The sequence below is a fragment of the Castellaniella hirudinis genome, assembly GCF_047468865.1.
Taxonomy (GTDB): Bacteria; Pseudomonadota; Gammaproteobacteria; order Burkholderiales; family Burkholderiaceae_B; genus Castellaniella; species Castellaniella hirudinis_A.
This window is the reverse complement of the sequence record NZ_JBLGTV010000004.1, coordinates 114,380-222,398: the sequence shown is the minus strand read 5'-3', so window position 1 is coordinate 222,398 and position 108,019 is coordinate 114,380. Positions and strand designations below refer to the sequence as shown.

The 108,019-nt window shown below is 65.7% G+C and carries 107 protein-coding genes, 1 tRNA gene and 1 pseudogene (1 of these 109 only partly in view); 59 read left to right on the top strand and 50 right to left on the bottom strand.

What is annotated here, in order from left to right:
• Nucleotides 1-7: 7 nt before the first annotated feature.
• Nucleotides 8-358 (bottom strand): annotated as a pseudogene (locus tag ACMHYJ_RS08030) (DUF4062 domain-containing protein); the annotation flags it as partial.
• 315 nt (nucleotides 359-673) lie between these two features.
• A complete protein-coding gene (locus ACMHYJ_RS08025; protein WP_414245692.1) occupies nucleotides 674-1,582 on the bottom strand; it encodes a hypothetical protein in 909 nt (302 codons plus the stop codon).
• A gap of 441 nt (nucleotides 1,583-2,023) precedes the next feature.
• Here ACMHYJ_RS08025 and ACMHYJ_RS08020 point away from each other — a divergent pair, with 441 nt between their 5' ends.
• On the top strand, nucleotides 2,024-2,323 hold the full coding sequence (locus ACMHYJ_RS08020) for a helix-turn-helix transcriptional regulator (protein WP_414245691.1): 300 nt from the start codon (nucleotides 2,024-2,026) through the stop codon (nucleotides 2,321-2,323).
• A gap of 530 nt (nucleotides 2,324-2,853) precedes the next feature.
• Here ACMHYJ_RS08020 and ACMHYJ_RS08015 read toward each other — a convergent pair.
• Both ACMHYJ_RS08015 and rhuM read right to left on the bottom strand, forming a co-directional pair.
• Nucleotides 2,854-3,075 carry a hypothetical protein gene (locus ACMHYJ_RS08015; protein WP_414245690.1) on the bottom strand — a complete coding sequence of 74 codons (222 nt, stop codon included), beginning with the start codon at nucleotides 3,073-3,075 and terminating at the stop codon, nucleotides 2,854-2,856.
• Nucleotides 3,072-3,527 carry a RhuM family protein gene (gene rhuM, locus ACMHYJ_RS08010; protein ID WP_414245689.1) on the bottom strand — a complete coding sequence of 152 codons (456 nt, stop codon included), beginning with the start codon at nucleotides 3,525-3,527 and terminating at the stop codon, nucleotides 3,072-3,074. The genes ACMHYJ_RS08015 and rhuM overlap by 4 nt, the downstream gene beginning before the upstream one ends.
• Before the next feature lie 421 nt (nucleotides 3,528-3,948).
• On the opposite strand from rhuM, the gene ACMHYJ_RS08005 reads away from it, so the two are divergent.
• From ACMHYJ_RS08005 to vapB, 4 genes are all read left to right on the top strand, one after another.
• Nucleotides 3,949-4,254, top strand: coding sequence for a DUF1778 domain-containing protein (locus ACMHYJ_RS08005; protein WP_414245688.1), 306 nt, complete (start codon nucleotides 3,949-3,951; stop codon nucleotides 4,252-4,254).
• Nucleotides 4,251-4,772, top strand: coding sequence for a GNAT family N-acetyltransferase (locus ACMHYJ_RS08000; protein ID WP_414245687.1), 522 nt, complete (start codon nucleotides 4,251-4,253; stop codon nucleotides 4,770-4,772). The genes ACMHYJ_RS08005 and ACMHYJ_RS08000 overlap by 4 nt, the downstream gene beginning before the upstream one ends.
• 212 nt (nucleotides 4,773-4,984) lie before the next feature.
• Nucleotides 4,985-5,347, top strand: coding sequence for an excisionase family DNA-binding protein (locus ACMHYJ_RS07995; RefSeq protein WP_414245686.1), 363 nt, complete (start codon nucleotides 4,985-4,987; stop codon nucleotides 5,345-5,347).
• Nucleotides 5,348-5,562: 215 nt separating this feature from the next.
• Nucleotides 5,563-5,796 (top strand): type II toxin-antitoxin system VapB family antitoxin, encoded by a 234-nt coding sequence (gene vapB / locus ACMHYJ_RS07990; protein WP_414245685.1) that lies wholly within the window; start codon nucleotides 5,563-5,565, stop codon nucleotides 5,794-5,796.
• Between the two features lie 296 nt (nucleotides 5,797-6,092).
• On the opposite strand, the gene ACMHYJ_RS07985 is transcribed toward vapB, so the two are convergent.
• On the bottom strand, nucleotides 6,093-6,446 hold the full coding sequence (locus ACMHYJ_RS07985; RefSeq protein ID WP_414245702.1) for a DUF4136 domain-containing protein: 354 nt from the start codon (nucleotides 6,444-6,446) through the stop codon (nucleotides 6,093-6,095).
• Between the two features lie 378 nt (nucleotides 6,447-6,824).
• Between ACMHYJ_RS07985 and ACMHYJ_RS07980 the strand changes: the two genes are divergently transcribed.
• A complete protein-coding gene (locus ACMHYJ_RS07980) occupies nucleotides 6,825-7,121 on the top strand; it encodes a helix-turn-helix transcriptional regulator (protein WP_414245684.1) in 297 nt (98 codons plus the stop codon).
• On the opposite strand, the gene ACMHYJ_RS07975 is transcribed toward ACMHYJ_RS07980, so the two are convergent.
• Nucleotides 7,081-8,472, bottom strand: a complete 1,392-nt coding sequence (locus ACMHYJ_RS07975) for a tyrosine-type recombinase/integrase (protein WP_414245683.1) — start codon at nucleotides 8,470-8,472, stop codon at nucleotides 7,081-7,083. The two genes, ACMHYJ_RS07980 and ACMHYJ_RS07975, sit on opposite strands and share 41 nt — an antisense overlap.
• A gap of 175 nt (nucleotides 8,473-8,647) precedes the next feature.
• Nucleotides 8,648-8,723, bottom strand: a tRNA-Phe gene (locus ACMHYJ_RS07970).
• 118 nt (nucleotides 8,724-8,841) lie between these two features.
• Here ACMHYJ_RS07970 and hemA point away from each other — a divergent pair.
• The 6 genes from hemA to ACMHYJ_RS07940 all read left to right on the top strand — a co-directional run bounded on the left by hemA (nucleotide 8,842) and on the right by ACMHYJ_RS07940 (nucleotide 14,392).
• Nucleotides 8,842-10,119 (top strand): glutamyl-tRNA reductase, encoded by a 1,278-nt coding sequence (hemA, locus tag ACMHYJ_RS07965; protein ID WP_414245682.1) that lies wholly within the window; start codon nucleotides 8,842-8,844, stop codon nucleotides 10,117-10,119.
• Between the two features lie 169 nt (nucleotides 10,120-10,288).
• On the top strand, nucleotides 10,289-11,368 hold the full coding sequence (prfA, locus tag ACMHYJ_RS07960) for a peptide chain release factor 1 (RefSeq protein ID WP_414245681.1): 1,080 nt from the start codon (nucleotides 10,289-10,291) through the stop codon (nucleotides 11,366-11,368).
• A 6-nt stretch (nucleotides 11,369-11,374) separates the two neighbouring features.
• A complete protein-coding gene (prmC, locus tag ACMHYJ_RS07955) occupies nucleotides 11,375-12,196 on the top strand; it encodes a peptide chain release factor N(5)-glutamine methyltransferase (RefSeq protein WP_414245680.1) in 822 nt (273 codons plus the stop codon).
• Nucleotides 12,197-12,214: 18 nt separating this feature from the next.
• Complete coding sequence (gene grxD / locus ACMHYJ_RS07950) at nucleotides 12,215-12,556, top strand: Grx4 family monothiol glutaredoxin (protein WP_414245679.1); 342 nt, start codon at nucleotides 12,215-12,217, stop codon at nucleotides 12,554-12,556.
• The gene (locus ACMHYJ_RS07945) at nucleotides 12,556-13,167 is read left to right on the top strand and encodes a UbiX family flavin prenyltransferase (protein ID WP_414245678.1); all 612 of its coding nucleotides are present in this window, start codon (nucleotides 12,556-12,558) and stop codon (nucleotides 13,165-13,167) included. The genes grxD and ACMHYJ_RS07945 overlap by 1 nt, the downstream gene beginning before the upstream one ends.
• A gap of 28 nt (nucleotides 13,168-13,195) precedes the next feature.
• The gene (locus ACMHYJ_RS07940) at nucleotides 13,196-14,392 is read left to right on the top strand and encodes an HD-GYP domain-containing protein (RefSeq protein WP_414245677.1); all 1,197 of its coding nucleotides are present in this window, start codon (nucleotides 13,196-13,198) and stop codon (nucleotides 14,390-14,392) included.
• Nucleotides 14,393-14,606: 214 nt separating this feature from the next.
• Here the strand turns inward: ACMHYJ_RS07940 and ACMHYJ_RS07935 are convergent, their stop codons facing one another.
• A complete protein-coding gene (locus ACMHYJ_RS07935) occupies nucleotides 14,607-15,797 on the bottom strand; it encodes an MFS transporter (protein WP_414245676.1) in 1,191 nt (396 codons plus the stop codon).
• A gap of 240 nt (nucleotides 15,798-16,037) precedes the next feature.
• Between ACMHYJ_RS07935 and ACMHYJ_RS07930 the strand changes: the two genes are divergently transcribed.
• The 3 genes from ACMHYJ_RS07930 (at nucleotide 16,038) to ACMHYJ_RS07920 (ending at nucleotide 19,629) form a co-directional block, all read left to right on the top strand.
• Nucleotides 16,038-17,132 (top strand): TRAP transporter substrate-binding protein, encoded by a 1,095-nt coding sequence (locus tag ACMHYJ_RS07930; RefSeq protein WP_414245675.1) that lies wholly within the window; start codon nucleotides 16,038-16,040, stop codon nucleotides 17,130-17,132.
• 122 nt (nucleotides 17,133-17,254) lie between these two features.
• On the top strand, nucleotides 17,255-17,866 hold the full coding sequence (locus ACMHYJ_RS07925) for a TRAP transporter small permease subunit (protein ID WP_414245674.1): 612 nt from the start codon (nucleotides 17,255-17,257) through the stop codon (nucleotides 17,864-17,866).
• Nucleotides 17,867-17,868: 2 nt separating this feature from the next.
• The gene (locus ACMHYJ_RS07920; RefSeq protein ID WP_414245673.1) at nucleotides 17,869-19,629 is read left to right on the top strand and encodes a TRAP transporter large permease; all 1,761 of its coding nucleotides are present in this window, start codon (nucleotides 17,869-17,871) and stop codon (nucleotides 19,627-19,629) included.
• Nucleotides 19,630-19,740: 111 nt separating this feature from the next.
• Here ACMHYJ_RS07920 and ACMHYJ_RS07915 read toward each other — a convergent pair whose 3' ends face one another.
• Entirely contained in the window at nucleotides 19,741-22,341 is a 2,601-nt protein-coding gene (locus tag ACMHYJ_RS07915) for an EAL domain-containing protein (RefSeq protein WP_414245672.1), read from the bottom strand.
• A 186-nt stretch (nucleotides 22,342-22,527) separates the two neighbouring features.
• Between ACMHYJ_RS07915 and ACMHYJ_RS07910 the strand changes: the two genes are divergently transcribed.
• Together ACMHYJ_RS07910 and tdh are read left to right on the top strand one after the other, a co-directional pair.
• Complete coding sequence (locus tag ACMHYJ_RS07910; RefSeq protein WP_414245671.1) at nucleotides 22,528-23,730, top strand: glycine C-acetyltransferase; 1,203 nt, start codon at nucleotides 22,528-22,530, stop codon at nucleotides 23,728-23,730.
• Between the two features lie 75 nt (nucleotides 23,731-23,805).
• Nucleotides 23,806-24,846 (top strand): L-threonine 3-dehydrogenase, encoded by a 1,041-nt coding sequence (tdh, locus tag ACMHYJ_RS07905; RefSeq protein WP_414245670.1) that lies wholly within the window; start codon nucleotides 23,806-23,808, stop codon nucleotides 24,844-24,846.
• A gap of 230 nt (nucleotides 24,847-25,076) precedes the next feature.
• Here the strand turns inward: tdh and ACMHYJ_RS07900 are convergent, their stop codons facing one another.
• Nucleotides 25,077-26,072 (bottom strand): asparaginase, encoded by a 996-nt coding sequence (locus tag ACMHYJ_RS07900; RefSeq protein WP_414245669.1) that lies wholly within the window; start codon nucleotides 26,070-26,072, stop codon nucleotides 25,077-25,079.
• A complete protein-coding gene (locus tag ACMHYJ_RS07895; protein WP_414245668.1) occupies nucleotides 26,072-27,361 on the bottom strand; it encodes a Glu/Leu/Phe/Val family dehydrogenase in 1,290 nt (429 codons plus the stop codon). Before ACMHYJ_RS07895 ends, ACMHYJ_RS07900 begins: the two co-directional genes overlap by 1 nt.
• A gap of 157 nt (nucleotides 27,362-27,518) precedes the next feature.
• Between ACMHYJ_RS07895 and ACMHYJ_RS07890 the strand changes: the two genes are divergently transcribed.
• From ACMHYJ_RS07890 to ACMHYJ_RS07855, 8 genes are all read left to right on the top strand, one after another.
• On the top strand, nucleotides 27,519-28,280 hold the full coding sequence (locus ACMHYJ_RS07890) for a phosphoadenylyl-sulfate reductase (RefSeq protein WP_414245667.1): 762 nt from the start codon (nucleotides 27,519-27,521) through the stop codon (nucleotides 28,278-28,280).
• Nucleotides 28,281-28,293: 13 nt separating this feature from the next.
• Nucleotides 28,294-29,211: a sulfate adenylyltransferase subunit CysD gene (cysD, locus tag ACMHYJ_RS07885; protein ID WP_414245666.1), complete on the top strand. Its 918-nt coding sequence runs from the start codon at nucleotides 28,294-28,296 to the stop codon at nucleotides 29,209-29,211.
• 68 nt (nucleotides 29,212-29,279) lie between these two features.
• Nucleotides 29,280-30,590, top strand: coding sequence for a sulfate adenylyltransferase subunit 1 (locus ACMHYJ_RS07880; RefSeq protein WP_414245665.1), 1,311 nt, complete (start codon nucleotides 29,280-29,282; stop codon nucleotides 30,588-30,590).
• Nucleotides 30,591-30,782: 192 nt separating this feature from the next.
• Nucleotides 30,783-31,706: a LysR substrate-binding domain-containing protein gene (locus ACMHYJ_RS07875; protein WP_414245664.1), complete on the top strand. Its 924-nt coding sequence runs from the start codon at nucleotides 30,783-30,785 to the stop codon at nucleotides 31,704-31,706.
• A gap of 132 nt (nucleotides 31,707-31,838) precedes the next feature.
• Nucleotides 31,839-33,053: an ABC transporter substrate-binding protein gene (locus tag ACMHYJ_RS07870; protein WP_414245663.1), complete on the top strand. Its 1,215-nt coding sequence runs from the start codon at nucleotides 31,839-31,841 to the stop codon at nucleotides 33,051-33,053.
• A 162-nt stretch (nucleotides 33,054-33,215) separates the two neighbouring features.
• Nucleotides 33,216-34,091 (top strand): branched-chain amino acid ABC transporter permease, encoded by an 876-nt coding sequence (locus ACMHYJ_RS07865; protein WP_414245662.1) that lies wholly within the window; start codon nucleotides 33,216-33,218, stop codon nucleotides 34,089-34,091.
• Between the two features lie 3 nt (nucleotides 34,092-34,094).
• Nucleotides 34,095-36,029, top strand: coding sequence for an ABC transporter permease subunit (locus ACMHYJ_RS07860; protein WP_414245661.1), 1,935 nt, complete (start codon nucleotides 34,095-34,097; stop codon nucleotides 36,027-36,029).
• Nucleotides 36,023-36,742 carry an ABC transporter ATP-binding protein gene (locus ACMHYJ_RS07855; RefSeq protein ID WP_414245660.1) on the top strand — a complete coding sequence of 240 codons (720 nt, stop codon included), beginning with the start codon at nucleotides 36,023-36,025 and terminating at the stop codon, nucleotides 36,740-36,742. Before ACMHYJ_RS07860 ends, ACMHYJ_RS07855 begins: the two co-directional genes overlap by 7 nt.
• A gap of 17 nt (nucleotides 36,743-36,759) precedes the next feature.
• Here the strand turns inward: ACMHYJ_RS07855 and ACMHYJ_RS07850 are convergent, their stop codons facing one another.
• On the bottom strand, nucleotides 36,760-37,434 hold the full coding sequence (locus tag ACMHYJ_RS07850) for a Crp/Fnr family transcriptional regulator (protein WP_414245659.1): 675 nt from the start codon (nucleotides 37,432-37,434) through the stop codon (nucleotides 36,760-36,762).
• A gap of 143 nt (nucleotides 37,435-37,577) precedes the next feature.
• On the opposite strand from ACMHYJ_RS07850, the gene ACMHYJ_RS07845 reads away from it, so the two are divergent.
• The 8 genes from ACMHYJ_RS07845 to ACMHYJ_RS07810 all read left to right on the top strand — a co-directional run bounded on the left by ACMHYJ_RS07845 (nucleotide 37,578) and on the right by ACMHYJ_RS07810 (nucleotide 47,265).
• Complete coding sequence (locus ACMHYJ_RS07845) at nucleotides 37,578-39,539, top strand: AMP-dependent synthetase/ligase (RefSeq protein ID WP_414245658.1); 1,962 nt, start codon at nucleotides 37,578-37,580, stop codon at nucleotides 39,537-39,539.
• Complete coding sequence (locus tag ACMHYJ_RS07840) at nucleotides 39,540-40,379, top strand: ABC transporter ATP-binding protein (protein ID WP_414245657.1); 840 nt, start codon at nucleotides 39,540-39,542, stop codon at nucleotides 40,377-40,379.
• 28 nt (nucleotides 40,380-40,407) lie between these two features.
• Nucleotides 40,408-41,337, top strand: coding sequence for a branched-chain amino acid ABC transporter permease (locus ACMHYJ_RS07835; protein WP_414245656.1), 930 nt, complete (start codon nucleotides 40,408-40,410; stop codon nucleotides 41,335-41,337).
• Nucleotides 41,338-41,369: 32 nt separating this feature from the next.
• Nucleotides 41,370-42,431, top strand: coding sequence for a branched-chain amino acid ABC transporter permease (locus tag ACMHYJ_RS07830; protein ID WP_414245655.1), 1,062 nt, complete (start codon nucleotides 41,370-41,372; stop codon nucleotides 42,429-42,431).
• Nucleotides 42,432-42,642: 211 nt separating this feature from the next.
• Nucleotides 42,643-43,935, top strand: coding sequence for an ABC transporter substrate-binding protein (locus ACMHYJ_RS07825; protein WP_414245701.1), 1,293 nt, complete (start codon nucleotides 42,643-42,645; stop codon nucleotides 43,933-43,935).
• Nucleotides 43,936-43,983: 48 nt separating this feature from the next.
• A complete protein-coding gene (locus ACMHYJ_RS07820) occupies nucleotides 43,984-44,811 on the top strand; it encodes an ABC transporter ATP-binding protein (RefSeq protein ID WP_414245654.1) in 828 nt (275 codons plus the stop codon).
• 15 nt (nucleotides 44,812-44,826) lie between these two features.
• On the top strand, nucleotides 44,827-46,098 hold the full coding sequence (locus ACMHYJ_RS07815) for a phenylacetate--CoA ligase family protein (protein ID WP_414245653.1): 1,272 nt from the start codon (nucleotides 44,827-44,829) through the stop codon (nucleotides 46,096-46,098).
• 147 nt (nucleotides 46,099-46,245) lie between these two features.
• Nucleotides 46,246-47,265: an amino acid ABC transporter substrate-binding protein gene (locus ACMHYJ_RS07810; protein ID WP_414245652.1), complete on the top strand. Its 1,020-nt coding sequence runs from the start codon at nucleotides 46,246-46,248 to the stop codon at nucleotides 47,263-47,265.
• A gap of 145 nt (nucleotides 47,266-47,410) precedes the next feature.
• Here the strand turns inward: ACMHYJ_RS07810 and ACMHYJ_RS07805 are convergent, their stop codons facing one another.
• On the bottom strand, nucleotides 47,411-48,325 hold the full coding sequence (locus ACMHYJ_RS07805; RefSeq protein WP_414245651.1) for a hydroxymethylglutaryl-CoA lyase: 915 nt from the start codon (nucleotides 48,323-48,325) through the stop codon (nucleotides 47,411-47,413).
• Nucleotides 48,326-48,475: 150 nt separating this feature from the next.
• Nucleotides 48,476-49,702, bottom strand: coding sequence for a DNA-processing protein DprA (dprA, locus tag ACMHYJ_RS07800; protein ID WP_414245650.1), 1,227 nt, complete (start codon nucleotides 49,700-49,702; stop codon nucleotides 48,476-48,478).
• Nucleotides 49,703-49,877: 175 nt separating this feature from the next.
• Here dprA and def point away from each other — a divergent pair, with 175 nt between their 5' ends.
• Nucleotides 49,878-50,402, top strand: coding sequence for a peptide deformylase (def, locus tag ACMHYJ_RS07795; protein WP_414245649.1), 525 nt, complete (start codon nucleotides 49,878-49,880; stop codon nucleotides 50,400-50,402).
• A 4-nt stretch (nucleotides 50,403-50,406) separates the two neighbouring features.
• A complete protein-coding gene (gene fmt, locus ACMHYJ_RS07790; protein WP_414245648.1) occupies nucleotides 50,407-51,393 on the top strand; it encodes a methionyl-tRNA formyltransferase in 987 nt (328 codons plus the stop codon).
• A 64-nt stretch (nucleotides 51,394-51,457) separates the two neighbouring features.
• On the opposite strand, the gene ACMHYJ_RS07785 is transcribed toward fmt, so the two are convergent.
• The 5 genes from ACMHYJ_RS07785 to ACMHYJ_RS07765 all read right to left on the bottom strand — a co-directional run bounded on the left by ACMHYJ_RS07785 (nucleotide 51,458) and on the right by ACMHYJ_RS07765 (nucleotide 57,594).
• Nucleotides 51,458-52,168, bottom strand: coding sequence for a response regulator (locus tag ACMHYJ_RS07785; protein WP_414245647.1), 711 nt, complete (start codon nucleotides 52,166-52,168; stop codon nucleotides 51,458-51,460).
• Nucleotide 52,169: 1 nt separating this feature from the next.
• A complete protein-coding gene (locus tag ACMHYJ_RS07780; protein ID WP_414245700.1) occupies nucleotides 52,170-54,503 on the bottom strand; it encodes an ATP-binding protein in 2,334 nt (777 codons plus the stop codon).
• Entirely contained in the window at nucleotides 54,503-55,069 is a 567-nt protein-coding gene (locus ACMHYJ_RS07775) for a DUF4390 domain-containing protein (RefSeq protein WP_414245646.1), read from the bottom strand. The genes ACMHYJ_RS07780 and ACMHYJ_RS07775 overlap by 1 nt, the downstream gene beginning before the upstream one ends.
• An 89-nt stretch (nucleotides 55,070-55,158) precedes the next feature.
• Nucleotides 55,159-56,592: a 16S rRNA (cytosine(967)-C(5))-methyltransferase gene (rsmB, locus tag ACMHYJ_RS07770; protein ID WP_414245645.1), complete on the bottom strand. Its 1,434-nt coding sequence runs from the start codon at nucleotides 56,590-56,592 to the stop codon at nucleotides 55,159-55,161.
• A gap of 33 nt (nucleotides 56,593-56,625) precedes the next feature.
• The gene (locus ACMHYJ_RS07765; RefSeq protein ID WP_414245644.1) at nucleotides 56,626-57,594 is read right to left on the bottom strand and encodes a methyltransferase domain-containing protein; all 969 of its coding nucleotides are present in this window, start codon (nucleotides 57,592-57,594) and stop codon (nucleotides 56,626-56,628) included.
• A gap of 79 nt (nucleotides 57,595-57,673) precedes the next feature.
• Here ACMHYJ_RS07765 and ACMHYJ_RS07760 point away from each other — a divergent pair, with 79 nt between their 5' ends.
• Nucleotides 57,674-58,477, top strand: coding sequence for a ComF family protein (locus tag ACMHYJ_RS07760; protein ID WP_414245643.1), 804 nt, complete (start codon nucleotides 57,674-57,676; stop codon nucleotides 58,475-58,477).
• Between the two features lie 32 nt (nucleotides 58,478-58,509).
• A complete protein-coding gene (locus ACMHYJ_RS07755) occupies nucleotides 58,510-58,980 on the top strand; it encodes a tRNA (cytidine(34)-2'-O)-methyltransferase (RefSeq protein WP_414245642.1) in 471 nt (156 codons plus the stop codon).
• Nucleotides 58,981-58,993: 13 nt separating this feature from the next.
• Here the strand turns inward: ACMHYJ_RS07755 and ACMHYJ_RS07750 are convergent, their stop codons facing one another.
• The 4 genes from ACMHYJ_RS07750 to ACMHYJ_RS07735 are packed head-to-tail and all read right to left on the bottom strand — an operon-like array spanning nucleotide 58,994 to nucleotide 61,276.
• A complete protein-coding gene (locus ACMHYJ_RS07750) occupies nucleotides 58,994-60,043 on the bottom strand; it encodes an NAD(P)H-dependent glycerol-3-phosphate dehydrogenase (RefSeq protein WP_414245699.1) in 1,050 nt (349 codons plus the stop codon).
• Nucleotides 60,040-60,552, bottom strand: coding sequence for a protein-export chaperone SecB (gene secB, locus ACMHYJ_RS07745; protein ID WP_414245641.1), 513 nt, complete (start codon nucleotides 60,550-60,552; stop codon nucleotides 60,040-60,042). Before secB ends, ACMHYJ_RS07750 begins: the two co-directional genes overlap by 4 nt.
• A 41-nt stretch (nucleotides 60,553-60,593) precedes the next feature.
• Entirely contained in the window at nucleotides 60,594-60,851 is a 258-nt protein-coding gene (gene grxC / locus ACMHYJ_RS07740; protein ID WP_414245640.1) for a glutaredoxin 3, read from the bottom strand.
• Between the two features lie 14 nt (nucleotides 60,852-60,865).
• The gene (locus ACMHYJ_RS07735; protein ID WP_414245639.1) at nucleotides 60,866-61,276 is read right to left on the bottom strand and encodes a rhodanese-like domain-containing protein; all 411 of its coding nucleotides are present in this window, start codon (nucleotides 61,274-61,276) and stop codon (nucleotides 60,866-60,868) included.
• Between the two features lie 89 nt (nucleotides 61,277-61,365).
• Here ACMHYJ_RS07735 and gpmA point away from each other — a divergent pair, with 89 nt between their 5' ends.
• The 4 genes from gpmA to ACMHYJ_RS07715 all read left to right on the top strand — a co-directional run bounded on the left by gpmA (nucleotide 61,366) and on the right by ACMHYJ_RS07715 (nucleotide 66,115).
• Nucleotides 61,366-62,112: a 2,3-diphosphoglycerate-dependent phosphoglycerate mutase gene (gpmA, locus tag ACMHYJ_RS07730; RefSeq protein ID WP_414245638.1), complete on the top strand. Its 747-nt coding sequence runs from the start codon at nucleotides 61,366-61,368 to the stop codon at nucleotides 62,110-62,112.
• Nucleotides 62,113-62,179: 67 nt separating this feature from the next.
• Nucleotides 62,180-63,739: a murein hydrolase activator EnvC family protein gene (locus ACMHYJ_RS07725; RefSeq protein ID WP_414245637.1), complete on the top strand. Its 1,560-nt coding sequence runs from the start codon at nucleotides 62,180-62,182 to the stop codon at nucleotides 63,737-63,739.
• Nucleotides 63,740-63,833: 94 nt separating this feature from the next.
• Entirely contained in the window at nucleotides 63,834-65,321 is a 1,488-nt protein-coding gene (locus ACMHYJ_RS07720) for a S41 family peptidase (RefSeq protein WP_414245636.1), read from the top strand.
• Between the two features lie 14 nt (nucleotides 65,322-65,335).
• Entirely contained in the window at nucleotides 65,336-66,115 is a 780-nt protein-coding gene (locus tag ACMHYJ_RS07715; RefSeq protein WP_414245698.1) for a HesA/MoeB/ThiF family protein, read from the top strand.
• Here the strand turns inward: ACMHYJ_RS07715 and ACMHYJ_RS07710 are convergent.
• From ACMHYJ_RS07710 to ACMHYJ_RS07685, 6 genes are all read right to left on the bottom strand, one after another.
• The gene (locus tag ACMHYJ_RS07710) at nucleotides 66,045-66,794 is read right to left on the bottom strand and encodes a pyrimidine 5'-nucleotidase (RefSeq protein WP_414245635.1); all 750 of its coding nucleotides are present in this window, start codon (nucleotides 66,792-66,794) and stop codon (nucleotides 66,045-66,047) included. The two genes, ACMHYJ_RS07715 and ACMHYJ_RS07710, sit on opposite strands and share 71 nt — an antisense overlap.
• Nucleotides 66,794-67,696, bottom strand: coding sequence for an acetylglutamate kinase (gene argB / locus ACMHYJ_RS07705; protein ID WP_414245634.1), 903 nt, complete (start codon nucleotides 67,694-67,696; stop codon nucleotides 66,794-66,796). The genes ACMHYJ_RS07710 and argB overlap by 1 nt, the downstream gene beginning before the upstream one ends.
• A complete protein-coding gene (locus ACMHYJ_RS07700; RefSeq protein WP_414245633.1) occupies nucleotides 67,693-68,190 on the bottom strand; it encodes a peroxiredoxin family protein in 498 nt (165 codons plus the stop codon). The genes argB and ACMHYJ_RS07700 overlap by 4 nt, the downstream gene beginning before the upstream one ends.
• A complete protein-coding gene (locus tag ACMHYJ_RS07695; protein WP_414245632.1) occupies nucleotides 68,187-68,894 on the bottom strand; it encodes a BON domain-containing protein in 708 nt (235 codons plus the stop codon). Before ACMHYJ_RS07695 ends, ACMHYJ_RS07700 begins: the two co-directional genes overlap by 4 nt.
• Nucleotides 68,894-69,487, bottom strand: a complete 594-nt coding sequence (locus tag ACMHYJ_RS07690; protein WP_414245631.1) for a phosphoheptose isomerase — start codon at nucleotides 69,485-69,487, stop codon at nucleotides 68,894-68,896. Before ACMHYJ_RS07690 ends, ACMHYJ_RS07695 begins: the two co-directional genes overlap by 1 nt.
• Before the next feature lie 119 nt (nucleotides 69,488-69,606).
• A complete protein-coding gene (locus tag ACMHYJ_RS07685; protein WP_414245630.1) occupies nucleotides 69,607-70,107 on the bottom strand; it encodes a YraN family protein in 501 nt (166 codons plus the stop codon).
• A 36-nt stretch (nucleotides 70,108-70,143) separates the two neighbouring features.
• Here ACMHYJ_RS07685 and rsmI point away from each other — a divergent pair, with 36 nt between their 5' ends.
• Nucleotides 70,144-71,079, top strand: coding sequence for a 16S rRNA (cytidine(1402)-2'-O)-methyltransferase (gene rsmI / locus ACMHYJ_RS07680; protein WP_414245629.1), 936 nt, complete (start codon nucleotides 70,144-70,146; stop codon nucleotides 71,077-71,079).
• Between the two features lie 59 nt (nucleotides 71,080-71,138).
• Here the strand turns inward: rsmI and ACMHYJ_RS07675 are convergent, their stop codons facing one another.
• The 12 genes from ACMHYJ_RS07675 to cpdA form a co-directional block, all read right to left on the bottom strand.
• Entirely contained in the window at nucleotides 71,139-72,140 is a 1,002-nt protein-coding gene (locus ACMHYJ_RS07675; protein ID WP_414245628.1) for a septal ring lytic transglycosylase RlpA family protein, read from the bottom strand.
• Nucleotides 72,137-73,012: an RNase adapter RapZ gene (gene rapZ, locus ACMHYJ_RS07670; RefSeq protein WP_414245627.1), complete on the bottom strand. Its 876-nt coding sequence runs from the start codon at nucleotides 73,010-73,012 to the stop codon at nucleotides 72,137-72,139. The genes ACMHYJ_RS07675 and rapZ overlap by 4 nt, the downstream gene beginning before the upstream one ends.
• 7 nt (nucleotides 73,013-73,019) lie before the next feature.
• Nucleotides 73,020-73,958 carry an HPr(Ser) kinase/phosphatase gene (hprK, locus tag ACMHYJ_RS07665; RefSeq protein ID WP_414245626.1) on the bottom strand — a complete coding sequence of 313 codons (939 nt, stop codon included), beginning with the start codon at nucleotides 73,956-73,958 and terminating at the stop codon, nucleotides 73,020-73,022.
• Nucleotides 73,927-74,427 (bottom strand): PTS sugar transporter subunit IIA, encoded by a 501-nt coding sequence (locus ACMHYJ_RS07660; protein ID WP_414245625.1) that lies wholly within the window; start codon nucleotides 74,425-74,427, stop codon nucleotides 73,927-73,929. The genes hprK and ACMHYJ_RS07660 overlap by 32 nt, the downstream gene beginning before the upstream one ends.
• A gap of 102 nt (nucleotides 74,428-74,529) precedes the next feature.
• A complete protein-coding gene (hpf, locus tag ACMHYJ_RS07655) occupies nucleotides 74,530-74,856 on the bottom strand; it encodes a ribosome hibernation-promoting factor, HPF/YfiA family (protein ID WP_414245624.1) in 327 nt (108 codons plus the stop codon).
• A 166-nt stretch (nucleotides 74,857-75,022) separates the two neighbouring features.
• On the bottom strand, nucleotides 75,023-75,823 hold the full coding sequence (lptB, locus tag ACMHYJ_RS07650) for an LPS export ABC transporter ATP-binding protein (protein ID WP_414245623.1): 801 nt from the start codon (nucleotides 75,821-75,823) through the stop codon (nucleotides 75,023-75,025).
• On the bottom strand, nucleotides 75,802-76,380 hold the full coding sequence (gene lptA / locus ACMHYJ_RS07645; protein ID WP_414245622.1) for a lipopolysaccharide transport periplasmic protein LptA: 579 nt from the start codon (nucleotides 76,378-76,380) through the stop codon (nucleotides 75,802-75,804). Before lptA ends, lptB begins: the two co-directional genes overlap by 22 nt.
• On the bottom strand, nucleotides 76,377-76,994 hold the full coding sequence (gene lptC / locus ACMHYJ_RS07640; RefSeq protein WP_414245621.1) for an LPS export ABC transporter periplasmic protein LptC: 618 nt from the start codon (nucleotides 76,992-76,994) through the stop codon (nucleotides 76,377-76,379). The genes lptA and lptC overlap by 4 nt, the downstream gene beginning before the upstream one ends.
• A complete protein-coding gene (locus tag ACMHYJ_RS07635) occupies nucleotides 76,991-77,593 on the bottom strand; it encodes a KdsC family phosphatase (protein WP_414245620.1) in 603 nt (200 codons plus the stop codon). Before ACMHYJ_RS07635 ends, lptC begins: the two co-directional genes overlap by 4 nt.
• The gene (locus ACMHYJ_RS07630; protein WP_414245619.1) at nucleotides 77,593-78,582 is read right to left on the bottom strand and encodes a KpsF/GutQ family sugar-phosphate isomerase; all 990 of its coding nucleotides are present in this window, start codon (nucleotides 78,580-78,582) and stop codon (nucleotides 77,593-77,595) included. Before ACMHYJ_RS07630 ends, ACMHYJ_RS07635 begins: the two co-directional genes overlap by 1 nt.
• Before the next feature lie 20 nt (nucleotides 78,583-78,602).
• A complete protein-coding gene (locus tag ACMHYJ_RS07625; protein ID WP_414245618.1) occupies nucleotides 78,603-80,189 on the bottom strand; it encodes a GAF and HD-GYP domain-containing protein in 1,587 nt (528 codons plus the stop codon).
• 28 nt (nucleotides 80,190-80,217) lie between these two features.
• A complete protein-coding gene (cpdA, locus tag ACMHYJ_RS07620) occupies nucleotides 80,218-81,039 on the bottom strand; it encodes a 3',5'-cyclic-AMP phosphodiesterase (RefSeq protein WP_414245617.1) in 822 nt (273 codons plus the stop codon).
• 192 nt (nucleotides 81,040-81,231) lie between these two features.
• Between cpdA and ACMHYJ_RS07615 the strand changes: the two genes are divergently transcribed.
• The 4 genes from ACMHYJ_RS07615 to ACMHYJ_RS07600 are packed head-to-tail and all read left to right on the top strand — an operon-like array spanning nucleotide 81,232 to nucleotide 86,555.
• A complete protein-coding gene (locus ACMHYJ_RS07615) occupies nucleotides 81,232-82,341 on the top strand; it encodes a FecR domain-containing protein (RefSeq protein ID WP_414245616.1) in 1,110 nt (369 codons plus the stop codon).
• Nucleotides 82,342-82,351: 10 nt separating this feature from the next.
• Nucleotides 82,352-83,671, top strand: coding sequence for a surface lipoprotein assembly modifier (locus tag ACMHYJ_RS07610; RefSeq protein ID WP_414245615.1), 1,320 nt, complete (start codon nucleotides 82,352-82,354; stop codon nucleotides 83,669-83,671).
• Nucleotides 83,672-83,690: 19 nt separating this feature from the next.
• A complete protein-coding gene (locus tag ACMHYJ_RS07605; protein ID WP_414245614.1) occupies nucleotides 83,691-85,928 on the top strand; it encodes a CHASE2 domain-containing protein in 2,238 nt (745 codons plus the stop codon).
• Nucleotides 85,929-85,982: 54 nt separating this feature from the next.
• Entirely contained in the window at nucleotides 85,983-86,555 is a 573-nt protein-coding gene (locus ACMHYJ_RS07600; RefSeq protein ID WP_414245613.1) for an adenine phosphoribosyltransferase, read from the top strand.
• Here ACMHYJ_RS07600 and ACMHYJ_RS07595 read toward each other — a convergent pair whose 3' ends face one another.
• Together ACMHYJ_RS07595 and ACMHYJ_RS07590 are read right to left on the bottom strand one after the other, a co-directional pair.
• On the bottom strand, nucleotides 86,556-87,116 hold the full coding sequence (locus tag ACMHYJ_RS07595; RefSeq protein WP_414245612.1) for a YqaA family protein: 561 nt from the start codon (nucleotides 87,114-87,116) through the stop codon (nucleotides 86,556-86,558).
• A gap of 26 nt (nucleotides 87,117-87,142) precedes the next feature.
• The gene (locus ACMHYJ_RS07590; protein WP_414245611.1) at nucleotides 87,143-88,648 is read right to left on the bottom strand and encodes a diguanylate cyclase domain-containing protein; all 1,506 of its coding nucleotides are present in this window, start codon (nucleotides 88,646-88,648) and stop codon (nucleotides 87,143-87,145) included.
• Nucleotides 88,649-88,769: 121 nt separating this feature from the next.
• Here ACMHYJ_RS07590 and ilvA point away from each other — a divergent pair, with 121 nt between their 5' ends.
• The gene (gene ilvA / locus ACMHYJ_RS07585; protein ID WP_414245610.1) at nucleotides 88,770-90,278 is read left to right on the top strand and encodes a threonine ammonia-lyase, biosynthetic; all 1,509 of its coding nucleotides are present in this window, start codon (nucleotides 88,770-88,772) and stop codon (nucleotides 90,276-90,278) included.
• Nucleotides 90,279-90,327: 49 nt separating this feature from the next.
• On the opposite strand, the gene phoR is transcribed toward ilvA, so the two are convergent.
• Together phoR and phoB are read right to left on the bottom strand one after the other, a co-directional pair.
• Nucleotides 90,328-91,659: a phosphate regulon sensor histidine kinase PhoR gene (phoR, locus tag ACMHYJ_RS07580; RefSeq protein WP_414245609.1), complete on the bottom strand. Its 1,332-nt coding sequence runs from the start codon at nucleotides 91,657-91,659 to the stop codon at nucleotides 90,328-90,330.
• The gene (gene phoB / locus ACMHYJ_RS07575; RefSeq protein ID WP_414245608.1) at nucleotides 91,656-92,348 is read right to left on the bottom strand and encodes a phosphate regulon transcriptional regulator PhoB; all 693 of its coding nucleotides are present in this window, start codon (nucleotides 92,346-92,348) and stop codon (nucleotides 91,656-91,658) included. The genes phoR and phoB overlap by 4 nt, the downstream gene beginning before the upstream one ends.
• Nucleotides 92,349-92,486: 138 nt before the next feature.
• On the opposite strand from phoB, the gene ubiE reads away from it, so the two are divergent.
• The 6 genes from ubiE (at nucleotide 92,487) to ACMHYJ_RS07545 (ending at nucleotide 98,180) form a co-directional block, all read left to right on the top strand.
• Nucleotides 92,487-93,251 carry a bifunctional demethylmenaquinone methyltransferase/2-methoxy-6-polyprenyl-1,4-benzoquinol methylase UbiE gene (gene ubiE / locus ACMHYJ_RS07570; RefSeq protein ID WP_414245607.1) on the top strand — a complete coding sequence of 255 codons (765 nt, stop codon included), beginning with the start codon at nucleotides 92,487-92,489 and terminating at the stop codon, nucleotides 93,249-93,251.
• A 152-nt stretch (nucleotides 93,252-93,403) separates the two neighbouring features.
• Complete coding sequence (locus tag ACMHYJ_RS07565; protein WP_414245606.1) at nucleotides 93,404-94,387, top strand: Tim44 domain-containing protein; 984 nt, start codon at nucleotides 93,404-93,406, stop codon at nucleotides 94,385-94,387.
• Between the two features lie 220 nt (nucleotides 94,388-94,607).
• A complete protein-coding gene (locus ACMHYJ_RS07560) occupies nucleotides 94,608-95,225 on the top strand; it encodes an SCP2 domain-containing protein (RefSeq protein WP_414245605.1) in 618 nt (205 codons plus the stop codon).
• Nucleotides 95,219-96,784 (top strand): ubiquinone biosynthesis regulatory protein kinase UbiB, encoded by a 1,566-nt coding sequence (gene ubiB, locus ACMHYJ_RS07555; protein ID WP_414245604.1) that lies wholly within the window; start codon nucleotides 95,219-95,221, stop codon nucleotides 96,782-96,784. The genes ACMHYJ_RS07560 and ubiB overlap by 7 nt, the downstream gene beginning before the upstream one ends.
• The gene (gene rfaE2 / locus ACMHYJ_RS07550) at nucleotides 96,781-97,347 is read left to right on the top strand and encodes a D-glycero-beta-D-manno-heptose 1-phosphate adenylyltransferase (protein WP_414245603.1); all 567 of its coding nucleotides are present in this window, start codon (nucleotides 96,781-96,783) and stop codon (nucleotides 97,345-97,347) included. Before ubiB ends, rfaE2 begins: the two co-directional genes overlap by 4 nt.
• 53 nt (nucleotides 97,348-97,400) lie before the next feature.
• On the top strand, nucleotides 97,401-98,180 hold the full coding sequence (locus tag ACMHYJ_RS07545; protein ID WP_414245602.1) for an NRDE family protein: 780 nt from the start codon (nucleotides 97,401-97,403) through the stop codon (nucleotides 98,178-98,180).
• Between the two features lie 24 nt (nucleotides 98,181-98,204).
• Here the strand turns inward: ACMHYJ_RS07545 and ACMHYJ_RS07540 are convergent, their stop codons facing one another.
• The 3 genes from ACMHYJ_RS07540 to ACMHYJ_RS07530 form a co-directional block, all read right to left on the bottom strand.
• Complete coding sequence (locus ACMHYJ_RS07540) at nucleotides 98,205-98,885, bottom strand: protein-L-isoaspartate O-methyltransferase family protein (RefSeq protein WP_414245601.1); 681 nt, start codon at nucleotides 98,883-98,885, stop codon at nucleotides 98,205-98,207.
• A gap of 44 nt (nucleotides 98,886-98,929) precedes the next feature.
• Nucleotides 98,930-99,751 (bottom strand): bifunctional hydroxymethylpyrimidine kinase/phosphomethylpyrimidine kinase, encoded by an 822-nt coding sequence (thiD, locus tag ACMHYJ_RS07535; RefSeq protein WP_414245697.1) that lies wholly within the window; start codon nucleotides 99,749-99,751, stop codon nucleotides 98,930-98,932.
• 97 nt (nucleotides 99,752-99,848) lie between these two features.
• On the bottom strand, nucleotides 99,849-100,652 hold the full coding sequence (locus ACMHYJ_RS07530) for a thiazole synthase (protein WP_414245600.1): 804 nt from the start codon (nucleotides 100,650-100,652) through the stop codon (nucleotides 99,849-99,851).
• Nucleotides 100,653-100,817: 165 nt separating this feature from the next.
• On the opposite strand from ACMHYJ_RS07530, the gene ACMHYJ_RS07525 reads away from it, so the two are divergent.
• The 6 genes from ACMHYJ_RS07525 to ACMHYJ_RS07500 all read left to right on the top strand — a co-directional run bounded on the left by ACMHYJ_RS07525 (nucleotide 100,818) and on the right by ACMHYJ_RS07500 (nucleotide 106,739).
• On the top strand, nucleotides 100,818-102,317 hold the full coding sequence (locus tag ACMHYJ_RS07525) for a hypothetical protein (protein WP_414245599.1): 1,500 nt from the start codon (nucleotides 100,818-100,820) through the stop codon (nucleotides 102,315-102,317).
• Nucleotide 102,318: 1 nt separating this feature from the next.
• Nucleotides 102,319-102,747: a hypothetical protein gene (locus ACMHYJ_RS07520; RefSeq protein WP_414245598.1), complete on the top strand. Its 429-nt coding sequence runs from the start codon at nucleotides 102,319-102,321 to the stop codon at nucleotides 102,745-102,747.
• A 15-nt stretch (nucleotides 102,748-102,762) separates the two neighbouring features.
• Entirely contained in the window at nucleotides 102,763-103,383 is a 621-nt protein-coding gene (locus tag ACMHYJ_RS07515; protein ID WP_414245597.1) for a penicillin-binding protein activator LpoB, read from the top strand.
• A gap of 10 nt (nucleotides 103,384-103,393) precedes the next feature.
• Entirely contained in the window at nucleotides 103,394-104,872 is a 1,479-nt protein-coding gene (locus ACMHYJ_RS07510; protein ID WP_414245596.1) for a DUF6844 domain-containing protein, read from the top strand.
• A 146-nt stretch (nucleotides 104,873-105,018) separates the two neighbouring features.
• Nucleotides 105,019-106,266 carry a hypothetical protein gene (locus ACMHYJ_RS07505; RefSeq protein WP_414245595.1) on the top strand — a complete coding sequence of 416 codons (1,248 nt, stop codon included), beginning with the start codon at nucleotides 105,019-105,021 and terminating at the stop codon, nucleotides 106,264-106,266.
• 113 nt (nucleotides 106,267-106,379) lie between these two features.
• On the top strand, nucleotides 106,380-106,739 hold the full coding sequence (locus ACMHYJ_RS07500) for a DUF4870 family protein (protein WP_414245594.1): 360 nt from the start codon (nucleotides 106,380-106,382) through the stop codon (nucleotides 106,737-106,739).
• Nucleotides 106,740-106,763: 24 nt separating this feature from the next.
• Here ACMHYJ_RS07500 and ACMHYJ_RS07495 read toward each other — a convergent pair whose 3' ends face one another.
• Together ACMHYJ_RS07495 and ACMHYJ_RS07490 are read right to left on the bottom strand one after the other, a co-directional pair.
• Entirely contained in the window at nucleotides 106,764-107,777 is a 1,014-nt protein-coding gene (locus tag ACMHYJ_RS07495; protein WP_414245593.1) for a cobalamin-binding protein, read from the bottom strand.
• 4 nt (nucleotides 107,778-107,781) lie between these two features.
• Nucleotides 107,782-108,019 carry the end of a TonB-dependent receptor plug domain-containing protein gene (locus tag ACMHYJ_RS07490; RefSeq protein WP_414245592.1) on the bottom strand. Its footprint extends 1,673 nt past the window's final position, so 238 of the gene's 1,911 nt are visible here — the last part of the coding sequence; its start codon lies off the right edge, out of view; the stop codon is at nucleotides 107,782-107,784.

Genomic DNA, 108,019 nt, shown 5'->3' with positions numbered 1-108,019 from the left:
TGTCAGCTCAATACCGCCGGCACTTCTGGCGGCGTGAAGTGGTTCCTGATTGTCGAAATGAATATTTCAGGGCTGACGAAGTATGTTCAACAAGATCTGCGGGCCAAGATGCCGTTGCGTCTATCACAAACCCAAGGACTGGAATCTCTTTGCTAACTGCATAATCGTATTCCTTTTCGGTATAGCTCAAGCCTTCTTCTGTGACTGAACCATAGTTATGGGCAGCAACAACAACGTAATAATCGGATTCATCAATTTGACGCTGAGTTATTTTCCATTGCTCTTCATCAGCTGCGCTGAACATCTCCATTTCGACGGGGATGTGTCCCATTTCAAGAATGGCTTTTATGACTTGATCTCGCTCTTTTTTAGATCTTCATATGTTGAGCTTACAAAAACTTGGAACTTTTTAACCATTTTATTATTTCTCTATTAAATGCTTTTCATAGCAAAGTACTTACGCAGACATATTGCGTTCAATAATCGCTTCTGGCCGATTGAGATCTATCACCAAGGTCTTAGACCGACCCACAAGAACCACTCAATCAAAGCCCACGAGTGTCCGCTCTGCTAGCAAGCGGGGCTGTCTCAGATATCGTGACATTCGCTCTACCGATCAAGACAAGCCGCGGCTGTTTACTATCTATTGGTTTGGTGATGACCAGCAATCTTGTTATATACAAATGGACATCGCCATCACACGCAAGGCGGGTCCAGGTAGGCTAAGTTGACAAATTTGCTGTGCGAAGTCCCGGGCCGTACCCATACTTCGTTTGTATTTTTCTACACCATCCACATCCGTTGCGCCCATGAATTTCTCCAAGATGGAAAGCACGGACGAAAGAATCGTACGCTGAACTAGGCTAATCGACTCGCCACTCGGAACATGCCTGGATGCCCTGCCAATAACGCGAAAACGACCATCCGTTAGTTTTGCTTTTACCGACAACGCGTCTAAATCGTTGACATCGACATCAAGCACCCCAACCTGTCTATGGGTTTCCGGATTGATCATTATCATTTCCAGTTGCCCGGACTTCAAATAATCCCCTTCAAGATCGTTTAATACTCTTGATATAAGGGATTCGTACTTTGCAAGATCAGCCTTGAAATTTTTATTGAAAATTTGAGGATTGAATTTATCGCCAAAATTCTGTAGAAGCTGAACTATAAGGGGCGCTGAAACCTTGATTGCTTCAATTATCGAATAGAAATCAATGGGTTTTAGGATAACATCCAATTCGACAAATTTATCTCTAACTGGAGGTTTGGTGATGTCGGGATCTTTGGATATGTATTTTTGCTCAATCAAGGCATCAATGAGCGACATGTGTAGACCGCCCATCGTATAGCGTCGAGCAGTTTTGCTTGTCTCAGATTTTTCTCCGCTATGCTCGCCCGAAAACGAAACGGGGGAAATTAGTTCGCTCAGGAACTTTAGGCCAATATTTAAGTTACCCTTGTTTTTGGAGGTTTGGGATTGCGATATCTCAGCCTCCATGGCAACACCTTTGAAAAGATATGCTGCGCAGTTCAGAACCATTTTTTCATTTAAATATATTGGCTCAATGTACAGATTCATATTAAATCCTTACTTATTTCAGAAATAGACTCAAACCACACAATCACTACAATCTTACCGTTTTTCGATCTTGTTCGGCGATTATTTGAGTGCTCGTATCTCACATTTCGCGTACCGCGAAGTTGAGCGCTTTGGTGTGAGGCGCCTAACTCGGTGCGGTGGCAATGCTATTGCTGAATCGTACTAACCTAGCGTAGGAGCCAGAGTGAATGTTCCAATCATCTCATGTCGGATAGCAGACATTAACTGACTCCCTTTATCCGTCCGCTCTTGGCCGTTAGCAGCCTTTCGCAGTGGATCGCTACCGACCTATTGTAGACATTCAAGCACTTACGTCTGTCACGGCCACCATACTTGACTTCGCCACACTACGCCCGAGCAGGTATGTGTTCGGAATGGGTTGAGGCAATCTGGTGTTGAACGAAACACCGGGAGAACCTCATGGCTCAGTCCGATCACGAAACCTCTTATACCACCGCTAAACCCGACCTCGCTTCCCCAATGCTCTACCGCATGCGTGACGTGCTTCGGATGACGGCATTGAGCCGTTCCAGTCTCTATCGCCGTATTGCATCCGGCACGTTTCCCGCGCCCGTGTCGCTGGGCGGCGCCGCCAAAGGCTGGCGGCACAGTGATCTGGATGAGTGGGAGCGGGGCCCGGCGAACTTCCGGTTGATGTCGTCTTGCTCGGTGGAAACGACCAGCCAAGGCGCCAAGGTGCGTCGCGTCCGGTACGGATGATACTTAATGTGTGGACGCGATTGGCTCCACAATATGCCTGCCCCGAGCAAGGCGAGGGCTGCCCGACAAAACGCGCAGCCCCCGCCCTTATCCACTACGCCCGCTTCGCCGCCAACTCATCCAGATAGTCGGCCCATTCTTGCGCCATCTTCTGTCGCTGGGCGATGAAGGTGGTTCGGTCATAGGCCAGGCCCAGTTCTTCATCCGACACGTGAGAGTGTCATCGCTGTCCCTCCTGAGTGGTCCCCAAAATTTCAAGGGACAGCTTAGGGGAACCGCTTGGGGAACAAAAAGCCCGGGACTCAGCGGAATCCGATGAGATAGTATAGGAGAGGAGTTTGACGCAAGCCCTTGATTTTGCGATGAAAATGGAACTTGGTGAGATCGTGCGAGACAGGGGGATGGTGGTGGGGTTGGCCTCTGGTTCACAACTTGTTCTCCGTGCGGAATAGGCATGATTTGAACTAAAGAGTCAGGGGAACCGCGGACTTGCCTTTGGATGGGCTCGGCCATCAATTCTTCAATCTGATTTAGCTCTTTTTCCTCTCGACCTTCTTTTGCGCCTTCTTGATGGTGTCCAGAAATACGGCTTCCACTTCAGAAGGCTGCGCAGCGAGCCGGGTTCGAAATTTTGCGTATTCAGCCTCGGCGTGGGTCAGAGCATCCTTGTGGCTGACCTTGCCAGCACCCTGCAGGGTTTTACCGCCCATGGCCGTGATCAGCTGTTCAAGGTGTGTGAGCCAGTCCTTCATAGCTGTTCAAGGTGTGTGAGCCAGTCCTTCATGTACGTTGGCTCATGATTCATGGCTCTGAACTCTGCGGCATCGAAATAAGCTGACACCAGCGCGTTCAGGCGTTTGAGCTCGTTGGCATCCAAGTAGTTCTTGGCATTGCCCACGTCTGTCTTTGTGGGCTGGTGGCCTGAGAAGGACAGTAGGCCCATGAAGGGCTTGCCGGCGTTGGCCCGTTTGGCAATGACCTCGGCAGCTGTTTGGCCGTGTGCGGCGTAGTGCAGCTTATTTTGCACGGTTTTGAAAAACAGTGTACTGGCCTGGGCTTTGGAGTCGTAGTCCACGCTGGTGGCGTAAAGGTCCAGAACCTGTCGGTAGAGGACTTTTTCGCTAGAGCGTATGTCGCGGATGCGGTCCAGCAATTCCTTCCAGTAGCTGCCGCCGCCCAAGTTCTTTAGGCGGGCGTCGTCCATGGTGAAGCCCTTGACCAGATACTCGCGTACCCCCGAAACCCGCATAAACACTAGCCCTGGCCTCGCGCGCGCTCGCGAGGCAAACAGATAAAACCAGAGAGCAGAGCGGCCAGACAGAGCCAAAAGGGGGTGAGCAAGCCACCCGCGCTCGCGAGGCATCCCCGCGAACCCGCGCCAACCCTGGCGCTCCAGGCAACAAAAAACCCAACGGAGAACCGTTGGGTCAATTGCAACTGGTGGCCGGGGCACGATCACAAAATGATCGTAAACCAGCATAGACATTGAACCTTTTCAAAAGTGGTTGGTGTTCAGGAACCAGTTTAGGGAATAGCCCCGATAGATGCAAATATTGCGGCTCCAGCGCCTGGACGTCAATAACTGGAGCAGGTCTTGGGTTGTACTCCGTTTGGGAGTACAATTTATGCTCTATCCCGAGAGGCTTGCCATGTCCAACACAGCAGAAGCAAAAGATGAGCGGCTTCAGGTGCGCCTGAACGCTGAGGCCAAGACCGTGCTTCAACGCGCGGCTAACTATCGTCATAAGACAGTGAGCCAGTTCGTGCTGACGACAGCGTTGGCCGAAGCCGAAAAGGTCATCCGCGAGAACGAAGCCGTCGCGCTGTCGGCGGCAGATTGGAAGGTGTTTTACGACGCTTTGAGCAATCCGCCTGCGCCCAATGCCGCGTTGCGCAACGCATTTTCCAAGTATCAAAAGGCGGTCGGATGACAGTCACGCCATCGTCATGGCAGGTTTTGGCGTTTGACAGCAAGGCACATGATCGCACCGCTTTCTCTTGTGGTGCTTCCGAGCTTGATCGCTATCTTCGAGAGCATGCGTCGCAGGATATCAAGCGGGATGTGGCCCGTGTTTTTGTGGCCGTGCGGCACGAGGCTACGACGATCTGCGGTTATTACACCTTAAGTGCGACGAGCTTCCAGCGCGATGAGCTGCCTGTGGAGCAAGCCAGAAAACTGCCGCGTTATCCCGTTCCTGCTGTCCTGCTTGGTCGCTTGGCGGTTGATCGCGATGTTCAGGGATCGGGTTTGGGCGAGTTCCTGTTGATGGATGCGATGTACCGTACGTTGCTTGCGACTCAGGTGATGGCCGTCCACGCTATGGTTGTGGATGCGAAAGACGCTGCTGCGGCCAAGTTCTATCGCAAGTACGGATTTATTGCTTTTCCGAATAATACCCAGAGACTATTCCTGCCGATGGCGACGATACGCCAGTTGCAGGAATCTTGAATATCGAAACGTATCTGAGTGCTGTCGATTAGTTCGCGATTCGAGTATTTCGATAGTTTCGAGTTTTTGTTATCGTGCTAATCATGACTTTCAAGCAGATACCTTCTTCCTCGGGCGAGCGGCGCGCCGCTCCGGCGCCTCGTGGGGCAGCCAGGAAACATGCGCAGGCCGCTCGGCCAATGTTCGAGTTGTCGTTTGACGTGGAGCCTGTCATGTCCGTTGTGCGTCGTCACGTCAAGCTCAGTAAAGCGGCTGACGCGGCTATCACGAACGAACTGATTGAAATGCTGGGGCGGGCTACCGTGCAATTGCGGACCGCAGATCACAAGGCAGAGGTTCGTGAAGACAATCAGGTTCTCACCACGGAGCAGGCGGCGCAGCTAGCCAATGTTAGCCGGCCCTACATGGTCAAGCTGATCGACGCTGGCACAGTGCCGCTGCACCAGAAAGTAGGCAACCAGCGCCGCGTGCTGCGCAGCGCTGTGATGCAATGGCAGGAGGATGAACGGCAGCGTCAGGCCAAGGCGCTCAAGCGCCTGTCCAAAGATCTCGATGAGGAAATCCTCTCGTCGTGAGCGTGTCTGTCGTTGCCGATACGCTGCTTGTCGTCACCGGCGCGTCCACTCCATTTGCAGTCGTCGGGTGGGCGAACGCATGATAGGGTTGTTGCGAAGGCCGTTTTCCGCCCGATGACAACGTGTTCGAGTTTCGCTTGATGAGGGCTGGGGCTGGTGTCAGCCTTGACTGAAAGCAAATTGCTATCTAAGTAGACAAGCAGAAGGAGTAGCCCATGTCCATTGGTACCGTCTTCATCAACAACCGCACTCAAGCTGTTCGGCTTCCTGTGGAAGTACGTCTGCCGGAAGGGGTGCGTAAAGTGCAGATACGGGTCAGGGGAAATGAATGCATCATCGCGCCTGTGGGCCAGACGTGGGACAGCTTCTTCTTGAACGGTCCCGCTGTCAGCGATGACTTCATGTCTGAACGTGCCGGCCAAGATCAGCCAGAGCGGGAATTGCTCTGATGCTGCGTTACCTGCTGGATACCAATATTCATCTATGTCCTGAAGCGGCGACCCGTCGAGGTTCTGACCACTTTCAACGCTAATGCAAGCCGTATGGCGATTTCCTCCATTACCCTGGCCGAGCTTCTGCATAGTGCGGAGAAAAGAACGATCTGCATATCGCCGGTCACGCACGTAGCGCGGGTCTCGTACTGGTGACGAATAATGTGTCCGAGTTTGCGCGAGTGCCCGCGCTTGAGGTGGAGAACTGGGTCGCTGACGGCAAGTGAGGCGTATTTACCTTAGTCGGCTAACCCTCACTTCACCCCGCTTCCAGACGGAAACGCCTCGAACAGCTTGGTGATCCCTTCCTGCACGCCTTGGTTGAGTTTTTCCGAAGAGCTGGGAATGGTGCCGCTGACAGTGCCTCGCCATACGGCGCGCTTGCTTTGCAGGTCGAACATATCGATCACCAGCGTGCCGATCTCGTAGGTACGCACCGTGGTTCTGGCCGTGCCCATCCCCATGCCCCATCCGCCATGCCAGCCCCAGGCGTTCCAGCCTGGGCCGCTGTAGAAGGTATCCAAGGTCTGTTTCTTTTCCGTCGCCACGTGCGCCGCAATGCCGATATCCGCATTGCGTTCGGAGTTTTGGCGCTGCCATCCAGTTATAAATCAACCGCTAGTGTCGCAGATCTCCGCCGCGCTCACCGAACTCAATGTAGGGTTAGTACGAATGCAGCTGGCGTATTTCCAAAATAAGGTGTGCTGCTCATCTTCGCTCCGCGTTAATGCTCATGATTGCTAACTTTGCAAGCCGCGAGTGTTTCAGACCTACCTAAGGCATTCTTATGCCGCAGCTCTTCGAAGGGCCGCTTTTGTCCGTTAGCAGCCTTTTGGCGGTGGATCGCTACCGACCTATTGTAGACATTCAAGCACTTACGTCTGTCACGGTCACCATACTTGACTTCGCCACACTACGCCTGAGCAGGTGTGTGTTCGGAACGCGTTGAGGCAATCTGGTGTTGAACGAAACACCGGGAGAACCCCATGATTCAGTCCGATCACGAAACATCACACGTCGCCGCGAAAACCGAGCTTGCATCACCCATGTTCTACCGCATGCGCGATGTGCTGCGCATGACGGCTTTGAGTCGATCTAGCTTGTATCGCCGCATCGCAGCCGGCACGTTCCCCGCGCCGGTTTCCCTGGGCGGTGCGGCCAAGGGATGGCGGCGCGGGGATTTGGAACAATGGGAGCAGAACCCCGGTGGTTTCAAGCTGATGGAGTCCTGCTCCACGCGCACTACCTCTCAAGGTGCGAAGGTTCGCCAGGTACGCTACTGATTCGGTTGCGAGCTGGATTGGCGGAAAATTCCGCAAGGTCACGATCATCGTCGTTGGAGACTGGCCTTGCTCGTTCGCTTGTTCCAGTCGGTGCCTTTTGCGCCGCCAACGAATCTAGGTAGTCCGCCCATGCCTGCGCCATTTCATGACGCTGTTCGATGAAGCGGGTTCTGTCGTAGGCTTCCCCCAGTTCTTCGTCCGAGACGTGGGCCAGGTGCTTTTCGATCATTTCCCTGTCCCATCCCAGCCTTTCCCGGATGAGCGTGCGCGCCATCGCCCTGAAGCCGTGGCCGGTAATGTCCGTTTGGGTGTCATAACCCAAGGCGCGCAAGGCGCTGTTCATGGTGTTGTTCGAGATGTAGCGTGAGTAGCCGTTCTTGCCTCGTCGGCGCGATACGCTTTTGAAGACGGGGCCGGTCGGCCCGGTGACCGTATGGAGCTGCCGAAGGATGTCAACGACTTGCGTGGGCAGGGGAACGACGTGTGAGGCTGCTTGTCCGCTATTTTTGTGGGCTTCCCGCATCTTCATCATGCGGGGCGGGCAAACCCAAATGCCAGCATCCAGATCAAGCTGCTCCCACTCCATCATGCGTATCTGTCCTGGACGTTGAAACACGTAAGGCATGATTCGCAGGGCGCAGCAGACGATGTAATGCCCTGTGTATCCGCGGATGTCACGCATCAGTTGGCCAATCTTGGCGGGTTCCAGAATGGTGGCGTAGTGCTTCACTATCGGGCTGCGCAGCTTGAAGTCGGCCACGCCCTTGGCCATGTAATTCTCACCGGGCTCTAGCAGCCCCACCGTGACCGCTCGCGCAAAGACACGTTGCAGGCTTTCCCGCAGCCGGATGGCGGTTTCCCGGGTGCCGGCCAGAGAGACGGCCTCCAGACACTGCAGAACGTCCAGCCGGTTCAGCGAACCGATGGGGTGTCGGCCGAGTCTCGGGAAAGCATGCAGTTCCAGTTGGCGCAGGATTTTCTGGCTGTAGTCTTCACTCCATTCGTGGATATGCTTGGCATGGGCATGCCACCCCCGAGCCACTTTCTCGAATGTGGCTAAAGCATGGCGCCGCGCTTCGTGACGAGCCTCCCGTTTCATCTGGCGAGGGTCTTTGCCCTCCTGCAAATCCAGACGGTGCTGCTCAGCTACGGTGCGGGCGGCCGCAAGTGACATGGCAGGGTAGGCGCCGATGGTTAGCTTGATCCGGCGGCCAGCTATGTCGTAGTAGAGGAATAACCAGCTTTTTGAGCCTCTTGGCTGGACGCGGAGATACAATTTATCCCCATCGGGCAGCATGTACTCTTTTTCGGTCGGTTTGGCCGCTTCCACGGTCTTTACGGACAGTTTCATAGCTCACCCCCAATAGTTCCTCGGATTTGAGCCGATAGGTTAGGGTACTGCGTGAGGGTACTAAAAGCCCGGGATTCAGCGGAATCCGATGAGACAGTATGGGAGGGGAGTTTGACGCAAGCCCTTGATTTTGCGATGAAAATGGGACTTGGTGAGATCGTGCGAGACAGGCGAATGGTGGCCCGGGGCGGAATCGAACCACCGACACAAGGATTTTCAGTCCTCTGCTCTACCGACTGAGCTACCGGGCCAAGACGACGAATATTACACGATTTTTTGATCCTGTGCAGCAAGCGGGCTAAAAAATGGCCCAAGACTTGGCTGACGCCCTATAATACGGGTATCTCCTTATCAGAAGTTTTCTGCGGCATGTCCGTCGATGTCCTCACCTTCGGTCTGAATCATGTGTCCGCGCCCGTTTCCGTGCGCGAACGCGTGTCGTTTCCGGTCGATCTCCTGAAGCCCGCCCTGTCGGCGCTGCGCACCGCGTTCGGCGCGTCCGTGCGCGAGGCGGCAATTCTGTCCACCTGCAACCGCACCGAGATCTATTGCGCCGCCGATCCTGGCGTGGGCGAGCAAATCCCCGCCTGGCTGGCGGATTTCAACCGTCTGGAAACCAACCAGCTGGTGCCGCACCTCTATCAATACCAGCGCAACGATGCCGTGCGCCATGCGTTCCGGGTGGCCAGCGGGCTGGATTCCATGGTGCTGGGCGAGGCCCAGATCCTGGGCCAGATGAAAAACGCCGTGCGGGCGGCCGAACAGGCCGGCACCTTGGGCACCTTGCTGCACCAGCTGTTTCAGCGCACGTTTTCCGTGGCCAAGGAAGTCCGGTCGCAAACCGCCATTGGGGCGCAGTCGGTGTCCATGGCGGCGGCGGCCGTGCGCCTGGCGCAGCGGGTGCTGGGCGATTTGTCCAACGCCAACGTGCTGTTCATCGGCGCGGGCGAAATGATCCAACTGTGCGCCACCCACTTTGCCGCCGTGCAGCCCCGCCAGATGGCGGTGGCCAACCGCACGCTGGAACGCGCCCAGTTGCTGGCCACGCAGTTCGATGCCAGCACCCTGAAGCTGGCGGCCTTGCCCGACCACTTGGCCGAATACGACGTCGTGGTCTCCTGTACGGCCTCATCCTTGCCCATCCTTGGCCTGGGGATGGTGGAAAGGGCTGCGCGCCTGCGTCGCCACCGGCCCATGGTGATGGTTGATTTGGCCGTCCCGCGCGATATCGAGCCCGAAATCGCCCGCTTGGCGGATGTCTACCTGTACACCGTGGACGACCTGGGGCGCATGGTGCAGTCGGGCACGGATGCCCGCCGCGCCGCGGTCGTGCAGGCCGAGGCCATCATCGAGGCCCGCGTCCAGCACTTCATGCACTGGCTGTCCAACCGCGCTATCGTGCCGGCCATCATTGATTACCAGCAGTCCGCCGACGCCCTGCGCCTGGCCGAACTCGACCGCGCCCGCCGCCTGCTCGCGCGCGGGGACGACCCGCAGGAGGTCCTGGAATACCTAGCCTACAGTTTGACGCATAAATACATGCATGGGCCGCTGTCGGCGCTCAACCGCAGCGAAGGCTCCGAACGCGATCAGTTGATGGCCCTGCTGCCGCGGCTGTTGCCGCAGGCGGGCGCCCGCCGCCATTAGCGGCGTTCCCTTGCGCCGCGCTGGCCGCCGCCCGGCGTCGGCCTGCCATTCTGTCTCCGTCGGCCGCTGTCGGGCCATCCCGAATCCCTCCTGTCCGCGCCGCCCCCGACCTATTTAATCTTGTGCTGGCCGACTTTACTCGCCTGCACGTCCTCACCAGATTCACACCATGAAAAGTTCGATGCGCAGCCGCCTGGAGCAGCTTAGTCACCGTCTGGCGGAAATTGATGCCCTGTTGGCCGAGCCCGACAGCGCCGGCGATATGAACCGCTTCCGTAAACTGACCCGCGAACGGGCCGAACTCGAACCCGTGGTGGCTGTGTTCGCCGCCTGGGAACGCGCCAGCGCAGACCGGGAAACCGCCCGCGAGCTGTTGTCCGATCCCGACATGAAAGCCCTGGCCCAGGAAGAATTGGACGGGGCGGACGACCGCATCCAGCAGTTGGAGGCCGATCTGCAGATCCTGTTGTTGCCCAAGGATCCGGACGATGACCGCAGTGTTTTCCTGGAAATCCGCGCAGGCACGGGGGGGGACGAAAGCGCGCTGTTCGCGGGGGATTTGCTGCGCATGTACGCCCGTTATGCCGAGGCCCGAGGCTGGCGTGTGGCGCTCATCTCCGAGAGCCCGGCCGAGTTGGGCGGCTACAAGGAAGTCATTGCGCACATCGAGGGTGATGGCGTCTATGGCCGGCTGAAGTTCGAATCCGGCGCGCACCGGGTGCAGCGCGTGCCGGAAACCGAATCCCAGGGGCGGGTGCATACGTCGGCCTGCACGGTGGCGGTGATGCCCGAGGCCGATGCCCAAGGGGATATCCAGATCAACGCCAACGATCTGCGCATCGACACCTTTCGGGCTAGCGGGGCCGGGGGCCAGCATATCAACAAGACCGATTCCGCCGTGCGCATCACGCACCTGCCCACGGGCTTGGTAGTGGAATGCCAGGATGACCGCTCTCAGCACCGCAACAAGGACAAGGCGCTGCAGGTGCTGGCCGCCCGCCTGAAAGACCGCCAGCAGCAGGAAGCACACGACCGCGAAGCCGCCCAGCGCAAGAGCCTGGTGGGGTCGGGGGATCGGTCCGAGCGCATACGCACCTATAATTTTCCCCAGGGGCGGATGACGGATCACCGGATCAACCTGACCCTGTATAAATTGGCGCAGATCATGGATGGCGATCTGGACGAAGTCACCCAGGCTTTGCTGGCCGAGCACCAGGCGGAACAATTGGCCGCCCTGGCGCTGGACTGAGTCGCCATGCGCACCACCTTGCGCGCCAGCCTGGCCGCCAGTCCCCTGCCGCGTCTGGAATCCCACTTGCTGTGGGGGCAGGTGCTGGGGGTGTCGCGCGCCTGGCTGATCGCGCATGACCAGGATCCGGTTTCCCCGGACGCCCTGGCCGCGTACCAGGCGCTGGAAGCCCGGCGCGTGGCGGGTGAGCCCATGGCCTACATTCTGGGGCGGCGGGAATTCTGGGGGCACGATTTCCAGGTGACGCCCGCCGTGCTGATCCCCCGGCCCGAGACCGAATGCCTGGTGGAATGCGCTTTGCAGTCGATCGCGGCCGTGGACAGTCCCCGGGTGCTGGATCTGGGCACGGGCAGCGGCGCGGTGGCGGTTTCCATCGCCTTGGAGCGCCCCGATGCCCAGGTACGGGCGACGGATGTCAGCCCGGACGCGCTGGCCGTGGCGCAAATGAACGCACGCCGTCTAGGGGCAAAGCTATTGTTTTCCCAAGGAAATTGGTACGATAGTCAGTTGGGTTCCAGACGTTATCATCTGATTGCGTCCAATCCGCCCTATATCGATGCGCAAGACCCCCACTTGGGGCAGGGCGATGTGCGGTTCGAACCCGCCCTGGCCCTGACCGACGGCGCCGATGGCCTGGATGCCTTGCGCTGTATCGTGCGGGGCGCCCCCGGCCATCTGGTGCCGGGCGGGGCCTTGTGCGTCGAGCACGGCTGGGATCAGGCCGCCCTGGTGCGCGGCTTGTTCCAGCAAACAGGCTTTGATGCGGTGGCCAGCCTGCGGGATCTGGCCGGCATCGAGCGCATTACCTGGGGCCGCTGGCCGGCCTAACCCTTGAAGAGACCCACCATGAGCGAAGCAGTGCAATCCGAAGTCCACAATTTCATCCGCGAAACCGTCACCGGCCACCCCGTCGTCCTGTTCATGAAAGGCACGGCGCAGTTTCCGCAATGCGGGTTTTCCGCGCGCGCCATCCAGGTCCTGAAGGAAGTCGGCGTCACCAAGCTGGTTACCGTCAATGTCCTGGAAGACGCCGAAGTCCGCCAAGGCATCAAGGACTACGCCAGTTGGCCCACCATCCCCCAACTGTACGTCAAGGGCGAATTCGTCGGCGGCACCGACATCATGAACGAACTGCACGCCAGCGGCGAACTCGCCCCCTTGCTGAAGGACGCCGGGGCCATCGAATAATGTCCCAGCCGCCGCGTCGGCTGGCGGTGGGCATCAGCGGGGCCACGGGGGCGCAATACGCCATCCGCCTGCTGGCGCTGGCCCGCGCCCAGGGGGTGGAAACCCACCTGGTGGTGTCGCCCACCGGGGTGCTCAACATCCGCCACGAACTGGGCCTGGGCCGCCGGGATGTCCACGCGCTGGCGGATCATGTCTATAGCCCGCGCGACGTCGGGGCCACGCTGGCCAGCGGCGGTTTTGCCACCATGGGCATGGTGGTGGTGCCGTGCTCCATGCGCACGCTGGCGGCCGTGGCGCATGGGCTGTCCGACAACCTCATCACCCGCGCCGCCGATGTCACCCTGAAAGAACGCCGCCGGCTGGTGCTGATGGTGCGCGAGACCCCCTTCAATCTGGCGCACTTGCGCAACATGACGGCCGTCACCGAGATGGGGGGGGTGATTTTTCCGCCCCTGCCTGCGTTCTACATGCGGCCCGCCAGCCTGGACGAGATGATCGACCATACCGTGATCCGGGTGCTGGATTTATTCGATATCCACGCGCCCGGCCCCCGCTGGGAAGGCATGGACTCCCCTAATGGGCAAGTCGAGCGGGCTTTCAATACAATCTAAGCCCCCTTGTACTCTTTTCTCGTTGGCCATGATCAAAAAGCTTCCGATTGCTCAACTGCGTGTCGGCATGTATGTTCAGAACCTGAGTGGGACATTCCTCGACCATGGCTTCTGGCGCTCGCGTTTTTTGATTTCCAATGAGCGCAAGCTGCGCAAGCTGCGCGATTCCAAGCTCGAATGGGTATTGATCGACACGGGCCGGGGCCTGGATGTCGAAGACGATGGGGGCGTGATCCAGGAAGTCCGGGCTTCGGCCGCGCAGCCGGCCGCCGCCGGGGTGGTCAGCCCCGTCGAAGCCGAAAAACAGGCCTTCGACGATGCCCGCGAGATCATCGAAGAATCCCGCGACCAGGTGCAACAGCTTTTTGGCGAGGTCGACCTGGGCGGGCGCATCGACCTGGGCCAGCTGCAGGGCCTGGTGCAGGAGATGTCCGATTCCATCGACGGCCACCCCGACGCGCTCACCAGCCTGTCCCGCTTGAAAAAAGCCGACCAATACCTGTATGCCCATTCGGTGGCCGTGGCGGCCTTGATGACGTCGTTGGCGCGCGCCATGCGCTTGTCCGAGACCCATGTGCGCATGGCCGGGATGGCCGGCCTGCTGCACGACATCGGCAAGGTCCGCGATCCCGTCGATACCACCAAGGTCAGCCGCGTCCAGCCTCCCCAGGAAATCCAGAAACTGCATCCCACCGCCGGGGCGACCGTGCTGCGGGCCGATCCCTCCATTCCGCCGGAGGTCGTCGAGGTCTGTCTGCATCACCATGAGCGCATGGATGGCAAGGGGTTCCCGGATGGCTTGGCGGGCAAGCAGATCGGCCTGCTGTCGCGCATGGCGGCCATCTGCAATTATTACGACGAGATGACCTCCAGCCAGCCGTATCGCAAGGGTTGGGATCCCGCCTTCGCGCTGTACAAGATGATGCAGTCCGAGGGCCAATTCGATCCCGATGTGCTGGGTGCCTTTGTGCGGGCCATGGGGCGTTATCCGGTGGGCTCCATCATCAGCCTGATCAATAGCGAACTGGGTCTGGTGGTGGCCCAAAACCCCGACCTGCCCGAACAGCCCGTTGTGAAGGTGTTCTATTCCATCCGCTGGGCGCATGCCATCCCCGAGCGGCGGGTCGACCTGTCCGACCCCCACTGCGGCAGCGGCGTGCTGCCGGTGCGCTCCCCCGTAGATTGGGCCCAGTCCGGCCTCCCAGTCCCTTCTATTGTGGGATGAGACCGGACACAGGATAGTCCCTGCGGACTATCCTGTGCCGGTCGAATCGGCGCGCCTTGCAAGGCGCGCCGTGGGGGAGCTGCCGCGGCTTGAGACAGCCCTGTGCCGGTCGAATCGGCGCGCCTTGCAAGGCGCGCCGTGGGGGAGCTGCCACGGCTTGAGACAGCCCTGTGCCGGTCGAATCGGCGCGCCTTGCAAGGCGCGCCGTGGGGGATCAGGCCCGGGGCCGCCCGCGCGGCAGCCAGCGCCAGAATATCCAGGCGGCCAGCAGGCCCAGGCTGCCCACTGTCGCGATGCCCGTGGCCAGAGAGGCCGCCGCCGTCAGCCCGGAAATCAGCAGCGGCCCGCCGCTGCCGCCGATATCGGTGATCTGGCGCCAGATCCCCAGAAATACCGTGCGCCCCGCCGCCGGCGAGGCGTCGGCGCCGATGGTCATGACGATGCCGGATCCGATCCCATTGCCAATGCCCAGAATCATGCAGACCAGCAGCAGGCTGATCCAGCCTCCGGTGAGCGGGATGGCCATCATGCAGCAGCTCATGATCAGCATGCAGGGCAGGGCCACCCACAGGCGGCCGTAAAGATCCATGACGCGTCCGGCCGGGTAGAACAGCAGCATGTCCACGGCCCCCATCAGGCCGTAGATGGTGGCGGTGGTGGCGGGATCCAGGCCGATGTGGTCGGCCCACAGGGGAATGACGATCTGTCGGCAGGCCCGCAGGGCCGCCACCAGCGCCGTGCCGATGCCCAGCGTCAGCAGGACGGGCGCGTGCATGCGGGCCATGGATAGCATGCTGATTTTAGGGATTGCCGCTTTGTCGGCGCTGGCCTTGGGAACCAGGTCGGGGACCGATAGGGAGACCAGGCCCGCACCCAGCATGGCCAGCGCCGACACCCAATAGGCCCCGGACAGGCCCGTCAGGTGGATGACGCCCGCGCTGGCGAACGGCCCGGCGAACATGCCGATGCGCATCGTGCCGCCCAGGGTGGACATGGCCCGGGCGCGCATGTGCAGCGGCACGGCTTCGACCAGGTAGGTCTGGCGCGCCAGCAGGAAAACCGCGCTGGCCAGGCCGACCATGAATACCCCCATCCCCAGCAGCCAGGGGCTGCGCGCCAGCAGGCACAGGGCCAGGCCCAGCAGGCTGAACAGGGCGGCCCCCACCATGGCGCGGCGTTCGCCGTAGCGGGTGGCCAGGGCCGCCGCCGGCAGGTTGGCCAACAGGGAGCCCACCCCCACCAGGGCCACGATGAACCCGGCGGCGGCCGAACTGGCGCCGAGATCGCGCGCACTGAGCGCCAGAATGGGGAAAATGGCGCCTTCGCCGAAGCCGAATAGCAGGGAAGGCCCAAAAGCCGGCAGCGCGATGGCGCGCAGGCTGAAATGATCGGGAGAACTGGACACAAGCGGACAGGATGAGAGGAAGATCCCATTGTCGCATAGTGCGTGTCGGCGCTGCGGGCACCATGTCCCTGTGTGCTGCCCCGGTGGCGTGCGTCATGCCTGCGCGCGGCGCAAAGCGGTTCGTTGGTGTTTTTACCGATTGTGCCTGACAGGACGGTTGGCGCAAAATCGACGCGCTCTCGTATAAATTACAAAACGGTACAAAACCGTTGTTTTTTCAACTCTTAGGGGCTCTCTCTCATGCAACGTCGTTCCTTTCTAAAAAAGGCCGCCCTTGGTGTGGCCGCCGGCGGCACCACCTTGGCCGCTCCCGCCTTCGCCCAAGAATCTCCCACCCTGAACTGGCGCCTGGCGTCCAGTTTTCCCCGCAGTGCCGATGCCATTTATTCGGGTGGCGAACACCTGGCAAAATACGTGTCCGAAGCCACGGACGGTAAATTCCAGATCCGCGTTTTCCCCGGGGGTGAACTGCTGCCCGCCCTGGGTGTGCTGGATGGCGTGCAGAACGGCACGGTCGAATGCGGCCATACGGCGTCCTACTACTACTATGGCAAAGACCCGGCCCTGTGCTTTGACGGCGCGGTGCCCTTCGGCCTGAACACCCGCCAGTACAACGCCTGGATGCACAAAGGCAACGGCACGAAGCTGCTGCGCGAACTGTTCGCAAAATTCAATATCGTCAACTTCCCCTGCGGCTACACGGGCACCCAGATGGGCGGCTGGTTCCGCAAGGAAGTCAAAACCGTCGAAGACCTGCAGGGCCTTAAATTCCGTACCGCCGCGTTTGCCGGCGCCGTGTTGATGAAGCTCGGTGTGGTGCCGCAGCAGATTGCGGGCGGGGATATCTATCCCTCCCTCGAAAAAGGCACCATCGACGCCGCCGAATGGATCGGGCCCTACGACGACGAAAAACTGGGCTTCCACCGCGTGGCCCCGTTCTATTATTTCCCGGGCTGGTGGGAAGGCACGCTGCAGGTGTCCTTGTACGTGAACAAAGACAAATACGAGGCCCTGCCGAAACATTATCAGGCCATCCTGGATCAGGCGACGTCGCTGGCCAGCAACGTCATGATCGCCACCTATGACGCCGAGAACCCCAACGCCCTCAAGCGCCTGATCGGCGAAGGCGCAAAACTGCGCGTCTTCCCCAAGCCCGTGATGGATGCGTGCTACAAGGCCTCCCAGGAACTCTACGGCGAACTCTCCGCCAAGGATCCCGGTTTCAAGAAAATCTACGAAGACTACAAGGGCTTCCTGGATCACGAAATCCCCTGGTTCCGTATTGCCGAGGGCAGCTTCGACCAATACATGGCCACCACGGTATCCAATAAATAAACACCATGGCGCCCCACCGGCCCGCATGGGCCGGCGTCACTAACGTCGGTTCTTAGCCTGGCCCCCGCTTGTCGGGGGCTCTCGCGTGCCCGGCTGTTTCAATTTCTTCATTGGCTCTCACCATGAATGCACTCCTCGCCCTGTCGCGGCTGATCGACTCGATCAATCGCCGCGTGGGTCAGGCGGTGACCTGGCTGATTCTGATTGCGGTCTTGGTTAGCGCGACCAACGCGACCGTCCGCAAGCTCTTTAACGTCAGTTCCAACGCTTGGCTCGAATTGCAGTGGTATCTGTTTGGCGGCGTCTTTTTGCTGGCCGCCGGCTATACCCTGCTGAAAAACGAACACGTCCGCGTGGACGTGTTGGCCTCACGCTTTTCCCGCCGCACCCAGGTCTACCTGGAAATCATCGGCACCGTGTTTTTCCTGTTGCCCATGGCGGCCTTGATCATGTGGCATTCCTGGCCGTTTTTCATGGATGCCTTCGACAACCTGGAACAATCCTCCAATGCCGGGGGGCTGATCCGCTGGCCGGCCAAACTCTTGCTGCCCATCGGCTTTGGCCTGCTGCTGGCCGCCGGGGTGTCGCACCTGATCAAATGCATCGGCTTTCTGCAGGGCCTGTGCGCCGATCCCCGCGATGTCCACAAGGGTAAATCGGCCGAGGAAGAACTGGCCGAGGAAATCGCCCGCCAGGCTGCGCAGCGCGCGGCCGCCTCGCACAAGGGGGCCTGAGCATGGAAGCGATTCTATTGGCCTATATGGCCCCCATCATGTTCGTTTCCCTGGTGGTGCTGTTGCTGCTGGGTTTCCCGGTGGCGTTTTCGCTGGCCGCCAACGGCATTCTGTTCGGCCTCATCGGCATCGAGTTGGGCCTGCTTTCACCGGCGCTGTTCCAGGCCTTGCCGCAGCGGGTGTTTGGCATCATGTCCAACGAATCCCTGCTGGCGGTGCCCTTCTTTACCTTCATGGGGCTGATTCTCGAACGCTCCGGCATGGCCGAAGACCTGCTGGAAACCGTGGGCCAGCTGTTCGGCCCGTTGCGCGGGGGGCTGGCGATCGCCGTCATCCTGGTGGGGGCCATGCTGGCCGCCACCACGGGGGTGGTGTCCGCGTCAGTCATCTCCATGGGCCTGATCTCCCTGCCGATCATGCTGCGCTATGGCTATGACCGGCGTCTGGCCAGTGGGGTGATCGCGGCATCCGGCACTTTGTCGCAAATCATTCCGCCGTCCCTGGTGCTGATCGTGCTGGCCGATCAATTGGGCCGCTCGATCGGCGATATGTACAAGGGGGCTTTCCTGCCCGGGTTTGCCTTGACGGGCCTGTACATTCTGTACGTCGTGGCCATCGCCGTGATCCGGCCCAAGGCGGCGCCCGCCATTCCCCCCGAGGCCCGCACCTTCATCGAGCCCAACGGGGGCCATGGCATTCCATCGCTGCTGGCCTTGATGGCGGTGTCGGTCGGGGTGGCTTATTTCGGGGTGGGCTATTTGCTGCCCGATGCGCCGCACGTCGATGAGCTGATCGTCACCAGCATCCTGTTGTGGGGGCTGACGGCGTTCGTGCTGGCGTTGCTGAATAAAATCCTGCGCCTGGGCCTGTTGTCCAAGATCGCCGAACGCGTCACGTTTGTGATGATTCCGCCGCTGGCGCTGATCTTCCTGGTGCTGGGCACGATCTTCATCGGCGTGGCCACGCCCACCGAAGGCGGGGCCATGGGGGCGGTCGGGGCCTTGATCATGGCCATCGCCAAGCGCCGCCTGAATTTCAAGCTGCTGCGCCAGGCCATGGATACCACCACCACGCTGACGTGCTTCGTGGTGTTCATCCTGATCGGTTCGTCGGTCTTCAGCCTGACGTTCCGGGGCGTCAATGGCGACTTGTGGGTCGAGCATCTGCTGACCAGCCTGCCGGGCGGCGAGATGGGCTTTCTGATCGTAGTCAGCTTGTTGACCTTCGTGCTGGCGTTCTTCCTGGACTTCTTCGAACTGGCCTTCATCATCGTGCCCCTGATCGGGCCCGTGGCCGACAAGATGGGCATCGACCTGATCTGGCTGGGCGTGCTGCTGGCCGTCAACATGCAGACGTCCTTCATGCATCCGCCCTTTGGCTTCGCCTTGTTCTATCTGCGGTCGGTCGCTCCCAAGGACGACTACAAGGACAAGATCACCGGGCAGCCCATCGCCAAGGTCACCACGGGGCAGATCTACTGGGGCTCCATTCCCTTCATCGTCATCCAGATCGTCATAGTGGTGGTGGTGCTGGCCTACCCGGGCATGGTGACGCACTACAAGGCCGACCGGCCCGTGGTCAATGTCGAGGACATCCAGCTCGACATGGGCGGCTTTACGGGCTACGGCGATACCGGCTATGGCGGCTATGGCGGCGATGCCGGATACGGCGGCGGCGACACGGCGGATGGCGCGGCTGCGCCGGCGGCGGACGCAGGCGCCGATGCGCCGTCCGACGAGGACTACAACAATATGTTCAAGTAGCGTATCGTCGGCCTGTCACCCCGGCGATCGACGCGCCGGGGGGCTTGAACCGCCCCTCGAAGCTTGGCCGTTGTGCCCGCCCTTGAGGGGCGGTTCGGTTTTTTGCGGCGTTCAGTCGGCGGACGGCGGGGTTTCGGTGGACAGCCGGTCGCGCACACGCTGCACCCAGGTGTCGATGGGCATGGGCCGGGCCAGCAAAAAGCCTTGCAGGGCGTGGCAATGGTTCTGGAACAGCACCTGGGCCTGCTCGTCGGTTTCCACGCCTTCGGCCACCACCCGCAGATTGAGCTGATCGGCCATGGCCAGGATCAACTGCACGATGGCAGTGCTGTCGTTGTCGTCGGGCAGATCCTGGATCAGGCTTTTGTCGATTTTCAGCTCGTACAGCGGCAGGCGCTTCAGATAGGCCAGGTTGGAATAGCCCGTGCCGAAATCGTCGATGGAAAAGCGGATGCCCAGCCGGGCGAGGGCCTGCATGCGCCGCGCCACCGCCTGGATGTCCTGGATCAGCACCCCTTCGGTGACTTCGAAGATCAAGCGGTTGCCGGGCACGCCCTTGCGTTCCAGGGTTTCGCGTACATGGTCGACGAAGCGGGGTTCCATCAGGCGCTTGGGGCTGACATTGATGGACAGCGGGTAGGTTTCGCCCAGGGCCTGCAGGGTCAGGATGGTGTCGCAGGCCACGCCCAGCGTCCAGGTGCCCAGCAGATTGATCAGGCCGGATTCCTCGGCCACCGGAATAAAGAGCGCGGGGGAGACCGGGCCGTGTGCGGGGTGTTGCCAGCGGGCCAGTAGCTCGGCGCCCGTCACGCTGCCGCCCTGGCCGAACTGCGGCTGCAGGTGCAGGCTGATTTGCGGCGTGCCGATGGCCTGAACCAGGTCTTGCTCCAGCCACAGGCGTTGCTCGACTTCAGCTTGCAGGTCTTGTTCGTAGAACGTGGCGCGGTTGCCGCCCTTGGACTTGGCGAGCTGAGTGGCCATGCCGGCCTCGCGCATGACGGTGTCCATGTCGCGGCTGGCGGCGTTGATCAGGGTCAGGCCGATGCTGGCCGTGGTGAAGATGGCTCGGTCTTGAACCGGCAGGGCGCTGCCGCTGATGGTTTGCCGCAGGTTTTCGGCAATCGACATAGCGGTGCGGGCGGCCTCGTGGAAGTCGCTGCCCAGGTCGTCGATCAGCATGACGAATTCGTTCGCGCTGGTGTGGGCCACCAGGTCGTGTTCGCGCGTGCAGGCGCGCAGGCGGATGGCCAGCGCCGCCAGCAGGGCATCTCCCGCGCTGTAGCCGTAGCGGTCGTTGATTTTCTTGAAGCCGTCCAGATCCATCTGCATCAGGGCGCCGTGGGTGTTGGTTTGCCGCGCGCCATCGAGGATTTGCCGCAGGCGTTCCAGGGCCATGCGCCGGTTGGGCAGCTGGGTCAGGGGGTCGTAGTATGTCAGCTGGTGCGTGGCTTGTTCGGCGCGGAGGCGGTCGGTGATGTCGGAATCGATCACGCAAATGCCTTCCGGGGTGCCGTCGGCCGCCAGCAGGGGCGCCTTGATGGTCATCAGGGTGCGGGCCGAGTTGTCCCGGGGCCGGTGGATGGTTTGCTGGACAAAGCTGCGCTGGCCGGTTTGCAGCACGGCCTGATCGCTTTTCTGGATGCTGGCCAGGGTTTCGGTGTCGGTGTAGAAATCGGTGTCGCGCTGGCCCGCCAACTGCCCGGTTTCGGCGCCCAGAAAGCGTTCGAGGTGTGTGTTGCCCAGCAGATAGCGGCCATCCGGGGCCTTGATGCTGACCAGGGCGTCGATGCTGCCCAGTATGGTTTCCAGCTGGCGGGTCTTGGCCTGCAGTTGGCGGCGTGTGCGGCCATGCCGGTGGCGCTGCCAGCCCAGCAGCAGCGCCAGCAGCGTCAGTCCGGCGAACAGGCCGGCCAGCAGCGGGGTGGGGTAGGGGGTGGCGGCGTCGGTGTCCGGGGTCTGGCGCCAGTGATCCAGGGTGTGGAAATAAAAGGAATTGGGATCGTCCTGCCAAAGGCTGAGGTATTGGTCGATCGCGGCCAGCACCGTGGCGTTTTTGCCTTTCTGCGTGGCATAGAACGCCTCGGTGGGCTGGAAGACGATGGATGTCGTCGCCAGGCCGTAGTCCCGGGCGGTCAGTTCGCCGATGTAGAAATCGGCCGCCACGGCGTCGGCCTGGTGTCGGCTGACCATCTGGAAGCCTTCTTCCAGGTTTTGCACGGGCACCAGGCTGGCGTTGATGTGCAGGCCGGCCAGCGTGGATTGCAGGTAGTCCTGCTGGGCCGAGCCGGCCAGCACGGCCACCACCAGCCCTTCGAGGTCGGTGATCGCGCGCAGCGCGCCGCCCGGCCGGGTATACATCTGCGACCAGCTGTGCAGGGCCGGCACATGATGGAAGCCCAGGGTCTTGGCGCGTTCCGCGCTGTAGTACACATCGGGCAGCAGGTCGATGTCGCCGTCGCGCAGCCATTGCATGCATTGCTGCCAGCTGCAGGTTTGCGCGGTCAGGATCCAGCCTTCGCGGCGGGCGATTTCGTTCAGGATTTCGCCCAGGATGCCGGCCGGGCGGTTGTCCGGCCCGAGGTAGACGTCCGGTTTCTGGTTGTAGATGCCGATCCGCAGCGTCTGGGCTTGCGCAGGGCCGACGGCCAGCCCCGCGGCCAGCGGCAGGGCCAGTTGGATTGCCACCAGGAGGTTGGATACGGGCCGGCGCATAGGTCTCGATATGAAACTGATGTTGCAATCATAGGATATTGCGTTGCAAGGCAGTGCCCGGTACAGACCGCCGGTTTGCCCGCTGTTTGCAAGATTATAGAGAGACTTTCCCGGTCGGCGTACAATGCATTCCAGTCATCCGAACCCGTCCAGGGCCCTTCACATATCTCCCCAAAAAGGTCGATCATGTCACAGGCATTTCTCGCCGATCTCGATACCCGGATCGGGCAGTTGCGTCACGACGGCTACTACAAGTCCGAACGCATCATCGCCAGCCAGCAGTCCGCCCAGGTGCGGCTGGCCGACGGCCAGTCCGTGCTGAATTTCTGCGCCAATAATTACCTGGGCCTGGCCAACGACCCGCGCCTGATCCAGTCCGCCCAGGAAGGGCTGGCGGCCGACGGCTTCGGCATGGCGTCGGTGCGCTTCATTTGCGGCACGCAATCCGGCCACAAGGCCCTGGAAGCCAGCCTGGCCCAATGGCTGGGCATGGGCGACGCCATTTTGTATTCCAGCTGCTTCGATGCCAACGGCGGGCTCTTCGAGGCCCTGCTGGACGAACAGGACGCCATCGTCAGCGATGCCCTGAACCACGCCAGCATCATCGACGGCATCCGCCTGTGCAAGGCGCGCCGCTATCGCTATGCCAACAACGACATGGCCGATCTGCGCGTCCAGCTGCAGGCGGCCCGCGACGCGGGCGCGCGCCACCTCATGATCGCCACGGACGGCGTGTTCTCCATGGACGGCATTATTGCCGACCTGCCCGCCATCTGCGATCTGGCCGACGAATTCGACGCCCTGGTCATGGTGGACGATTCCCACGCGGTGGGATTCATGGGGGCCGGGGGCCGGGGCACGCCCGAAGCCTGCGGCGTCCTGGGCCGGGTGCACATTCTCACCGGCACGCTGGGCAAGGCCCTGGGCGGCGCATCCGGGGGCTACGTGGCCGCCGATGCCGTCGTCGTCGATATGCTGCGCCAGCGCTCGCGCCCCTATCTGTTTTCCAATACCCTGGCGCCGGCCATCGTCGCGGCCTCGCGCCAGGTGCTGGCTTTGCTGCAGGGCCCGGAGGGCGATCAGCTGCGCAGCCGCGTGCATGCCAATGGCCGGCATTTCCGCCAGGCCATGCAGGCCCTGGGCTTTTCCCTGGTGCCGGGTCAGCATCCCATCATCCCGGTCATGCTGGGCGATGCCGCGCTGGCGGGCCGCATGGCCGATGCCTTGCTGGCGCAGGGCATCTACGTCATCGGCTTTTCCTATCCCGTGGTGCCCAAGGGCAAGGCCCGCATCCGCACCCAGATGTCCGCCGCCCACAGCACGGCGGACATCGACCGGGCCGTCGAGGCCTTCGCCCGGGTCGGGCGCGACCTGGGCGTCATCCGCTGAACCCGGTCGGTCGCTTGATCAAACCCTTTTAGGCCGTTCGATACCAGGGCGGCCTGTTTTCTTGATGGAGTCTTCATGAGAGCCTTGGCCAAGATGCAGCCCGCCGTCGGGTTGGAGCTGGTGGATGTCCCCAAGCCCGCCGTCGGTCACAACGATATTCTGATCCGCATCCGCAAAACGGCGATCTGCGGCACGGATATCCATATCTGGAAATGGGACGAATGGGCGGCCCGCACCATTCCCGTGCCCATGCACGTCGGCCACGAATACGTGGGCGAAATCGTCGAACTCGGCCAGGAAGTCCAGGGCTTCAAGATCGGCGACCGGGTTTCGGGCGAAGGCCACATCACCTGCGGCTATTGCCGCAACTGCCGGGCGGGCCGCCGCCATCTGTGCCGCAACACCCAGGGGGTGGGGGTCAACCGGCCCGGGGCGTTTGCCGACTACCTGGTGATTCCGGCCTTCAATGCGTTTCGCATCCCGGACGATGTCCCGGACGACCTGGCCGCGATTTTCGACCCCTATGGCAACGCGACCCACACGGCGCTGGCCTTCGACCTGGTGGGCGAAGACGTCCTGATTACCGGCGCGGGCCCCATCGGGGCCATGGCCGCCGCCATTGCCCGCCATGTGGGGGCGCGCAACGTCGTGATCACCGATGTCAACGATTACCGCCTGGATCTGGCCGCCCGGATGGGGGCCAGCCGCACCGTCAACGTGGCGCGCGAAAGCCTGCCCGACGTGATGCGCGAACTGGGCATGACCGAAGGCTTCGACGTGGGGCTGGAAATGTCCGGGGTGCCCAGCGCCTTCGCCGCCATGCTGGAACAAATGAACCACGGCGGCAAGATCGCCATGCTGGGCATCCTGCCCGACGGCGTCGGCGCGGCCTGGAGCCAGATCATTTTCAAGGGGCTGGAAATCAAGGGCATCTATGGCCGCCAGATGTTTGAAACCTGGTACAAGATGGTGGCCATGCTGCAAAGCGGCCTGGATCTATCGCCCATCCTGACGCACCACTACCCCGTGGCCGATTACCGCCAGGGCTTCGAAGCCATGCTCTCCGGCCAAAGCGGCAAGGTTGTGTTGGATTGGATTCACCCGGACGAAAAATAGTCCTTGAGGACTATTTTTCGCCGGGCGAATCGGAGCGGCTTGCAAGCCGCGAGGTGGATGAGTCGGGACATAGGACAGTCCCCTGCGGACTGTCCTATGCCTGACGAATCGGAGCGGCTTGCAAGCCGCGACGTGGAGAGCTGCTTGGGCTTGAGAAAGGTTTTTGAGGGGTTTAATCGCCCTTGAGGACTATTCAGCCCCAGACGCATCCAAGCCGTCGGCCCCCCCGCCTACAACCGGCGCAACAACCCAGCGATCTCCGACCGCCCCATGCCTTGCGCCAGGGCCAGCCGCAGCAAAATACGCGCTTGCAGCGGATTGAGCTGGTGCGCGGCCAGCAGGCCCGTGGCGTCATCGGATGCCTTGGGCGTGACGCTGCCGCGTGGCACCCGGCTGGCGCGCACGCAGACCAGGCCGGCTTTTACCGCCAGGGCGCAGCCGTGTTCGGCCGCGGGGCTCAGGCTGCCGTTGCCCATGCCCGCCACCACAAGGCCTTGCACGCCCGCCTGGATGGCGGCCTGGTAGGCGTGCAGGGGGGCGTCCTGGTAGTCGTGGATGATGTCCGTCGCCGGCAGCGTGTCCGCCGCGTCCAGCGGGAAGACCGCTTGCGGGCCGGCCGGCAGCGGGGTCTGCGGGCCGGGCTGCCCGGCGTAATACCGCACCGCGCCGTCGCAGATTTCCCCCAGCACCCCCAGGCCGTCGGCGCCGAAGGCATCCACCCGGGTGGTATGGGCCTTGCTGGCCCATCGGCCCGCTACGATGCGGTCGTTCATGGCCACCAGAACGCCTCGGTGGCGGCTGTCCGGGCTGTCGGCGACGCGCAGGGCGTTCAGCAGGTTCAGCGGCCCGTCCGCGCTGGGGGCGGACGCCGGGCGCATGGCCCCCGCCAGCACGATAGGCTTGGGCGTGTCCTGGGTCAGGTGCAGGAAAAAAGCGGTTTCTTCCAGGCTGTCGGTGCCGTGCGTGATGACGATGCCGTCGATATCGGGCTGGTCTGCGGCCTGCCGCACCCGCCGGGCCAGCCGCAGCACCTGGCCGGTGTCCAGCGCCCGGCTATCCACGTTGAGCGGCTGCTCGCAGCGGATGTCCGCGATGTCTGTGGCCCCGGGGATGGCCGCCAGCATGGCGTCTATCCCCTGGGTGACCTCGTAGTCGGTCAGGCGTTGCGCGTCGCTGGCCGTGGCGGCGATGGTGCCGCCCGTGCCGATCAGCAGCAGCCGGGACATCAGGGGTACAGGCCGCGCACCTGGCGGGCTTCGAGGATGCGCGAGCAGGCCACGATGAAGGCCGCTGTGCGCAGCGACACCCCGTGCTGGCGGGCCACGGCGGACATGCTGCTGTAGGCCGAGCGCATCATGGCTTCCAGGCGGTGGTTGATTTCTTGTTCGGTCCAGAAGAAGCTGGAGAAATCCTGCACCCATTCGAAATAGCTGACCGTGACCCCGCCGGCGTTGGCGACGACGTCGGGCACGATGACCGTGCCCTTGGCCGAGATGATGTCGTCCGCTTCGGGGGTGGTGGGGCCGTTGGCGCCTTCGACCAGGATGCGGGTGCGCACCAGGTCGGCGTTGTCGCGGGTGATCTGGCCTTCGAGAGCGGCCGGGATCAGGATGTCGGTTTCCAGCGACCAGAAATCCTTGGGCGTGAGGGTTTCGGTGTCGGCGGCGCCCGCCACCCCGCCGGTGGATTTGACGTGCTCGACCAGGGCCGGCACGTTGAGGCCCCGGCTGTTGTAGACGATGCCGGTGTGGTCGTAGGCGGCGATGACGTGCGCCCCGGCTTCGTGGAACAGGCGGGCGGCGGTGCCGCCCACGTTGCCGAAGCCCTGGATGGCGATGCGGGCGCCCTTGATGTCGATGCCGGATTCGCGCGCGGCTTCGCAGGCCACGACATAGACGCCCCGGCCGGTGGCTTCGATGCGCCCCAGGCTGCCGCCCAGGGACACGGGCTTGCCCGTGACGACGCCGGTGGTGGTGCCGCCTTCGTTCATGGAATAGGTGTCCATCATCCAGGCCATGATCTGGCCGTTGGTGTTGACGTCCGGGGCGGGGATGTCTTTGTTGGGGCCGATGATGTCGTGGATTTCGCTGGTGTAGCGGCGCGTGATGCGTTCGATCTCGGCCTGCGAGTGCTGGCGCGGGTCGATGCGGATGCCGCCCTTGGCCCCGCCGAACGGCAGGTTGACGGCGGCGGACTTGACCGACATCCAGGCCGACAGCGCCATGACTTCGGACAGCGTGACGTCCTGGTGGTAGCGCACGCCGCCCTTGCCGGGGCCGCGCGAATTATTGTGCTGCACCCGGTAGCCTTCGAAGTGGGCGATCGTGCCGTCGTCCAGTTCGACGGGGACATCCACGATGAGGATGCGCTTGGGGCGTTTCAGGGTTTCGACCCAGCGGGACAGGTTGCCCAGATAGGGGGTGACCCGGTCGACCTGCTGCAGGTAGATGCCCCAGGGGCCGGGGTGCGAGGAATCCAGATACGAGGGGAGGGAATGCGCTTGGGGTTCAGCCATGACGTGCAGCCTTTTTTATGAATGACGGATCGACGAGGACAAACAACTGGCACCATTTTAGTGCGCTGGAAAAATTCTGCAGCAATTCCGGCCCCGGTTATATGAAACCAACGATTCTATCGTTCCGTTGCGCCGGATAGCGCGTCACACTGGCGGCATGTCAGAACATTCTTCCCTGCCCGATGCCGTGGCGCGCCGCTGGTTCGATCTGCTGGATCGCATCGGGGCCATCGCCGCCGCCCACCCCGATGCGCTGCTGGCCTCGTCCATGGGGGTCGAGGACAGCCTGCTGATCCACGCGGTGGCCCAGTGCACGCCCCGGCTGGGCGTCTTCATGCTGGATACGGGACGCCTGCATGCCGAAACCCTGGCCATGGTGGACGTCGTGCGCCAGCGTTATGGCATCCCGGTGCGGGTCATGCAGCCCGACCCGGCCGCCGTGCAGGCGCACGTGGCCGCCCATGGCGAATTCGCCTTCTATGAAAGCGTGGCCCTGCGCAAGGAATGCTGCGGCATCCGCAAGGTCGAGCCCCTGCGCCGCGCCCTGGCGGGCCACAGCGCCTGGATCACCGGCCAGCGGCGGGAACAATCCATTACCCGCGTGGATTTGCCCGAAGCGCAATGGGACGAGACCTTCGGGTTGCGGAAATACAACCCGTTGGCCGACTGGGCCGGCGATGACGTCTGGGCCGTGGTGCGGGCGCTGGCCGTGCCCTACAACCCGCTGCACGACCGGGGCTATCCGTCGATCGGCTGTGAACCCTGTACCCGCGCGGTGCGCCCCGGCGAAGATCCGCGCGCCGGGCGCTGGTGGTGGGAGCAGCGCGACAGCCGCGAGTGCGGGCTGCATGCGTCCAATCTGGCCGACCGCCCACGGGTACGCCCCCGCGCGACCGACGTGGTTTCCTCCGATTCTTGACCCTGGTTTTATCATGACGACCGCTATTGCCCCTGCTGCCCGCACTCATCTGGACTGGTTGGAGTCCGAGGCCATTTATATCCTGCGCGAGGTGGCCGCCGAATGCGCGCGGCCCGTGCTGCTGTTCTCCGGCGGCAAAGATTCCTGCGTCCTGCTGCGGCTGGCCGAAAAGGCCTTTCGCCCCGGGCGCTTCCCCTTTCCCCTGATGCATATCGACACCGGGCATAATTTCCCCGAAGTCATCGAATTCCGCGACCGCCGCGTGGCCGGATTGGGCGAAGAGCTGATCGTGCGCCGCGTCGAGGACTCTATCGCGCGCGGCACGGTGGTGCTGCGCCAGGCGGGGGACTCGCGCAATGCGGCCCAGGCCGTCACCCTGCTGGAAGCCATCGCCGAGTTCGGTTTCGATGCCTGCATCGGCGGCGCCCGGCGCGACGAGGAAAAAGCCCGCGCCAAAGAACGCATCTGCTCGTTCCGCGACGAATTCGGCCAGTGGGATCCCAAGGCCCAGCGGCCGGAGCTCTGGAACCTGTACAACACCCGCACGCATCCGGGCGAGAACATCCGCGTCTTCCCGATTTCCAACTGGACCGAACTGGATGTCTGGCAGTACATCGAGCGCGAACAGCTGGATCTGCCCTCGCTGTACTACACCCACCCGCGCGAGGTGGTGCGCCGCCAGGGCCTGCTGGTGCCGGTGACGCCGCTCACGCCCGTGCGCGAAGGCGAGCAGGCCGAACGCCTGGACGTGCGCTTCCGCACGGTGGGGGATGTGTCCTGCACTTGCCCGGTGGCGTCCGACGCCGCCAGCCCGGCGGACATCATCCGCGAGACCGCCGTGGCGACGCTCACCGAGCGCGGCGCCACCCGTCTGGATGACCAGACCTCCGAGGCGTCGATGGAGCGTCGCAAGAAACAAGGTTATTTCTGAACCGCGAACGGCCTTCCGGCCGGACTCCGCCCGGGAGGGCCGGGGTTCAACCCAGGAATTTGAATCAGATGAATGCAATCAACGAACAATGGCCGGAAACGCCGGCAAGCCAGGATACCGCGGTGCTGCGGCTGATTACGGCGGGTTCTGTGGACGATGGCAAGTCCACGCTGATCGGGCGGCTGCTGCTGGACAGCAAAGGCGTTTTCGCCGATCAGCTGCGCGCGATCGCCGGATCCAAGTACACGCGCGCGCCCGACCGGCAGGTCGATCTGGCGCTGTTGACCGACGGCCTGGAGGCCGAGCGCGAACAAGGCATCACCATCGACGTGGCCTATCGGTATTTTGCAACGCCGGTGCGCAAGTTCATCGTCGCCGATGCGCCGGGCCATGAACAGTACACGCGCAATATGGTCACCGGCGCCTCCACCGCCGATGCGGCCATCATCCTGATCGACGCCAGCCGCGTGGCCGATGGCCAGCTGTTGCCGCAGACCAAGCGCCACAGCACGCTGGCGCGCCTGCTGGGGCTGCAGCACATCGTCGTGGCGGTCAATAAGATGGATCTGGTCGATTGGGACGAGGCCGTGTTCAGCCGCATCCGCGAGGCGTACCAGGATCTGGCCGACCGGCTGGGCATTGCCGCGTTCCATATCGTGCCGATCTCGGCCCTGGCCGGCGACAATGTGGTGCGGGGCAGCGACCACACCCCGTGGTATCGCGGGCTGCCGCTGCTGAGTCTGCTGGAATCCCTGCCGCTGGCCGGGCGCCAGGACGACGGCCAGGCCCGTTTTTTCGTCCAGTGGGTCATTCGCCACCAGGGCAGCGGGCCCGACGCCTTCCGGGGCTATGCCGGCCAGTTGCAGGGGGGCGCCTGGCGCGTGGGCGATGCCGTGCGGGTTCTGCCCAGCGGGCAGACCGCCACGATCGCCCGCCTGCTGCGCGGCGACCAATCGCTGGATGCCGCCTTGCCGGGCGACAGCATCACCGTGGTGCTGGATCGTGAGCTCGACGTGTCGCGTGGCGACTTGTTGGTTCATGCCGACGATGATGCCGTGCTGCGCCGGGACTTCGAGGCCGATTTGTGCTGGCTGGATCAGCAGGCCCTGAATCCGGCCCGCCTGTACTGGCTGAAACTGGGCACGCGCCTGACCCAGGTGCGCATCCAGGCGGTGCATGCCCGCCGCGACATCCACGAGCTGCGGGCCGTCGATTGGCAGGGCACCCTGGCGATGAACGACATTGGCCGCGTGAGTCTGCGCGCGCGCGATGCCCTGGCCCTGGATGACTATGCCGTGCAGCGCGGCACGGGGTCGTTCATCCTGATCGACACCGCCACCAACCAGACCGCCGCGGCGGGGCTGGTGCGCCTGGCCTGAGCTGTCCCGCCTTCCGCCGCCCGGCACCCGGCGCCTGGCGGCGCACTGAACCTCATTGACCTGCCGCCCCTCAAGCGACGCGGCTTGCGCTTGATGGGCGGCGGCCAGAAGGCATGATGACAGACCCTAGGCCCGGCGGCGCGACTGTGACACAATCGGGGCATTTCCCCCCGTTGTGTCCGGTTTCCTCCGATGGCGCCTCCCGTCCAGCAAAACATCCGTCTGCCGTCCCTGGCCTCGATCCGGGCGTTTGAGGCCGCCGCGCGCCTGGGTTCTTTCGGACGGGCCGCCGAAGAACTCTGCATCACCGCCAGCGCCGTGGGCAAGCGCATCACCCAGCTGGAATCCTGGCTGGGCCAGGCCCTGTTCGAGCGCGGCAGCCGGGGCGTGCTGCTGACGACCGCCGGGCACGAATACCTGGAGCAGATCGAGACCGCCCTGCGCCTGCTGTCCGATATCTCCCTGCATCATCGGGGCCAAAAGCCCCGCGACAGCCTGCGGCTGGTCACGACACCGTCCTTCGGGCACTCGGTGCTGGGGCCGCATCTGCACGAGTTCACGCAAACGCATCCCAACCTGGACATGAGCGTGGTGATGTCCATCCCTTACCTGGACATCGGGCCGTCCCAGGCGGATTTCTGGATACGTTTCGGCTTGGGCCGCTATCCGGGGGCGGTCTCCGAACTGCTGACCGACGACGTGGTGTTCCCGGCCTGCTCGCCCGATTATCTGCGCCGCCACGGGCCTTTGCGCCAGCCCGCCGACCTGAAGTTCGCCCATTTGCTGCACAGCCCGCTGGACCCCTGGCGGCCCTGGTTCGACGCCGCGGGCCTGGACTGGCCGGAACCCGAGGAAGGCATCAGTTTCTTCGACCTGGGGATGGCCATGGCGGCGGCGTGCGCCGGCCAGGGGGTGATGATCACGCGCCGCAGCCTGGCCAGCCGCAGCTTGCAGTCGGGCCAGCTGATCGCCCCGTTTTCCATCACGGCCGCCCCGGACTCGCACTACTATCTGTGCCGCGATGCTTCCATGCCGCTGACCGGCGTGCGCCTATCGTTTTCCCTATGGCTCAGGGATCTGTGCCGCCGCATTCCCCGCATCCCCCCAGGGGGCTGATCGAGTACGGAATTTTTTTCCGCATAGGCCCGCGCCGATTTCCAACCACGCCCGGGCCGGATCGCTAGACTTTCTGCCGAACCTTCCAAAAGCCGGCGGACAGAGTCGGCCCTCTCGATCACAGGAGACATCATGAATCTGAGCAAAACCTGCCTGGCCGCGGCGCTGGCGCTTTCTCTGGCCGCCACGGCCCAGGCCGCGGATACCATCAAGATCGGCGTGTCCGGCCCCTACACGGGCGGCTCGTCGTCCATGGGGGTCAGCATGCGCGCCGGGGTGCGCCTGGCGGCCCAGGACATCAACGCCCAGGGCGGCGTGCTGGGCCGCCAACTGGAACTCATCGAGCGCGACGACGAGGCCAAGAATGAGCGCGGCGTGCAGATTTCCCAAGAACTGATCAATCGGGAAAAAGTCGTCGCCACCGTGGGCTTCATCAATACCGGGGTGACGCTGGCGGGGACGCGGTTTTATCAAAAAGCCGAGATTCCCGTGGTCGTCAATGTGGCGACCGGCAGCGTGGTGTCCAGGCAGTTCGAGCCGCCCAAGTACGCAAACAACTATGTGTTCCGCACCTCGGCCGCCGACAACATCCAGGCCCCCATGATCGCCGCCGAAGCCGTGACCAAGCGCGGCCTGAAAAAAGTGGCCATCATGGCGGATTCCACCAACTACGGCCAGTTGGGCCGCGAGGACATGGAAAAGGCGCTGGACAAGCTGGGCGTCAAGCCGGTCGTGGTCGAGAAATTCAATATCGGCGACGTGGACATGACCGCCCAGCTGTTGCGCGCCAAGGAAGCCGGCGCCGAAGCCCTGCTGACTTACGGCATCGGGCCGGAATTGGCCCAATTGGCCAACGGCATGGCCAAGCTGGGCTGGAAAGTGCCGATGATCGGCAGTTGGACACTGGCCATGGCCAATTTCATCGACACGGCGCGGGTCAATGGGGATGGCGCCCTGATGCCCCAGACCTTCATCCAGAATCCCAACACCCCCAAGCGCAAGGCCTTCATCGACGCCTACGTCCAGGCGAACAATCCCAAGGGCGGGGTGATCGAATCGGCCGTGTCCGCCGCCCAGGGCTATGACTCCCTGCTGCTGCTGGCCGCCGCCATCGAGCAGGCGGGCAACACCCAGGGGCCGGACATCCGGGCCGCCCTGGAAGATCTGAAAGCGCCGGTGGAAGGCGTCATCATGACCTACAAACAGCCATTTTCCGTCACCGACCACGAAACCATCGACAGCCCGGACATGGTCTACATGGGTGAGGTCTCCAAGGGCCGCGTGGTCTTTGCCCACCCCGAGGACGAACAGCGCAGCGTGGCGAATTCCGGGCAGGCCGGGCAGTAACCCCGGTCTGGCGGCCCGGCCGGGCGGGGCGCTGCAGCGCCTGCCCGGCGGATATCCCCGTCTTGTGTTTCCTCCGCCCGGTTCCGGGCGGTCGGGAGTGGTTTGTCGCGTGATCCGGCGCGGCCCTGTCGCACCGGATCGCGTGTTTCGTTGGAATGTGTCATGACGATTTTTCTGCAGCTGGCTTATAGCGGCATTGCGCTGGGCATGATCTATGCGGTCGTTGCCTTTGGCTACCAATTGACGTATGCCACCTCCGAAACCCTGAACTTCGGCCAGGGCGACGCCCTGATGCTGGGCGGGCTGGTGGGCCTGACGCTGGTGGGTTTCGGTGTCAGCTACTGGCTGATGATTCCCCTGGTCTGTATTTTCGGGATGGCCCAAGGGGCGGTGGTCGAGCGGGTGGCCGTGCGTCCAGCCATCGAGGCCCGATCCGAATTCGGCTGGATCATGGCCACCATTGCCTTGGGCATTATTTTCCGCAACATGGCGGAGAACATCTGGGGCCGCGACGCCATGCCCTTTCCCTCGCCCGTGTCCGAAGCCCCGTTCACGGTGCTGGGCGCGCGCATTCTGCCCATGGAGCTGATGGTGGTGGGCGGGGCCTTGCTGATCATGGGGGCCATCGAGCTGTTCAACCGCACGTCCATTTATGGCAAGGCGGTGGTGGCCACGTCCGGCGACCGGGACGCCGCCGGCCTGATGGGCATCAACACCAAGCTGGTGATCACGTTTTCCTACGCCCTGTCGTCCCTGACGGCGGCGTTCGCCGGGGTGTTGATCGCCCCGCTGACGCTGACCGGCGCGTCGATGGGGGCGGTGCTGGGCCTGAAGGCTTTCGCCGTGGCGATCGTCGGCGGGCTGAACAGCGGCCTGGGGGCGATCGTCGGCGGCCTGCTGCTGGGGGTGCTGGAGACCATGACGGGCTTTTACCTGTCCACCGGCTACAAGGACGTGCCGGGGCTGATTCTCCTGCTGCTGGTTCTGACCGTGCGGCCCGCCGGCCTGTTTGGCAAAACTGCGATCAAGAAGGTCTGAGTCATGCGCAAATCGTCATTTTTCTCGTTTGCGGCGCTGGTGGCCGTGCTGGCCGCCGTGCCGCTGGTGGTGACCAACCCGTATTACCTGCACCTGATCGAAACCATCCTGATCTATGCCGTGCTGCTGCTGGGGCTGGATATTGTGGTGGGTTATACCGGCCAGGTCTCGCTGGGCCACGCCGGCCTGTTCGGCATCGGGGCCTATACCGTGGGCACACTGATCCTGCACCTGGACGTGTCTTTCTGGCTGGCCATTCCGGCGGCCATCGCCGTCACCTCGGTGTTCGGGGCGATTCTCGCCTTGCCTTCTTTGCGGGTCACCGGCCCTTATCTGGCGATGGTGACGCTGGCGTTTGGCACCATCATTCAGATCCTGATCAACGAAATGGATTTCCTGACCGATGGCCCGATGGGCATCAGCCTGGACAAGCCCATGATCGGCGACCACATGATGACCGGCCCGCAGTTCTTCTGGATGGTGCTGGCGCTGCTGGCGCTGTCGGTGCTGTTTACCGAGCGGGTGGCTCGGTCGCACTATGGCCGCGCCTTCGAGGCCCTGCGCGACAGCCCGATCGCCTGCGATTGCATGGGGGTGTCGGTGTACCGCTACAAGGTGGTGGCCTTCGTCATCAGCGCGGGCCTGGCGGGCCTGTCCGGGGCGTTGCATGCCTATTCCGAGCAGTACATTTCGCCCAATACCTATACCTTCGAGCTGATGGTGCTGTTCCTGCTGGCCATCATCATGGGGGGGCGCAAGACGCGTTCCGGCGCCTTGCTGGGGGCCGCCATCATCGTGCTGTTGCCCAAGATGCTGGATGACGTGTCCACCTTCAGGCCTCTGGCCATCGGCCTGGCCGTCATGGTCGTGGCGGGGTCGGCCTGGGCCGTGCGCCAGGGCCGGGCCACCTGGCGGCGCATGGCCGCCCCCGTGGCCGGCGTCCTGGTGTTGGCGGGCGGCTCGCTGATGCTGGATCAGATGACCGATTGGCGCCTGTCGATCTTCGGCCTGATGATTCTGTTCGTGGTGTATTACCTGCCGGACGGCATCGTGGGCTTCGTTCTCCGTTCCTGGTCGCATCGCCGGCATGCTGTCGAGCCGATCCCGGCGGCGCGGGCGGATCTGGCCCAGGTCGGCCGCGAACCGGATGCCTCGCACGGGGTGTTGCTGTCCGTCAGCCAGGCCGTCATGCAGTTCGGCGGGCTGCGGGCGCTGAACGCGGTCGACCTGGAAGTGCGCCGGGGCACGGTGCATGGCCTGATCGGCCCGAATGGCTCGGGCAAAAGCACGATGATGAATGTCCTGACCGGCATTTATGTGCCGACCTCGGGGTCGGTCGTGTTCGCGGGGAAGGATCTGGCCGGCCTGACCTCGTCCGACATCGCTGCACGGGGGGTGGCCCGCACCTTCCAGAATGTCCAGCTGTTCGGCGAAATGACGGCGCTGGAAAACGTGCTGGTGGGTCTGCACCACACCTTCACCAGCCGCCTGAGCAGCGTGGCCCTGCGCCTGCCCCTGTGGCGCCGGGAAGAAAACGCAGCGCGGGCGCGGGCCCATGCCTTGCTGGATTTCGTGGGCCTGGCGTCATTGGCGCAGGAAGAAGCGCGCAATCTGCCCTATGGCAAGCAGCGCCTGCTGGAAATCGCCCGCGCCCTGGCGCTGGACCCCCACCTGCTGCTGCTGGACGAGCCCGCCGCCGGCCTGACCGCGCCGGATATCGCGGATCTGCTGGCCATCATCCGCAAGATCAAGGATCGCGGCCTGACCGTCATCCTGATCGAGCACCACATGGATGTGGTGATGAGCGTTTGCGATGCCGTGTCGGTGCTGGATTTCGGCCAGAAGATCGCCGAAGGCCTGCCGCAGGCCGTGCAGGCCGACCCCCGTGTGGTCGAAGCCTATCTGGGGGGTGAACAAGCAGGAGCCCAAGCATGCTGAAAATCGAAAATCTGGAAGCCGGCTACGGCAAGGTCAAAGTCCTGCACGGCATCAGCCTGGCCGTGCCGGCAGGCAAGGTCGTCACCCTGATCGGATCGAATGGGGCGGGCAAGACCACCACCATGAAGGCGATCTCCGGGATGCTGCGGCCCAGCGCGGGCGTGATCACCCTGGGCGGGCGCGAAATCCAGGGGCTGGATTCGCACCGCATCGCCCGCCTGGGCCTGGCGCATTCGCCCGAGGGCCGGCGCGTGTTCCCCACGCTCAGTGTGACCGACAATCTGCTGTTGGGCGCGTTCCCGCGCCTGACCGGCAGCCGGGCCAAGGGGGATGTGCCGCATGATCTGGATCGGGCGCTGGCGCTTTTCCCGCGCTTGCAAGAGCGCCGCACGCAACTGGCCGGCACGCTCTCCGGGGGTGAGCAGCAGATGCTGGCCATGGCGCGCGCCGTGATGCTCAATCCCGAGGTCATCCTGCTGGACGAACCGTCCATGGGCCTGGCGCCGATTCTGGTGGACGAGGTCTTTCGGATTATTTCCCGGCTCAAGCGCGAGGGCGTCACTATGCTGCTGGTCGAGCAATTCGCCGCCGCCGCGCTGGCCGTGGCGGATTACGGCTATGTCCTGGAAAACGGCAAGATCGCGGTCGAAGGGCCGGCGGCGCAGCTGCGCAGCGACCCCGCCGTGGCGGCGGCATATCTGGGCGGACATTGACGCGGGGCGGGCATGGACTACACCCCGTATTGCTGCAGGCCGTCCAGATCCAGCACCTGGACGGCGCCGTATTCGATCTTCAGCAGCCGGGCGGCTTCCAGCACCCGCAGCGCCTGGTTGGTGCGCTGGCGCGAAATCCGCGCCAGGTAGCCGATTTCTTCCTGGGTGATTTCCAGCCGGGTCGAATTGCCCGGGTACAGCAGGGGGTTGAACAGTTCGGCCAGGCAGCGGGCCACCCGCGCATCGGGGGCCAGCAGGCGGTCGTATTCGGCTTTGCCGATGAACTGGGCGACGCGCTCGTTCAGCTGATGCAGCAGGAAGCGGTTGAACGGAATGCTGTTGTCCAGCAGCCAGTTGAAGGTATCGCCGCGCAGGCGGGCGATGACGCTGCGGCGCAGCGCGATGATGTCGTATTTGCGCGCTTCGCGCTTCAGTAAAGAGCCTTCCCCGATCCAGCCGCCCGCAGGCACGCCGGTCAGCGAGGCCAGCTTGCCGTCGGCATTGCCCACCGACACCTTGATCAGACCGTCCAGCACCCCGATCCAGGCCCCGGCTACCACGCCCTTGTGCTCGATGATGGTGCCGGCCTCTACCTGAGCCAGCGTGGTGTCCTGGACGACGCGGGCCTGCTGGGCATCGTCCAGCAGCTCAAACCAGGCGGCGTGGGGTTGTAAAGACCAGGACAGGTTCATGGGGAATAACCCTAGATCGTGGGTGAATGTCGTATGTGCGACAGTCCGAAGCCCCGGGGGGCAGTACCTTAAGTACCACACCGCCCGACAGAGGCGCACCGACCCGGCGCAACCAGGATCTTCTGGTCGGCCAAGGAGACATCATGGTACAGGAATCCACCGATCCAGTGACTTTTCCGGCTTTGTTGATGCACCACGCCCAGGCGCGCGGGCCGCGTCCGGCGATCCGCGAAAAAGATCTGGGCATCTGGCAAACCCTCACCTGGGCGCAGGTGGCGGCCGAAGTCCGGCGCGTCGCCGCCGGCCTGGCGGATCTTGGCGTGGCGGCGGGCGAGCACGTGGCGGTGGTGGGCGAGAACCGCCCCCGCCTGTACATGGCGATGATGGCCGCCCAGTGCCTGGGGGCCATCCCCGTGCCGCTGTACCAGGATGCCGTGGCCGATGAAATGACTTTTGTGCTGCAGGATGCCCAGGTGGGCGTGGTAGTGGTCGAAGATCAAGAGCAGCTGGACAAGATGCTCGAAGTCTCGGATCGCTGTCCCGCCTTGCGGGCACTGGTTTTCGACGACCCGCGCGGTCTGCGCCACTACGACGATCCCCGGCTGCTGTCCTGGGGCGCGCTGCTGGCGCGGGGGGACGAGCGGACGCGCCGGCAGCCGGATGAAGTCGATGCCCGCATGGCCGCCATCCGGTCCGAAGACACCGCCGCCATGTTCTATACCTCGGGCACGACGGGCAAGCCCAAGGGCGTGGTGCTCAGTCACTTAGCCTTGATCGACCGCGCCCGCGTGATCGAGCGCTTCGAGGGCCTGACCGACCGCGAAGACGTGCTGGCGTATCTGCCGCCCGCCTGGATCGGCCAGAACATGTTTTCCTACACGCAGTTCCTGACCACCGGCTTTACCGTCAACCACCCCGAGTCCCCCGACACCGTGTCCATCGACATGCGGGATATCGGCCCCACCTATTATTTCGCGCCGCCCCGGGTGCTGGAAGACCTGCTGACCCGCGTCATGATCCGCATGGAGGACGCCGGGCGCGTCAAGCGCTGGCTGTTCGACCGCGCCATGCGGCTGGCCCGCCGGGTAGGCACCCGCATCCTGGATGCGGACGGCACCGTGGGCGTCTGGGATCGCTGCAAATACGCCTTGGGCAATGCGCTGGTGTATGGCCCCTTGCGCAACACCCTGGGCATGAGCCGGGTGCGCGTGGCTTATACCGCCGGCGAAGCCATCGGCCCCGACCTGTTCGTGTTCTATCGATCCATCGGCATCAATCTCAAGCAGCTGTATGGTTCCACCGAGACCTCGGTGTTCGTGTGCGTGCAGGCCAATGGCCAGGTGCGCGACGACACCGTGGGCCCGCCGTGCGACGGGGTGGAAATCCGCGTGGCCGCCAATGGCGAAATCCAGCTGCGCAGCCCCGGGCTGTTCACGGGCTACTACCAGAACCCCGAGGCCACCGAGGCGTCCTACACCGACGATGGCTGGTATCACACCGGGGACGCCGGCTACCTGGACGCCGATGGCCAACTGAAGATCATCGACCGCGCCAAGGACGTGGGGCGCTTGGCCGACGACAGCCTGTTCGCCCCCAAGTACATCGAAAACAAGCTGAAATTTTTCCCGTTCATCAAGGAAGTGGTGGCTTTCGGGGCCGACCGCCCCGAGGTCTGCGCTTTCATCAACATCGACCTGGAGGCTGTGGGCAACTGGGCCGAGCGCCGGGGCCTGCCTTACGCCGGGTACACCGACCTGGCGTCCAAGGACGAGGTCTACGCCCTGATCCGCGATTGCGTTGAGCAGGTCAACCGCGACCTGGCGCAAGACCCGAAGATGGCGGCCTCGCAGGTGGTGCGCTTCTTGATCCTGCACAAAGAGCTGGACCCCGACGATGATGAATTGACCCGCACGCGCAAGGTGCGCCGGGCCTTCATTGCCCAGAAATACGGCGTGCTGGTCGATGCCCTGTTTGCCGGCCTGTCCAGCCAATATATCGAAACCGAGGTCAAGTTCGAGGATGGCCGCATTGGCCGGATCGCGGCAGACCTGCGCATCGAGTCCGCCGCCGTGGCGAAGCCCGAACCCCTGAAGAAGGTGGCCTGAATGAACCCCAACCCAAGCCCGGATACCGCCGTATCGGATGCCGTCCCGGTCGATGCCCGCGCCGCCCGGATCGGCCCGGTCATCCTGGATCTGCAGCGGATTTCCCTGTCATTCGGCGGGGTCAAGGCCCTGACCGACATCTCTTTCGATGTGCGCGAACACGAAATCCGCGCCATCATCGGCCCCAACGGGGCGGGCAAGAGCTCCATGCTCAACGTCATCAATGGCGTCTATACCCCCCAGGAAGGCCGCATCCTGCTGCAGGATCAGCAGTTCAACCGCATGAGCCCGCGCCGGGCCGCCGAAATGGGCATTGCGCGCACTTTCCAGAACCTGGCCCTGTTCAAGGGCATGAGCGTGCTGGACAACATCATGACGGGGCGCAACCTGCGCATGAAAAGCGGGGTGCTGGCCCAGGCCCTGCGGCTGGGGTCGGCCGAGCGCGAAGAAATCGCGCACCGCGAATTCGTCGAGAACCTGATCGACTTCCTGGAGATCCAGGCCTACCGCAAGACCCCTGTGGGCCGCCTGCCCTATGGCCTGCAAAAGCGGGTCGATCTGGGCCGCGCCCTGGCCATGGAGCCGCGCATCCTGCTGCTGGACGAACCCATGGCGGGCATGAACATCGAAGAAAAGCAGGACATGAGCCGCTACATCCTGGACGTGAACGACGAATTCGGCACCACCATCGTGCTGATCGAGCACGACATGGGTGTGGTGATGGATATCTCCGACCGCGTGGTGGTGCTGGATTACGGCCGCAAAATCGGCGACGGCACGCCGGATGCGGTGCGCGGCAACCCCGAGGTCATCCAGGCCTATCTCGGGGCCGGCCACTAGGCCGGGCCCGGACTCAGGAGACAAACACATGGGATTTTTTCTGGAAACCGTGATCGGCGGCCTGATGAGCGGCATGCTCTATGCCTTGGTGGCCCTGGGCTTTGTGCTGATCTTCAAGGCCTCCGGGGTGTTCAATTTCGCCCAGGGCGCCATGGTGCTGATCGCCGCCCTGGCCATGGCGCGGCTGTCGGGCTGGATCAACGATTGGCTGGGGGGCGACGCCTTGCTGGCGGCCAACCTGCTGGCCTTCGTGCTGAGTGCCGGGTTCATGTGGCTGGTGGCGGTGCTGGTCGAGAAATTCGTCCTGCGCCACCTGGTCAACCAGGAAGGCACGACCTTGCTGATGGCCACCATCGGCATCAGCTACTTCCTGGATGGCATCGGCCAGATTCTGTTCGGCAGTTCGGTCTATTCCATCGACGTGGGCATGCCCAAAGATCCCTTGTTCATCCTGGATTCGGTCTTCGAGGGCGGCATCCTAGTCAGCCTGGAAGACCTGACCGCCGCCCTGGTGGCCGCCGTGCTGGTGGCCGTGCTGGCCTTCTTCTTCCAGTTCACTACGGTGGGGCGCGCCTTGCGGGCGGTGGCCGACGACCATCAGGCCGCGCAGTCGGTGGGCATTCCGCTGAACCGCATCTGGGTGGTGGTCTGGACCGTCGCCGGCCTGGTCGCCCTGGTCACGGGCATCGTCTGGGGTTCCAAGTTCGGCGTGCAGTTCACCTTGTCCACGGCGGCCCTGCGGGCTTTGCCGGTGGTGATCCTGGGCGGGCTGACTTCCGTGCCGGGGGCCATCGTGGGGGGGCTGATCATCGGGGTGGGCGAGAAACTGTCCGAGGTCTACCTGGGGCCTTTCGTGGGCGGCGGCATCGAGATCTGGTTTGCCTACATGCTGGCGCTGGTGTTCCTGCTGTTTCGGCCGCAGGGGCTGTTCGGCGAAAAAATCATTGACCGTGTCTGACCCCGTCAGGCGGCACGCAGGAGACTTCATCCATGTTCTATCGTGAAAACGGCCAGTTCAAGAGCACCTACCGCTCGGATCAGCAGATTTTCCCCATCCGCCAGGATCGCTGGTTTGTCCTGGCCATGCTGGGCGTCGCCTTTGTGCTGGTGCCCGCCTGGGCGTCCGACTACTGGCTGCAGGCCATTTTGATTCCCTTCCTGATCCTGTCGCTGGCGGCGATCGGCCTGAACATTCTGGTGGGCTATTGCGGCCAGATATCCATTGGTTCGGGGGCCTTCATGGCCGTGGGCGCGTATGCCGCCTGGAACTTCGGCGTGCGCCTGGACTTGCCGCTGCTGGTGCAGATTCTGCTGGGCGGGGTGTTCGCCGCCGTGGCGGGGGTGGCCTTCGGCATCCCCAGTCTGCGGATTCGCGGCCTGTACCTGGCGGTGACGACCCTGGCGGCGCAGTTTTTCATGGACTGGGCCTTTTTGCGTATCGCGTACTTCACCAACTACTCCACCTCCGGCAATGTCTCCGTGCCCGCGTTGGACTTTTTCGGCCTGCCGGTGGTCTCCCCGGTGCAAAAGTATCTATTCGTGCTGTGCTTCGTGGCGGTGGTCGGCCTGCTGGCGAAAAATCTGGTGCGCGGCGCGATCGGCCGCCAATGGATGGCCATCCGCGACATGGACGTGGCCGCCGCCGTGATCGGCATCCGCCCGGTGTACGCCAAGCTCACGGCCTTTGCGGTCAGCTCTTTCATCATCGGCGTGGCCGGGGCCTTGTGGGCCTACGTCCACCTGGGCTCCTGGGAGCCCCTGGCGTTCGACCTCAACCGATCCTTGCAATTGCTGTTCATCATCATCATCGGCGGTCTGGGCTCCATCGTCGGCAGTTTTTTCGGGGCGGCCTTCATGGTGCTGGTGCCGGTGCTGCTGACCAACGTCCCGCACGCCCTGGGCCTGTCCATTCCGGTGGACATCGCCGCGCACATCGAACACATGGTATTTGGCTTCCTGATCGTCTTCTTCCTGATTGTCGAGCCGCATGGCTTGGCCAGGCTTTGGAGCATTGCCAAGGAAAAACTCAGGATTTGGCCATTTCCCCACTAGTGTCCCGCTGGGTCGTCCGGCTGCTCGAAGCCGGATGGCCGGACAGGATGCTAGGCCCGCAGCGCGGGCGGGCAGGGTGCCCGCCCAGGCGGGGCCAGGGGTGTTTGTCCCGGCGTCATCCGCACGGAGGCGTCATATTCAAAGGTGCCTTAAGCACCAGGAGGAGCTACAGATGAAGCATGCATTGACCAAAGCCACGGCCACTGTCGTGATGGCCGCCGCCGGACTGGTGGGTGTGGCCAGCAGCGCACAGGCCGCCGAAGAAAATTTCATTCCGCTGCTGGTGTACCGCACGGGTTCGTTTGCGCCGCTGGGGATTCCCTGGGCCAACGGCAAGCTGGACTATCTGAAAATGGTCAACGCCCGCGATGGCGGGGTCAATGGCGTCAAGCTGGTGTTCGAAGAATGCGAAACCGCCTATTCCACCGACAAGGGGGTGGAATGCTACGAGCGCCTGAAAGATAAATTCGGCGGCGCCACCGGCTTCGACACGCAGTCCACGGGGATTACCTTCGCCGTCACGGACAAGGCCATCGTCGATGGGCGTTCGGTGGTGTCGGTGGGCTACGGCCTGTCGCAATCCGCCGATGGCCGGGTGTTCAAATGGAATTTCCCGCTGCTGGGCAACTACTGGACGGCCTATGACGTCATGATCCAGGACATTGCCAAGAACCTGGGGGGCGAAGACCAGCTGAAAGGCAAGAAAATCGCCCTGGTCTACCATGACTCCCCCTTTGGCAAGGAGCCCATCCCGCTGCTGGAAGCCCGCGCCAAGGCCCAGGGCTTCGACTTGCAGCTGTATCCGGTGGCCGCCCCCGGCGTCGAGCAAAAATCCACCTGGCTGCAGATCCGCAAGAACCGGCCCGATTTCGTGCTGATGCAAAGCGCCGGCATCATGACCCCCACCGCCATCCGCGAGGCCCAGGCCGTGGGCTATCCGCGCGACAAGATGTACGGCATCTGGTGGGCGGCGTCCGAAACCGACGTGGCCGACCTGGGCGATACCGCCAAGGGCTATCACGGCATCACCATCCAGAACAGCGCCGAGCATGGCCGGGTGCACGATGACGTCAAAAAGTATGTGTACGACAAGGGCGAGGGCGCGGACAAGGACGGCGGCACCTTCGGCACCCTGGCTTATACGCGCGGCATGATGATTGCCATGCTGCAGGTGGAAGCCATCCGCACGGCCCAGGAAAAATTCGGCAAGGGCAAGGCGATGACGCCGGAGCAAGTGCGCTGGGGCTATGAAAACCTCAACTTGGACGAAAAGCGCCTGGAGGAACTGGGTTTCGCCAAGCTGATGCGTCCGGTGGCCACCAGTTGCGAGAACCATATGGGCACCGATTGGGCGCGCATCATCCAGTGGGACGGCAAGAAGTTCGACGTCGTGTCCGACTGGTATCAGTCCAACCCCGACTACATCACCCCCCTGGTGCAGTCCCTGGGCGAGAAATACGCCGCCGAGAAGAAACTGCCCGTGCGTGATTGCGCGGCCGAGTAAGCCGTTTCGGGGCCGGGCCGCCGCCTGGCCCCCACAGGAGATCAAGCCATGGAAACCGCAGCAGCCCCCGAACCCGCCACCCTGTTGGACGTCAACGGCATCGAGGTCATCTACAACCATGTGATTCTGGTGTTGAAGGGGGTGTCGCTCATCGTCCCGGAAGGCCATATCGTGGCCCTGCTGGGGGCCAACGGGGCGGGCAAGACCACCACCTTGCGGGCCATTTCCAACTTGTTGCGCGGCGAACGCGGGGAAGTCACCAAGGGCAATATCCAGTACCGGGGCGAACGCATCGAATCCTTGTCGCCCGCCGACCTGGTGCAGCGCGGCGTGATTCAGGTGATGGAGGGCCGCCATTGCTTTGCCCACCTGAGCATCGAGGAAAACCTGCTGACGGGGGCCTATACCCGCAAGCTGGGCCGCGCCGACCAGGACGCCGCCCTGGACAAGGTCTACCAGTATTTCCCGCGCCTGAAACAGCGGCGCAAAAGCCAGGCGGGCTATACCTCCGGGGGCGAACAGCAGATGGCGGCCATTGGCCGGGCGCTGATGGCCGACCCGCGCATGATTTTGCTGGACGAGCCTTCGATGGGCCTGGCGCCGCAGATCGTCGAAGAAATTTTCGAGATCGTGCGCGATTTGAACCAGCGCGAAGGGGTCAGTTTCTTGCTGGCCGAACAAAATACCAACGTGGCGCTGCGCTATGCCAATTATGGCTACATCCTGGAAAACGGCCGCGTCATGATGGATGGCGCGGCGCGGGAGCTCGCCCAGAACGAAGACGTCAAGGAATTCTATCTGGGGGTGTCCGGCGCCGGGCGCACCAGCTTCAGAGACACCAAATTCTATCGCCGGCGCAAGCGCTGGCTGGCTTGAAACAGGGGAAATGGCATGCAGGCTTACTATGATGTGCGGGAAACCGCGCCGGCCGCAGAACGCGAACAGGCCCTGTTCGAGCGCTTGCCGGACGTCTTGCAGGCGGCCCGCCTGGGCGCGCCCGCCATGGCGCGCCAGTTGCAGGGGGTCGATCCGGCCCGGGTGACGTCGCGCCGGGCCCTGGCGCAGATCCCGGTGCTGCGCAAAAGCGAGCTGCTGCAAATGCAGCACGCGGCCCGTATCGCGCAGCCGGTCGCGCAGGGGGATGCCGAGCGCGTCCGGGTGTTTGGCGGGGTATCCACCATCGGTTGGGGCGCGGCGCGGCGGGTGTTCGCCTCGCCCGGCCCCATCTATGAACCCGAAAGCGCCCGCCCCGATTATTGGGGCTTTGCCCGCGCCTTGCACGCGGCGGGCGTGCGCGCGGGCGATCTGGTGCACAACTGCTTTTCCTACCATTTCACCCCGGCCGGCTCGATGATGGAGACCGCCGCCCATGCGCTGGGGTGCACCGTGTTTCCCGGGGGCGTCGGCCAGACCGAACAGCAAGTCCGGGCCATGGCCGACCTGGCCCCCCAGGCCTATACCGGCACCCCCAGTTTCTTGCGCATCATCCTGGAAAAGGCCGACGACATGGGGGTGGCGCTGCCGTCCTTGCGGCGCGCGCTGTTTTCCGGCGAGGCCTATCCGCCTTCTTTGCAAACCTGGTTTCAGGCGCGTGGGATTCAGGGCTTCCAGGCCTATGGCAGCGCCGACCTGGGCATGGTGGCCTTTGAAACCCCGGCGCGTGACGGCCTGGTGTTGAACGAAGACCTGATTGTCGAAATCGTGCGGCCCGGCACCCATCAGCCGGTACCCGATGGCGAGGTCGGCGAAGTCGTCGTCACCACGTTCAACCCGGATTACCCCCTGGTGCGTTTCGGCACGGGCGATCTGTCGGCGATGGTGCCGGGCCAGTCGCCCTGCGGCCGCACCAATGGCCGTATCCGGGGGTGGCTGGGGCGGGCGGATCAGACCACGAAAGTCCGCGGCATGTTCGTCCATCCCGAGCAGATCGCCGGCGTGCTGGATCGCCATCCCGACGTGGCGCGGGCCAGGCTGGTGGTGTCGGGCGAGGCCGGCCACGACATCATGACCTTGCGGGTCGAGGCCGGCGACGGCCTGGATGTGGCGGCGGTGGCCGCCACCGTGCGCGAACAGACCAAGCTGCGCGCCGTGATCGAACCGGTGGCGGTCGGCAGCCTGCCCAACGATGGCAAGGTCATCGAGGACATGCGGCGCTACGAGTGATCGCCGATGGATCGCGCGCGCCCGCTGGCCCGCCGAAACCTCGTTTCGGCGGGCCAGATGCTTATGTTTTCCGGTGATATGGGTTTGCGGTTCTCCTCAGTTACTATGTGGCTATCCGACAGTGCACAGACAAAGGGAGATCGTTCCATGCATGGGTTAAAAACAGTCGCGGGCCTGGTGATGGCCTTGGGTATCGGGGTGCCGGCGGCGCAGGCCGACACACTGTCCGTCGTCAAGGATCGCGGGGCCTTGCAGTGCGGGGTCACCACGGGCTTTGCCGGGTTTTCCGCGCCGGACTCCCAGGGCGAATGGCAGGGGCTGGATGTGGACATGTGCCGCGCGGTGGCCGCCGCCGTGCTGGGCGACGCCGGCAAGGTCAAGATCGTCCCCCTCAACGCCCAGCAGCGCTTCACCGCCCTGCAGTCCGGCGAAATCGACGTGCTGGCGCGCAATACCACCGTCACGCAGTCGCGCGACACCTCGCTGGGGGCCATTCACGCCGCCATCAACTTCTACGATGGCCAGGGCTTCATGGTGCCCAAGTCCCTGGGGGTGAAATCCGCCCGCGACCTGAACGGGGCCACCGTTTGCATGCAGACCGGGACGTCCAATGAGCAGAACATGGCCGACTGGGCGCGCGCCAACAACGTCAAATACACCCCGGTGGTGATCGAGCAGTTCAACGAGGTCGTCAATGCCTTCGCGGCGGGCCGCTGCGATGTCTTCACCACGGATGCTTCCGGCCTGGCCTCCATCCGCATCGCCAAGCTGTCCAACCCCAATGATTATGTGATCCTGCCCGAGATCATTTCCAAAGAGCCCCTGGGGCCCTTTGTGCGCCAGGGCGACGATGCCTGGCTGAACATCGTCAAATGGTCTTTCCAGGCCATGACCGGGGCCGAAGAACTGGGGGTCACCTCGGTCAACGTGGACGAGCAGCTGAAAAGCGCCAATCCCAACGTGCAGCGCCTGCTGGGGGTCACCGGCAGCGCCGGCAAGAACCTGGGCCTGGACGAACAGTGGGCCTATCGCATCATCAAGCAGGTGGGCAATTACGGCCAGTCGTTTGAACGCAATGTGGGCCTGGACAGCCCGCTGAAAATCCAGCGCGGGCTGAACGCCTTGTGGACCGACGGCGGGCGCATCTACCCCTTGCCGATTCATTAACGCCTGTGATGCCCGCGTCGGCGGGCTCCGGTGCGCGCCCGGGCAGGCCGGGCGCGCTGGCAAGCACCCGCTTGCTTTGTCGGCCGCCCGCCCGTGTCCGTGCGGCGGCGCGTCCGGCGCATCCCGTGCGCCGGGATCGGCAGGGTCAGGCCGCCTCGCAGCCGTTTTTCAGGGCCAGCGCCCGGCCGGCGCGGCTGGCGCTGGGGCGGCCGATTTGCTCGGAAATCCAGGCGCCGATGCCCACCACCGCATCCAGGTCGACCCCGGTGTGCAGGCCCTGGCCGTGCAGCAAGTACAGGACGTCTTCGGTGGCCACATTGCCCGTGGCCCCCTTGGCGTAGGGGCAGCCGCCCAGGCCGGCCACCGAGCTATGGAAAATCCGCACCCCGGTGTCCAGCGCCGCCAGGATGTTGGCCAGGGCCTGGCCGTAGGTGTCGTGGAAATGCCCGGACACCTGGGTGTCCAGGCGGGCGATGTCTCCCACGGCGTTCAATACCCGCTGCACCTGGGCGGCCGTGCCCACGCCTATGGTGTCGGCCACGTCGATTTCGTCGCAACCCAGGCGCAGCAGGCGCTGGGCCACGTCCACCACGGCGGCCACCGGGACTTCGCCCTGGTAGGGGCAGCCCAGGGCGCAGCTGATGCTGCCGCGCAGCCGCAGGCCGGCTTGCCGGGCGGCCGCCGCCACGGGCTCGAAGCGGGCGATGGATTCGGCGATGGAACAGTTGATATTGCGCTGTGAAAAAGCCTCGCTGGCGGCGGCGAAGATCACGACTTCGTCGGCCCGGGCCGCCAAGGCGGCTTCCAACCCGCGCTGGTTGGGGGTCAGGGCTGAATAGATCGTGCCTGGCCGGCGCTGGATGCTCGTCATGACCTGAGCGCCGTCGGCCATCTGCGGCACCCATTTGGGCGACACGAAGGAGGCGGCCTCGATATTGGCGAAGCCGGCTGCCGTCAGGCGGTCGACCAGGGCGATTTTGGTGGCCGTATCGACAAATTGTTTTTCGTTCTGCAGGCCGTCGCGCGGGCCGACTTCCACGATTTTGATGTGTTCGGTCATGAGGGTTCCAGGATGGGGTGGGGGGCGCAGCGGCGGGCCGGCCGGATGGGGCCCGAACGCCGGCCGTCACTGGGACGGATGATTGCCATCATAGCGCGCTGCCCTCGCGGCAAGGCAAGCGCGGGCTGTCCGATGCCGGGATTCGGCGCGTCAGGGCAGGCGCTGGTAGCGGCCGTCGGGCTGGCGCGCGATGCGGCCGTTCAATTCGAGCAGGGTGAGCTGGGTCGTCAGTTGCCCCACCGGCCAGCCCGTGCGCGCCTGCAAGGTATCCGTGTCGGTGGGCTCGAACCCCAGGGCCAGCAGCAACTGGGCTTCGAGGGGCGTGGTCGGCGGGGCGGGCGCCGGGGCAGGCTGGTCGGCGACCAGGGCCAGGCGGGCGGGGGCTTCCGGGGGATCGCCGCCGCTGGTGTCGCGGGCCGGGGGCGTCTGGCTGGCCGGTGGGCGCAGGGTCGGCGGGCACAACAGCCCGGGCAGCGGGCCTTGGCGCAGTTCTTCGACGATGTCCTGGGCGGATTCGACCAGTTTCGCCCCTTGGCGGATCAGGGCGTGGCAGCCGCGTGTCAGGGGCGAATGGATCGATCCGGGGATGGCGAAGACTTCGCGCCCCAATTCGCCCGCCAGGCGGGCGGTGATCAGGGATCCGCTGCGGGCGGCGGCTTCGACCACCAGAATGCCCTGGCTGAGTGCCGCCACGATGCGGTTGCGCTGCGGGAAATGAAACGGCAGCCCCTGTGCGCCCAGGGGAAACTCCGACAGCATCAGGCCGTGCGCCACCAGGCGATGCGCCAGATCGCGGTGGCTGGCGGGATAGACGCGGTCGATGCCGGTGCCCAGGATGGCGATGGTGCCACCGCCCGCCGGGCCGGCGTCCAGGGCCCCGTGGTGGGCTGCGCCGTCGATGCCGCTGGCCAGGCCGCTGACCACGCACCAGCCTTGCCGGGCCAGGTGTCGGGCGAAGTCGTGGGCGTTGCGCAGGCCTTCCGGGGTGGCGCTGCGGGCCCCCACGATGGCCAGCAGGGGGCGGTTCAGGCAATCCAGCAGCCCGTGGGCGAACAGCACGGGCGGCGGGTCGTTGAGCTGCAGCAGGGCTTTGGGGTAATGCGGATCGGCCAGGGTCAGCAGGTGGCGCTGCGGCTGGGAGAGCCAGTGCAGCGTGGCCTCGATGGCGGCCTGGGCGGCCTCGTCGGGGGGCTGGCGCAGGCGGGCCGCCAGCGGGCCGTCCAGGTATTTGATCAATTGGCCGGCGCTGGCCTGGAGGATGTCCTGCGGCAAGCCGAAAACGGACAACAGCAGGCGTATCCGGGCGGCCCCCAGGCCGGGTTCCAGCGTCAGGCGTATCCAGGCGCGTCGTTCGGTGTCGTCTATCGGTGCGGGCATGGAGGGCAGTGTGCCATGTTTCGGTTGCGGGCGGGCGGGGGGTGTGGCGATCCTGTCGCGGCCCGCGGCCCGGGGAAAAGCGGCCCGTGCCCCGGCGGCGCGGCCGCCCCGCTGGGGGCGCCGGGCAAGCTGCTTTATCATAGAGCTTTATCTTTCCAAGAGTCAGGCAATTATCATGGCTTTGCTTCCCATCCTTAAATACCCGGATGCCCGCCTGCATACCGTGGCCAAGCCGGTGCAGCAGGTGGATGACCGCATCCGCCAGCTGGTGCGCGACATGGCGGAAACCATGTACGCCGCCCCGGGGGTCGGCCTGGCGGCCACTCAGGTCGACGTGCACGAGCGCGTCGTGGTGATCGATGTCTCCGAAGACGGCAACGACCTGCATGTGCTGATCAACCCCGAAATCACCTGGAAAAGCGACGAACAACAGGTCTACGAAGAAGGCTGCCTGTCGGTGCCCGGGGTATACGACGAAGTCCAGCGCGCGGCCCGCATCCACGTGCGCGCCCTGGATACGCAGGGCGAACCCTACGAATTCGATGCCGAGGGCCTGCTGGCCGTGTGCGTGCAGCACGAACTGGATCACTTGATGGGCAAGGTGTTCGTCGAATACCTGTCCGTGCTGAAACAAAACCGGATTCGCACCCGGCTGCGCAAACAGCAGCGCGAAGCCCAGCGCGAAGCCGCCGGGGCTTGATCCCATGCGCTTGGTCTTTGCCGGGACGCCGGTATTCGCACAGCAGGCCTTGCAGGCCATTTTGCAGGCCGGCCACCAGGTGGTGGGGGTGCTGACCCAGCCGGATCGGCCTTCGGGGCGCGGCATGAAACTGCAGCCCAGCCCGGTGAAACAAACGGCGCTGGATGCCCGGATCCCTGTGTTCCAACCGCGCAGTCTGCGCCTGGACGGCCGGTTTGCCGAAGACGCCCTGGCCGCCCGGCAGGCTTTGCAGGACCTGGCCCCGGCGGTCATGGTGGTGGCGGCCTATGGGCTGATCTTGCCTCAATGGGTGCTCGATCTGCCTCGGCTGGGTTGCCTCAATATCCATGCCAGCCTGCTGCCGCGCTGGCGCGGGGCGGCCCCGATCCAGCGGGCCATCGAGGCGGGCGACGCCGCCACGGGCGTGACCATGATGCAAATGGACGCGGGCCTGGATACCGGGGCCATGCTGTTGGCGCTGCCCCTGGATATCGGCGCCGAAGACACCGCCGCCACCTTGCACGACCGGCTGGCCGCGCTGGGGGCCGAGGCGGTGCTGCGGGTGCTGGGCCGCCTGGATGCGGGCGACCCCCTGGATGCCGTCCCCCAGCCCCTGGATGGCATTACCTACGCCGAGAAACTGCAAAAATCCGAATCCCCGCTGGATTTTTCCCAGCCGGCGGCGGTGCTGGCGCGCCGGATACGGGCGTTCGACCCTTTTCCGGGCACGACATTGATCCTGCCGGGCCTCGACCAGCCCGTCAAGGCCTGGGCGGCGACGGCCTTGTCCTGGGACGACTGGACGCAGGATGCGGGGCGGGGCGACGCCGGGGCGGGGCGGTCTGCCGTGCCGGGGACGATTCTGCGCCTGGGGGCGGCGGGGGTCGACGTGGCCACCGCGGCGGGCGTGCTGCGCATCACGCAGCTGCAGCGCGCCGGCGGTCGCCGCCAGCCGGCGGCGGTGTTCATGCAGTCGTATCCGGGCCGCTGATCTTTCGGCTTTCGCGTCCCGCCAAGGCCCGGAGGGCGGCGGGGGCCGCGTGCCGCCCGGGTTTTCAGCCGTTGGAGGATTTCTTGCGCGAGGTGTCGATCCCCAACTGCTTCAGCTTGCGGTACAGGTGGGTGCGTTCCAGGCCGGTGCGCTCGGACACCCGGGTCATGCTGTGGTTTTCGTGCAGCAGGTGGTATTCGAAGTAAATGCGCTCGAATTCGTCGCGTGCTTCGCGCAGGGGCTGGTTCAGGGAGATCGACCCCAGGTGGGAGTCGTCCCCCGTCGGGGCGGCTGCGGGCGGCGCCCCGACGGGGGGGCTGCCCGGCGCGCCCAGCGCCGGCGGCTGCGTGAACACGGGATCGGGCGGCATGACCGGGCGTTCGGTGCGCATGCGCATGGCGGCCGGGATGACCGGGCGCGCCAAGCCCGCCGCCACGGTCTTGAGCAGTTTTTGCAGCGTAATGGGTTTTTCCAGGAAATCCACCGCGCCGATGCGTGTGGCCTCGACGGCCGTGTCCACCGTGGCGTGGCCGCTCATCATGATGACGGGCATGTTCAGCAGGCCTTGGCTGGACCATTCTTTCAGCAGGCTGACCCCGTCGATATCCGGCATCCAGATATCCAGCAGAACCAGATCCGGCCGCTGGCGCAGACGATAATCGCGAGCCTGGGCGGCATTTTCGGCAAGCTCTACCGAGTGACCTTCGTCGTAGAGGATTTCGGAGAGTAGTTCGCGGATGCCGATTTCATCGTCGACCACCAGGATTCGGGCCATATCACCTCTCGTGTTGAATACTTGTATTATCCTGTGCCCGGGCGTTTGCGTCCAGCCGCGCGGATGGGGCGGCCAGGTCGGAGAACAGGATGGAGATGCGCGCGCCGCCTTCGGTGCGGTTGGAAATATCCACCTGGGCGCCATGTTCTTCCACGATTTTCTTGACGATCGCCAACCCCAGGCCGGTGCCGGTGGCCTTGGTCGTGACATAGGGCTCGAATACCCGGTGCAGCACTTCGGGGGAAAACCCGGGGCCGTTGTCCGAAACCGTCAGGCAGACGCGTGTCTGGGCGGCCGGGCTGTCCGCTGCGATCAGGCGGGTCTGCACCCGGATTTCGGCGGTGCCCGGCGCGGCATGGGCCTGGGCGGCGTCGCGGGCGTTGGCCAGCAGGTTGTGGATGACCTGGCGCAGTTGCGCGGGGTCGCCCTGGATCGGCGGCAGCGCCGGGCCCAGCCGGGCGTCGATGTGCGCGCCGTTCGGCTGCCGGCCGTGCTCGGTGTCGGCCGGATCCCAGCCGTACAGGCTCAGGACGTCCGCCAGCAGGGTGTTCAGGTCGATGGTCTGCATCTGCGCCGGCGGGGTGCGGGCGTATTCGCGGAAATCGTCGACCATGCGCTTCAGAGAGCTGACCTGGTTGACGATGGTTTGGGTGCTGCGTTGCAGCATCGCGGCGTCTTCCGCGCCCAGGCGGTCGGCCAGCTTCATGGCCAGGCGCTCGGCGGACAGCTGGATCGGTGTCAGGGGGTTCTTGATTTCATGGGCGAGCCGGCGGGCCACTTCGCCCCAGGCCACCGTGCGGTTGGCGGAGATCACCTCGCTGATGTCGTCGAAAACCACCAGGTAGGCGGTTTCGCGGTCTTCCATGACTAGGCGGGAGCCTCGGGCCAGCAGGGTGGCCACGTGTTTCTTGCGTTCGTTGTCCGTGGCGGCTTGCAGTTCGATCTCGAATTGCTGCTGCCAGTAAGGGCGCGTGGACTCGACGGCGTCGTGGGCCGCGAAGGCCTGGCGGATCAGGGCCGCGAAGGCCAGCGCCCCTTCGATGGTTTCCAGGGGGCGGCCCTGGCAAGTGCGCAAGTCCAGGTGCAGGATGGCTTGCGCCCCGTGGTTGAACAGGGTCAGCCTGAAGGCGCCATCGAACACCAGGACGCCCGACGACAGGTTGCTGAGTACGGTTTCCAGGTACAGGTTGCTTTGTTCCAACTGATGGCGGTGGCGATCGACCATGCGCCGGGCTTCGTCCAGTTGGCGGGTCATGGCATTGAAGGACCGGGTCAGCTGGCCGACTTCGTCGCGGGCGGGGGGCTCGGGCAGGGGGCGGTAGTCGCCGACCCCCACGGCCTGGGTGCCCGAGGCCAGTGCCAACAGGGGATGCACCAGCCGCCGGGAGACAGCCAGCGCCGCGACCACGGCGGCGAACATGGCCAGGATCAGGGCCAGGGTCAGGGTAATGCCGTACAGCTTGCGCAGCCCCAGGCGCGACAGGGCCAGCTCTTGGTAGTCCTGGAAGCCTTGCTGCACCTGGCTGGCGTTGTGGGCGATGCTTTCGGGCACGGCCTGGATGACTTGCAGCCAGCGGCTGTCGCCCCCCAGGCCCATGGGGTTGCCCAGGCGGTCGGTGGCGGTGGTCAGGGGGATGATGACCCGCAGGTGCAGGCCGTTGCTGACCGGGCCGCTGGCCGGGCCGATGTCGGCCTCGGCGGCGGCGTAGCCCTGGGCGACGCGCAGCTGGTTCATGACGCTGCTGGGCGGCAGATCGGGCAGTAATTGGCTGAAGTCCGTGCTGGAAAACGCCACCAGCCGGCCATTGCCGGTAAAGACCATGGTCTCGTCGATGTGGTTGGATTCGCGCAGCGCCGTCATCAGCAGGGTGGTTTCGGTGTCGCTGATGTTGTTCAGGCGCAGGGCCATGCCGTGCGCGCGCTGGCTGAGTTCGGCCAGTTGGGCGTCCAGCGCCGCGCGCCCCAGGTTCAGGCCGGCTTCCAGGGCGCTGTCCACGCGCACGTTGAACCAGGACTCGATGGAGCGGGACATGAACTGCACCGACAACACATAGATGATGATGCCGGGCAGCACGCCGATCAGGGTGAAGTACAGGGTGAACCGCGCCGTCAGCCGGGCGCCGAACTGGCGCCTGCGCACCTGGCGCACCAGGCGGATCACCAGCAGGGCCACCCAGGACATCAGGGCCACGGCCAGCACGCCATTGAGCAGCAGCAGCAAATCGTATTGCTGGGCATAGCGCGACGCGTTGCCGGTGGACCACACCAGCAACCCCAGCAGGGCCAGGGCGCTGACGGCGGCGACCAGCAGGGCGATGCGCAGGGTCCAGCGGATCAGTCGCGGGGCGTGTCGTCGGAAAGGGTGAAAGTGAAATTTTTCCATGGGGTGGTCAGTGACCAGGCATTGCTGTTGAGGGCGTCCACCTGGAAAGGACGGGCCAGACGGGCCGTGTCCAGGCGCAGGCGCAGCGCGCCCTTGTATTCCTGGCCGGGTGCCAGGCGGTCGACCGGCGCGACCGGCCAATCGCGGATGTGGCGCACCAGATCCAAGGCTTCGTCCAGCGTGGTCGCGGGCAGCGAGATATCGCCCAGGCTGGTGCGCCATTGGCGGGTCAGGGCATTGAACTGGATGCGCCAGGTCTGCTCGGCCTGGACGATGGTTTTGTCGAACCACCACCAGCGCGGCTCGTGGATGGACAGGTCGATGGTGAAGTACAGGGGGACGCCTTTCTGGGCGGCGTTGCGCAGTTCTCCGCCCAGGGTGAAGTCGATGTCGGCGTCGATGACCAGTTGCCCTTGCCGGGCGGCGGGCTCGATGCGGCTGACCGCGTTGTCCTGGCCATGGGCCGTGGGCAGCAGGTTGGACAGGCAGAGGATCAGGACGAACAGAAGGCGTGGCATACGCGGGACGGCTTGGACATCGGATGGCAGTATTGTTGATGAGGCGGCCGCAGAGTGCAAGCCGCCGGCCCGTCCCGGCGGGCCGGCCGTCAGGACTTCCGCATCAGGGCATAGAAAAACCCGTCGCCCTGATCCGGGCCGCCCGGCAGGATCTGCCCGGGGGCGTCCTGCCGCCGGGCATCCGGGTGGCGCCGCAGAAAGGCCTGGATCTGTTGTTCGCCTTCCTGGGGGAAGATCGAGCAGGTGGCATACAGCAGATGGCCGCCCGGGGCCAGCAGGGGCCACAGGGCATCCACGATGCGGGCCTGCAGCGCTGCGGTGCGGGCCACGTCGTCGGCGCGGCGCAGCCAGCGGATGTCGGGATGGCGGCGCACCACCCCGGAGGCCGTGCAGGGCACGTCGGCCAGGATGGCGTCGAACGGCTGGCCGTCCCACCAGCCGGCCGGGTCGGCGGCGTCGGCGCAGCACAGCCGCACCGCGCTGCCGGCCGGACGCGACGGGCTGTCCGCCCCGGGCGTAGGCTGCGGCGGGCGTGGCGGGGTCGGCGGGCGGGGTTGCGGGGATGGCGCGGCGTCTGCCGCGGGCGTCAGGCGCAGGCGCCGCAGGTTGTCGGCCACGCGGGCCAGGCGCCGGGCATCGCTGTCCAGGGCGGTGAGCGACAGCGTGTGGCGCTCCAGCAGGTGGGCGGTCTTGCCGCCCGGGGCGGCGCAGGCGTCCAGCACGCGCATGCCGTCTTGCAGGGGCAGCAGTTCGCCCGCCCGTTGGGCGGACGCGTCCTGCACCGACCACCAGCCTTGCTCGAAGCCCGGGATGTCGCGCACGGGGCAGGCCCGCGCCAGGATCAGCCCCGCGCCGGCCACCGGCCGGGCGGCGATGCCCGCCTGCCGCAAGCGCGCCAGCAGGTCGTCGCGCGACAGCTGGCGCGTGTTGACGCGCAGCGTCAGCGGCGGGGGCTGGTCGGCGGCCTGCAGGATGGCTTGCCATTGCTGCGGCCAGGCCTGCCGCAGGGCGGCCACCCACCAGTCCGGGTGGTTCCAGCGGGCCAGCGGCTGGCTGAGGATTTGCCCGGACAGGGCGGCGCGTTCACGGCCATAGCGGCGCAGAACCGCGTTGACCAGCGCCTTGGCGGGCCGCGTCTTGCGATGGGACTGGGCCGCCTGCACCATCTGGTGAACCAGCGTGTGTGCTGTGTAGATCGGCGTGCCCGGGGCCGGGGCCGCGCCCTCGGCCTGCCGCAGGCTGGCTTCCAGCAGACTCAGGCCCAGCAGCAGCAGGGCTTCGGTCAGGCGATCCGGCGGGCGCCGGGGCGCCAGGATGGTGCGGGCTGTCTGGGCGAAACCCAGCTGGCGCATGGCATGAAAGGCCAGGGCCTGGGCGCCCGGGCGCAGGACGGCGGGGGCTTGTTCCAGCGTATCGGACAAGGAGCGCCCCGCCAGCACTCCCTGGATCGCCTGGGCGGCGGCCAGCAGTTGCTGCGACAGGGCGACTTCGCCGGGCCGGGAAGATGAGGAACCATGTGTCACGGGGGTCGTGTCCTGTGTCAACCGGGCGGCGGGTCAGCGTGTGCCGGATGGGGGGTCGTCGGGTTTGCGCGGGACGACCCTGGGCGGCGGCTTGCCGGCCGCCAGGGGCTGGGCGCGCTTGAACACCGTGACGGGCAGGTCGCCGAACACCCCGCGCCGCGCCGCCACCCGCCAGGCGTGGCCGTAGGCGACTTCCAGGCTCAGGTGGAGGGTGCCGTCGGCGTGGCGACGGCGTTCCAGAGCCTGGATCAGGCGCTTGCGCCAGTCGCGGCCCGCCAGCCCCGGGCGGCGCTGGTCGTGGGGATTGCCGCCCAGGGCCTGGACGTCCTGCAGCAGTTTGTCGGCGGTCTTGTAGGTCAGGGTGATGACTTCCTGATCCATGACGGGGTCGGCAAAACCCACTTGCAGCATCAGGTCGCCGAAATCGTGCATGTCCACGAATTCCATGGCTTGGGTCTCCAGGCCGGCCTCTTGAACCGCGTCGCGCAGTTCGCGCAGCGACCCCGGCCCCAGGCTGGAATACATGGCCAGGGCATCGTTGCGCAGGATGCGCCGCCATTCCTGCAGCACCAGATGGGGTTCGGGGTGCCAATGCAAGGCCAGGTTGGACCACACCAGATCCAGGCTTTCGTCGGGCAGGCCGGTGTCGGCCAGGTCGGCCTGCAGGAAATCGGGCTGGGGCGTGGGCTTGTTGCGCAGGCGGTGCCAGAACCCGGGTTTGCTGAGGTAGCGCGACCGCGCCGTGTCCAGCAGCGTGGCGCAGTGATCCTGGCCGGTGTAGTGCATGTCGGGGTATTGCGCGCGCAACGGATCCAGCGCGTGCGCCGCCCCGCACCCGGCGTCCAGGATGTCGTGCGGCTTGAGGCGGATATAGCTGAGGCGGCGCAGCATGCGCTGGGCGATTTCGCCGAACAGGAACTGCGGGGCATCCAGGGGCGCGCGCCGGGCGAACTGGCGCGCCACGGCGGCGGGGTCGATGGGGAGGCGGGGAAGCTGTGGCATAAACAGTCAAGACGGCGTCCGACGCGGCGCTTTCCGTGCTGAGATGGCGTCTGCGATGGACAAAGAAGAAGGTGACATTATGCGGCATCTCCCTGCTTGGCGCGACTGGCGGCGATGGATTCCGGCGGAATGCCCCGGCTGCGGCCGGCGCCAGCCCGGCCAGGGGCTGTGCGCCCATTGCCTGGGGCAACTGGCCTGGGATCGGGCCGTGCCCTATTGCCCGGTCTGCCGGCATCCTTTACGGGCCGGGGGGTGCCCCGATTGCCCTCCCGGGGGGCCGGCATACGATCGGGTCGTGGCGGCGTTTGCCTATGCCGGCCTGGGCCGCGATCTGCTTCAGGCCTATAAGACACGCCGGTGCCTGGCCCTGGCCCCGGTGCTGGCGGATCATCTGGCGGCGGCGGTGCGGCAGGCCGAGGCGTTGCAGCCGCCGCCCGACTGGATCGTGCCTGTGCCTGCCCGCCGCCAGGGCGTGCGGGCACGCGGTTTCAGCCCGGCGGCGGAACTGGCGCGGCTGCTGGCGGCGCGCCTGGGGGTGGTTTATGCGCTGGATCGCGTGCATCGGCGGCACGATGGCGCCCGGCAAGCGGGCTTGAACCGGGCGCAGCGCCTGCACGCCCCGCAGGGGGTGTATGCCTGCGGCCCGTCCGCTGCGCCTGCGCGGGGCGGCGGGCGGGCACCGGGGCCTTGGGCCGGCGCCCGCGTGGCGGTGGTGGACGATGTCCTGACCACGGGGGCCACCCTGCAGGCGGTGGCCCGCGTCCTGAAGGCCGCCGGCGTGGCGCATGTCCAGGGCTGGGTGCTGGCGCGCACTGTGTCCGGCCGGTTCTCGGACGCTCGGGCCGCCGCGCCGCCGGGGCCGGACGGCCGCGCTTTACAATGAACGCGCTTCCATCCACCGCGTGTGCGCCCATCATGTTTCATATTGTGCTTGTCGAACCCGAAATTCCGCCCAACACCGGCAATATCATCCGGCTGTCGGCCAACACGGGCGCGTTCCTGCACCTGGTGCGCCCCTTGGGCTTTCCCCTGGACGACGCCCGCATGCGCCGCGCCGGGCTGGATTATCACGAATGGGCCGACATGCGGGTGCATGATAGCCTGGATCAGGCCCTGGCGGCGATTGGCGGCGATCCCGTCCGGCGCTTTGCCTTGACGACCAAGGGTTCGGCGTTGATCGGGCAGTGCCCGTTGCAGCCTGGGGATGTGTTCGTGTTCGGTCGTGAAACGGCGGGTTTGTCGGCGGCGCAACTGGCCCTTTTCCCCCCGGCGCAGCGCCTGCGGCTGCCGATGCGGCCGCAGCAGCGCAGCCTGAATCTATCCAATGCGGTGGCGGTGACGGTGTTCGAGGCCTGGCGGCAGGCCGGCTACAGCGGGGGCATTTGATCCGGGGCAGCCGTCATTCGGGCCGGGCGTCGCGCGCCAGCAGGCTGGCCACGGCGTGGCGGGGGGATATCCCGTCGAACAGCACCTGGCAGACGGCCTGGGTGATGGGGAGATCCAGGCCGTGCTGTCGTCCCAGCGCCCAGGCCGCCTGGGCGCAGCGCACGCCTTCGGCTGTCATGCCGCCCGCCAAAATCGCTTCCAGCCGCTGCCCCTGGCCCAGGGCCAGCCCCACTTGGCGGTTGCGCGACAGATCGCCCGTGGCGGTCAGAACCAGGTCGCCCAGGCCGGTGAGGCCCATGAAGGTTTCGGCATGGCCGCCCAGGGCCACCCCCAGGCGCTGGATTTCCGCCAGGCCCCGGGTGATCAGGGCGGCCCGGGCGTTGGTGCCCAGCTGCAGGCCGTCGCTGATGCCGCAAGCGATGGCCATGACATTTTTCAGTGCGCCGCCCACTTCGACGCCGATGGTGTCGCGGGTGGTGTAGATGCGCGCCTGGCGCCCATGGAATGCGGCTTGCGCGGCGGCGCCGGTATCCGCCCAGGCGCTGGCCAGGCTCAGGGCCACCGGCAGCCCCTGGGCCACCTCGCGGGCGAAGGAAGGCCCCGACAGCACGCCGGTATGCAGCCAGGGCCGCTGCGCCAGCGCGCTGTCGACGATCTGATGCGGCCATTGCCGGGTATCCGGGCTGATGCCTTTGCAGGTCCACACCAGATGCACCGGCCCGGGCAGGGTCGCCGGCAGGCTGTCGGACAGGCGCTGGCAGAGATCGGCCAGGCCCGCCATGGGGACGCCCAGCACGATCAGGCGGATGGCCTGCGCCGGCCCCCAGGCCATGTGATCCAGGGCCTCGGTCCAGTCGGCGGTGGCCCGCAGGGTATCGGGCAGCGGGATGCCGGGCAGGTAGCGTGGATTTTGCCGGCTTTGCCGCACGGCCTGGGCGATGTCGGGATCGCGCGCCCACAGCAGGACATCGGCCTGGGGGCAGGCCAGGGCAGCCAGGGCGGTGCCCCAGCTGCCTGCGCCAAGCACGGACAGCCGGACGGACGGCATGGCGGCGTGCGTCAGTTGCGGGCGCCGGGGGGCAGGATCAGGCCGGAGTCCTCGCCCTCTTGGGCGGGCTGGCCGCCTTGCTGCTGCGCCAGGCGCTGTTCGTACAGGGCCTGGAAATTCATTTCGCTGAGATGCAGCGGGGGCAGGGACGTGCGGGTAATGGCGTCGGCCACGCTGGCGCGCAGGTACGGGTACAGCATGGTGGGGCAGACGATACCCAGTAGGGGGTCGAGCTGTTCGGCGGGGATGTTGGCGGCCTCGAAGATGCCGGCCTGGCTGAGTTCGACCAGGTACAGCACCTTGTCGCCGATGCGCGTGGTGACGGTGGCGGTGACGGTGGATTCGAACACGGTTTCGGCCAGTTGCTGCCCGCCGACCTGGATGGAGACTTCGACGGTGGGGCCTTCCTGCTCCAGGAAAATCGCCGGGGCATTGGGCATTTCCAGGGATAGGTCTTTGACGTAGGTGCGTTGCAGGCCGAAGCTGGGGGCCTGGCCGTTGCCGGATTGGTTTTCTTCAGACATGGAGGGTTCCGTGGGTAAGGGGTGGGTGGACGAAGGACGGATCAGGCCTGCAGCAGCGGCAGCAGGTCATTGGCGCGATCCAGGGCGGAAAGGTCGTCGTAGCCGCCGATGTGGCGCTCGTCGATGTAGATCTGGGGCACCGTGCGCCGCCCGGTGCGTTCCATCATGAGGGTGCGCTGGGCGGGGTCGCGGTCGACGTATATTTTATGGATATCCTGGACGCCGCGTTGTTTCAGCAGCATTTCGGCGCGGGTGCAGTAAGGGCACACGCTGGTGCAGTACATGGTGATCTGGGCCATGGGAAAGGGTCCTATCAGGATTTTTTGAGCGGCATGCCGCCTTCGGCCCAGGCTGCCAGGCCGCCATCCAGGCAGGATACCTGTTTGAAGCCATGTTTGCGCAGCTGGGTCAGGGCGCGGGCGCTGTCGCGCCCACGGGCGTCGACCAGCACGATGGGTTTGTCCTGGGGCAGGGTGCCGAGGTGGGATTCCAGCGTGTCCAGGGTGATGTTGCGCGCCTGGGGGATGTGACCGGTCTTGAATTGGTCGGCGGGGCGGATGTCGATGAACAGGCCCTGTTCGCGGTTGACCTGCTGCACGGCGTCGGCCACGGCCAGGCGGGGCACGGAACGCCCGCGCCCCAGGTTGGGCCACATCAGCATGGCGCCGGATGCCAGGGCGATCAGCAGGATCCAGAGGTTGTTCTCGCTAAGTAAAAAGTCCACGGGCGTTCCTGTAACAGAGGTCGGAAAGAGTTGTATGCTGGAGGATTATAAAATGGTCCGCAGTTTTCAACTTTGCAGGCGTTTTCATCATGCACAAACTGGTTCTCATGCGCCATGGCGAAAGCCAATGGAATCTCGAAAATCGCTTCACCGGCTGGACCGACGTCGATCTGACCGATACCGGCCGGGCGCAAGCCACGCAGGCGGGCCAGTTGCTGCGCCAGCAGGGCTATGTCTTCGACCAGGCGTTTTCCTCGGTGCTGAAGCGCGCCATCCGCACCCTGTGGCTGGCCCTGGACGCCCTGGATGCCATCCATACCCCGGTGCGCCTGGATTGGCGCCTGAACGAACGCCATTACGGCGCTTTGCAAGGCCTGAACAAGGCCGAAACCGCCGCCCGGTATGGCGAGGCCCAGGTGCTGCAGTGGCGCCGCGCCTACGACGTCGCGCCGGATCCCTTGTCGGCGGACGACCCGCGCCATCCCCGCTTCGATCCGCGCTATGGGCAGGTGCCGGCCGACCAGCTGCCGGCCACCGAATGCCTGCGCGATACGGTCTCGCGGGTGGTGCCGTACTGGGATGCGGCCATCGCCCCCGCGATCCGGTCGGGCCAGCGGGTGCTGGTGTCGGCCCATGGCAACAGCCTGCGGGCGCTGATCAAGCACCTGGACGGGATTTCCGACGCCGACATCATCGGCCTGAACATCCCCACGGGCCAGCCGCTGGTCTACGAGCTCGATGCCGACCTGCGGCCCCTGCGCCATTACTACCTGGGCGACCAGGATCAGATCCAGGCGGCCATGCAGGCGGTGGCCAATCAGGGCAAGGCGGTCTAGGCCAGGCGTCCTGTCTGGTCCATCCGGTGCTGTGGGTGGCTCTCCGTGCATAAGAAGGCGGTTGTTCGTGCATAAAATCCGCAAGCGGGGCGCTGCGCTGCGCCGTTTCGGCCTGGCGCTGGCGCTGGGCCCGGTGCTGTCCCTGGCGGCGCTGGGCGCCCGGGCGCAGCCCGACCTGCAGACGCGGCAATCCCAGGCGCAGCAAGACCGCGCGGCGTTGCGCCAGCAGATCGACGTGCTGCGCAAAAACATCGAATCCTCCGAATCGGCCCGCGCGGATGCCAGCGCCGCCCTGAAAGATTCCGAGCAGGCCATCTCCGAGATCAGCCGCCAGTTGCACGATCTGGATCAGCGGCGCCAGGCTTTGGATGTCACCCTGTTGCAGCTGCAGTCCTCGCAGCAGCAGCAGACGGTCGAATTCGATCGCCAGCGCCAGGCCCTGGCGGATCAATTGCGCGCCCAATATGCCAGCGGCCTGTCGCCCTGGACGGCCCTGCTGTCCGGGCGCGACCCGCAGGACATCGGGCGCGAACTGGCCTACCTGGCCTATGTCTCCCGGGCCCGCGCCGAGGCGCTGCAGTCTCTGCAGGCCACGGTCGACCGCCTGGCCGACTTGCAGCGGCAAACCGATCAAAGCCAGGCCGAACTCACGGCCTTGCAGGCCGAAACGTTGCGGCAGCAGCAGGCCCTGCGGGATCAGCAGGTTCAGCGCCGCCAGGTTTTGGCGGAGATCCAGACACGCTTGAACGATCAGCAGCGGCGGGCAAAGGATTTGAAGGCGCGCGATGCCCGTCTGGGGGGGCTGATCGACTCCCTGGAAAAGGAAATCGCCCGGGCCGAGGCCCGCCGCCAGGCCGCCTTGAAGGCCGAGGCCGAGCGTCGCGCCCGGGAACGCGCCGAGGCCGAGGCTGCGCGCCGCGCCCAGGCCGAGCAGGCGCGTCGCGCGGCGGCGGCAGCGGCAGAGCAGGCCGCCCGCGCCGCGCAGGCCGAAGCATCCCAGGCTGAAGCGTCCCAGGCCGAGGCCGCTCAGGCTGAAGCGTCGCGGGCCGCGGCTGCCGCCCAGGCCGAAGCCGCGCAAACGGCAGCATCTGAAGCCGAAACCGCCCAGGCCGCCCCGTCTGCGCGGGCGGACACGGCGCCCGATGGCGCGGCGGACGGAAAATCCTCGGGTGTCCGGGAGGCGTCGGCGGATCCGTCGCGCGCCGAGGACGACGACCCGGTCATGCCGGAACAAGGGTTTCCGGGGTTGAAAAAGGGCCTGCCCCGCCCTGTGGCGGGCGAGGCGCTGGGCCGTTTCGGCACCCAGCGGCCCGATGGCGGCCTGTGGCGCGGCGTCGTGTTGCGTAGCGCCGCAGGCACGCCGGTGCGGGTAGTGGCGCCGGGCCGGGTGGTCTATGCCGGCTGGCTGGCCGGTTTCGGTAATCTGCTGATCGTCGATCACGGGCGGCAGTACCTGAGCGTGTATGGCTACAACCAGGCGTTGCTGAAGCAGGTGGGCGATATCGTGCGCCGGGGAGACATTGTGGCGCAGGTGGGGGCCACCGGCGGGCAGGTCGATCCCGGCCTGTACTTCGAACTGCGCCATCAGGGGGCTCCGATCAATCCCCAACTATGGCTGCAGCCTTAATTTCTGTACTATGTTGGGTCTGGCGCGCTGTGATTCCGATGGCGGGCCTTATGGCGGCATGGTCGCACATTCAGTGACACGTTCAGGGATACGCATGGGCATCCGAAACAAAAAATCATTTGGCTGGATTATGGCGGGGTTTCTGGCCGGGGTCTTGGTCAGCCTGGGGATTACCGCAGCCGCCCAGAAGGCCGAGCCCCTGCCCCTGAAGGCCCTGCAGCAGTTCGCCAATGTGTACGGCGCCATCAAGTCCAGCTACGTCGAACCCGTTGCGGATCAGCAACTCATCGACGATGCCATCCGGGGGTTGTTCACCGACTTGGATCCGCACTCTCTGTACCTGGACGAAGAAGGCTACAAGCAGATGCAGGACATCACCCGGGGCGGTTTTGGCGGCCTGGGCATTGAAATCGGCACCCAGGACAACATGCCCAAGGTCATCGCCCCCATCGAAGACACGCCCGCGGCGCGGGCCGGCATCCTGACGGGCGATCTCATTACGCACATCGACGGCCAGCCCACCAAAGACCTGCCGCTTAACGAAGCGGTCAAGAAAATGCGCGGCGATCCCGGCACGCCGATCGACCTGACCATCCAGCGCGTGGGCAGCGCCAAGCCGCTGAAATTCCATATCGTGCGCGAAATCATCAAGACCCAAAGCGTGCGCGGTGAAATGCTGGCCCACGACATAGCCTATGTGCGGATCAGCCAGTTTCAGGAACGCACCACGGCCGACCTGATCAAGCTGCTGGCCGGGTTCGCCAAGAAACAGCCGCCCAAGGGCCTGATCCTGGATTTGCGCAACGACCCGGGGGGGCTGCTGAACGCCGCCATCGGGGTCACGTCCGTCTTTATCGAACCGGGCAAGCTGGTGGTGTCCACCAAGGGCCGCATCCCTTCGTCCAACGAAGAATTCTACGCCCGCTCCCCCAACCGTGATCACGGGGTCGAAACCAATACGGCGCTGCCCCCCTGGACGCGCACGGTGCCGATGGTCGTGCTGGTCAATATCGGCTCGGCATCGGCCTCGGAAATCGTGGCGGGGGCCTTGCAGGACTACAAGCGCGCCAAGATCATCGGCAACCGCACCTTTGGCAAGGGGTCGGTGCAGTCCTTGCTGCAGCTCAGTGAAGACACCGGCATCAAGCTCACGACGGCGCGCTACTACACGCCCAGCGGGCGCTCGATCCAGAACACCGGCGTGATGCCCGATTATCCGGTGGACGACAGCGCCGCCGGCAACCTGTTTCGCATGCAGCGCGAAGTCGACCTGCAGCACCATCTGGGCGGCCAGGCGGATGCCGCGCCGGCGGAAGCGGACGCCGACGACGACTTCGTCCAGGGCGAAATCAAGATGTTCAAATTCGGCGGGGACGACGACTGGCAACTGCGGCAGGCCATCAATGCCCTGCAGGGGCGGCCGATCCTGAAATCCGATCCCGCCCTGGTGCGCCAGGCGCGCGCCGAGGCGGCCGCCGGCCAGTCCGCCGAGGCTGAAAAAAAAACCTTGAATAAGGGCGATTACCCGGAATCGGTGGATCGCTACCGCATCACGCCCGAAGGCATGATCAAGGTTCAGTGATGCCGCCGCCGACCCTGGATGATGCGCGCTTGATGCGCTATGCCCGGCATATCCTGCTGGACGAGCTGGGCGTCGAGGGCCAGGAACGCCTGCTGGCCGCCCGGGTGCTGATCGTGGGCGCCGGCGGGCTGGGTTCGCCGGCGGCCTTGTACCTGGCGGCGGCGGGGGTGGGCCGGCTGGTGCTGGTCGACGACGATGTGGTCGAACTCAGCAACCTGCAGCGCCAGATCCTGCACACCACGGCCGGGCTGGGCCAGCCCAAGGCCGAGTCCGGGCGCCGGGCCCTGCTGGCCCTGAATCCCGACATCCAGGTGCGGGCGCGGGTCGAACGGCTGGACGAGGCCCGCCTGCGCGTGCTGGCCGCCGAGGCCGATCTGGTGCTGGACTGCTGCGATAACTTCGCCACCCGGCATGCCATCAATCGGGCGTGCGTGGCCACGCGCACGCCCCTCGTATCGGGGGCGGCCATCAAGTTCTCCGGCCAGGTCAGCGTGTACGATTTGCGCCGGGACGATTCCCCCTGCTATTACTGCCTGTTTCCCGAGGCCGACGACGTCGAGGAACTGCGCTGCGCCACCACGGGGGTACTGGGGCCGCTGCTGGGCATGGTGGGCAGCGTGCAGGCCACTGAGGCCATCAAGCTGCTTGCCGGCCTGGGCGACCCCCTGGTGGGACGCTTGCTGTCGGTGGATGCCTTGCGCATGCAATGGCACACCATCCGCTTCAAGCGAGATCCGGGCTGCCCGGTATGCGCCCGGCGCGCGCCTGCAGCAGCAGGGTGCTCAGGCGGTTGATCCGCGCGTCCACGTATAAATTGCGGCCATGCTGCCGGCGCGCGAAGGGCGACCCGGGATGGTACAGGTAGGCCGTGCGCATGCCCGATTGGCGGGCGGGTTTCAGGTTTGTCAGGGTGTCTTCGACCAGGATGATGCGCCCGGGGGGCACCCCGAGGCGGGCGATGATCTGCTGCATCAGCGCCCGCGACGGCTTGGGGCGGGGCAAGCCCATGGGCATCATGTGGTCGATGGCCCACAGGCCGTCGAATTCCTGGGCGATCCCCAGCGCCCGCAGCACCCGGCGGGCATAGTGCGCCGGGGCGTTGGTCAGCACGATGCGCCGGCCGGGCAGGCTGCGCAGGCGGGCTTTCAGCCCGGTTTCGGCATGTACCAGGGGGCGCACGTCGAAATCGTGGCAGGTGGCCAGGAATTGCTGCAAATTGACCCCGTGATGGCGGGCCAGGCCGATGGCCGTGGCGCCGTAGCGCTGCCAGTAGCGCCGCCGCAACTGGTCGGCCTGGTCGGCGGACACCCCCAGGGCCTGGGCCACGGCGGCCCCCATGCGCTGGTCGATCTGCCCGAAGATGCCGCGCGAGGCGTCGTGCAGGGTGTTGTCCAGGTCGAACAGCCAGACCGGATCCGCCGGGCCGATGGGCCGCCCCCGGCGCAGCGGGCCCAGGGGGCGCAAAGGGCTCATCAGTGCGAGCTGATCATGGTGCCGACGCCGCGATCCGTGAGGATTTCGAGCAGCAGGCAATGGGGGACGCGCCCGTCGATGACATGCACGGAATTGACGCCGTAGCGGGCCGCGTCCAGGGCGGAGGAGATTTTTGGCAGCATGCCGCCCGACAGGGTGCCGTCCTGAAACAGGGCGTCGATGGTCTGGGCCGACAGGCTGCGCAGCAATTGGCCGGATTTGTCCAGCACGCCCGGGGTGTTGGTGAGCATGACCAGTTTTTCGGCCCCCAGGACTTCGGCCATCTTGCCGGCCACCACATCGGCGTTGATGTTGTAGGCCTGGCCGTCCGTGCCATAGCCGATGGACGAGATGATCGGGATGAACTGGTCGTCCTGCAGGGCCTTGACCACGGCGGGCTCGATACGCTCGATGTCGCCCACGAAGCCGATGTCCAGGGTCTCGCCCGGGTGTTCGGGGTCGGGCATCAGTTTTTTTCGCGCCAGGATCATGCCGCCGTCCTTGCCGGTCAGGCCCACGGCCTTGCCGCCGGCTTCGTTGACCATCATGACGATGTCCTGCTGCACCTGGCCGCCCAGCACCCACTCGACGACTTCCATGGTCTCGGCGTCGGTGACGCGCATGCCCTGGATGAAGGTGCCTTCCTTGCCGATGCGCTTCAGGGCGCTGTTGATCTGCGGCCCGCCGCCGTGCACGACCACGGGGTTGAGGCCCACCAGTTTCAGCAGGACGACGTCGTGGGCGAACGTGCGCTGCAGGTGCTCGTCGGTCATGGCGTTGCCGCCGTATTTGATGACGACCGTCTTGCCGTGGAAGCGGCGAATGTACGGCAGGGCCTCGGACAGGACTTCGGCCTGGATGGAGGCCGACTGGGCCGGTGCGGTATCTGCGGGGTGGGTCATGAAGCCAGGGCCTTTTCTACTGTGGCCATGAAGGCCTGTTCGTCGTAGTTTCCGAGGTAGCGCTTGATGATGTTGCCGCGCTTGTCGATCAGGATTGCCGTGGGGGTCAGGCGGATGTCGCCGAAGGCCTTGGCGATGGTGCCCTGGGCGTCGATCACCACGGGAAATGGCAGCTGCCGGGACTCGGCGTAGTTCTTGACGTAGCTGGGCGGGTCGTATTCCATGGCCACGCCGATGGTGTCGAAACCCCGGGGTTTGAGGGCTTGGTAGTGGCGGATGGTGTCGGGCATCTGGGCGATGCAGGTGGTGCAGCTGGTGGCCCAGAACTTGACCAGCACGACCTTGCCGCGCAGGTCTTGGGTGGTGACGGTATGGCCGTTCAGGTCGGTGAAGGCGACATTGGGCGCCGCCTGGGCGGCCCCTTGGGTTTGCCAGAGCGCGACCGCCCCGCCCAGGGCGACGGCGGCGGCCAGGCCAAGAAAGATTTTTTTCATTGCACGGGCATGGGTTGCGCGCCCGCATTGCCGTCAGCCGAAGACGGCGGCGTGGCGCTGGAAGCACTGGGTTCGATCACGGGGGCCGGCTTGCCCTCGTCGGTGATGAGGCTTTCCCGCGAAACGATCTGGAACAATTTTACAACCTGGTTGACGCCATTGACGCTGGCCGCGGCGCCGGCGGCCAGGTCGCCTTCGGTGGCGGTGACCTTGCCCATCAAGTAGACCACCCCCCGGTGCGTGGTGAGTTTGATGGTGCGAAACGGCACGTTTTTGGTGCCGATCAGCTGGCTCTTGACCTTGGAGGTGATCCAGGTGTCGTTGGTGCGGGCGCTCAGGGGGGTGAGCGGGCCCACGCGCAGATAGTTGTCCACGCTGGTGACCTGGGGCGTGACCCGGGCCAGGTCGGCCGCCTTCTGGCGGTCGGCGTCGGTGGCCACGTCGCCCGCCAGCAGCAGCCTGCCCGCATAGGACATGGCCGTGATGTTGGCGGTGTCGCCGAAGGCCTTGGTCATGTCGTTGGCCACCCGGAGCTCGATGGTCTGGTCGTCGACCTGTTCGCCGGTGGTGCGGCGATCCGTCGCCACCGAGGCGGTGGTGGCGGCGGCGCCGCCGACCAGCAGGACGCCGCAGCCCGGCAGGGCCAGCAGGCAGGCCAGGGCGAGCAGGATGCGGGACAGAGGGCGCAGGGACAAAGGCATCATCAGAGGGGGTCTCCGAGGAGCAGGGCGTCGATGCCGTCGCACAGGGCGTGCAGCAGCAGGATGTGGACTTCCTGGATGCGCATGGTGCGATCGTGCGGGACGCACAGGTGAATATCGGTTTCGTACAGCAGCGTGTTGACCTGGCCGCCGCCCTTGCCGGTCAGGGCGATGACCTGCATTTCGCGGTCGTGGGCGGCTTCGATGGCCTTGATGACGTTGGGCGAATTGCCGCTGGTGGAAATGGCCACCAGAACATCGCCGGGCTGGCCCAGGGCGTTGACCTGGCGCTCGAAGACGGCGGAGAAGCTGTAGTCGTTGCCCACGGCCGTCATGATGGAGGTGTCGGTATTCAGGGCGATGCCGGCCAGGGGCAGGCGGTCGCGCTCGAAGCGGCCGACGAGTTCGGCCACGAAATGCTGGGCGTCGGCCGCCGAGCCCCCGTTGCCGCAGGCCAGGATGCGGGCGTTGTTGGTCAAGGCGCCGAACAGCAGTTCGGCACCGGCCGCGAGGGCGGGGGCGAGCTCGCGGGCGCTGGCTTTGAAGGTGTCAATGGCATCGTCGAAGTGCGATGTCATTCGAGAGGTCATGTCCATGCCTGAATTATCGCATGACTGGGCCGCTGTAACGTAAGCAGGCGTGTGCCGTCAGGGGCGTGTGCTGTCAGCGGGCGTGTGCCGCGCCGCGTGGCCCGCCGCGTGGCCCGCTGCCGGCATCAGGTGCGGAACGCATCGGCGATCCACTGGATTTCGCCCGCCTGCAGGCCGATGACGTCGAAGCGGCAAGGGGGAATGCGCCCGGCGAAATGGTGGCGGGCGATGAAGGGCAGGAAATATTGCGCCGCCCGGATCAGGCGGGCCTGCTTGGTCCGGTTTACACTGGCGACGGCCCCGCCATAGCGCATGTGCCGGCGCTGGCGCACTTCGATGAACAGCAGCGTGTCCCGCCAGCGGGCCACGATGTCGATTTCGCCCGCCCGGCAATGCAGGTTGCGGGCCAGGATCCGCGCCCCGTGGCTTTCCAGGTGGGCGCAGGCCCGGGTTTCGGCGGCATGCCCCTGGCGCTGGCTGGGTGAGCCCGGGGCCAGCGGCTGTCCCGCGTGGCGGCGCGATTGGCGTGCCGTCGCCTGCCGGCCGCCGCGCCGGCGACGGTCGTGGGCCTGCGCCTGGGCCGCCTGGGCGCGGTCGTAGGCCGTGTCTTGGGGGGTGGTCGCCATCGGGCTTGGCTTCTATTCGATGAAAAGGATTTCAGTATGACGCACGCGCCGTTGGATGACAGCGCACTGACGTGGAAACGTCACGCGGACCTGGTGGCGGGGCAGCATTGGCCTGAAGCCAGCCTGTACGTGGTGGCCACGCCGATCGGCAATCTGGGGGATCTCAGCCTGCGCGCCTGGGAGGCCCTGCGCCGCTGCGCGGCGATTGCCGCGGAAGACACGCGCACGACCCGTTTGCTGCTGGACGCGTGGGGCATTTCCACGCCGCTGCTGGCGGCGCACCGCCACAACGAGCAGCAGGCCGCCGACCTGATTGTCCAGCGCCTGGCCGCGGGGGAGCGCATCGCCCTGGTGTCCGATGCGGGCGCGCCCGCCGTCAGCGACCCGGGGGCGCGCATCGTGCGCCAGGTGCGGGCCGCGGGCTATCGGGTCGTGCCCTTGCCCGGGCCCAGCGCGGTGGTGGCCGCCTTGATGGCCAGCGGGGCCACACGCGATGACGAGCCTGGTTTCGTTTTTGCGGGGTTTCTGCCCGCCAAGACGCAGGCTCGGCGCAAATGGCTGTCCCGCTGGCTGGATTGGCCCATTCCCGTGGTGCTGTTCGAAACGCCGCACCGCTTGCGGGCGGCCCTGGCCGATCTGCTGGATTTGGCGGGGCCGGGCCGGACGTTGACCCTGGCCCGGGAACTCAGCAAGCGCTTCGAGGAAATCCACACCCTGCCGCTGGGCGAGGTGGCCGGCTGGCTGGCCCAGGATGCCCATCGCACCCAGGGCGAATTTGTCCTGATCCTGCATGCGGCCCCCGCCGCCGAGGCGGCGGATACGCTGTCCGCGGATCAGGTGCGGGTGATGCGCGCCCTGCTGGCGGAACTGTCCGTGCGCGATGCCGCCCGGATCGGCGCCGCCGCGACGGGCGTGCCGCGCGACCGCCTGTATCAATGGGCCCTGGACGCCGCGCCGCCGGCGAACGGGTGACGCCCGCCCCCCGCGAGGGGGCCGAACCGGGCTTGTCGCCGCCGCGCTGCGGCGTCCGTTCAAAGCCCCTGGATCAGGGCGATGATGGGGTGATAGCCCACGCTGGCCGATACGCTGCCCGCAACCTGGTTGGCGTGCTCTCTGGATGCGAAAGGCCCCAGCAAGACCTTGTGCAAGGGGGGCTGGAAGCTGACCACCGCCTGGCCCAGGCTGTCGTCCATTTGCAGGTTGATGCGCTGGGCCAGCGCCTGGGCGTTGTCGGCCGAGGAAAACGCGCCGAACTGCAGGTAGATGCCGTTGCCGGCCAGCGCGTGGCCGGCAACGGCCCTCGCCGGCGCGCTGTCGGTCATGGTCTGCTGGATGGCATCGGCTGCCGGCACCGGGAGGGCGGCGGGCGCCGCCGCCAGCAGGGCGTTGGTGGCGGGCGGCAGTGGCGGCGGTGGTGGTGGCGGCGCGCTGACGGCCGTGCGGGTGGCCGGCGCGCCCGAGGCCCCCGGATCGCGCCCCGCCAGGATGTCGGCATTGGTGATGGCTTGCACGATCACCCGGCCGCTGCCCGGGCCGATCAGGCCCAGCTTGGCCGCGGCGACATAGGACAGGTCGATGATGCGGCCCGGGTGGAACGGGCCGCGGTCGTTGATGCGCACCGTGATGGAACGCCCGTTGGCCTGGCTGGTGACGCGCGCGTAACTGGGCAGCGGCAGGGTAGGATGGGCGGCGGTCATGGCGTACATGTCGTAGGTTTCGCCATTGGCGGTCTTGGCGCCGTGGAACTTGCGCCCATACCAGGAGGCGATGCCTTCCTGGCGGTAAGCCTGGTTTTCCGCAATGGGGAAATAGCGCACCCCGAAGACGTCGTAGGGTCTGAAGTTGGCCGGGGCGTGGCGTTCGATGCGGGGGCGGGCGTCGGGGATGGCGGCGATGTCCGGGGGGATGCGGCTGCCCGGGCCGTCGTCTTTGTAGTAGCCGCCGGAGCGGGACGCACAGCCCGCCAGAATCAGCATCAGTACGCACAACAAGCCCAGCAGGGCATGGCGTTTCGGCGTGATGGGCGGTGTCATGGGCCGGGCCTGTGCAGCAGGGGGTTGCGGTGGCGCACCAGCAAGGGCGAATGATCCGCGAAGCGGCTGGCCAGCTGCTCGGTGACGTATACCGAGCGGTGCTGCCCGCCCGTGCAGCCAATGGCGATGGTCAGGTAATTGCGGGTGTCCTGCATGTACAGCGGCAGCCATTTGCGGATAAAGCCGCTGATGTCCTGGATCATGGCCTCGACGCTGCCGAACTGGGCCAGCCAGGCGGCCACGGGGGCATCGCGTCCGGTCAGGGGGCGCAACTGGGGGTCGTAGTGCGGATTGGGCAGGCAGCGGACGTCGAAGACCAGGTCTGCGTCGTGCGGCACGCCGCGCTTGTAGGCAAAGGATTCGAAGGTCAGGATGACGGAGGCCCGGCTGGCCTGCACCAGGTCGCGCACCCAGCTGCGCAGCTGGCCCGGGGTCAGGTCGGATGTGTCGATGACGTGTTCCTGGTTGCGCAGAGGGGACAGCAGTTCGCGTTCGCGGGCGATGCAGTCCTGCAGAGAGGCGGCGTGGCCTTCGGCCTGCAGGCGGTCGGTCAGGGGGTGGCGGCGGCGGGATTCGGAATAGCGCTGCATCAGCGTGTGGTCGTCGGCATCCAGGAAAATGACGTGCAGGGCGATGCCCATGGCCCGCAGGCTGGTCAGGATGCCGGGCAGGTCGTCCAGGTCGCCGGGCGTGCGCACGTCGATGGCGACGGCGACGCGTTCGAGGCCGTTTTCCCGGGTGTTGGCGATGAATTCGTGGAGAAACCGGGCGGGCAGGTTGTCGATGCAGGTGTAGCCGGTGTCTTCCAGCATGCGCAGGGCGACGGATTTTCCCGACCCGGAGATGCCGGTGATGAGCACAATGTTCAGCATGATGAGCCTAAGGGCGTTTGTCGCGGGTGCTTTCCATGATAGCCAATGCCTGGCGTTCGATGAAGTCGCTCATGGTGTCGATCCCGCGCAGGCTGAGGATGGTGTTGCGCACGGCGGCTTCGACCAGCACCGCGAGGTTGCGGCCCGCCGCCACCTGCAGCATGACGCGTCGGATGGGAATGCCCAGGATGTCCTGGTATTGATCCTGCATCGGCAGGCGTTCGAAATTGTCCGGGGTCAGCCGCACCAGATGCACGATGAGTTTGATTTTCATTTTCCGGCGCACCGAGGTTTCGCCGAAGATGGTGCGGATGTCCAGCAGCCCCAGGCCGCGAACTTCCAGCAGATTCTGCAAGAGCGCCGGGCATTGGCCTTCGACGAAGTTGGGCGCCGTGCGGGAAAGCTCGACCGCGTCGTCGGCCACCAGCCCGTGGCCCCGGGAGATCAGTTCGAGGGCCAGTTCGCTTTTGCCCAGGCCGGATTCTCCGGTGATCAGGACGCCCAGCCCCAGGACGTCCATGAACACGCCGTGCACGGTGGTCTTGGGGGCGATGCGCTTGCCCAGGTAGATGCGCAGCAGGTCGATCAGGTGGGCGGCGTCGGTGGGGGTGCCCACCAGGGGGATGGCGTGATCCTGGCAAAATGCCTGCAGATCGGCGGGCGCCTGGGTGTCGCCCGCCAGCACGATGGCCGGCACGCCGCCGGCGACCAGGTCGTCCAGGTGATGGCGGCGGCGCTTGGCGTCCAGCCGCTCGTAGTAGGAGATTTCTTCGGCCCCGAACACCTGGATGCGGCCTGGGTGGATCAGGTTCAGGTGGCCCACCAGGTCGGCGGCGGCTTCGCGGGAATCGGCGATGGCGCGTTCGGCGGCGGCTTCCTGCCCGGCCAGCCAGGTGAATGTGATTTTCTCGGTGTTATCGCGGATCAGTTCTTGGATGGTCAGCATGGTCGGTGGGCTGGGCGGCACTGCCGCCGAGGATCAGCTGGTGAATTTGCTGGGGGTCGGAGCAGTGCGTCAGGGTGTGCCGCACCTGGGCGTCGGACAACAGGCGGGCAATGCCGGCCAGCAAGTCCAGGTGGGTCTGGGTGGCGGCTTCGGGCATCAGCAGAAAAAACAGCAGGCGCGCCGTGCGGCCGTCGTTGGTGTCGAAGCGGATGGGGTTGGCCAGCCGGATGAAGGCGGCGTGGGGTTCGCGCAGGTCTTTCAGGCGACCGTGCGGAATGGCCACATCGTGGCCCAGCGCGGTGGAGCCCAGGCGTTCGCGGGCCAGCAGGCTGTGGAAGACCGACATGCGGGCAACCCCCTGATTGTTTTCGAACAACAGGCCGGCGTGCTCGAAGGCGCGCTTTTTGCTGGTGGCTGCTAAATCCAGGACGATATTGTCGGGGGGCAGGATGCGGGAGCTGAGATTCATGGGGGACATTATAGGTGCCCTGGACGCCAACATGGCCCCGAAGCGGTGCCGCGAGGCCATGGCATTGTCCGCCTGCCACCGGGCAGGCAGCTGAACACGCGGTTACTCGGCGTGAATGTCCAGCCGTTTCGCGGGTTCGTGGGCGTAGGTTTGCGCTTTGGACTTGTATTTGAGCACCTGACGGTCGGCTTTGTCGACCAATAAATCGATGGCCGCGTACAGGTTGTCATCCGAGGCTTCGCAGTGCAGGTCTTTGCCGCGCAGGCGCATGGTGATCTCGGCGGTGTGCTTGAGAGGCTCGATGGAGAGCATGACCTGGGTATCAATGACTTGATCGAAGTGCCGTAGGACGCGAGCCGTTTTGGTGTGTACGTATTCGCGGATGGCGGGAGTGATTTCCAGATGACGGCCGGTGATTGTCAGGCTCATAGTGCGGGCTCCTTGCAGGGAAACTGAGGGGTTTTCGGGGAAACCGAAGCAGATGGTGAAAATGGCCTCCGATATCTGTTGATGACGGCTTCAGTGTACCGATTGGCGGAATTCCAGCAAGGGGGGATAAAAAGGGTAAGATGACGGGATTGGCCCGGCCCCGGGGTCACATCCGAAAGTTCTTGCCCAGGTACACCTGGCGCACGGCTTCGTTGTCCACGATTTCGCTGGGGTGGCCGCTGGTCAGCACCCGGCCTTCGCTGATGATGTAGGCGCGGTCGCAGATGCCCAGGGTCTCGCGCACGTTGTGGTCGGTGATCAGCACCCCGATATTGCGCCCCCGCAAGAACTGCACGATCCGCTGGATTTCGATCACGGCGATGGGATCCACCCCGGCGAAGGGCTCGTCCAGCAGGATGAAGCGCGGGTGGGTGGCCAGCGCCCGGGCGATTTCCACGCGGCGGCGTTCGCCGCCGGACAGCGACAGCGCCATGTTGCGCCGGATGTGTTCGATCTGCAGTTCGTCGATCAGGGATTCCAGCCGTTCTTCCAGGGCGTGCCGGGACAGCGCCTGCCCGTCCGGGGATCGTTGCAGTTCGAGCACGGCGCGGATGTTTTGTTCGACCGTCAGACGCCGGAACACCGACGCATCCTGGGGCAGGTACGACAGCCCCAGGCGCGCCCGCTGGTGCATCGGCACCCCCGTGACTTCATTGTGGTCGATCAGGATGCGCCCGGTATCGGCCGGGATCAGGCCCACGATCATGTAGAAGCTGGTGGTCTTGCCCGCCCCGTTGGGGCCCAGCAGGCCCACGACTTCGCCGCTGTCGACCGACAGCGAGACATCCTGCACCACGGCGCGGCGGCCAAAGCTTTTGCCCAGGCCGACGGCCTGCAGGCTGCCCGTTGCGCGTGGTGTTCCCGAAGACGCCGGCGGGGCTGCGGTCACGATTTGCCCGCCTTGCATTGGGCGATGGCCTGGTCGATGCGCGACTGGGGCTGCGCCAGGGATCGCACGCGGCCGCCCGCCGCGGCCGAGTCCTTGCCGCCGAAGGCCTCGTAGGTGCCGGATTTCTGGTGGTACACGATGCGCGCGCCGCGCACGTTGTCGACGGCCTGCCCGCAGATCTGCCGGGTGACCGTGGCTTGGCCGGTCAGGGTGATGTCCCCCGATTGGCCCGCGTAGTCGGCCTGCAGGCCGGTGGCGACGAGGGTTTCGAATTTTTCCGGGTTTTCCTGGTGGATGGTGACGGATTCGCCCTTGGCCGCCGTGGCGGTGCCGAATTGGTTGCCCTGGGCGTCTTCGCGGGTGACCAGCTTGGCGGCGCGCAAGGTCATGGCGCCCCGGGTCAGGATGACATTGCCCGTGAAGGTGCTGGTCTTGTTGAGGTCGTCGTAGTGCAGGGTGTCCGACAGGATGACGGTGTCGGGTTCGGGGGCTTCGGGGGCCGGGGCGGCCATTGATCCGGCCGCCAGGGCCAGGCAGCCGGCAGCCGCCAACAGGGCAAAGGGCAAGGTTTTCATGGTTGTCGGGTCCGATTTGGGGCGGGGTTTTTTTCTGCCTGATCTGCGCCGGATATCTTGACGTCGCTGGCGGCATTGACGGTCAGCTGTCGGGTGCGGTTATCGTAGCGCATCCCGCGTCCGCGCATGGTGGAGTTGCCGTTGAGCACCAGCGCGGGGCGGTCGGTGTAGATGAGATCCTGGCTGGGCAGGATGACCAGCTGTTCGCTGCGGACATCCAGCAGCTTGTTGTCCGCGTCCGGCTGGCGCTGCAGGTGCGCATTGCCGTTCAGGGTGATGCGTTCGCCGTGCTGATCCAGCGTGGCGAAATCGGCTGTGCCCACGGTGACCGGGGCATCGGGCTGGTGGCCCACCGCGCGCGGGCGGGTGATGTCGTAGCTGTCCGTGTCCGGGAAATGTTCCATGGCCTGGCCTTCCAGGCGGTTGATGGCTTGGCCTTGGGGGTCGGTGCGCACCATGACGAACGCGCTGGCCCACGAATCGCGTTCGTGGGTCAGGCGCCGGGGCGGGTCGACCTGGATGGACAGCAGGGTGTAGTCGGCCGCCCACCAGGTGCCCAGCACCAGCAGCCCCAGCAGCAGGACGGCCACCAGCCCGGGCAGGCGGTCTTTCATTGAATGGCCCCGCCCAGCGTCGAGAGCGAGGCGGTGAAACAGGCCCCCAGGCGGCCCTGGGCGGCCAGGATCAGGTCGCAGCATTCGCGCACGGCCCCGCGCCCGCCGGGCAGGCTGGTGACCCAATGGGCGGCCTGGCTGACGTAGAACGGGGCATTGGGGACGCTGACCGCGAATCCCACCCGCCGCAGCACGGGCAGGTCGATGATGTCGTCGCCCATGTAGCCCACGGCGTCCAGCGCCAGACCGGCCTCGCGGGCCAGGTCTTCGATGGTGGTGATTTTGTCGTGGATGCCCTGCAGGGCCGGGGCGATGCCGAGTTCGGCCGCGCGGCGGGCGGTGATGGCGCTTTTGCGCCCGCTGACCCAGGCCACCCGGATGCCGTGCTCGCGCAGCAGGCGCAGGCCGTGGCCGTCCAGGGCGTTGAATGGCTTGATGGCTTCGCCGTGTTCGCCGTACCACAGGCTGCCGTCGGTCAGGATGCCGTCCACGTCGAACACCATCAGGCGGATTGCCTGGGCGCGCGCGCGCACGCCGGGGTCGATGCGGGCCAGGATCTGGGCTTCGGCGGGGTGGGAAAATCCGGGCTGTTCGTTCATTAGATGACCTTGGCGGCGAGAAGATCGTGCATGTGCAAAGCACCCAATAATAGCCCGTCGGCGTCCAGCACCAGCATCTGGTTCAGCTTGTGGTCGTCCATGAGGCGGGCGGCCTCGATGGCGGGTGCCGTCGGGGCAATGGTGCGCGGATGATGGCTCATGCCCGCCGCGACGGGCAGGGCGCGGATGTCGCCGTGCTGGGCGATCATGCGGCGCAGGTCGCCATCGGTGAAGATGCCGATGGGATGCCGCTGGCTGTCCAGCACGATGGTCATGCCCATGCCTTTGGCGGACATTTCGGCCAGGGCGTCCGGGATGGGCGTGTCGGGGGCGACGCGCGGCAGGGCCGCGCCGCTGCGCATGACGTCGGCCACCGTAGTCAGCAGCCGCCTGCCCAGCGCGCCGCCGGGGTGGGAGCGGGCGAAATCGTCGCGGCTGAAGCCCCGGGCTTCAAGGCAGGCCACGGCGATGGCATCGCCCAGCACCAGGGCGGCCGTGGTGCTGGCGGTGGGGGCCAGATTCAGGGGGCAGGCTTCCTGGGCCACGGCGGCATCCAGGCTGACGTCCGCATGGGTGGCCAGTTCGGAATCCGGGTGGCCCGTCATGGCGATGATGCGCGTCCCCATGCGCTTGGCCACCGAAATGATGGTGATGAGTTCTTGAGCCGAGCCGGAATACGAAATGGCCAGCACGACGTCCTGGCTGGTCAGCATGCCCAGGTCGCCGTGGATGGCTTCGGCGGCGTGCATGAAAAACGCCGGCGTGCCGGTGGAGGCCAGCGTGGCGGCGGTTTTGCGCGCGATATGGCCTGATTTGCCGATGCCGGTGACCACCACGCGCCCCGGGCAATCCAGGATCAGGCGCACGGCCTGCTGGAAATGCTGGTCGATGCGCCCGCGCAGGGCCTGCAAGGCCTGGATTTCGATCTCGAAGGTGCGCAGCGCGCTGTGGTGCAGGGCGTCGGGCCGGGGCTGGGGATGGGTGTGCATCCCGTGATTTTACCTGCTGCTCAACGATAAGGGGCGGGGTCCTGGACGTCCAACTGTTCGGCCAGCAGGTGTTGTCTGGCGTAGTCCGACCAGACCCCGGATTCCAGGAACAGGGCGTACAGATCCGGGTCGATGTGCCGGCGGTCGCGCATGCCCTGCAAAATGGCCAGCGCCTGGCTCAGGGGCATGGGCGGCTTGTAGGGTCGATCCCGGGCCGTCAGCGCCTCGAAGATGTCCGCGATGGCCATCATCCGGGCGGGCCAGGATAGCTGTTCGCGCCGCAGACCCCGGGGGTAGCCGCTGCCGTCGATTTTTTCGTGGTGGCCGCCAGCGTATTCCGGGACGCGCGCCAGCGTTTTGGGAAATGGCAGGGATTCCAGCATCTGGATGGTGATGTCGATGTGCTGGTTGATGCGCTGGCGTTCGGCGGCGCTCAGGGTGCCGCGCTCGATGCACAGCATGTCGGCTTCTTCCGGGGTGAGCAGGGCTTGCGGGGCGCCGGTGTGATCCGTCCAGCGGCGTTGGGCGATTTCGCGCACTCGCCGCTGGTCTTCCGGGCGCATGGCTTCACCGCCGATATTGCAGCGCGTCAAAAAGGCGCACTCGTCTTCCAGCTGTTTTTTCAGGGCGGGCCAGTCTGCGCCGGGCTGTTGCTGGTGCGCCAGACGCTGCTGTGCGATCAGGGCGGCGAACCGGGCCTGTATCGTGTCGATGCGGTCGGTCAGCGCATGCAGCTTGGTGGCTTTGTCCAGCAGGGAATCCGGCGTGGCCAGCTTGCCGCAGTCGTGTAGCCAGGCCGCCACGCGCAATTCGTACCAGCCGTCCTCGTCCAGGCTGAAATCCGCCAGCGGGCCGCTGGCGGCCCGACAGGCCGCCCGGGCCAGCAGTTCGGTCAGCACGGGCACGCGCTGGCAATGGCCGGAAGTGTGGGCGGATTTGGCGTCGATGGCTTGCGCAATCACGCGGATGAAGGCGTCCAGCAGGTCTTTGTGGCTTTGGATCAGCTGTTGCTTGTCCAGCGTCACGGCGGCTGACGAGGCCAGGGCTTGTATCAGGGGGATCAGGTCGGGATCGAAGGGCCGGGTTGCGCGGGTGGCGGGATCGGTCGCATTGACCAGTTGCAGCACGCCGATGATCTGGCCGTTGTGGTTGGGCAGGGGCAGGGTCAGCAGGGACTGGGTGCGATACTGCATGGCCTGGTCGAAGGCGCGTGTGCCGGAGAAATCGAAATCCTCCACCTGGTAGGTGTCGGCCAGGTTGACCAGGGTGCCCTGGTGCCAGACGTGGGCGCAGACATGGTGGTGGTTGGCCTGGCCGTCCCGCCACAGGGGGATCGGCGGCAGTTGGACGGCCTGGCCGGAATCGCCGCCGGCGTAAATGTCCAGGCTGGCGGTGCGCATGACCTCGAAGCGCAGGCTTTGCGCCTGGCCCTGACCCTGAAGGATGTACAGCGTCCCTCCGTCGGCGCCCGTGACGCTTTGCGCGGCCTCGATGATGCGCCGGTACAGGCGGGGCAAGTGCTGCTCGGTGGATAGCGCCAGGGTCAGGTCGATCAGTTGGCGCAGGGTGTCGTGCCGGGTATCCGCGGCGTGGGGCTGGAAGGACATGAGTGTCTCCGGTGCGAAGGGCCTGCGGTCAGTAGCCCGCGCTGTGCAGCTGCGGCACGCCTGCGGCGGGCGGCAGGGCGGGGATACGGATCAGGTCGGTGTCGAGGCGCCCGTCCGGGTGCAGGTGGATCAGGCGGTAGCCGGGCATTTGGGTGTCCAGGGCAAAATGCGGGCTGTGGGGCAGGAATTGGAAGCAGGTGGATGGCGTGGACAGCAGGCGCAGCGGCGCCCGCCCCCCTGGCCGGTCGAGCAGGCTGTCGTGCGCCTGATGCACGTGTCCCCACACCAGCGCCCGGACAGCGGGCAGCGTGTCCAGCGCCTGGAATAGCTCGGCGGCATTGTCGATCCGCATGGTGTCCAGCCAGGCGCAGCCCATGGGCACTGGGTGATGGTGCATGGCGACCAGGACGTGTCGGCCATCCCGGACCTGGGCGGCCTGGCGCAGCAGGGCCAGCTGGGCAGGCGCCAGGTGGCCGCCTTCGGTTCCGGGCGCATGGCTGTCCAGCAGCACCAGGCGCCACGCGCCGCAGTCGACGACCGGCGTGGCGGCGGCCTGCAGCCGCGCCTGAAGCCGGTCTGGCTGGTCGTGGTTGCCGGGCAGGCCGTGCAGCGGCCACGGCAGTTGGGCAAGCGCCTGCAGGAAGTGTTCGTAGGCGTCCGCATGGCCGTCCTGGGTCAGGTCGCCCGTGGCCAGAACATGCTGGGCGCGCACGCCCGTGTCCAGGATGTGCTGCAGCACGGCCTGCAGGGACAGCCAGGGCTTGATGCCCAGCAGGGCCTGGCCGGGCGAGGCGAACAGGTGTGTGTCCGTCAGCTGGAGCACGGTGGTGACTGCCGGCGTGTGGGCCATGGGGGTCTCCTGAATCTTCGTATTAAGGGTACGCCGCGCGGTGCGTGGCGGCCACTCCCGCACTGCACGGTAGCCTATATTAATATTTGGACATAAAATGTGGGGAAATTTGACATTAGCCGACAAACATGGGGCGACCCGCCCCGGTGTCGTCGTCCATGGGGTTCGATCCGCGAATTCCCGGAGCCCATCATGCTCGATCCTTTTCGCCGGCATTGCCGTTATTGGGTCTTGGCCGCCCTGTTTTTCTGTGCCGGCGGGCTGACGGAACCGGCCTGGGCCGATGTCGCCGCCATGGCCGATTTCATCCAGGGCCAAGTCAGCGCCGCGCAAGCGGATCAGCCCGCCCGCGCCCTGGTGGCCGGGGGCGAGGTCTACGCCCATGATCGGGTGCGCACCGGGCCGGATAGCCGGGCCCAGTTGCTGTTCACCGATGGCGGCCTGGTGGCTTTGATGCCGGACACCGATTTCTCCGTCCAGGAATACCAGCTGGCCGATGACGGCGCGGGCGGTTCGCTGGTCTTCAACCTGCTCCAGGGGGGGCTGCGCACCATGACGGGGGCCATCGGCAAGGCCGATCATGCCGCCTACGCGCTCAAGACGCCGGTGGGCACGCTGGGGATACGCGGCACCGAATTCACGGCCCGCCTCGATCCGCCCGGTATCTTGCAGGTGCATGTGGGCCGGGGGGGCGTGGTGCTCACCAATAGCTACGGCCAGCTGAACCTCCCGGCCGGCGCCAGCGGCTTCATGACGCGCGACCAGGCACCGGGCCGCACGCCGGACGGCGGGCCGGTCTCGCTGGGCCCGGCGAGCCTGGGGGCCGACGATCCGAACGCGCCGGATCCCGCCGCGCCGGCTGGCCTGCCCGCGGTGGATCTGCCTTTGCCGCCGCCCCAGGACTGGGGGGTGCCTGTGAATGACACCCCGCCCGATCCGGCGGCGCCGACGCTGCAACCCCCGGCGCCGGATCCCAATCCGCCGCTCCCCACGCCTGAGCCGCCCGCCCCGGAACCCCCGGCACCGGAACCCCCCGCGCCTGAACCGCCGACGCCCGAGCCCGTTCCGCAGCCGCCCGCCCCCGATCCGGTGCCGCAGCCGCCCATCGTCACGGATCCCAATCCGGGCGGCGGTGGCGTCATCATTACAGACCCTGATCTGGGCGGTGGCGGTGACGTCATCATCACCGATCCCGATCCCGATCCGGGCGGTGGCGGTGGCACCACCGTCATCACGGATCCCGATCCGGGCGGTGGCGACAACGGCGATAACGGCGGCGGCTGCGATATCTGCAGCAACTAAGGAGGCCACGATGCACCGACCTGCCCGTTTCATTTTCGCCGTCTGCCGCCCGCTCCGGGATGCCTGGGCGCTGGCCATGCTGGCGCTTGCGCTGCTGGCCCCGGGGGCTTGGGCGGCCGACACGGCCAGGGCCCAGGCCGACTTGCTGGCGGGCCGACAGGCCCTGGCCGCCGACGAGCCCACCCGGGCGTTGATGGCCTTCGAGCGCTGCCTGATCCGTCAGCCGCATCTGGATGCCTGTCGCCTGGGGCTGGCACGGGCTCATCTGCTGCTGTCCGAATTCGTCCAGGCCCGCCAGGCCCTGCGGGCGGTGACCGATCCGGGCCTGCGCGCGCAGGCGCAAGCCCTGGCGGCGGAATCCCGCCGCGCCTTGTCCCCCCGGGCGGACGCTCCGGGGGATGGCGCCCGGTTCAGCGCCTGGGTACAGGCCGGGGTGGGGTACGACAGCAACGCCAATGCGGCCACGACGGCCGATCGCGTCGACCTGGCCCCGCTCACCTGGATCGTTCTGGATCCTTTTGCCCAGAATCGGGCCTCGTTCTTCCAGCAAACGGCCCTGGGGCTGGACTACAGCGCGCCGCTGAATGCGCGTTGGCAAGGCTTGGCTTCGGCCACCGTGCGGGCGCGCCAGTATGGGTCGGCCCACGATGTGGATTCCATCCAGGCCAGTGCCTCGGCGGGGGTGCGCTACACCCGGGATGGCCATCGCCTGACCCTGCGTGCCCTGGGCCAGTACGCGGGCCTGGGCGGGCACAGTTATCGCTATTTGCAAGGGGCCTCCGCGGATTACAGCTACCAGTTGACGGATCGCTTGGCGCTGGGGTGGTTCGGCCAATATTTCTGGATGCAATACCCGGGCCGGCGCTGGATGAATGCGCAGCGCGGCATCCTGGGGCTGACCGGGGTCTGGCGCTGGGCCGATCAGCGGGCCTTGGCCTATGCCCATCTGTATGGGGGGCGCGAGTCCGCGCCGGACGACCAGGCGCCCGATGCCCTCAGCCAGGATATTTTCGGCGGGCGGCTGGGGGTGCTGTGGCAAGCGTCCGCCCGCACCCGGCTGGATGCCGGGGTGGGCTATGAACACCGCCGCTACGATGGCGACGATGCACTGTTCGTGGTTTCGCGCAGCTCGCCTTATTATGCGTACAACCAGCAATATCCCATGGCGCGCACGGATCGCCAGGTATCCGCTTGGCTGGGGGCCAATTATGCCGTCGACCGCCATTTGTCGATTCGTCCGCGCTACGAATACATCCGCGTCGATTCGGATCTGATCATGCGCACTTACCATCGGCACGTCATCGCCCTGGATGTGCGCTATGCCTTCTGATTCGCGGGCTTGAGCCGTCATGGGCATGTGGCGTCCTGGGCCGGTTGCCGGATTGCGCGGGCTGGGCCTGCTGCTGACGGCGCTGCTGTTGGCGTGGCAGTTGCTGGCGTGGCGCGGGCTGTTGCCGGATACGGCTTTCACGCGCCTGGATGCGGTCGTCTACGACTGGCGCATGCAGCTGTTGCCGCCCCAGCGCGACCCCGTGCTGCCCGTGGTCGTGGTGGACATCGACGAGCGCACCCTGCAGGCCGAGGGCCGGTGGCCCTGGGATCGGGCCCGGGTGGCCGACCTGCTGCAAGCGCTGCGCCGGGCGGGAGCGGGCCTGGTCGGTTTCGACGTGGTGTTTTCCGAACGGGTTCCCAACCCCGTGGATCGCCTGGTGGCGTCGGGGCGGCTGTCCGCCGGCCTGGATGCCGAACTGGCCCGTTATCAAGACCTGTTCGACGGCGACGCCCGCCTGGCCGAAGCCTTGGGGCCCGATGTGGTGCTGGGCTTTTTCCTGCATGCGGACGGCGCCAGCGCGGGGGCTTTGCCCGACCCTTTCCTGTTGTGGTCCGATCAGCAGGCCGCCGCGAGCACGCTGGCGGCCCTGCCGGATTACACGGCGGGCCTGCCGCAGTTTGCGCGCACCCGGGCGGGGGGCGGTTTCGTGGTGGCCTTGCCGGACATCGACGGCGTCATGCGTCAAGTGCCGCTGCTGCTGCGCCACGGGCAGGGGGTTTATCCCGCCTTGTCCCTCGAAATGGCCCGTCGCGCCCTGGGCGCGCCCTGGATTCGCCTGCGCCAGGAGGACAGGGCGGGCCGCCGGGTTCTGGTCGGGGTGCAGCTGGGGCCCGCGCTGTCGATTCCTCTGCAGCCGTCCGGCAGCCTGCTGGTGCCCTACAAGGGGCCTGCCCAGAGCTACCCCACCGTGTCCGCCGGCGATGTCCTGCGCGGCGCGTTGACCGCAACCCAGCGGGCCAGCCTGCGGGGCGCGTTGGTGCTGGTGGGCACCTCCGCGCTGGGCCTGGGGGATTTGCGCAGCACGCCGCTGCAGACTGCGTATCCCGGGGTTGAAGTCCATGCCAATGTATTGGATGCTTTGCTGCAGGCCAGCCTGGGGCGGGCGACCCTGTATGTTCAGCCCGACTGGGCGCCGGGCGCCACACTGGCGCTGATCCTGTTGTTCGGCGGCGGTCTGTCGCTGGTTTTGCCGGGGCGCAGCCCCGCGTGGATGGTGCTGGCATCCGGTATCGGGGCGCTGTTGCTGGTGGGGCTCAATGGGCTGGCCTGGTTCTGGGGACATTGGGCCTTGCCCTTGACGGTTCCCTTGGTGCTGCTGGCGTCAGTGTCCCTGCTCAATCTGTTGACCGGGTATTTTCTATCCAACCGCCAGCGGCGCGTCATCCAGGCATTGTTTGGCGAATACGTGCCGCCGGAGCACGTCGCCCGCATGCTGGCCCAGCCCGGGGCGCCCAGCCTGGATGGGCAGCAGCGCGCCATGAGCGTCCTGTTTGCCGACGTCCGGGATTTCACGGCCATTTCCGAACCCTTGTCGCCCACCTTGCTGAAGCAGTGGCTGAACCGTTATCTCACCGCGGTGACCGAAGTCATTTTCGCCCATCAGGGCACCGTGGACAAATATGTGGGCGATATGGTGGTGGCATTCTGGAATGCCCCGCTGGACGATGACGAACATGCCCCGCATGCGGTTCGGGCCGCCCTGGATATGCAGGATCGCCTGACGGCATTGCGGGCGGATTTCGTTCGTGAAGGCCTGCCTGCCTTGCATATCGGCATCGGGGTGCATACCGGCTTGATGAATGTGGGGGATATGGGTTCCCGCTATCGGCGGGCATATACCGTGCTGGGCGATGCGGTCAACCTGGGGGCGCGCCTGGAGAGCCTGACGCGGTATTATGGGGTGCCGATTCTGGTCAGCGATGCGGTTCGCCGGCAGGCCCCCGGGTTCCTGTATCGCCGGGTGGATCGGGTGCGCGTCAAAGGTCGCCAGGCCGCGCTGGACATCTACCAGCCCATGGGCGCGCAGGCGGCCGCCGATGCCGCGCTGCGGGGCCGTGTGCAGGTTTTTGAGCAGGCGGTGGACGATTATCGGGCACGGCGCTGGGACGCGGCGCGGCGGGCATTTGCCGCCCATCGGCAGGCCTGGCCGGACGATGCGGCTTTGTGCCGGGTGTACCTGGGCCGCATCGCGGGCCAGGCGCTGGAAAGCCTGCCGCCCGATTGGGCGGCGGTTCACGACCACGACAGCAAATAATCCGGCGGCCTGCGCTACACTGTGGCCGCCCGCCTTTTCTGACAGGATCATGCCATGCAAACCGACCCGGCCCAGTATATCCGCGACACCATCCGCACGGTGCCAGACTGGCCGAAGCCCGGCGTGCAGTTCCGGGACATTACGCCCGTGCTGCAGGATCCGCGTTCCTTTCGCGTGCTGATTGACCTGTTCGTCTACCGCTACATGCGCCAGCGCCTGGATCTGGTGGCGGGGATAGATGCGCGCGGCTTTATCGTGGGGGCCGTGCTGGCCTACGAACTGAACCTGGGGTTTGTGCCGGTGCGCAAGCAGGGCAAGCTGCCCTACCGCACCGTGGCCGAACCCTATGCGCTTGAATATGGCAATGCCGCCGTCGAGATGCATACGGATTCCGTGCGTCCCGGCCAGCGCGTCCTGCTGATCGACGACCTGATCGCCACCGGCGGCACCATGATGGCGGCGACCCGCCTGCTGCAGCGCCTGGGGGCCAATGTGGCCGAGGCCGCCGCCATCATCGACCTGCCCGACCTGGGCGGGTCGAAGGCGGTGCGGGATTCCGGCCTGCCCGTGTATACCGTCTGTGCGTTCGACACCGGGGCGGAAGAAGCCGGCGGCTCCGCCGGCTGATCAGGCCGCCTGCCACCAGCCTTCCAGCAGTGGCCAGGCGTGCAGCAGCGCGGTGGTCATGATGATGTAGCGCAACAGCTTGCCGATGGCCATGTACAGGACGCAGGGCCAGAAGGGCAGCCGCAGCCAGCCCGCCACCGCGCACAGGGGGTCGCCGATGCCGGGCAGCCACGACAATAGCAGCGCCGGGGGGCCGAAATGCCGGAACCAACTGGTGCTCAGGCGGTGCCAGCGCCCGCCCGCCGGGGCGGCCGCGCCCGGCGCGGGCGGCGTTTTGGCGGCGTCCGCCGCACGCCGCCAGCGCTGCCAGGCGGACTGGGCGCCCGCGCCCATGGCATAGCTGATGGCGCCGCCCAGGGTGTTGCCCAGGGTGGCCACCAGCACGGCGGGCCAGAACATCTGCGGCGCCAAGTGGACGTATCCGAAGACGGCGGGTTCCGAACCCAGCGGCAGCAGGGTGGCCGAGACCAGACTGATCAGGAAAATCGCGGGCAGGCCGACGCTGGGCAGCGCCAGGGCGGCCAACAGGGCGCTGAGGGTGGTTTGCAGCCAGGCTTCCATGGTGAGGCAGTGTATCCGGTCTCGGGTCAGGCCCGCAGGCCGGGCCGCCACCACAGAAACTGGCCGCGCCCGGTATGTTTGGCGGCATACATGGCGGTGTCGGCGTGGCCGACCAGGGTGTCCAGGTCATCGCCGTGCTGGGGATACCGCACGGCGCCGATGCTGGCGGATATGCGGGTGGGGCGGCCATCGAGATCGTAGGGCCGGGCCAGGGCCGCGAGGATATCCTGGATCAGGCGTTCGGCCGCGTTGTGTTCGGGCAGGTTGCCGAGGATCAGGGCGAATTCGTCGCCGCCGAGCCGCGCGATGGTGTCGTCCGATCCGGCCCGAACCTGCGCCGTCAGGCGCTGGGCAACCTGCCGCAGCAGCAGGTCGCCGCAGGCGTGGCCGTATTGGTCGTTGACCGCCTTGAACCCGTCCAAATCGAGATACAGCAGCACCAGCGTCCGGCGGTGGCGGCGGGCGGACGCCAGCGCCCGCTGGCAGCGATCCTGGAACAGCACCCGGTTGGCCAGCCCGGTCAGCGGATCGTGGGTGGCGGCGTGCGTCAGGCGGGTTTCGCTGGCCTGCAGCGCCAGATGGGTGGCGCGCTGCCTGGCCAGCCCCAGGACGATGCCCAGTGCGCCGGCCAGCAGAATCAGCGTGGCGGCGCCGGTTACCCAGAGATAATGGGCCTGGCGCAGCTGTGCCGCGGCGATGGCGTCGTCGTAGGCGGTGCCGACGACGACCATGAGGGGGTAGTCGGCCAGGGTGCGGTAGCTGATCAGCCGGCGCACGCCGCCGGCGCCGCCCGCATCGACGAAGTTGTCGTTGCGCCGGGCCTGCTGGCGCTGGAACCCGGGCAGCGCGTCGGCGGACTCGTCCATCTCGACCTGCTGGCCCGTCTGGCGGATGCGGACGCGGCCATCCAGGCCGACGACCGCCAGGAGATCCTGGCCGCCCAGGGCGGCCTGGCGATAGAAGGCGCTGAGATCGAGCGGGTTGATGGCGACCACGACGACGCCGCCGAAGCCGCCGTCGGGCCGGGTGATGCGCAGCGACAGGGGGATGCGCCATTGGCCCGAGATGCGCCCCAGGACAGGGCGGTTGACGTACAGCGTATCGTGCGCGGCATCGCGTTGGGCCAGAAAGAAATCCCGATCCGCGTAGTTGACCGGCCCGGTGGCGGACTGGGTGCTGTCGAGGATGGCGCCGTTTGCATCGACGATGCTGATGATGGTGAAAATGGGTTCGCGGATGACGTCGCGGTCCAGCCAATCCTTCAGGCTGAAGGCGCCGGGCCGGCGGGCGGTTTCCTCGCGCACGAAGGCGGCAACTTGTTCCGCGGACTTGAGGGTGCGGTAGAGTTCTTGTTCAAAGGCCATGGCCAGGTTGGCGTTGGCTTGCATGGCGGCCTGGACGGCCTGCTCGCGTTCTGTGTAGACGCGGTGGATGACGGCGAACCAGATGAAGGCGATGACGGCCAGGAACAGCAGGCCGACGGCGGCGCTGAGCGGCTTGTCAAAGGCGTATCGCGGTTCGGGGGCATCCATGGGTGGTGTGGCGGCGTGGCGAAATATCCATACTGTACTGTGATTTTGCCGGGCCGCGCCTGGCAGGCGGGCGGCGGGGCTGTGATATTCTTTTCAATTCCCTTGTCCATTGCCGTATGCCATGTCCGTTGATTATCTCAAGCGCATCCTGACGTCCAAAGTGTATGACGTCGCCCATGAAACCGCTCTGGATCTGGCCCCCCGAATTTCCAAGCGCATCGGCAACACCGTGTTGCTGAAGCGCGAAGACACCCAGCCCGTTTTCAGTTTCAAGCTGCGGGGCGCTTACAACAAGATGGCCCATCTCAGCCCCGACGACCTCAAGCGCGGCGTGATTGCCGCGTCCGCCGGCAACCATGCCCAGGGGGTCGCCCTGGCGGCCAGCCGCTTGAAATGCCGGGCGGTCATCGTCATGCCGATCACCACGCCCCTGGTCAAGATCGACGCCGTGCGCGCCCTGGGCGGCGAGGTCGTGCTGTTCGGCGACAGTTTTACCGATGCGGCCGAACACGCCGCCGAGATCCAGGCGCGCGACGGCTTGACCTTCGTGCACCCCTTCGACGATCCCGATGTGATCGCCGGGCAGGGCACGGTGGGCATGGAAATCCTGCGCCAGCGCCCCGGCGCCATTGATGCGGTGTTCGTGGCGATCGGCGGGGGCGGGTTGATTTCCGGGGTGGCGGCCTACATCAAGCAGTTGCGTCCCGAAATCCAGATCATCGGGGTGCAGACCGAGGACTCCAACGCCATGGTGCGCAGCGTCCAGGCTGGGCGGCGGGTCAAGCTCGCCGATGTCGGGCTGTTTTCCGACGGCACGGCGGTCAAGCAGGTCGGGCAGGAGACCTTCCGCCTGGTGCGCGAATACGTGGACGATTTCGTCACCGTGGACACCGATGCGATCTGCGCGGGCATCAAGGATGTGTTCCAGGACACGCGCAGCGTGCTGGAACCCGCCGGGGCGCTGGCGTTGGCGGGGGCCAAGCGCTATGCCGCCCAGCACAAATGGAAAGGCAAGACCCTGGTGGCCATCACCTGTGGCGCCAACATGAACTTCGACCGGCTGCGCTTCGTGGCCGAGCGGGCCGATGTGGGCGAGGCGCGCGAGGCCCTGTTCGCCATTACCCTGCCCGAAAAACGCGGCAGCTTTCTGCGCCTGTGCGAGGCCGTGGGCCAGCGGGCCGTCACGGAATTCAACTACCGGATCTCGGACGCCAAGGTCGCCCACGTGTATGTGGGGCTGCAGATCCGCGCCGAGCCCGAGATCGAAAAACTGGCCGCGCATTTTCGCAAGCTGGATTTTCCCACGCTGGATCTGACCGGCAACGAGATGGCCAAGACCCACCTGCGCTACATGGTGGGGGGCCATTCGGGCCTGGCCAAGCACGAAGTGCTGTATCGTTTTGAGTTCCCCGAACGCCCCGGCGCATTGATGAGATTTCTGGGGGCGATGAACCCGGACTGGAACATCAGTCTGTTCCACTACCGCAGCCAGGGCGACGACTACGGCCGCATCCTGGTGGGCATCCAGGTGCCGCCCGAAGACAAGAAAGCCTTCAAGGAATTCCTGTCCACCCTGGGCTATCCCCACTGGAACGAAACCGATAATCCCGCCTATCGCTTGTTCCTGTGAACAGTAAACAGTAGACGAGAAAAGGTAAACGGCCGGCGCGTCTTCGCGCTTACCGGCGCGGGGCGTCCGCGTCCGGCTGCGCGTCCGGCGCGCGGCTGCATACCCGGCTGGCTGGAAAGCGGATCGTGAAGGTGCTGCCTTCGCCCGGCGTGCTGGCGATGTCCAGGCTGGCCTGGTGGCGCAGCACCACGTGCTTGGTGATGGCCAGCCCCAGGCCGGTGCCGCCCGTGGCCCGGGATCGGCCCCGATCCACCCGGAAAAACCGTTCGGTCAGGCGCGGGATGACGGCTTCGTCGATGCCGATGCCGGTGTCCGACACCTGGTAGCAGGCCTGGCCGTCGGGTTGCAGGCACCAGCGCACGCGGATGACGCCCCCCGAAGGGGTGTAGCGCACGGCATTGGTCAGCAGGTTGCCGATGGCCGAGGCCAGTTCCGAGGCCTGCCCGACGATGCGCAGCGTGTCGCTGATCTGGATGTCGAACTGGTGCCGCTCGTTGGACAGCGCCTGGCATTGCGTCAGGGCGTCGCGGATCACCGGGGCCAGCGCGACGGGCTCGCCCGGCCCGTGGGGCGAGCTTTCCAGGGAGGAGAGCGTCAGCAGATCCGAGACCAGGGCCTGCATGTTGCGGGCTTGCTGTTCCATCAGGCGCAGGTATTGCTGGCGCTGCGCCACGGGGATGGCCTCGTCGGGCAGATCCAGCAGGGTTTCGATGAAGCCGGACAGCACCGTCAGGGGCGTGCGCATTTCGTGCGACACATTGGCGACGAAATCCTTGCGGGTGTTTTCCAGCCGCTCGATCTGAGTGATGTCCCGGGTCACCAGCAGGAACTGCCCGGCCGCGTAGGGGGTCATGTGCAGCAGCAGCGTGCGCGTGTAAGGCCCGTGCCCCAGGTGCAGAATCAGCGGTTTGTCCCAATGATCCCGGTGGGCGTAGCGGGCGAATTCGGGGGCGCGGATGATGTTCAGGATGCTGTGGCCGCGGTCGCGGCTCAGATCCAGGCCCAGGTGGCCGACGGCGGTCTGGTTGCACCACAGCAGGGACTTGTCCGAGGCCAGGGTCAGGGCCCCGTCCGGCAGGGCTTCGGCGGCCAGCAAGGCGCGCCGGAAATGGCGCTGGCTTTCTTTCAGATCCAGCCGGTTGCGCTTCAGTTTCCGGTAGATCGGGGCCAGGATTTCATCCCAGGGGCCAACCGAAGGCGGCGGCGGGTCGTCGATGCGCCGCACCCAGCGGGCGATGCGCGATAGTTGCAGGCCGCTGACCAGAACCATGGCCAGCAAGCCCAGGGCAAACACCGCCCAGCCCGTGGCGGCGCCCAGCCAGGCCCCCAGCAGCCAGCCGCCCAGGGCCCACAGCGCAACGGAAACCAGCGTTTTGCTCATGAGGGCGCGCCGCTGAAGCGGTAACCGGCGCCGCGGACGGTTTCGATCCGGTTTTCCTGGCCCGCCGGCGTCAGGGCCTTGCGCAGGCGGCGAATGTGGACGTCCACCGTGCGTTCTTCCAGAAAGACGTGATCGCCCCAGACCTGGTCGAGCAACTGGCTGCGGCTGTAGACCCGCTGGGGATGCGTGATGAGAAAATGCAGCAGGCGGAATTCGGAAGGCCCCATGGGCAGATCCTGACCGGCGCAGGACACCCGGCGGGCCTCGGGATCCAGGATCAGGCCGCCCGCCTGGATCGGATCCGGGGTCAGCTGCGGGGCGCGGCGGCGCAGCAGGGATTTGATCCGGGCCAGCAGTTCGCGCACCGAAAACGGCTTGGTCAGGTAGTCGTCGGCGCCGGCCTCCAGGCCGTCGACCTTGTCTTGTTCCGCCCCCCGGGCAGTCAGCATGATGAGGGGGATTTCGCGTGTGCGCGTGGCGGTCCGCAGCTGTTTTGCCAGGCGGATGCCGGGTTGGTCGGGCAGCATCCAGTCCAGCAGGATCAGATCCGGCAGAACGTCGCGGATCTGGTCTTGCGCCTGGCGGGTGTCCTGGGCGGTGCGGATGGCATAGCCCGCGTGCCGCAGGTTGACCGACAGCAGTTCCAGGATGGCCGGTTCGTCTTCAATGATCAGTATCGTGGCAGGCATGACGGCAGCATAGAGAGTCCGGGCGTGTGCGCCCCTTTGAGCAAGGTCATGATACCGTCACATTATTTCATTCCTGTGACGATATCCGGGATTTTCGCGTCCGCGAACCGCTTGGGGATGCGGTACGATACGCCTATCATGACAGAACCATCCGACGCCGCCGGCCCCGGGCCGCAGACACACTTTGGCTTCGAGACCGTGCACGAGGCCGACAAGGCCCGGCGTGTGGCCGAGGTCTTTCATTCCGTCGCCAAGCGCTACGACATCATGAACGACCTGATGTCCGGCGGCCTGCACCGCGCCTGGAAAGCCTTCACTATCGGGCGGGCGCAGGTGCGCGCGGGCATGCGGGTGCTGGACATCGCCGGGGGCACCGGCGACCTGGCCCGCGCCTTCGCCCGCCGGGCGGGCCCCACGGGCCAAGTCTGGCTGACGGACATCAATGCTTCCATGCTGCAGGTGGGCCGGGATCGCCTGCTGGATCGCGGACTGGTCACCCCGGTGGCCGTGTGCGATGCCGAATCCCTGCCTTTCCCGGATCGGTATTTCGACCGGGTGTCGGTGGCCTTCGGGCTGCGCAACATGACCCACAAAGACCGCGCCCTGGCCGAAATGCGCCGGGTGCTGAAGCCCGGCGGCAAGCTGCTGGTGCTGGAATTCTCCCGGGTGGCGCCCGCGCTGGCCCCGGCCTACGACTGGTATTCCTTCAATATCCTGCCCAAGATCGGCAAATTCGTGGCCGCCGACGAGGCCAGCTACCGTTATCTGGCCGAATCCATCCGCATGCACCCGGATCAGGAAACGCTGGCCGACCTGATGCGCGCGGTGGGCTTCGAGCGGGTGCAGTATTTCAACATGACCGCCGGGGTGGTGGCCCTGCACGAAGGGGTGCGTCTGGATTGACCTTGGCCGGGAAATTTTTACCCAGAATTGCCCAGGGGCTGCATGCGCAGCCCCGTTTTTATGGTAATTTACGAATGTTCAGCTTGTTGTCAGCTTTGCTGGCGGCTTTTGCTGGTTTCTATTTTCACCACCGACCTATTCGCGGAGACACCATGTTTGTTCAAATGCCTCGCTGGATCGTGGCGACCCTGCTGCTGATGGCGGCTCTGGTCATGCTGACGGTCACTTCGACTGCCGAAGCGCGCCGTATGGGAGGGGGCCTGAGCTTTGGCCGCCAGTCCACCAATATCACCAAGCAGCGTTCGGCCGTGACGCCGCCGGCCGCCAATACCGCCCAGCGGGCCGCCGCGCCCGCTGCGGGGGCGGCGGGTACGGCGGCGGCCGCCGGTGCGGCCAAATCCGGCATGTCGCGCTGGCTGGGCCCGCTGGCCGGCATCGCCGCCGGCCTGGGCATCGCCGCCTTGCTCTCCAGCCTGGGGCTGTCGGGGGCCTTCCTCGAATTCCTCTCCAGCGCGCTGCTGATCGGGCTGGTGGTGTTCGCCGTCATGTTCCTGGTGCGCCGTCTGCGGGGCCAGCGTTCGCCGCTGGCGGCCGCGGGCGCGGCGGGCGGGCCGGGCGGCAACAGCTACCGCCAGGCGCAAGGGCCTGGCGCGGCGCCTGGCGGCTTTGGCGCGTCTTCCGGCGGTGGCGCGGCGGCCGCGCCGGCTGCTGCGGCGGTCAGCCCCGCAGTCGCCCCGGCCCCCCAGGATCCCGCCTGGTTCATTCCGGCCGATTTCGACGTGCCCGCCTTTCTGGCGCAGGCCAAACAGCAGTTCACGCAAATCCAGTCGCTCTGGGACGCCGGCAACCGCGATGCCCTGCGCGAATACCTGACCGACGATCTGCTGGCCGAAATCACCCCCAGCCTGCCCCAGGCGGCCGAGGGCAACCGCACGGAAATCGTCCTGTTGAATGCGGAACTCATGGGTATCGAAACCGTGGCGGGGGGCCACCTGGCCAGCGTGCGTTATTCCGGCATGCTGCGCGAGGCCTCCGGCGCCGAGACCACCCGGCTGGAAGAAGTCTGGAACCTTTACAAGGCCGATGGCGCCGGTTGGCTGCTGGCCGGTATCCAGCAGCTCAATCCGCCCCACTAAGCCGGGCGCCGGCCCCGGGCCGCGATACCGCACAGTTCGCCCCGGCTTGTCCGGGGCGTTTTGCGCCGCCATCCCGGCCCATGGCTTGCCGCGTGGGCGGGTAAACCAAGTAAACTGGTGTTTTGGCGGCGGCCCGCGTGCCGCCGCCGGCTTTCCTCTGTGTTTACCGGATATATCTGGCCCGCCCCGGTGCGGGCCGCGTGTATCGTTGTGCGCGCCTATGCCCATTCCCTTTTTTCCGCCCCATCCCGCCGCCCTGATCCTGCAGGGCCTGAATGCCTTGCTGCGCCGCGAACCCTGGGCGGCCGAACGCCTGGCCGCCCATGCGGGCAAGTCCATTCGTCTGTCGGCGGGGGCGTGGTCGCTGCAAGCCAGCATCGGCGCGCAAGGGGATCTGCGGCGATGCGAAGCCGTCATCGTGCCCGATGTCACCTTGTCCGTCGCGGCGGATCGCCTGCGCGACCTGCCCAGCGCCTGGCGCCGCCAAGGCCTGGCCGGGGTGACCGCGCTGGCCAACATCCAGGGGGATGCCGGCCTGGCGCATCTGGTGTCCGAACTGGCCCGGGATTTGCGCTGGGACGTCGAGGATGACCTGGCCCGCGTGGTGGGCGACCCCCTGGCCGCGCGCCTGACCGACGGCGTCCGCCGCGTGGCGGCGGGCCTGCGCCAGTCGGCGGGGCGGGCGCAGGACAATCTGGCGGAATACCTCGCCGAAGAATCCGGCCTGGCCCTGCGCAGCGCGCCCTTCCAGCAATGGCGGGCCGAGGCGCAGTCCTTGAGCCAGCGCCTGGATCGCCTGGAAGCGCGTCTGCAAAGCCTGCCGGGGGCGTCATGCTGACGTTCTTTCGCCTCGTCTACATCCTCTGGGTCTGCCTGCGCCATCGCCTGGACGAGCTGGTGCTGTCCGGCCTGCAGCATCCGTGGGCGCACCATGCCTTGCGTTTGGCGCGCCTGGGACGGGTGCCGCGGCAGCCGCGCGGCGTGCGCCTGCGCCTGGCGCTGGAAACCCTGGGCCCCATTTACGTCAAGTTCGGCCAGGTGCTGTCCACCCGCCGGGATCTGGTGCCCGCCGACATCGCCGACGAGCTCGCCCGCCTGCAAGACCGCGTGCCGCCGTTTCCATCGGATCAGGCGGCCGCCATCATCCAGGCGTCGCTGGGTGCCGCGCCGCAGACGCTGTTCGCCCAGTTCCAGCGCGATCCTGTCGCCTCGGCCTCCATCGCCCAGGTGCATTTCGCGGTGCTGCATGATGGCCGCGAAGTCGCGGTCAAGGTCTTGCGCCCCGGCATGCAGGCGGCCATCGAGCGCGACCTGACCCTGTTGCGCTCCCTGGCCGGGCTGGTCGAACGCCTGGCGCCCGATGGCCGCCGCCTGAAGCCGCGTGAAGTCGTGGCCGAATTCGATAAATACCTGCACGACGAACTGGATCTGATCCGCGAGGCGGCCAATTGCAGCCAGTTGCGGCGCAATTTCGGCCCGGATACCGACCGGGCCAGCCTGCTGATGGTGCCCGAAGTCGTCTGGGAATACTGCACCAGCCAGGTGTTCACCATGCAGCGCATGCGTGGCGTGCCGGTCAGCCGGGTGGCGCATCTGCGCGAAATCGGCGTCGATATTCCCCTGCTGGCGCGCCAGGGCGTGGAAATCTTTTTCATGCAGGTGTTCACCGATGGATTTTTTCACGCGGACATGCATCCCGGCAATATTTATGTCTCGGATGCGCCCGAAACCCTGGGGCGCTATATCGCGCTGGATTTCGGCATCGTCGGTTCGCTGTCCGAGTTCGACAAAAACTATCTGGCGCAGAATTTCCTGGCGTTCTTCCGCCGCGATTACCGCCGCGTGGCGCAGTTGCACATCGAATCCGGCTGGGTGCCGCCCACCACCCGCGAAGAAGAACTCGAAGGCGCGGTGCGCGCGGTGTGCGAACCCTATTTCGACCGCCCCCTGGCTGAAATTTCCCTGGGGCAGGTGCTGTTGCGCCTGTTCCAGACCTCGCGCCGCTTCAACGTCGAAATCCAGCCCCAACTGGTGCTGCTGCAAAAAACCCTGCTGAACGTAGAGGGCATGGGCCGCGAACTGGATCCCGCGCTCGACCTCTGGCAGACCGCCAAGCCCTTTCTAGAACGCTGGATGCACCAGCGCGTGGGCCTGCGCGGCCTGCGCCAGCGGCTGGATCAGGAAGCCAGCCAGTGGGCGCAGATTTTGCCGCAAATCCCCCGCCTGGCCTACGCCCGCCTGAATCATCCCGATCCCGGCCCCGCGATGCGGGCCGAGCTCGAACGCCTGCGCCGCGCCCAGGAAAACGCCAACCGCCTGTTGGGGGTGTTGTGCGGCATCCTGGCCGTGGGCCTGGGGGTGGCCGTCTGGGCCTTGACGCGGGGGATCGGGCCATGATCCCGCCGTTGCCGCCGGGCGGGCCGGACACCGTCGCGCCCCGGGATGGCTTTGCGGGCGCCGCGCCGTCGGCCGGGCCTGCCGGGGCCCGTTTCGAATCGAAAATCCTGCCGCCCGATGCCTGCCTGCGGGCGGTGCGCCGTGGCGCCTGGCCGCGCCCCTTGGTGTTCACCAATGGGGTGTTCGACATTCTGCACCGGGGCCATGTCACCTATCTGGATCGGGCCGCCCGGCTGGGGGCCACGCTGGTGGTGGCGGTGAACACGGATGCCTCCGTGCGCCGCCTGGGCAAGGGGGCCGACCGTCCCTTGAATCCCTGCGCGGATCGCGCCGCGTTGTTGGCGGCGTTGGCCTGCGTGGACGTGGTGACCTGGTTCGATCAGGATACCCCCTTGCAGCTGATTCAGGCTCTGCGCCCCGACATCATCGTGAAGGGCGGCGATTACGAGATGGACACGCTGCCGGAAACCGCCGTGGTGCGCGCTTGGGGCGGGCAGGCGGTCGCCATCGCCTTTGAGCACCAGCGCTCCACCACGGCCTTGCTGGAAAAAATCCGTCGGTAGGCCAGGCCCCGGCGGCCGATTCCCGCAGTCGGGACATGAGGTGAAACCAGTCCATGTGCATTGCGTATCTTGCTTTGGGGCACCCGCAGTGGCCGGTGCGGGTCGCGGCCAATCGTGATGAATACCACGCCCGTCCCAGTGCGGTGGCCGGGCCCTGGCCCGGACATCCCCGGGTGATTGCCGGGCGCGATCTCAGCGCCGGGGGGACGTGGCTGGGCGGGGCCCAAGGGGGGCGCTTCGCCCTGCTGACCAACTATCGGGAACCCGGTGTCCCGGCGCCCGCCCATGCCCCTTCACGAGGCGTCCTGGTGCGTGACTATCTGTTGGGGACGGCCTCGGCGCAGGCGTATTGCCTGGGCATCGGCCAGGATGCCCAGGCCTGGGCCGGGTTCAACCTGATCGTGGGGGATCGGGCGGGCGTCTGGATCCTGAGCAACCGCGATCCCGCCGGCGTCGTCCGGCGTCTGGCGCCCGGGCGGTATGTTCTGTCCAATCATTTGCTGGATACCCCCTGGCCGAAATCCAGGCGCTTGCGGGCCGCCCTCGATGCCTTGCCGGCGTCGGATTGGGTGCGCCATCCGCAGCGGGTTTTCGATGCGCTGCGCGACACCACGCAGGCGGCGGTGGATCAGCTGCCCGATACGGGGCTGGATGTGGCGCGTGAGCAGCTGTTCAGCAGCCCTTTCATTGTGGATACGCAGTATGGCACGCGCTGTTCGACGCTGCTGTCGATCCGTGCCGACGGCCGGCTGTGGTTGAGCGAACAAAGCTACGACCCGGCGGGCCGCGCCGTCGGGCGGCACGGCGGCTGTCTGCCCGGGCATCGGCCATGATCCCCCGGCCGGCCGCCGGCCGGATCAGAATGTGAAGCGCGACTGCGCCGTGCCGCGCAGCGGCTTGGTCCAGGTGTCGAAGACCTGGGTGGTTTCAAAGTTGGCCGCGCTGGTGCGGGTGATGCGGCAGGCCGTCATGATGGGGTTGTGGCCCACGATGGCCACCAAGCGGCCGCCCACGGCCAACTGGTATTTCAGGGCGTCCGGCACACAGGGCACCGAGCCGGTGACCAGGATGGCGTCGTATTCGGCCGTGCCCCAGCCCGCATGGGCGTCGCCGGTTTCCAGAACCACGTTGCCGATTTGCTGGCGGGCCAGGTTGGCCTGGGCGAAGGCGGCCAGGCGGCTGTCGATTTCGATGCTGGTCACCTGCTGGCACAGGCGCGACATCAGGGCCGCCTGATAGCCCGAGCCGGTGCCGATTTCCAGCACGCAGTCGCTGGGCTGCAATTGCAGTTCTTCGATGAGCTTGGTCTCGACCTTGGGCGAGAGCATGTGTTCGCGGCTGTCCACCCCGTCGATGATGAGCGGGAGCTCGGTGTCGGTGAAGGCCAGCGCGCGCAGCTGCGGCGGCACAAAACATTCGCGCGGCATGTCGAATACGGCCTGCAGCAGGTGTTCGTCCTGGACATTCCAGGGGCGGATCTGCTGCTCGATCATGTTGAAGCGGGCACGTTCGGCGTCGGGGATATCGTTGGCGTTCATCTTGCGGGTGGCCTTGGGGTTAACGTGAACAGATTATAGGCGACTTAGGCCGGTGCGCCCCAGAGCGCATGGTAGTGGTGCACCGGCCCGTGGCCCGACCCGACCCGCAGTTGGCCGGCGGCGGCGATGGCGCGTTCCAGATAGTGCTTGGCCTGGCGCGCGGCCTCGGGCACGTCCTGGGTGCGGGGCAGCAGGGCGGCCAGCGCCGCCGAGAGCGTGCAGCCGGTGCCGTGGGTGTTTTTCGTGTGGATGCGCCGCCCCGGGAGTTCGATCATGCGGTCGCCGTCGTGCAGCAGGTCGATCGTGTCGTCGCCCGGCAGGTGGCCGCCTTTCAGGAACACCCAGTGCCGGTCGCTGTCCGGCAGCAGGCGGCGCAGGCGTTCGGCCACGCGGCGCATTTCCTTCAGGGTCTCCACCGGGCGCTCGTCCAGCAGCACGCCGGCTTCGGGCAGATTGGGCGTGATGACGTGGGCCAGGGGCAGCAGGCCTTCGCGCAGGGCGTCGACGGCCTGGCGTTCCAGCAAGTGGTCGCCGCTCTTGGCCACCATCACGGGGTCCAGCACCAGGTGGGCGGGTTGCCAGTGGGCCAGGCGGTCGGCCACCGTGCGCGTGACGCCGGCCTGACCCAGCATGCCGATTTTCACGGCATCCACCCGCACGTCGGCGAACAGCGTGTCGATCTGGGCGGCCACGAATTCCGGCGGCACGGGGGAAATCCCCGTGACCGCCTGGGTGTTCTGGGCGGTCAGGGCGGCGATCACCGCCATGCCGTAGGCCCCCAGGGCGCTCATGGTCTTGACGTCGGCCAGGACGCCGGCCCCCCCGGAGGGGTCGACGCCGGCGATGGATAGGGTGTTGGGAATCATTGCGATAGAGCCCATGAAAGACGTGTCGGGCGCTTGGCCGGCCGGGATGCGGTCGGGCCGGATCAAGCGGGCGGGGTGCCGGATTCGGGCGGTGGATTCAGGCCGCGCGCGTGGACGGCAGCAGGCCTTCGGTGGGCGAACTGGGGTCGGCGTCGTAGTATTTGCGTTTGACCCGGCCCGCCAGGTAGGCGTGCCGCCCGGCCTCGACGGCCATCCGCATGGCCTGGGCCATGCGGATGGGATCGCGCGCGCCGGCGATGGCGGTATTCATGAGAATGGCGTCGCAGCCGAGTTCCATGGCAATGGCGGCGTCGGATGCCGTGCCGACCCCGGCGTCCACCAGCACGGGGACTTGGGCCTGGTCGATGATCAGGCGCAGGTTCCAGGGGTTGAGAATACCCATGCCCGAGCCGATCAGCGACGCCAGCGGCATCACCGCCGCCACGCCGATGTCTTCGAGCATGCGGCATTGGATGGGGTCGTCGCTGCAGTACACCATGACGTCGAAGCCGTCGGCCACCAGGGTGCGGGCGGCGGCCAGCGTTTCGGGCATATTGGGAAACAGGTTGCCCGCGTCGCCCAGGACTTCGAGCTTGCACAGTTTGTGGCCGTCCAGCAGTTCGCGCGCCAGGCGCAGCGTGCGCACGGCGTCGTCGGCGGTATAGCAGCCCGCCGTGTTGGGCAGAATGGTGTAGCGGTCGGGGGAGAGGAAATCCAGCAGGTTGGGTTCGCCCGGATTTTGCCCGATGTTGGTGCGGCGGATGGCCACCGTGACGATTTCGGCCCCGCTGGCTTCGATGGCGTCGCGGGTCTGGTCGAAATCGCGGTATTTGCCCGTGCCCACCAGCAGGCGGGACTGGAAACTGCGGTTGGCGATGGTGAGCGGATCAGAGGGGGTCATGGTATGTGGCGAGGTGGCTTCGAGGAGTCCCTAAGAATAAATCATTTGCAGGGCCTTGTTCAGTGGCGCGGCCATGATAAGAATGGTCATGATGATATATGTAATAAAGTGAGATTTTGTTGTATAAAATGGCGCATTCGTAAAAAAATATAATACGGAGGGTATATGCGCGGAAAATTTTTGGTGCGTATCGGGGGCGTATGTCTGGGGGCTGCGCTGTTGGCCGGCTGCGCGGGGACGCGCACGGTCAGCCAGGAGTCCGCGGCCGACTATCTGGCGCAGTCCGATTATCGGGCGTATGCGGGGCAATATCTCAACCCCCTCACCGGCGAACCCAGCTACGATCCCAAGAGCCTGCTGGATTCACTGGAGGCCGGCAAGGCCTTCAACGATGCCGGGATGTGGGCATTGAGCCGCGATGCCTTCGACGCCGCCGCCAGCCAGCTGAACTGGAAAGAAGACACGGTGGACACGCCCGCCGAGGTCGCCAACCTGCTGGGCACCACCCTGACCAGCGATGCCTTCGGGGCCTATCAGGGCAAAATCCACCAGGGCGTCCTGATTGATTACTACCAGGCCATCAATCACCTGATGCTGGGCAGCGAGGCCGATGCCCGGGTGGATTTCAACCGCCTGCAGGTGCGCCAGGGCAATGCGGAAACCCAGCTCAAGGCTTATGCCAAGACGGTCGACAAGACGGTCAAGGACGGCCTGCGCGACGATCAGAGCGCTGGGGCGCGTGAAAGCCTGGGCGAAGTCGGCCCCAAGATCGCGGATGGGATAAAGGATCTGCCCAGCGGCCTGGTGCGATCCAAGATCCGTCTGTCGGCCGGGGATGTCATGAGCGCGGTGTTTCGCGCCACGTCTTCGGCGCAGTCCGACAAGCGCCAGAACCTGGCGCGCGACATGCTGAAAAGCGCCAATGCCGCCAGCGCCACGCGGGGCGGCAATGCCGTCATCGCCTATCTGGGGCGTGAGCTCAAGCGCGGCAAGGGCGCGCTGGACAACAAGGTCATCATCGTCTACGAAGACGGCATCGGCCCCAGTCTGACAGAATTCCGCCTGGATCTGCCCCTGTTCATCGTGACCGGCAAGGTCACGTACACCGGCATCGCGTTGCCGCAGTTCGTGCCCGGCAGCCCCGCGTTCGGCGGGCTGATGGTGGGGGCGGGCAAGACCCAACAGGAAACCGCCACACTGACCGACCTCAACGAACTGGCCGGCCTGGAATTCGACACGGCCTACAAGGGGGTTGTCGCCAAGGCGGTCATCTCCACCACCATCAAGACTGCCGCGCAAGCCGTGGTCAATCACCAGATCGACCGGCAAAACATGAATCCCCTGATCGGGACTTTGCTGAAGCTGGGCACCGGCGCGGCCCAATTCGCCCTGACCAAGGCCGATACGCGCGCCTGGGCCAACCTGCCCAATACCATTCAGATGGTGGTGGTGGATCGTCCCGCCACGGGCCGGCTGCTGCTGGCCGGCCCGTTGGGCCAACCGGTGGCGGATGTCCCCATTGAGCCAGGCGTCAACACGCTGGTGCTGGTCAAGGCGTCGGGCACCCTGGGCCAGCCCGCCGTGTATGTTCAGCCGCTGCCCGCGCAGGACGCCGTGCCCCCGCTGAAAGCCGCGCCGCCCGCAATCACCACGAAAAAGGTTTGACATGAAACACGTTTTTTGGCTTGGGGCGCTGTTGTCCGTGGGGATGGCGGCGGGTGCCGCCGCCCAGGCCGCCGCCCCCCGGGTGGTGACCTGCGACACCACCGTCGCCCCGCGGGCCTTGCTGAAAGTGCAGGATGAAGCCACCCCCAAGGGCGCGGTGGTGCGGGATGTCTCCCTGGTCACGCTGGCCAGCGGCCTGAAGGCCGTGCAGTTTTCCGTGCGCAATGCGCGCAGCCCCAACCCCTTCAATACCATTCTCCAAGTCCGGTACACCGTCCATTGGACGGACGATTGCGGTCGCCGGATCATGACGGGCGCACAGGTGCTCGACGGCCTGATGCTGGATCCCGGCCGCGAGGAAATCGTCCAGTCCGTGGCCATGGATCGCCACGCCACCCATGCCGTATTGCGGATCACGGTAGAAAATTAAGTCTCAGGAACCCCGATGAAAAAAATTTCTTTGATGGCCGTGATGGCCTTGGCCCTGGCCGGTTGTCAGACCATGCCGGTCGTGTCCAGCAACCCCAACGCCGAACTCAGCCGCACGGGCAAGCCCGGCATGGTGTCGTTTGGCCTGCAAAGCACGGATTTTGAATACGCCGCCAAAAAGGCCGTGCAGGAATTTCTGGAATCCCCCTATGCCCAGAAGCCCGGCGGCAGCCGCTGGGTGGTGCAGATGGGCGACGTCGTGAACGACACCACGTTCCGCATCGACACCGCCAGCATGACGTCGCGCATGAAACGCGACATGACCAAGACCGGGCAGTTCATCTTTACCGGGGCCACCGGGGCCGAGCGCACCAGTTTTGTGCAGGATTCCCGCCAACTCAGCAAGTCCAAGATGTTCAAGCAGTCCACCGTGGCGCGCAATGGCACGGTGATCGCCCCCGACCTGGAAATGCTGGGCGCGATCCGTCAGCGCACGCTGGTGGATGGCAGCGGCAAGCAACAGCAGCTGGAATACGAGTTCGACTTCCGCGTGGTCGAGCGCGATTCCGGCCTGGAAATCTTCCAGGCGTTCGTCCCCATCGAAAAGCTGGGGTCCAATCAGAACTTTGCCTGGTAAGGGGGCGCATATGTTCAAGCCAAGTCCGCTCGTCGCAGCCCTGTGCCTGCTGGCCGCCCAGGCCAGCTTCGCCCAGGACGCCGCGCCGGATACCCCCGCCCAGGCGCAGCCGGCGACCCTGGCGCAGGCGGGCGACATCTCCGCCCCGGTGGCGCAGGCGCCCGAAGCCCTGCTGGAACAAGCCACCTCGGCGGATGCCCTGCCCAGCGCCCCCGCACAAAGCTATGCCGACTGGGTCGCCGCCTTTGAAAAAGAATTTGGCCAGACCATGAGCACCGCCAAGGATGGCAAGGTGTTTTATGCGGGCATGGCCACGATTTCCGCCGACAGCGCCGCCGATCCGCATTACGGCAGCCAACTGGCCCTGGCCTACGAACGCGCTTTGTTCGATTTGCAGGCGGATTACATCCTGCAAAACTATGGCCGCTTGAGATCCGAAGCCGTGCGCACCGTGTTCGAGAATCAGTCCAGCGACAAGGACGCAATCGATCCGCTCGAACTGAACCAGGCTTTGGCGGCCGGGGGCGGCCGCCTGGAAGCCTTGTTCGACAAGGCATTGACGCTGGTGGATAAAAAACTGGATAACGCCCTGGTCGAAGAAGGCGTCCCGGCCGAAGACATCCAGAAGATGTCGGTGGAACAGAAAAAAAACCTGTACAAGGATAATTTCAATAAAAAAGTCATCAAGTCGGCTTACCAGAACATGCAGGGGCTGGTGCCGGTCAAGACCCGTATTTTTCCTGTCGAAGCCAATGGCAAGAAAACCATGGCCGTGGCGGTGATTGCCGTGCAGTCCGAAAAAACCCGCCAGTTCGCCCGGGACATCGCCCGCAAGCGGCCCACGCTGGTCAAAGGCAATCCCAAGTCGCTGAACGATATCCTGCCCGCGGATCAGGCCGGCTACTTGAATGAAATCGGCTTGCGCTATGTGTATGACGAGTCCGGCCGGCCCATGCTGTTGGCCTATGGCCGCACTTCGGTGCCGATGGACCCCGGCTGGAGCGCGTCGCGCGCCTTGCGGGCCCAGCAAAATGCCCAGGGCGTGGCCCAGGCCATGGCCGAGGCCAATATCATCGAGTTCATGAACACCAATGTCCAGGTGTCCACGTCGGCCGAGATCGGGGACATCAGCGAAGAATGGGCCAAGCAGATCACCGACATCACCAACGGCAAGCCGGGCGATGTGCGGCAACTGAAAGAAAACATCCGCGAAACCACCCAGACTTTCTTCAAATCCGGCAAAGCCTCCGCCGCCGGGGATTTGCGCGGCACCTCGGTGCTGAAGCGCTGGGAGCAGAAAGACGACAACGGCGTGGTGCACGTCGGCACCGTGGTGGGCTGGACGTATGGTCAGCTGGACAACGCCAATGCCATTGACGCGCAGAAACGCGGCCAGGCCCAAGGCGCGCAGGCAACGGGGGCCGCCGCAGGCGGCGTCAGCGACCAGTCCCGCCAGTCCAAGGCCGTCAACACCAAGGACGACTTCTGATCCGGCGCTGGCCGGCCCGCCCCTGCGCTTGTCAAAGGCGCCGCAGGGGCGGGCCGGACGGCACATTCGAGGCGACCCGCCCGGCAGGGCATGGGGCCTCGTTTCCCCGGCCTGATTCTGTGATTTAGTTTTTACCGGATACCGCCATGAAAGCATTGATTTCCGCCTGGATTTTGGCCCTGGTCTTTGGCCTGGGGAGCTTGATGCCCGCCGCTGCCCAGGTGACGGAAGCCACAGTCACCGCCGATGGCCAGGGATTGAGCCGGGATGACGCCATCCAGGCCGCCCTGGTCAATGCGGCCAGCCAGGCCTTTGGCGTGCGCCTGGCGTCACAGTCCGTGGTGCAAAACACGGCGGTGGACGCCGCCGTCGATGCCGAAGACCATTCGGTACTGGTCAGCGTGCTGAACAAAAGCGTGCAACAGGCCTTGAATACACCGCAGAATGCACCGATTCTCGGCTATGACGTCAACAACGTTTTTCAAGCGGGCAGCGGTTGGGAGGCCACCGTCACCCTGCGCTACGCCAAGTTTGAACGCATGGGGGCGGATACCAACCGGCGCAGTGCCGTGGTGGTCAGCAACAATAAGCGCTATCGCGCCTTGCTGATCCAGACGGTGGGCGAATCCCTGGTGGGATCGCGCCGCTTCGACGTGCTCAACCGTGAAAACGACGCACTCTTTCAGGACGAAAAAGCGTTCATTGCCGGGGACGATGCCGCCGACGCCGAAATGGCCCGCCTGTCGCAGGCCAGCGGGGCGGATTACCTGGTGGTGGCCAGCCTGCCCAGCCTGGGGGTGAGCAACAACCAGCGCGAAACCATTGCGATGACCGGCGAAGTCCTGGTCAAGAGCGCCGCCAGCGGCACCCTGCAGTTGCAGGTCATCGAATTCGCCTCGCGCAAGGTCAAGTGGTCGGGGTCGCAAAAGTTCGGCGGCACCTATCCGGGGGCCACCAGCGTCGGGTCCGCCACCCTGTCCAGGCTGATCAGCGGGGCGGCGGACAAGCTGATCGACCGCATGGTGGCCGCCATCTACCCGATCCAGGTGGTGAAGGTGGTCAAGGCGGATACCGCCATCATCAACCGGGGCGAGGGCGGGGTGGCCGTGGGCGAGACCTATGCCGTCTTCGAGGCCGGCGAAGAACTGATCGACCCCCAAAGCGGCGAATCCCTGGGCTCGATGGAAACCGAAATCGGCCTGGGCAAGATCACCCAGGTCAAGCCCAAGTTCGCCTTTTTGCGGATGTCCACTGGGGCCTTGTCCGAAGGCACGACCTATATCGTGCGCAAGACCGATAAAAAGCCTGCGGTGGCCGCCAAGCCCGCCCCTCGCAAAAAGGCGGCCAGCCAGCCGCAACCGCCCGATCGGGGCGATGTGTTCCTGAACAACTGAGGGGCATCGCGCTTCAAGGCTGCAGGGGGCCTGCGCCACCCCTGCAGCCCCTGCCGGCGCGCATCGCGCGGTGTGCTTAAAATGCCTGTTTATCTTGCGCTGAGGAATCCAGCATGACTGACCACACCCCAAGCCCGGTCGCAGCCGGCGGCCGCAACCCCGATGCGGGCAAGCAGATCGCCCAGCTGGTGTACATCCTGCAGGCTGTGGGTTTCTTTTTGGGCGGCGTCCCCATCCTGGTGGGGATCATCATCAACTATGTGAAGCGGGCCGATGTCCAGGGCACGCTTTGGGCGTCGCACTTTCGCTGGCAGATTCGCACGTTCTGGTTCTCCCTGCTGTGGGCGATCATCGGCGGCCTGTTGTTGTTCGTGGCTATCGGCGGCCTGATTCTGCTGGCCAACGCCGTCTGGACCATCTACCGCGCCGTCAAGGGCTGGCTGTACCTGAATGACGGCAAGCCGATGTATTGATGGAAGCGGCCGTCAGGCCGTGCTTCAGCCCGATGGCTGGCCGCTTGGGCGCCTGGCCCCGCTTTCCCCTTGCGCCAGGTCTTCGCAGATGACTTCCGCCGCGTCCACCAGCCGGGGGCCGGGACGGTGCAGCCAGTCGGGGTTGACGGCGTAGACCCGGCCTGCGCGGGCGGCGGACAGGCCATGGTCGGCCCACCAGCGGGTGCGGGCAGCCAGGGTTTCATGCCCGTAGGGTGACACGATCAGCACCTGGGGGTTCAGGTGCAGCACGGTTTCCACACTGACCTGGGGGGCGGCGATGGGGCTGTCGGCATAAGGGTTGACGCCGCCGCAGCGGGTCAGGATGTCGTTGATCAGCGGGGTGTTGCCCAGGGTGTACAGCGGGTCGGCGCTGATTTCAATGAATACCGAGACAGGGGGAGCGTCCGCCGTCGCCGCCGCGCGGGGGGGGCTTGCGCGGGATGCGTCTGCGCCCGTTTGGCCCATGGCGTCCGGTCTGGTCTGGCCCAGCGCGTCGATGCGCCGCTGCAGATCCCGCGCCTGGCTGTCGGCCTGAGCGGCGGTGTCCAGCTGCCGGCCCAACTGGCGCACCAGGCGGGGGATGTCGTCCAGGGACTGCGGATTGGCATAGACCAGCGGGATGCCCAGGGGCTGCAGGCGATGGGCCAGCGCCTGGGTGGCTTCGGTGGGATACCAGGCCGCCACCAGGGTGGGGCGCAGGGCCAGCACGGCTTCGTCGCTGGGCTGCACCCCGTCGCCGACGCGGGGAATATCGCGGGCGGCGGGGGGATAGTCGCTGTGCAGCACCGTGCCCACGATGGATGCCCCCGCCCCGGCGGCATAGACCAGCTCGGTGACGCTGGGGGCCAGGGTGATCACCCGGTGCGGGGCTGTCAGCGGGGCCGTTGCGGCCCGCGCCGCCGGGCCGGCCCCGGCGGGGGCCGGCGCGCCCCATGCCAGCGCCAGCGCGCAGACTGCGGCGGCGAGCCGCGCCGGCACACCATGGTTGACCGCCCGCGTCCAGCCGCTGCCCGCCATGGCTTTACATCCGCCAGGACAGGTTCACGAACACATTGGATCCCGGCGTGCGGTAGCCGTCCACGCGCACGTAGTCCTTGTCCAGCACGTTGTTCCAGCGCACCTGCATGCCCAGCGATTTGCTGAAGTCGTATGCGGCGGTCAGGTTGACCAGGCTGTAGCCGCCCAGGGTGGTGCGGTTGGCGGCATCGGCGTAGCGGTTGCCGGTGTATTGGTATTCAGCGCCCAGCTTCCAGGCCTGG

Coding starts and splice junctions, on each gene's coding strand:
- ACMHYJ_RS08025 (WP_414245692.1), bottom strand. CDS start 1,582: ATGAATCTGTACATTGAGCCAATATATTTAAATGAAAAAATGGTTCTG.
- ACMHYJ_RS08020 (WP_414245691.1), top strand. CDS start 2,024: ATGGCTCAGTCCGATCACGAAACCTCTTATACCACCGCTAAACCCGAC.
- ACMHYJ_RS08015 (WP_414245690.1), bottom strand. CDS start 3,075: ATGAAGGACTGGCTCACACACCTTGAACAGCTGATCACGGCCATGGGC.
- rhuM (WP_414245689.1), bottom strand. CDS start 3,527: ATGGACGACGCCCGCCTAAAGAACTTGGGCGGCGGCAGCTACTGGAAG.
- ACMHYJ_RS08005 (WP_414245688.1), top strand. CDS start 3,949: ATGCTCTATCCCGAGAGGCTTGCCATGTCCAACACAGCAGAAGCAAAA.
- ACMHYJ_RS08000 (WP_414245687.1), top strand. CDS start 4,251: ATGACAGTCACGCCATCGTCATGGCAGGTTTTGGCGTTTGACAGCAAG.
- ACMHYJ_RS07995 (WP_414245686.1), top strand. CDS start 4,985: ATGTCCGTTGTGCGTCGTCACGTCAAGCTCAGTAAAGCGGCTGACGCG.
- vapB (WP_414245685.1), top strand. CDS start 5,563: ATGTCCATTGGTACCGTCTTCATCAACAACCGCACTCAAGCTGTTCGG.
- ACMHYJ_RS07980 (WP_414245684.1), top strand. CDS start 6,825: ATGATTCAGTCCGATCACGAAACATCACACGTCGCCGCGAAAACCGAG.
- ACMHYJ_RS07975 (WP_414245683.1), bottom strand. CDS start 8,472: ATGAAACTGTCCGTAAAGACCGTGGAAGCGGCCAAACCGACCGAAAAA.
- hemA (WP_414245682.1), top strand. CDS start 8,842: ATGTCCGTCGATGTCCTCACCTTCGGTCTGAATCATGTGTCCGCGCCC.
- prfA (WP_414245681.1), top strand. CDS start 10,289: ATGAAAAGTTCGATGCGCAGCCGCCTGGAGCAGCTTAGTCACCGTCTG.
- prmC (WP_414245680.1), top strand. CDS start 11,375: ATGCGCACCACCTTGCGCGCCAGCCTGGCCGCCAGTCCCCTGCCGCGT.
- grxD (WP_414245679.1), top strand. CDS start 12,215: ATGAGCGAAGCAGTGCAATCCGAAGTCCACAATTTCATCCGCGAAACC.
- ACMHYJ_RS07945 (WP_414245678.1), top strand. CDS start 12,556: ATGTCCCAGCCGCCGCGTCGGCTGGCGGTGGGCATCAGCGGGGCCACG.
- ACMHYJ_RS07940 (WP_414245677.1), top strand. CDS start 13,196: ATGATCAAAAAGCTTCCGATTGCTCAACTGCGTGTCGGCATGTATGTT.
- ACMHYJ_RS07930 (WP_414245675.1), top strand. CDS start 16,038: ATGCAACGTCGTTCCTTTCTAAAAAAGGCCGCCCTTGGTGTGGCCGCC.
- ACMHYJ_RS07925 (WP_414245674.1), top strand. CDS start 17,255: ATGAATGCACTCCTCGCCCTGTCGCGGCTGATCGACTCGATCAATCGC.
- ACMHYJ_RS07920 (WP_414245673.1), top strand. CDS start 17,869: ATGGAAGCGATTCTATTGGCCTATATGGCCCCCATCATGTTCGTTTCC.
- ACMHYJ_RS07915 (WP_414245672.1), bottom strand. CDS start 22,341: ATGCGCCGGCCCGTATCCAACCTCCTGGTGGCAATCCAACTGGCCCTG.
- ACMHYJ_RS07910 (WP_414245671.1), top strand. CDS start 22,528: ATGTCACAGGCATTTCTCGCCGATCTCGATACCCGGATCGGGCAGTTG.
- tdh (WP_414245670.1), top strand. CDS start 23,806: ATGAGAGCCTTGGCCAAGATGCAGCCCGCCGTCGGGTTGGAGCTGGTG.
- ACMHYJ_RS07900 (WP_414245669.1), bottom strand. CDS start 26,072: ATGTCCCGGCTGCTGCTGATCGGCACGGGCGGCACCATCGCCGCCACG.
- ACMHYJ_RS07895 (WP_414245668.1), bottom strand. CDS start 27,361: ATGGCTGAACCCCAAGCGCATTCCCTCCCCTCGTATCTGGATTCCTCG.
- ACMHYJ_RS07890 (WP_414245667.1), top strand. CDS start 27,519: ATGTCAGAACATTCTTCCCTGCCCGATGCCGTGGCGCGCCGCTGGTTC.
- cysD (WP_414245666.1), top strand. CDS start 28,294: ATGACGACCGCTATTGCCCCTGCTGCCCGCACTCATCTGGACTGGTTG.
- ACMHYJ_RS07880 (WP_414245665.1), top strand. CDS start 29,280: ATGAATGCAATCAACGAACAATGGCCGGAAACGCCGGCAAGCCAGGAT.
- ACMHYJ_RS07875 (WP_414245664.1), top strand. CDS start 30,783: ATGGCGCCTCCCGTCCAGCAAAACATCCGTCTGCCGTCCCTGGCCTCG.
- ACMHYJ_RS07870 (WP_414245663.1), top strand. CDS start 31,839: ATGAATCTGAGCAAAACCTGCCTGGCCGCGGCGCTGGCGCTTTCTCTG.
- ACMHYJ_RS07865 (WP_414245662.1), top strand. CDS start 33,216: ATGACGATTTTTCTGCAGCTGGCTTATAGCGGCATTGCGCTGGGCATG.
- ACMHYJ_RS07860 (WP_414245661.1), top strand. CDS start 34,095: ATGCGCAAATCGTCATTTTTCTCGTTTGCGGCGCTGGTGGCCGTGCTG.
- ACMHYJ_RS07855 (WP_414245660.1), top strand. CDS start 36,023: ATGCTGAAAATCGAAAATCTGGAAGCCGGCTACGGCAAGGTCAAAGTC.
- ACMHYJ_RS07850 (WP_414245659.1), bottom strand. CDS start 37,434: ATGAACCTGTCCTGGTCTTTACAACCCCACGCCGCCTGGTTTGAGCTG.
- ACMHYJ_RS07845 (WP_414245658.1), top strand. CDS start 37,578: ATGGTACAGGAATCCACCGATCCAGTGACTTTTCCGGCTTTGTTGATG.
- ACMHYJ_RS07840 (WP_414245657.1), top strand. CDS start 39,540: ATGAACCCCAACCCAAGCCCGGATACCGCCGTATCGGATGCCGTCCCG.
- ACMHYJ_RS07835 (WP_414245656.1), top strand. CDS start 40,408: ATGGGATTTTTTCTGGAAACCGTGATCGGCGGCCTGATGAGCGGCATG.
- ACMHYJ_RS07830 (WP_414245655.1), top strand. CDS start 41,370: ATGTTCTATCGTGAAAACGGCCAGTTCAAGAGCACCTACCGCTCGGAT.
- ACMHYJ_RS07825 (WP_414245701.1), top strand. CDS start 42,643: ATGGCCGCCGCCGGACTGGTGGGTGTGGCCAGCAGCGCACAGGCCGCC.
- ACMHYJ_RS07820 (WP_414245654.1), top strand. CDS start 43,984: ATGGAAACCGCAGCAGCCCCCGAACCCGCCACCCTGTTGGACGTCAAC.
- ACMHYJ_RS07815 (WP_414245653.1), top strand. CDS start 44,827: ATGCAGGCTTACTATGATGTGCGGGAAACCGCGCCGGCCGCAGAACGC.
- ACMHYJ_RS07810 (WP_414245652.1), top strand. CDS start 46,246: ATGCATGGGTTAAAAACAGTCGCGGGCCTGGTGATGGCCTTGGGTATC.
- ACMHYJ_RS07805 (WP_414245651.1), bottom strand. CDS start 48,325: ATGACCGAACACATCAAAATCGTGGAAGTCGGCCCGCGCGACGGCCTG.
- dprA (WP_414245650.1), bottom strand. CDS start 49,702: ATGCCCGCACCGATAGACGACACCGAACGACGCGCCTGGATACGCCTG.
- def (WP_414245649.1), top strand. CDS start 49,878: ATGGCTTTGCTTCCCATCCTTAAATACCCGGATGCCCGCCTGCATACC.
- fmt (WP_414245648.1), top strand. CDS start 50,407: ATGCGCTTGGTCTTTGCCGGGACGCCGGTATTCGCACAGCAGGCCTTG.
- ACMHYJ_RS07785 (WP_414245647.1), bottom strand. CDS start 52,168: ATGGCCCGAATCCTGGTGGTCGACGATGAAATCGGCATCCGCGAACTA.
- ACMHYJ_RS07775 (WP_414245646.1), bottom strand. CDS start 55,069: ATGCCACGCCTTCTGTTCGTCCTGATCCTCTGCCTGTCCAACCTGCTG.
- ACMHYJ_RS07765 (WP_414245644.1), bottom strand. CDS start 57,594: ATGCCACAGCTTCCCCGCCTCCCCATCGACCCCGCCGCCGTGGCGCGC.
- ACMHYJ_RS07760 (WP_414245643.1), top strand. CDS start 57,674: ATGCGGCATCTCCCTGCTTGGCGCGACTGGCGGCGATGGATTCCGGCG.
- ACMHYJ_RS07755 (WP_414245642.1), top strand. CDS start 58,510: ATGTTTCATATTGTGCTTGTCGAACCCGAAATTCCGCCCAACACCGGC.
- secB (WP_414245641.1), bottom strand. CDS start 60,552: ATGTCTGAAGAAAACCAATCCGGCAACGGCCAGGCCCCCAGCTTCGGC.
- grxC (WP_414245640.1), bottom strand. CDS start 60,851: ATGGCCCAGATCACCATGTACTGCACCAGCGTGTGCCCTTACTGCACC.
- gpmA (WP_414245638.1), top strand. CDS start 61,366: ATGCACAAACTGGTTCTCATGCGCCATGGCGAAAGCCAATGGAATCTC.
- ACMHYJ_RS07720 (WP_414245636.1), top strand. CDS start 63,834: ATGGGCATCCGAAACAAAAAATCATTTGGCTGGATTATGGCGGGGTTT.
- ACMHYJ_RS07710 (WP_414245635.1), bottom strand. CDS start 66,794: ATGAGCCCTTTGCGCCCCCTGGGCCCGCTGCGCCGGGGGCGGCCCATC.
- argB (WP_414245634.1), bottom strand. CDS start 67,696: ATGACCCACCCCGCAGATACCGCACCGGCCCAGTCGGCCTCCATCCAG.
- ACMHYJ_RS07700 (WP_414245633.1), bottom strand. CDS start 68,190: ATGAAAAAAATCTTTCTTGGCCTGGCCGCCGCCGTCGCCCTGGGCGGG.
- ACMHYJ_RS07695 (WP_414245632.1), bottom strand. CDS start 68,894: ATGATGCCTTTGTCCCTGCGCCCTCTGTCCCGCATCCTGCTCGCCCTG.
- ACMHYJ_RS07690 (WP_414245631.1), bottom strand. CDS start 69,487: ATGGACATGACCTCTCGAATGACATCGCACTTCGACGATGCCATTGAC.
- ACMHYJ_RS07685 (WP_414245630.1), bottom strand. CDS start 70,107: ATGGCGACCACCCCCCAAGACACGGCCTACGACCGCGCCCAGGCGGCC.
- rsmI (WP_414245629.1), top strand. CDS start 70,144: ATGACGCACGCGCCGTTGGATGACAGCGCACTGACGTGGAAACGTCAC.
- ACMHYJ_RS07675 (WP_414245628.1), bottom strand. CDS start 72,140: ATGACACCGCCCATCACGCCGAAACGCCATGCCCTGCTGGGCTTGTTG.
- rapZ (WP_414245627.1), bottom strand. CDS start 73,012: ATGCTGAACATTGTGCTCATCACCGGCATCTCCGGGTCGGGAAAATCC.
- hprK (WP_414245626.1), bottom strand. CDS start 73,958: ATGCTGACCATCCAAGAACTGATCCGCGATAACACCGAGAAAATCACA.
- ACMHYJ_RS07660 (WP_414245625.1), bottom strand. CDS start 74,427: ATGAATCTCAGCTCCCGCATCCTGCCCCCCGACAATATCGTCCTGGAT.
- hpf (WP_414245624.1), bottom strand. CDS start 74,856: ATGAGCCTGACAATCACCGGCCGTCATCTGGAAATCACTCCCGCCATC.
- lptB (WP_414245623.1), bottom strand. CDS start 75,823: ATGCAAGGCGGGCAAATCGTGACCGCAGCCCCGCCGGCGTCTTCGGGA.
- lptA (WP_414245622.1), bottom strand. CDS start 76,380: ATGAAAACCTTGCCCTTTGCCCTGTTGGCGGCTGCCGGCTGCCTGGCC.
- lptC (WP_414245621.1), bottom strand. CDS start 76,994: ATGAAAGACCGCCTGCCCGGGCTGGTGGCCGTCCTGCTGCTGGGGCTG.
- ACMHYJ_RS07635 (WP_414245620.1), bottom strand. CDS start 77,593: ATGAACGAACAGCCCGGATTTTCCCACCCCGCCGAAGCCCAGATCCTG.
- ACMHYJ_RS07630 (WP_414245619.1), bottom strand. CDS start 78,582: ATGCACACCCATCCCCAGCCCCGGCCCGACGCCCTGCACCACAGCGCG.
- ACMHYJ_RS07625 (WP_414245618.1), bottom strand. CDS start 80,189: ATGTCCTTCCAGCCCCACGCCGCGGATACCCGGCACGACACCCTGCGC.
- cpdA (WP_414245617.1), bottom strand. CDS start 81,039: ATGGCCCACACGCCGGCAGTCACCACCGTGCTCCAGCTGACGGACACA.
- ACMHYJ_RS07615 (WP_414245616.1), top strand. CDS start 81,232: ATGCTCGATCCTTTTCGCCGGCATTGCCGTTATTGGGTCTTGGCCGCC.
- ACMHYJ_RS07610 (WP_414245615.1), top strand. CDS start 82,352: ATGCACCGACCTGCCCGTTTCATTTTCGCCGTCTGCCGCCCGCTCCGG.
- ACMHYJ_RS07605 (WP_414245614.1), top strand. CDS start 83,691: ATGGGCATGTGGCGTCCTGGGCCGGTTGCCGGATTGCGCGGGCTGGGC.
- ACMHYJ_RS07600 (WP_414245613.1), top strand. CDS start 85,983: ATGCAAACCGACCCGGCCCAGTATATCCGCGACACCATCCGCACGGTG.
- ACMHYJ_RS07595 (WP_414245612.1), bottom strand. CDS start 87,116: ATGGAAGCCTGGCTGCAAACCACCCTCAGCGCCCTGTTGGCCGCCCTG.
- ACMHYJ_RS07590 (WP_414245611.1), bottom strand. CDS start 88,648: ATGGATGCCCCCGAACCGCGATACGCCTTTGACAAGCCGCTCAGCGCC.
- ilvA (WP_414245610.1), top strand. CDS start 88,770: ATGTCCGTTGATTATCTCAAGCGCATCCTGACGTCCAAAGTGTATGAC.
- phoR (WP_414245609.1), bottom strand. CDS start 91,659: ATGAGCAAAACGCTGGTTTCCGTTGCGCTGTGGGCCCTGGGCGGCTGG.
- phoB (WP_414245608.1), bottom strand. CDS start 92,348: ATGCCTGCCACGATACTGATCATTGAAGACGAACCGGCCATCCTGGAA.
- ubiE (WP_414245607.1), top strand. CDS start 92,487: ATGACAGAACCATCCGACGCCGCCGGCCCCGGGCCGCAGACACACTTT.
- ACMHYJ_RS07565 (WP_414245606.1), top strand. CDS start 93,404: ATGTTTGTTCAAATGCCTCGCTGGATCGTGGCGACCCTGCTGCTGATG.
- ACMHYJ_RS07560 (WP_414245605.1), top strand. CDS start 94,608: ATGCCCATTCCCTTTTTTCCGCCCCATCCCGCCGCCCTGATCCTGCAG.
- ubiB (WP_414245604.1), top strand. CDS start 95,219: ATGCTGACGTTCTTTCGCCTCGTCTACATCCTCTGGGTCTGCCTGCGC.
- rfaE2 (WP_414245603.1), top strand. CDS start 96,781: ATGATCCCGCCGTTGCCGCCGGGCGGGCCGGACACCGTCGCGCCCCGG.
- ACMHYJ_RS07545 (WP_414245602.1), top strand. CDS start 97,401: ATGTGCATTGCGTATCTTGCTTTGGGGCACCCGCAGTGGCCGGTGCGG.
- ACMHYJ_RS07540 (WP_414245601.1), bottom strand. CDS start 98,885: ATGAACGCCAACGATATCCCCGACGCCGAACGTGCCCGCTTCAACATG.
- thiD (WP_414245697.1), bottom strand. CDS start 99,751: ATGATTCCCAACACCCTATCCATCGCCGGCGTCGACCCCTCCGGGGGG.
- ACMHYJ_RS07530 (WP_414245600.1), bottom strand. CDS start 100,652: ATGACCCCCTCTGATCCGCTCACCATCGCCAACCGCAGTTTCCAGTCC.
- ACMHYJ_RS07525 (WP_414245599.1), top strand. CDS start 100,818: ATGCGCGGAAAATTTTTGGTGCGTATCGGGGGCGTATGTCTGGGGGCT.
- ACMHYJ_RS07520 (WP_414245598.1), top strand. CDS start 102,319: ATGAAACACGTTTTTTGGCTTGGGGCGCTGTTGTCCGTGGGGATGGCG.
- ACMHYJ_RS07515 (WP_414245597.1), top strand. CDS start 102,763: ATGAAAAAAATTTCTTTGATGGCCGTGATGGCCTTGGCCCTGGCCGGT.
- ACMHYJ_RS07510 (WP_414245596.1), top strand. CDS start 103,394: ATGTTCAAGCCAAGTCCGCTCGTCGCAGCCCTGTGCCTGCTGGCCGCC.
- ACMHYJ_RS07505 (WP_414245595.1), top strand. CDS start 105,019: ATGAAAGCATTGATTTCCGCCTGGATTTTGGCCCTGGTCTTTGGCCTG.
- ACMHYJ_RS07500 (WP_414245594.1), top strand. CDS start 106,380: ATGACTGACCACACCCCAAGCCCGGTCGCAGCCGGCGGCCGCAACCCC.
- ACMHYJ_RS07495 (WP_414245593.1), bottom strand. CDS start 107,777: ATGGCGGGCAGCGGCTGGACGCGGGCGGTCAACCATGGTGTGCCGGCG.